The sequence below is a fragment of the Hyphomicrobium sp. genome (genome assembly GCF_035548195.1).
Lineage (GTDB): Bacteria > Pseudomonadota > Alphaproteobacteria > Rhizobiales > Hyphomicrobiaceae > Hyphomicrobium_B.
In genome coordinates, this window is the sequence record NZ_DASZTY010000022.1 from 1 (window position 1) to 112,588 (window position 112,588).

General features: G+C 58.1%; 118 protein-coding genes and 2 tRNA genes (1 of these 120 cut by a window edge). 60 read left to right on the forward strand and 60 right to left on the reverse strand.

Going from position 1 to position 112,588, the window contains the following annotated elements; genetic code table 11:
- Positions 1–186 precede the first annotated feature (186 nt).
- Together VHB22_RS07085 and VHB22_RS07090 are read left to right on the forward strand one after the other, a co-directional pair.
- On the forward strand, positions 187–483 hold the full coding sequence (locus VHB22_RS07085) for a hypothetical protein (protein WP_325456260.1): 297 nt from the start codon (positions 187–189) through the stop codon (positions 481–483).
- A gap of 790 nt (positions 484–1,273) precedes the next feature.
- Positions 1,274–1,753 (forward strand): VOC family protein, encoded by a 480-nt coding sequence (locus VHB22_RS07090; RefSeq protein WP_325456261.1) that lies wholly within the window; start codon positions 1,274–1,276, stop codon positions 1,751–1,753.
- Between the two features lie 177 nt (positions 1,754–1,930).
- Here VHB22_RS07090 and VHB22_RS07095 read toward each other — a convergent pair whose 3' ends face one another.
- Entirely contained in the window at positions 1,931–2,236 is a 306-nt protein-coding gene (locus tag VHB22_RS07095) for a hypothetical protein (RefSeq protein ID WP_325456262.1), read from the reverse strand.
- Positions 2,237–2,530: 294 nt separating this feature from the next.
- Positions 2,531–2,818, reverse strand: coding sequence for a hypothetical protein (locus VHB22_RS07100; protein ID WP_325456263.1), 288 nt, complete (start codon positions 2,816–2,818; stop codon positions 2,531–2,533).
- A gap of 253 nt (positions 2,819–3,071) precedes the next feature.
- Between VHB22_RS07100 and VHB22_RS07105 the strand changes: the two genes are divergently transcribed.
- On the forward strand, positions 3,072–3,296 hold the full coding sequence (locus VHB22_RS07105) for a hypothetical protein (RefSeq protein WP_325456264.1): 225 nt from the start codon (positions 3,072–3,074) through the stop codon (positions 3,294–3,296).
- A gap of 51 nt (positions 3,297–3,347) precedes the next feature.
- On the opposite strand, the gene VHB22_RS07110 is transcribed toward VHB22_RS07105, so the two are convergent.
- Positions 3,348–3,635 (reverse strand): hypothetical protein, encoded by a 288-nt coding sequence (locus VHB22_RS07110; RefSeq protein ID WP_325456265.1) that lies wholly within the window; start codon positions 3,633–3,635, stop codon positions 3,348–3,350.
- A gap of 134 nt (positions 3,636–3,769) precedes the next feature.
- Here VHB22_RS07110 and VHB22_RS07115 point away from each other — a divergent pair, with 134 nt between their 5' ends.
- Together VHB22_RS07115 and VHB22_RS07120 are read left to right on the forward strand one after the other, a co-directional pair.
- A complete protein-coding gene (locus VHB22_RS07115) occupies positions 3,770–4,615 on the forward strand; it encodes an SDR family NAD(P)-dependent oxidoreductase (RefSeq protein WP_325456266.1) in 846 nt (281 codons plus the stop codon).
- 10 nt (positions 4,616–4,625) lie between these two features.
- Positions 4,626–4,913 carry a hypothetical protein gene (locus tag VHB22_RS07120; RefSeq protein ID WP_325456267.1) on the forward strand — a complete coding sequence of 96 codons (288 nt, stop codon included), beginning with the start codon at positions 4,626–4,628 and terminating at the stop codon, positions 4,911–4,913.
- 138 nt (positions 4,914–5,051) lie between these two features.
- On the opposite strand, the gene VHB22_RS07125 is transcribed toward VHB22_RS07120, so the two are convergent.
- From VHB22_RS07125 to VHB22_RS07140, 4 genes are all read right to left on the reverse strand, one after another.
- Positions 5,052–5,528, reverse strand: a complete 477-nt coding sequence (locus tag VHB22_RS07125; RefSeq protein ID WP_414652718.1) for a DUF3597 domain-containing protein — start codon at positions 5,526–5,528, stop codon at positions 5,052–5,054.
- 61 nt (positions 5,529–5,589) lie between these two features.
- Positions 5,590–6,888, reverse strand: a complete 1,299-nt coding sequence (locus tag VHB22_RS07130; RefSeq protein WP_325456268.1) for an MFS transporter — start codon at positions 6,886–6,888, stop codon at positions 5,590–5,592.
- A gap of 34 nt (positions 6,889–6,922) precedes the next feature.
- On the reverse strand, positions 6,923–7,213 hold the full coding sequence (locus tag VHB22_RS07135) for a hypothetical protein (protein WP_325456269.1): 291 nt from the start codon (positions 7,211–7,213) through the stop codon (positions 6,923–6,925).
- 103 nt (positions 7,214–7,316) lie between these two features.
- Complete coding sequence (locus VHB22_RS07140; protein ID WP_325456270.1) at positions 7,317–7,880, reverse strand: hypothetical protein; 564 nt, start codon at positions 7,878–7,880, stop codon at positions 7,317–7,319.
- 252 nt (positions 7,881–8,132) lie between these two features.
- On the opposite strand from VHB22_RS07140, the gene VHB22_RS07145 reads away from it, so the two are divergent.
- Positions 8,133–8,264, forward strand: coding sequence for a hypothetical protein (locus VHB22_RS07145; protein WP_325456271.1), 132 nt, complete (start codon positions 8,133–8,135; stop codon positions 8,262–8,264).
- 114 nt (positions 8,265–8,378) lie between these two features.
- Here VHB22_RS07145 and VHB22_RS07150 read toward each other — a convergent pair whose 3' ends face one another.
- On the reverse strand, positions 8,379–9,359 hold the full coding sequence (locus VHB22_RS07150) for a TonB family protein (RefSeq protein ID WP_325456272.1): 981 nt from the start codon (positions 9,357–9,359) through the stop codon (positions 8,379–8,381).
- 293 nt (positions 9,360–9,652) lie between these two features.
- Here VHB22_RS07150 and VHB22_RS07155 point away from each other — a divergent pair, with 293 nt between their 5' ends.
- A complete protein-coding gene (locus VHB22_RS07155) occupies positions 9,653–10,450 on the forward strand; it encodes a DUF72 domain-containing protein (RefSeq protein ID WP_414652721.1) in 798 nt (265 codons plus the stop codon).
- 97 nt (positions 10,451–10,547) lie between these two features.
- Positions 10,548–10,910 (forward strand): hypothetical protein, encoded by a 363-nt coding sequence (locus VHB22_RS07160; RefSeq protein WP_325456274.1) that lies wholly within the window; start codon positions 10,548–10,550, stop codon positions 10,908–10,910.
- A gap of 51 nt (positions 10,911–10,961) precedes the next feature.
- On the opposite strand, the gene VHB22_RS07165 is transcribed toward VHB22_RS07160, so the two are convergent.
- The gene (locus VHB22_RS07165) at positions 10,962–11,222 is read right to left on the reverse strand and encodes a peptidase M48 (protein ID WP_325456275.1); all 261 of its coding nucleotides are present in this window, start codon (positions 11,220–11,222) and stop codon (positions 10,962–10,964) included.
- 1 nt (position 11,223) lies between these two features.
- Complete coding sequence (locus tag VHB22_RS07170; protein WP_325456276.1) at positions 11,224–11,568, reverse strand: hypothetical protein; 345 nt, start codon at positions 11,566–11,568, stop codon at positions 11,224–11,226.
- A 336-nt stretch (positions 11,569–11,904) separates the two neighbouring features.
- Here VHB22_RS07170 and VHB22_RS07175 point away from each other — a divergent pair, with 336 nt between their 5' ends.
- Positions 11,905–12,189 (forward strand): hypothetical protein, encoded by a 285-nt coding sequence (locus tag VHB22_RS07175; protein ID WP_325456277.1) that lies wholly within the window; start codon positions 11,905–11,907, stop codon positions 12,187–12,189.
- Between the two features lie 81 nt (positions 12,190–12,270).
- Here the strand turns inward: VHB22_RS07175 and VHB22_RS07180 are convergent, their stop codons facing one another.
- Entirely contained in the window at positions 12,271–12,693 is a 423-nt protein-coding gene (locus VHB22_RS07180; protein WP_325456278.1) for a hypothetical protein, read from the reverse strand.
- Between the two features lie 274 nt (positions 12,694–12,967).
- On the opposite strand from VHB22_RS07180, the gene VHB22_RS07185 reads away from it, so the two are divergent.
- The 3 genes from VHB22_RS07185 to VHB22_RS07195 all read left to right on the forward strand — a co-directional run bounded on the left by VHB22_RS07185 (position 12,968) and on the right by VHB22_RS07195 (position 15,183).
- A complete protein-coding gene (locus VHB22_RS07185; protein WP_325456279.1) occupies positions 12,968–13,402 on the forward strand; it encodes a hypothetical protein in 435 nt (144 codons plus the stop codon).
- A gap of 128 nt (positions 13,403–13,530) precedes the next feature.
- Complete coding sequence (locus tag VHB22_RS07190) at positions 13,531–13,941, forward strand: thioesterase family protein (RefSeq protein WP_325456280.1); 411 nt, start codon at positions 13,531–13,533, stop codon at positions 13,939–13,941.
- A gap of 87 nt (positions 13,942–14,028) precedes the next feature.
- Positions 14,029–15,183, forward strand: coding sequence for a DUF1134 domain-containing protein (locus tag VHB22_RS07195; RefSeq protein ID WP_325456281.1), 1,155 nt, complete (start codon positions 14,029–14,031; stop codon positions 15,181–15,183).
- A gap of 68 nt (positions 15,184–15,251) precedes the next feature.
- On the opposite strand, the gene VHB22_RS07200 is transcribed toward VHB22_RS07195, so the two are convergent.
- Positions 15,252–16,067 (reverse strand): L,D-transpeptidase, encoded by an 816-nt coding sequence (locus VHB22_RS07200; RefSeq protein WP_325456282.1) that lies wholly within the window; start codon positions 16,065–16,067, stop codon positions 15,252–15,254.
- Between the two features lie 249 nt (positions 16,068–16,316).
- A complete protein-coding gene (locus tag VHB22_RS07205) occupies positions 16,317–17,993 on the reverse strand; it encodes a tetratricopeptide repeat protein (protein ID WP_325456283.1) in 1,677 nt (558 codons plus the stop codon).
- Between the two features lie 167 nt (positions 17,994–18,160).
- Here VHB22_RS07205 and VHB22_RS07210 point away from each other — a divergent pair, with 167 nt between their 5' ends.
- A complete protein-coding gene (locus tag VHB22_RS07210) occupies positions 18,161–18,715 on the forward strand; it encodes a thioesterase family protein (protein ID WP_325456284.1) in 555 nt (184 codons plus the stop codon).
- On the opposite strand, the gene VHB22_RS07215 is transcribed toward VHB22_RS07210, so the two are convergent.
- Positions 18,712–20,274: an NAD(P)H-hydrate dehydratase gene (locus VHB22_RS07215; RefSeq protein WP_325456285.1), complete on the reverse strand. Its 1,563-nt coding sequence runs from the start codon at positions 20,272–20,274 to the stop codon at positions 18,712–18,714. The genes VHB22_RS07210 and VHB22_RS07215 overlap by 4 nt on opposite strands.
- Positions 20,275–20,534: 260 nt before the next feature.
- On the opposite strand from VHB22_RS07215, the gene VHB22_RS07220 reads away from it, so the two are divergent.
- Positions 20,535–20,873, forward strand: a complete 339-nt coding sequence (locus tag VHB22_RS07220; RefSeq protein ID WP_325456286.1) for a P-II family nitrogen regulator — start codon at positions 20,535–20,537, stop codon at positions 20,871–20,873.
- Between the two features lie 90 nt (positions 20,874–20,963).
- Entirely contained in the window at positions 20,964–22,373 is a 1,410-nt protein-coding gene (gene glnA / locus VHB22_RS07225; RefSeq protein WP_325456287.1) for a type I glutamate--ammonia ligase, read from the forward strand.
- 74 nt (positions 22,374–22,447) lie between these two features.
- Here the strand turns inward: glnA and VHB22_RS07230 are convergent, their stop codons facing one another.
- The 5 genes from VHB22_RS07230 to VHB22_RS07250 all read right to left on the reverse strand — a co-directional run bounded on the left by VHB22_RS07230 (position 22,448) and on the right by VHB22_RS07250 (position 26,172).
- On the reverse strand, positions 22,448–22,753 hold the full coding sequence (locus tag VHB22_RS07230; RefSeq protein ID WP_325456288.1) for a hypothetical protein: 306 nt from the start codon (positions 22,751–22,753) through the stop codon (positions 22,448–22,450).
- A 97-nt stretch (positions 22,754–22,850) separates the two neighbouring features.
- Positions 22,851–24,038 (reverse strand): MFS transporter, encoded by a 1,188-nt coding sequence (locus VHB22_RS07235; protein ID WP_325456289.1) that lies wholly within the window; start codon positions 24,036–24,038, stop codon positions 22,851–22,853.
- Between the two features lie 71 nt (positions 24,039–24,109).
- A complete protein-coding gene (locus VHB22_RS07240; RefSeq protein ID WP_325456290.1) occupies positions 24,110–25,222 on the reverse strand; it encodes a pyridoxal phosphate-dependent aminotransferase in 1,113 nt (370 codons plus the stop codon).
- 22 nt (positions 25,223–25,244) lie between these two features.
- On the reverse strand, positions 25,245–25,682 hold the full coding sequence (locus VHB22_RS07245; protein WP_325456291.1) for a DUF1489 domain-containing protein: 438 nt from the start codon (positions 25,680–25,682) through the stop codon (positions 25,245–25,247).
- Between the two features lie 58 nt (positions 25,683–25,740).
- Entirely contained in the window at positions 25,741–26,172 is a 432-nt protein-coding gene (locus tag VHB22_RS07250; RefSeq protein ID WP_325456292.1) for a hypothetical protein, read from the reverse strand.
- A gap of 198 nt (positions 26,173–26,370) precedes the next feature.
- On the opposite strand from VHB22_RS07250, the gene VHB22_RS07255 reads away from it, so the two are divergent.
- From VHB22_RS07255 to VHB22_RS07275, 5 genes are all read left to right on the forward strand, one after another.
- On the forward strand, positions 26,371–26,856 hold the full coding sequence (locus tag VHB22_RS07255) for a hypothetical protein (protein ID WP_325456293.1): 486 nt from the start codon (positions 26,371–26,373) through the stop codon (positions 26,854–26,856).
- An 87-nt stretch (positions 26,857–26,943) separates the two neighbouring features.
- A complete protein-coding gene (locus tag VHB22_RS07260) occupies positions 26,944–27,435 on the forward strand; it encodes an isoprenylcysteine carboxylmethyltransferase family protein (RefSeq protein ID WP_325456294.1) in 492 nt (163 codons plus the stop codon).
- A gap of 12 nt (positions 27,436–27,447) precedes the next feature.
- Positions 27,448–28,125: a hypothetical protein gene (locus VHB22_RS07265; RefSeq protein ID WP_325456295.1), complete on the forward strand. Its 678-nt coding sequence runs from the start codon at positions 27,448–27,450 to the stop codon at positions 28,123–28,125.
- Positions 28,126–28,233: 108 nt separating this feature from the next.
- A complete protein-coding gene (locus VHB22_RS07270; protein ID WP_325456296.1) occupies positions 28,234–29,565 on the forward strand; it encodes a hypothetical protein in 1,332 nt (443 codons plus the stop codon).
- 75 nt (positions 29,566–29,640) lie between these two features.
- Positions 29,641–30,627: a DUF6232 family protein gene (locus VHB22_RS07275; protein WP_325456297.1), complete on the forward strand. Its 987-nt coding sequence runs from the start codon at positions 29,641–29,643 to the stop codon at positions 30,625–30,627.
- Here VHB22_RS07275 and VHB22_RS07280 read toward each other — a convergent pair.
- Positions 30,624–31,064, reverse strand: a complete 441-nt coding sequence (locus VHB22_RS07280; RefSeq protein WP_325456298.1) for a GNAT family N-acetyltransferase — start codon at positions 31,062–31,064, stop codon at positions 30,624–30,626. The genes VHB22_RS07275 and VHB22_RS07280 overlap by 4 nt on opposite strands.
- Positions 31,065–31,080: 16 nt before the next feature.
- Positions 31,081–32,460: a magnesium transporter gene (gene mgtE / locus VHB22_RS07285; protein WP_325456299.1), complete on the reverse strand. Its 1,380-nt coding sequence runs from the start codon at positions 32,458–32,460 to the stop codon at positions 31,081–31,083.
- Positions 32,461–32,725: 265 nt separating this feature from the next.
- Between mgtE and VHB22_RS07290 the strand changes: the two genes are divergently transcribed.
- Both VHB22_RS07290 and VHB22_RS07295 read left to right on the forward strand, forming a co-directional pair.
- Positions 32,726–33,739 (forward strand): polysaccharide deacetylase family protein, encoded by a 1,014-nt coding sequence (locus tag VHB22_RS07290; protein ID WP_325456300.1) that lies wholly within the window; start codon positions 32,726–32,728, stop codon positions 33,737–33,739.
- Positions 33,740–33,793: 54 nt separating this feature from the next.
- Positions 33,794–34,153 carry a DUF488 domain-containing protein gene (locus VHB22_RS07295; protein WP_325456301.1) on the forward strand — a complete coding sequence of 120 codons (360 nt, stop codon included), beginning with the start codon at positions 33,794–33,796 and terminating at the stop codon, positions 34,151–34,153.
- 85 nt (positions 34,154–34,238) lie between these two features.
- Here the strand turns inward: VHB22_RS07295 and VHB22_RS07300 are convergent.
- Positions 34,239–34,325 (reverse strand) — tRNA-Leu (locus VHB22_RS07300).
- Positions 34,326–34,576: 251 nt separating this feature from the next.
- On the opposite strand from VHB22_RS07300, the gene lipB reads away from it, so the two are divergent.
- Positions 34,577–35,368: a lipoyl(octanoyl) transferase LipB gene (lipB, locus tag VHB22_RS07305; RefSeq protein WP_325456302.1), complete on the forward strand. Its 792-nt coding sequence runs from the start codon at positions 34,577–34,579 to the stop codon at positions 35,366–35,368.
- Between the two features lie 26 nt (positions 35,369–35,394).
- Here lipB and VHB22_RS07310 read toward each other — a convergent pair whose 3' ends face one another.
- A complete protein-coding gene (locus VHB22_RS07310; RefSeq protein WP_325456303.1) occupies positions 35,395–35,685 on the reverse strand; it encodes a hypothetical protein in 291 nt (96 codons plus the stop codon).
- A 320-nt stretch (positions 35,686–36,005) separates the two neighbouring features.
- Between VHB22_RS07310 and VHB22_RS07315 the strand changes: the two genes are divergently transcribed.
- Entirely contained in the window at positions 36,006–36,854 is an 849-nt protein-coding gene (locus tag VHB22_RS07315) for a LysR family transcriptional regulator (RefSeq protein WP_325456304.1), read from the forward strand.
- A 15-nt stretch (positions 36,855–36,869) separates the two neighbouring features.
- On the opposite strand, the gene VHB22_RS07320 is transcribed toward VHB22_RS07315, so the two are convergent.
- The 11 genes from VHB22_RS07320 to rpoZ all read right to left on the reverse strand — a co-directional run bounded on the left by VHB22_RS07320 (position 36,870) and on the right by rpoZ (position 48,593).
- Complete coding sequence (locus VHB22_RS07320; RefSeq protein ID WP_325456305.1) at positions 36,870–38,888, reverse strand: acetyl/propionyl/methylcrotonyl-CoA carboxylase subunit alpha; 2,019 nt, start codon at positions 38,886–38,888, stop codon at positions 36,870–36,872.
- A 161-nt stretch (positions 38,889–39,049) separates the two neighbouring features.
- The gene (locus VHB22_RS07325) at positions 39,050–40,060 is read right to left on the reverse strand and encodes a hypothetical protein (RefSeq protein ID WP_325456306.1); all 1,011 of its coding nucleotides are present in this window, start codon (positions 40,058–40,060) and stop codon (positions 39,050–39,052) included.
- Positions 40,061–40,607: 547 nt separating this feature from the next.
- Positions 40,608–41,327, reverse strand: a complete 720-nt coding sequence (gene recO / locus VHB22_RS07330; RefSeq protein WP_325456307.1) for a DNA repair protein RecO — start codon at positions 41,325–41,327, stop codon at positions 40,608–40,610.
- Positions 41,328–41,349: 22 nt separating this feature from the next.
- The gene (gene era / locus VHB22_RS07335) at positions 41,350–42,285 is read right to left on the reverse strand and encodes a GTPase Era (protein WP_325456308.1); all 936 of its coding nucleotides are present in this window, start codon (positions 42,283–42,285) and stop codon (positions 41,350–41,352) included.
- Entirely contained in the window at positions 42,275–42,982 is a 708-nt protein-coding gene (gene rnc / locus VHB22_RS07340) for a ribonuclease III (protein ID WP_325456309.1), read from the reverse strand. The genes era and rnc overlap by 11 nt, the downstream gene beginning before the upstream one ends.
- 17 nt (positions 42,983–42,999) lie before the next feature.
- Entirely contained in the window at positions 43,000–43,758 is a 759-nt protein-coding gene (lepB, locus tag VHB22_RS07345; protein ID WP_325456310.1) for a signal peptidase I, read from the reverse strand.
- A gap of 176 nt (positions 43,759–43,934) precedes the next feature.
- On the reverse strand, positions 43,935–44,336 hold the full coding sequence (acpS, locus tag VHB22_RS07350; RefSeq protein WP_325456311.1) for a holo-ACP synthase: 402 nt from the start codon (positions 44,334–44,336) through the stop codon (positions 43,935–43,937).
- The gene (locus tag VHB22_RS07355) at positions 44,333–45,148 is read right to left on the reverse strand and encodes a pyridoxine 5'-phosphate synthase (RefSeq protein ID WP_325456312.1); all 816 of its coding nucleotides are present in this window, start codon (positions 45,146–45,148) and stop codon (positions 44,333–44,335) included. The genes acpS and VHB22_RS07355 overlap by 4 nt, the downstream gene beginning before the upstream one ends.
- Before the next feature lie 42 nt (positions 45,149–45,190).
- Complete coding sequence (locus tag VHB22_RS07360) at positions 45,191–45,730, reverse strand: DUF2062 domain-containing protein (protein WP_325456313.1); 540 nt, start codon at positions 45,728–45,730, stop codon at positions 45,191–45,193.
- A 78-nt stretch (positions 45,731–45,808) separates the two neighbouring features.
- Positions 45,809–48,037, reverse strand: a complete 2,229-nt coding sequence (locus tag VHB22_RS07365; protein ID WP_325456314.1) for a bifunctional (p)ppGpp synthetase/guanosine-3',5'-bis(diphosphate) 3'-pyrophosphohydrolase — start codon at positions 48,035–48,037, stop codon at positions 45,809–45,811.
- A 103-nt stretch (positions 48,038–48,140) separates the two neighbouring features.
- Entirely contained in the window at positions 48,141–48,593 is a 453-nt protein-coding gene (gene rpoZ / locus VHB22_RS07370) for a DNA-directed RNA polymerase subunit omega (RefSeq protein WP_325456315.1), read from the reverse strand.
- 394 nt (positions 48,594–48,987) lie between these two features.
- Here rpoZ and VHB22_RS07375 point away from each other — a divergent pair, with 394 nt between their 5' ends.
- Complete coding sequence (locus VHB22_RS07375; RefSeq protein ID WP_325456316.1) at positions 48,988–49,635, forward strand: NYN domain-containing protein; 648 nt, start codon at positions 48,988–48,990, stop codon at positions 49,633–49,635.
- A gap of 29 nt (positions 49,636–49,664) precedes the next feature.
- A complete protein-coding gene (locus VHB22_RS07380; protein WP_325456317.1) occupies positions 49,665–50,330 on the forward strand; it encodes a uracil-DNA glycosylase in 666 nt (221 codons plus the stop codon).
- Here the strand turns inward: VHB22_RS07380 and VHB22_RS07385 are convergent.
- From VHB22_RS07385 to dapA, 3 genes are read right to left on the reverse strand one after another with little or no spacing between them, the layout of a single operon-like run.
- Positions 50,311–50,880: a peroxiredoxin gene (locus VHB22_RS07385; protein ID WP_325456318.1), complete on the reverse strand. Its 570-nt coding sequence runs from the start codon at positions 50,878–50,880 to the stop codon at positions 50,311–50,313. The genes VHB22_RS07380 and VHB22_RS07385 overlap by 20 nt on opposite strands.
- 4 nt (positions 50,881–50,884) lie before the next feature.
- Positions 50,885–51,358 (reverse strand): SsrA-binding protein SmpB, encoded by a 474-nt coding sequence (smpB, locus tag VHB22_RS07390; protein WP_325456319.1) that lies wholly within the window; start codon positions 51,356–51,358, stop codon positions 50,885–50,887.
- A gap of 23 nt (positions 51,359–51,381) precedes the next feature.
- A complete protein-coding gene (gene dapA / locus VHB22_RS07395) occupies positions 51,382–52,272 on the reverse strand; it encodes a 4-hydroxy-tetrahydrodipicolinate synthase (RefSeq protein ID WP_325456320.1) in 891 nt (296 codons plus the stop codon).
- A 281-nt stretch (positions 52,273–52,553) separates the two neighbouring features.
- On the opposite strand from dapA, the gene VHB22_RS07400 reads away from it, so the two are divergent.
- Both VHB22_RS07400 and VHB22_RS07405 read left to right on the forward strand, forming a co-directional pair.
- On the forward strand, positions 52,554–54,764 hold the full coding sequence (locus VHB22_RS07400) for a transglycosylase SLT domain-containing protein (protein WP_325456321.1): 2,211 nt from the start codon (positions 52,554–52,556) through the stop codon (positions 54,762–54,764).
- Between the two features lie 33 nt (positions 54,765–54,797).
- The gene (locus VHB22_RS07405) at positions 54,798–55,781 is read left to right on the forward strand and encodes an alpha/beta hydrolase (RefSeq protein ID WP_325456322.1); all 984 of its coding nucleotides are present in this window, start codon (positions 54,798–54,800) and stop codon (positions 55,779–55,781) included.
- On the opposite strand, the gene VHB22_RS07410 is transcribed toward VHB22_RS07405, so the two are convergent.
- From VHB22_RS07410 to VHB22_RS07430, 5 genes are all read right to left on the reverse strand, one after another.
- Positions 55,721–57,700, reverse strand: coding sequence for a hypothetical protein (locus tag VHB22_RS07410; protein WP_325456323.1), 1,980 nt, complete (start codon positions 57,698–57,700; stop codon positions 55,721–55,723). The two genes, VHB22_RS07405 and VHB22_RS07410, sit on opposite strands and share 61 nt — an antisense overlap.
- Before the next feature lie 188 nt (positions 57,701–57,888).
- A complete protein-coding gene (locus tag VHB22_RS07415) occupies positions 57,889–60,039 on the reverse strand; it encodes an OmpA family protein (protein WP_325456324.1) in 2,151 nt (716 codons plus the stop codon).
- 330 nt (positions 60,040–60,369) lie between these two features.
- A complete protein-coding gene (locus VHB22_RS07420; RefSeq protein WP_325456325.1) occupies positions 60,370–61,407 on the reverse strand; it encodes a precorrin-2 dehydrogenase/sirohydrochlorin ferrochelatase family protein in 1,038 nt (345 codons plus the stop codon).
- A 460-nt stretch (positions 61,408–61,867) separates the two neighbouring features.
- A complete protein-coding gene (locus tag VHB22_RS07425; RefSeq protein ID WP_325456326.1) occupies positions 61,868–64,969 on the reverse strand; it encodes an efflux RND transporter permease subunit in 3,102 nt (1,033 codons plus the stop codon).
- Positions 64,970–65,019: 50 nt separating this feature from the next.
- Positions 65,020–66,090: an efflux RND transporter periplasmic adaptor subunit gene (locus tag VHB22_RS07430; RefSeq protein ID WP_325456327.1), complete on the reverse strand. Its 1,071-nt coding sequence runs from the start codon at positions 66,088–66,090 to the stop codon at positions 65,020–65,022.
- Positions 66,091–66,413: 323 nt separating this feature from the next.
- Between VHB22_RS07430 and VHB22_RS07435 the strand changes: the two genes are divergently transcribed.
- The 3 genes from VHB22_RS07435 (at position 66,414) to VHB22_RS07445 (ending at position 69,605) form a co-directional block, all read left to right on the forward strand.
- A complete protein-coding gene (locus tag VHB22_RS07435) occupies positions 66,414–67,388 on the forward strand; it encodes a hypothetical protein (RefSeq protein WP_325456328.1) in 975 nt (324 codons plus the stop codon).
- A 51-nt stretch (positions 67,389–67,439) separates the two neighbouring features.
- Positions 67,440–69,206 carry a PQQ-dependent sugar dehydrogenase gene (locus VHB22_RS07440; RefSeq protein WP_325456329.1) on the forward strand — a complete coding sequence of 589 codons (1,767 nt, stop codon included), beginning with the start codon at positions 67,440–67,442 and terminating at the stop codon, positions 69,204–69,206.
- A gap of 120 nt (positions 69,207–69,326) precedes the next feature.
- Complete coding sequence (locus VHB22_RS07445) at positions 69,327–69,605, forward strand: hypothetical protein (protein ID WP_325456330.1); 279 nt, start codon at positions 69,327–69,329, stop codon at positions 69,603–69,605.
- A gap of 616 nt (positions 69,606–70,221) precedes the next feature.
- Here VHB22_RS07445 and VHB22_RS07450 read toward each other — a convergent pair.
- The gene (locus VHB22_RS07450) at positions 70,222–70,452 is read right to left on the reverse strand and encodes a hypothetical protein (protein ID WP_325456331.1); all 231 of its coding nucleotides are present in this window, start codon (positions 70,450–70,452) and stop codon (positions 70,222–70,224) included.
- A gap of 27 nt (positions 70,453–70,479) precedes the next feature.
- Positions 70,480–70,644: a DUF3309 family protein gene (locus VHB22_RS07455; protein ID WP_325456332.1), complete on the reverse strand. Its 165-nt coding sequence runs from the start codon at positions 70,642–70,644 to the stop codon at positions 70,480–70,482.
- 247 nt (positions 70,645–70,891) lie between these two features.
- Between VHB22_RS07455 and VHB22_RS07460 the strand changes: the two genes are divergently transcribed.
- The 3 genes from VHB22_RS07460 to VHB22_RS07470 all read left to right on the forward strand — a co-directional run bounded on the left by VHB22_RS07460 (position 70,892) and on the right by VHB22_RS07470 (position 72,980).
- Positions 70,892–71,089 carry a CsbD family protein gene (locus VHB22_RS07460; RefSeq protein ID WP_325456333.1) on the forward strand — a complete coding sequence of 66 codons (198 nt, stop codon included), beginning with the start codon at positions 70,892–70,894 and terminating at the stop codon, positions 71,087–71,089.
- Positions 71,090–71,216: 127 nt separating this feature from the next.
- Positions 71,217–71,573: a hypothetical protein gene (locus tag VHB22_RS07465; protein ID WP_325456334.1), complete on the forward strand. Its 357-nt coding sequence runs from the start codon at positions 71,217–71,219 to the stop codon at positions 71,571–71,573.
- 1,206 nt (positions 71,574–72,779) lie between these two features.
- Positions 72,780–72,980, forward strand: coding sequence for a hypothetical protein (locus tag VHB22_RS07470; protein ID WP_325456335.1), 201 nt, complete (start codon positions 72,780–72,782; stop codon positions 72,978–72,980).
- A 458-nt stretch (positions 72,981–73,438) separates the two neighbouring features.
- Here the strand turns inward: VHB22_RS07470 and VHB22_RS07475 are convergent, their stop codons facing one another.
- Positions 73,439–73,675, reverse strand: a complete 237-nt coding sequence (locus VHB22_RS07475) for a hypothetical protein (protein ID WP_325456336.1) — start codon at positions 73,673–73,675, stop codon at positions 73,439–73,441.
- A 679-nt stretch (positions 73,676–74,354) separates the two neighbouring features.
- On the opposite strand from VHB22_RS07475, the gene VHB22_RS07480 reads away from it, so the two are divergent.
- Both VHB22_RS07480 and VHB22_RS07485 read left to right on the forward strand, forming a co-directional pair.
- Positions 74,355–75,281 (forward strand): HlyD family secretion protein, encoded by a 927-nt coding sequence (locus VHB22_RS07480; protein ID WP_325456337.1) that lies wholly within the window; start codon positions 74,355–74,357, stop codon positions 75,279–75,281.
- The gene (locus VHB22_RS07485) at positions 75,268–76,800 is read left to right on the forward strand and encodes a DHA2 family efflux MFS transporter permease subunit (protein ID WP_325456338.1); all 1,533 of its coding nucleotides are present in this window, start codon (positions 75,268–75,270) and stop codon (positions 76,798–76,800) included. The genes VHB22_RS07480 and VHB22_RS07485 overlap by 14 nt, the downstream gene beginning before the upstream one ends.
- A gap of 21 nt (positions 76,801–76,821) precedes the next feature.
- Here VHB22_RS07485 and VHB22_RS07490 read toward each other — a convergent pair whose 3' ends face one another.
- The gene (locus VHB22_RS07490; RefSeq protein ID WP_325456339.1) at positions 76,822–77,241 is read right to left on the reverse strand and encodes a response regulator; all 420 of its coding nucleotides are present in this window, start codon (positions 77,239–77,241) and stop codon (positions 76,822–76,824) included.
- Positions 77,242–77,674: 433 nt separating this feature from the next.
- On the opposite strand from VHB22_RS07490, the gene VHB22_RS07495 reads away from it, so the two are divergent.
- Together VHB22_RS07495 and VHB22_RS07500 are read left to right on the forward strand one after the other, a co-directional pair.
- Entirely contained in the window at positions 77,675–78,262 is a 588-nt protein-coding gene (locus VHB22_RS07495) for an HdeD family acid-resistance protein (RefSeq protein ID WP_325456340.1), read from the forward strand.
- 397 nt (positions 78,263–78,659) lie between these two features.
- Complete coding sequence (locus VHB22_RS07500) at positions 78,660–78,938, forward strand: hypothetical protein (protein WP_325456341.1); 279 nt, start codon at positions 78,660–78,662, stop codon at positions 78,936–78,938.
- Between the two features lie 173 nt (positions 78,939–79,111).
- On the opposite strand, the gene VHB22_RS07505 is transcribed toward VHB22_RS07500, so the two are convergent.
- From VHB22_RS07505 to VHB22_RS07515, 3 genes are all read right to left on the reverse strand, one after another.
- Positions 79,112–80,812 (reverse strand): carboxylesterase/lipase family protein, encoded by a 1,701-nt coding sequence (locus VHB22_RS07505; protein ID WP_325456342.1) that lies wholly within the window; start codon positions 80,810–80,812, stop codon positions 79,112–79,114.
- A gap of 287 nt (positions 80,813–81,099) precedes the next feature.
- A complete protein-coding gene (locus VHB22_RS07510; RefSeq protein ID WP_325456343.1) occupies positions 81,100–82,074 on the reverse strand; it encodes a SphA family protein in 975 nt (324 codons plus the stop codon).
- Positions 82,075–82,649: 575 nt separating this feature from the next.
- Positions 82,650–82,742, reverse strand: a tRNA-Ser gene (locus VHB22_RS07515).
- A 244-nt stretch (positions 82,743–82,986) separates the two neighbouring features.
- Between VHB22_RS07515 and VHB22_RS07520 the strand changes: the two genes are divergently transcribed.
- Positions 82,987–83,484, forward strand: coding sequence for a hypothetical protein (locus VHB22_RS07520; RefSeq protein ID WP_325456344.1), 498 nt, complete (start codon positions 82,987–82,989; stop codon positions 83,482–83,484).
- Between the two features lie 31 nt (positions 83,485–83,515).
- Here the strand turns inward: VHB22_RS07520 and VHB22_RS07525 are convergent, their stop codons facing one another.
- From VHB22_RS07525 to VHB22_RS07535, 3 genes are all read right to left on the reverse strand, one after another.
- Positions 83,516–83,788 carry a sel1 repeat family protein gene (locus VHB22_RS07525; RefSeq protein ID WP_325456345.1) on the reverse strand — a complete coding sequence of 91 codons (273 nt, stop codon included), beginning with the start codon at positions 83,786–83,788 and terminating at the stop codon, positions 83,516–83,518.
- Positions 83,789–84,478: 690 nt separating this feature from the next.
- Positions 84,479–85,144 (reverse strand): glutathione S-transferase family protein, encoded by a 666-nt coding sequence (locus VHB22_RS07530; RefSeq protein ID WP_325456346.1) that lies wholly within the window; start codon positions 85,142–85,144, stop codon positions 84,479–84,481.
- 8 nt (positions 85,145–85,152) lie between these two features.
- Positions 85,153–86,121 carry a quinone oxidoreductase gene (locus tag VHB22_RS07535; RefSeq protein WP_325456347.1) on the reverse strand — a complete coding sequence of 323 codons (969 nt, stop codon included), beginning with the start codon at positions 86,119–86,121 and terminating at the stop codon, positions 85,153–85,155.
- A 182-nt stretch (positions 86,122–86,303) separates the two neighbouring features.
- Here VHB22_RS07535 and VHB22_RS07540 point away from each other — a divergent pair, with 182 nt between their 5' ends.
- From VHB22_RS07540 to VHB22_RS07560, 5 genes are all read left to right on the forward strand, one after another.
- Positions 86,304–86,741: a hypothetical protein gene (locus VHB22_RS07540; protein ID WP_325456348.1), complete on the forward strand. Its 438-nt coding sequence runs from the start codon at positions 86,304–86,306 to the stop codon at positions 86,739–86,741.
- 107 nt (positions 86,742–86,848) lie between these two features.
- On the forward strand, positions 86,849–87,379 hold the full coding sequence (locus tag VHB22_RS07545) for a DedA family protein (protein WP_325456349.1): 531 nt from the start codon (positions 86,849–86,851) through the stop codon (positions 87,377–87,379).
- 129 nt (positions 87,380–87,508) lie between these two features.
- Complete coding sequence (locus VHB22_RS07550; protein WP_325456350.1) at positions 87,509–87,670, forward strand: hypothetical protein; 162 nt, start codon at positions 87,509–87,511, stop codon at positions 87,668–87,670.
- Positions 87,671–87,783: 113 nt separating this feature from the next.
- The gene (locus tag VHB22_RS07555; protein WP_325456351.1) at positions 87,784–89,157 is read left to right on the forward strand and encodes a cytochrome P450; all 1,374 of its coding nucleotides are present in this window, start codon (positions 87,784–87,786) and stop codon (positions 89,155–89,157) included.
- Positions 89,158–89,314: 157 nt separating this feature from the next.
- Positions 89,315–89,458: a hypothetical protein gene (locus VHB22_RS07560; RefSeq protein ID WP_325456352.1), complete on the forward strand. Its 144-nt coding sequence runs from the start codon at positions 89,315–89,317 to the stop codon at positions 89,456–89,458.
- 8 nt (positions 89,459–89,466) lie between these two features.
- Here the strand turns inward: VHB22_RS07560 and gatB are convergent, their stop codons facing one another.
- The 5 genes from gatB to gatC are packed head-to-tail and all read right to left on the reverse strand — an operon-like array spanning position 89,467 to position 93,514.
- The gene (gatB, locus tag VHB22_RS07565) at positions 89,467–90,966 is read right to left on the reverse strand and encodes an Asp-tRNA(Asn)/Glu-tRNA(Gln) amidotransferase subunit GatB (RefSeq protein ID WP_325456353.1); all 1,500 of its coding nucleotides are present in this window, start codon (positions 90,964–90,966) and stop codon (positions 89,467–89,469) included.
- Positions 90,967–91,021: 55 nt separating this feature from the next.
- Complete coding sequence (locus VHB22_RS07570; protein WP_325456354.1) at positions 91,022–91,324, reverse strand: hypothetical protein; 303 nt, start codon at positions 91,322–91,324, stop codon at positions 91,022–91,024.
- Positions 91,314–91,673 carry a chorismate mutase gene (locus VHB22_RS07575; RefSeq protein WP_325456355.1) on the reverse strand — a complete coding sequence of 120 codons (360 nt, stop codon included), beginning with the start codon at positions 91,671–91,673 and terminating at the stop codon, positions 91,314–91,316. Before VHB22_RS07575 ends, VHB22_RS07570 begins: the two co-directional genes overlap by 11 nt.
- A 3-nt stretch (positions 91,674–91,676) precedes the next feature.
- Positions 91,677–93,176, reverse strand: a complete 1,500-nt coding sequence (gene gatA / locus VHB22_RS07580; RefSeq protein ID WP_325456356.1) for an Asp-tRNA(Asn)/Glu-tRNA(Gln) amidotransferase subunit GatA — start codon at positions 93,174–93,176, stop codon at positions 91,677–91,679.
- A gap of 50 nt (positions 93,177–93,226) precedes the next feature.
- Entirely contained in the window at positions 93,227–93,514 is a 288-nt protein-coding gene (gene gatC, locus VHB22_RS07585) for an Asp-tRNA(Asn)/Glu-tRNA(Gln) amidotransferase subunit GatC (protein WP_325456357.1), read from the reverse strand.
- Between the two features lie 204 nt (positions 93,515–93,718).
- Here gatC and ruvX point away from each other — a divergent pair, with 204 nt between their 5' ends.
- The 10 genes from ruvX (at position 93,719) to rpmG (ending at position 105,417) form a co-directional block, all read left to right on the forward strand.
- The gene (ruvX, locus tag VHB22_RS07590) at positions 93,719–94,216 is read left to right on the forward strand and encodes a Holliday junction resolvase RuvX (RefSeq protein WP_325456358.1); all 498 of its coding nucleotides are present in this window, start codon (positions 93,719–93,721) and stop codon (positions 94,214–94,216) included.
- A gap of 117 nt (positions 94,217–94,333) precedes the next feature.
- A complete protein-coding gene (locus VHB22_RS07595; RefSeq protein WP_325456359.1) occupies positions 94,334–95,308 on the forward strand; it encodes an aspartate carbamoyltransferase catalytic subunit in 975 nt (324 codons plus the stop codon).
- Positions 95,305–96,639 (forward strand): dihydroorotase, encoded by a 1,335-nt coding sequence (locus VHB22_RS07600; RefSeq protein ID WP_325456360.1) that lies wholly within the window; start codon positions 95,305–95,307, stop codon positions 96,637–96,639. Before VHB22_RS07595 ends, VHB22_RS07600 begins: the two co-directional genes overlap by 4 nt.
- A 32-nt stretch (positions 96,640–96,671) precedes the next feature.
- A complete protein-coding gene (plsY, locus tag VHB22_RS07605; RefSeq protein WP_325456361.1) occupies positions 96,672–97,277 on the forward strand; it encodes a glycerol-3-phosphate 1-O-acyltransferase PlsY in 606 nt (201 codons plus the stop codon).
- Positions 97,261–98,457, forward strand: a complete 1,197-nt coding sequence (gene dprA / locus VHB22_RS07610; RefSeq protein WP_325456362.1) for a DNA-processing protein DprA — start codon at positions 97,261–97,263, stop codon at positions 98,455–98,457. Before plsY ends, dprA begins: the two co-directional genes overlap by 17 nt.
- 422 nt (positions 98,458–98,879) lie before the next feature.
- Positions 98,880–101,636, forward strand: coding sequence for a type I DNA topoisomerase (gene topA, locus VHB22_RS07615; protein ID WP_325456363.1), 2,757 nt, complete (start codon positions 98,880–98,882; stop codon positions 101,634–101,636).
- Positions 101,633–103,927, forward strand: coding sequence for a ribonuclease R (gene rnr / locus VHB22_RS07620; protein ID WP_325456511.1), 2,295 nt, complete (start codon positions 101,633–101,635; stop codon positions 103,925–103,927). The genes topA and rnr overlap by 4 nt, the downstream gene beginning before the upstream one ends.
- Positions 103,928–103,986: 59 nt before the next feature.
- Positions 103,987–104,445 carry a DUF983 domain-containing protein gene (locus VHB22_RS07625; RefSeq protein ID WP_325456364.1) on the forward strand — a complete coding sequence of 153 codons (459 nt, stop codon included), beginning with the start codon at positions 103,987–103,989 and terminating at the stop codon, positions 104,443–104,445.
- A gap of 17 nt (positions 104,446–104,462) precedes the next feature.
- Entirely contained in the window at positions 104,463–105,173 is a 711-nt protein-coding gene (locus tag VHB22_RS07630; RefSeq protein WP_325456365.1) for an NUDIX hydrolase, read from the forward strand.
- A gap of 76 nt (positions 105,174–105,249) precedes the next feature.
- On the forward strand, positions 105,250–105,417 hold the full coding sequence (rpmG, locus tag VHB22_RS07635) for a 50S ribosomal protein L33 (protein WP_015598735.1): 168 nt from the start codon (positions 105,250–105,252) through the stop codon (positions 105,415–105,417).
- Positions 105,418–105,993: 576 nt separating this feature from the next.
- On the opposite strand, the gene VHB22_RS07640 is transcribed toward rpmG, so the two are convergent.
- Positions 105,994–107,364: a PleD family two-component system response regulator gene (locus VHB22_RS07640; protein ID WP_325456366.1), complete on the reverse strand. Its 1,371-nt coding sequence runs from the start codon at positions 107,362–107,364 to the stop codon at positions 105,994–105,996.
- Between the two features lie 29 nt (positions 107,365–107,393).
- Positions 107,394–107,828 (reverse strand): response regulator, encoded by a 435-nt coding sequence (locus VHB22_RS07645; protein WP_325456512.1) that lies wholly within the window; start codon positions 107,826–107,828, stop codon positions 107,394–107,396.
- Between the two features lie 121 nt (positions 107,829–107,949).
- On the opposite strand from VHB22_RS07645, the gene VHB22_RS07650 reads away from it, so the two are divergent.
- Positions 107,950–108,237: a DUF3572 domain-containing protein gene (locus VHB22_RS07650; RefSeq protein ID WP_325456367.1), complete on the forward strand. Its 288-nt coding sequence runs from the start codon at positions 107,950–107,952 to the stop codon at positions 108,235–108,237.
- 17 nt (positions 108,238–108,254) lie between these two features.
- Here the strand turns inward: VHB22_RS07650 and VHB22_RS07655 are convergent, their stop codons facing one another.
- Positions 108,255–109,127 (reverse strand): cell envelope integrity EipB family protein, encoded by an 873-nt coding sequence (locus VHB22_RS07655; RefSeq protein ID WP_325456368.1) that lies wholly within the window; start codon positions 109,125–109,127, stop codon positions 108,255–108,257.
- 128 nt (positions 109,128–109,255) lie between these two features.
- Here VHB22_RS07655 and VHB22_RS07660 point away from each other — a divergent pair, with 128 nt between their 5' ends.
- The 5 genes from VHB22_RS07660 to VHB22_RS07680 all read left to right on the forward strand — a co-directional run.
- On the forward strand, positions 109,256–109,717 hold the full coding sequence (locus tag VHB22_RS07660; RefSeq protein WP_325456369.1) for a RidA family protein: 462 nt from the start codon (positions 109,256–109,258) through the stop codon (positions 109,715–109,717).
- Positions 109,718–109,721: 4 nt separating this feature from the next.
- Positions 109,722–110,471: a glycerophosphodiester phosphodiesterase family protein gene (locus VHB22_RS07665; protein WP_325456370.1), complete on the forward strand. Its 750-nt coding sequence runs from the start codon at positions 109,722–109,724 to the stop codon at positions 110,469–110,471.
- 128 nt (positions 110,472–110,599) lie between these two features.
- Positions 110,600–111,772 carry a GNAT family N-acetyltransferase gene (locus VHB22_RS07670; protein ID WP_325456371.1) on the forward strand — a complete coding sequence of 391 codons (1,173 nt, stop codon included), beginning with the start codon at positions 110,600–110,602 and terminating at the stop codon, positions 111,770–111,772.
- A gap of 47 nt (positions 111,773–111,819) precedes the next feature.
- Positions 111,820–112,242 carry an HIT family protein gene (locus tag VHB22_RS07675; RefSeq protein ID WP_325456372.1) on the forward strand — a complete coding sequence of 141 codons (423 nt, stop codon included), beginning with the start codon at positions 111,820–111,822 and terminating at the stop codon, positions 112,240–112,242.
- Between the two features lie 75 nt (positions 112,243–112,317).
- Positions 112,318–112,588, forward strand: the beginning of a protein-coding gene (locus VHB22_RS07680; RefSeq protein ID WP_325456373.1) for an SDR family oxidoreductase. It continues 371 nt past the right edge of the window; only the first 271 of its 642 coding nucleotides appear in the window; its start codon is at positions 112,318–112,320; its stop codon lies beyond the right edge, outside the window.

Sequence of the window (112,588 nt, forward strand, 5' to 3'; positions counted from 1 at the left end):
TGGGGCAGCCTCGCTGAGAGCCTTACCTGTCTGCTTCCGACCCAACTCGGACACGCATCGATGGCCATGCCGTGCGGCTCATAAATCGCATCGCGGAAAAAACTGCATCAGCAACGGTCCTTTACTTGGCAACTGCCAAGCGCTGGACTAGCGTTCGAGCAGATTTGTTCGCACCGGGGGGTTGCAATGCAGGTTTTCAAGTCAGGCTTCGTGGCCGCGATGATGGTGTGCGCACTTTCGGCGACGGCTCAGGCGGCCCAATGTACGCGGGTCGCAGCCATCGGCGATAACTTCACCCACGATTTGGCGGTGCTGTTCTCCCACAACGCACTCAAGAACACGATCGCCGGGAAAGGGCTCATTCCGAAGGGACCAGTGAAAACTACCTGCAAATCAGGGGGCATGATCGAGTGTTACTCCTCGCAGATGGCCTGCAAGGGCGGGACGCCCGCGGCCTGCCTAGGCCCCTGGCTTTGCTTCTGAAGGTTTTTTGATTGCGCCCGGCGACTCTCCTCCGTCGAGCCGGCCGCCGGGCGCGTTTGCTGTTTCACGCCGGCCGCCGGGCGCGGCTAGCTGAGCCATCTCGCAAAAAACTTATCCCGCCTTCTCCTTTGATTGCGCATCGCGACTCCGCTCCGCGGAGCCGGCCGCGATGCGCGAAGCAGTTTTGATTTGGCGCGGGCGACTCTCCTCCGTCGAGCCGGCCGCCGGGCGCGTTTGCTGTTTCACGCCGGCCGCCCCGCGCATTAAAAAAACTTATCCTCGGTATTGCGGGCTGCGCGATAATCCCATCACCCATCCGACAAGGGCAGCGCGCGAGGCGTCGTGCGGGGCTCGGGTGGGGCAGCCTGACCCGCTCGCGGAACGCGCGCGATGCGGACAAGGTGGAAGGCAGGTCCGCATGGGGTGAGAAACCCATGTGCGGAGCATCCCGCTTCATTAAGTGACCTCGCCGGAACCCTGTTCTCTGGCTGTCACGGAGCGGACCGGTTCCGGGACTAAAATTGCGAAGACCCACGCCGCGGAACCCGTCCGCTTCGTGCTTTATTGATGGCGCCATCCGACTCCGCTTCGCGGAGCCGGCCGGATGGCGCGTCTGCTGTTTCACGCCGGCCGGATGGCGCGTATTGCCGTCCCCCCCCCCGCGCTTTGCGGCCGGTTCGCGGAACGCGAGTCGCAAAGCGCAAAATAAAGTGTCGGATCGGGCCCGGCGATATCGTCTTAACGGATGAAGTGCCTGCGCGATGAGAGACACCAGCATTCGGGAGAGAAAATGATGACGGCGAAAAACACAGTTTGCATCTGGTATGACAAGGACGCCGAGGCGGCGGCGCGCTTCTATGCCGACACGTTTCCGGACAGCGCGGTTGGCTCCATCCACCGCGCGCCGAGCGATTATCCCTCGGGCAAGGCGGGCGACGTGATCGTCGTCAACTTCACCGTCGCGGGGGTTCCGTGCATCGGACTCAACGGCGGCCCCGCTTTCAAGCACAGCGAGGCATTCTCGTTTCAGATTGCGACCGACAGTCAGGAAGAAACCGACCGCTACTGGAACGCGATCGTCGGCAACGGCGGTCAGGAGAGCGCCTGCGGGTGGTGCAAAGACAAGTGGGGCGTCAACTGGCAGATCACGCCGCGCGTGCTGATTGAGGCTCTGGCCATCGGCGGCGATGAAGGCCGCCGTGCGTTCGAAGCGATGATGACGATGAAGAAGATCGACGTCGCGGCGATCGAGAAGGCCAGGAAGGGATGAGGGGTACGGCCTAGAGGAAGAAAAAACTTATCCGCGGTATTGCAGCCTGGGCGATAATCTCCTCATCCTCCGGCAAGGGAGATCGTGCGCGGCGGGACTTCGCACAAAAAAGCCGGACGGAAGATTCCGCCCGGCTTTCATTCTCAAACTAATGTCTCGTTCGGCGTGCTTTTGCCGTCATGGGCAGAGCCAGACTGGCCCAACGAGCACGCACCCGAGCGTGCGCCAGCCCCGCGGACGATGATGATAACGGTGCCATCCGCGGTAGCGATTGTGCCGCCAATGACGGCGATGTCCGCGATAATGATGGCGCGCGCGATGTCCACGCTTGTAGTGACCGCGATGACGATCTCTCACGAGTTCGATACCGCTGTGGGATTTGCTCAAGCCGGCGAGCCCGGCCGTCGCGGGTGCGGCGGAGGCCGCGGTGCTCCCGAGGGCCGTTCCCAATGCCAGAAAGCTAATCAGTGCGAGACGTTTCATCCCGAATTTCTCCTAGCTGTTGTGATTGTTTTCACGCGGCGCAATATCGCCGCACGCTTCATTAACAATACAGCAGACGCATCATCGCCGAATGCCGCATTCTTTGTAGAACGATCGAATCCGGGATTTCCGTTGTTTTTTGTTGGCGCATGCTATTCTCCTTCGTCGAGCCGGCCGCATGCTCTCTTTGTGGCGCATGCGACTCTCCTTCGTCGAGCCGGCCGCATGCGTGTCCCGCAAAAAAGCGACGGACCTTGCGATCCGCCGCCCGTCCGCTTCATTCAGTCATGCGAATCAATAACCGTAGACGCCGACGCCGCCCGGACCGACATAAACACTAACTCCCGGGCCACCGTAATAATCGTCGTAATAGCCGTAATCGCGGTAGCCGTAGCGATATCCGTCGTCGTTGCCGCCATAGCGGCGAAGCTGTTCGCGGTCGTGACGATTCAAATAACGGCCCTGGCGCTCTTTAGCGCGCGCACTTTCGACGCCGCTGATCGAGTCCGCCTGCGCCACAACAGGCGCTGCAATCGCCAGGATCAATGCCGCAGTGGCCGCGGCGGCCAAATTCCTTTTCATAAGTTATCTCCGTTTCCTTGCTCATCCGCCGGCTACGCAACTTTTGCACCGCGGATGCAGCCCGCATATGCTTGCAACGCGAACATCGCGCCGATGTTCCCGCGGCAAAAGCGGAAGCGCCGGAATAACCCACGCGGAAAAATACGGCGAAAGCTGGCGGTTAACTTTCAATTCGCATGACATTGCGGCCGTCAAACGCGGCGAGCGAAAGCATGATATATTAAGTTTCGGCGTTCGCCGTGGGTTGCGAACGATGTCCACGGTGCCACTCGCGCAGGAACTCGCCATGTCCCTTTTGCTTCCATTCTGGCAGCGTTTACTGATTACCGTCGCCGCGATGCTGATCGCGAGCTGGATCATCGGCTTGATCTGGCAGTCGGTGTTCAGCTTTCCGCTCCCGAGCTATGTCGGCGGCGCGGTTGGGGGCCTCACCGCCCTCCCCGTTTGGGACTTCTTGAAGCGGATCCGGCCATCTTGAGTGCGCCATCCGACTCTCCTTCGTCGAGCCGGCCGGATGGCGCGATGCAGTTTATTCGCGCAGAACGGAGCGGATCTGGTCCTCGTATTGTTTCACCGCTTCGATGGCGCGGTTCTTCATCACCGGATCGGATTTCTGCTGCGCCGTAAAGCCTTCGATCGCCGCGCGTGCGTTGTTGACAATCTGTCCCGCTGCACCCTGCGGGTTCATCTCGCGACTTGCGATCTTCTGCAGCAGCTGCGTGAGGATGACGCCCGTGGCGAGCGAAAGTCCTTCGAGCTCGGCAATCTGGCGCTTTAGATCAGCGATTGCTTCGTTGGTATCTTTGGTATCCGCCATGGTTTCAAACTCCGTCGAGCGTCACTGTCCGGCGGTTGCTAATACGATGAGCGCCGCCGCGCAAGGGTACTCGCTCCGGCACGGCTTCTGAAATAAAGTGAAGCCCATCCAGATACGAGCGGAGCTATTGAAGTATGCCGACTGTCCTCATTACCGGAACGTCTTCCGGTTTTGGTCTCGCGACGACCGTCGAGGTCGCAAAGCGCGGGTGGGATGTCGTCGCGACTATGCGCGATCTGGGCAAGCGCGGTGAACTGGATCATGCCGTCGCGGAGGCAGGTGTCGGCGCTCGCGTGCGCGTCGCGCAACTCGATGTCACAAATTCGCAATCGATCGACGCTGCGGTTGCTCTGCTCGATTTAACGAATCGGCCGCTCGATGCTGTCGTGCATAATGCGGGCGTGGCGGTCGGCGGTGCGTTCGAAGATCTCACCGAAGCGCAGGTTCGCCATGTTATGGACGTCAACTATTTCGGCGTCCTTGCGCTGACACGAAAGCTCCTGCCGTTCTTTCGCGCGCAACGTCGTGGGCGGATCGTCATCATTTCGAGCGAGTCCGCATTCGCCGGACAACCGGCAAACTCACCCTACTGCGCGTCGAAATGGGCAGTCGAAGGTTGGGCCGAGTCCGTGGCCTACGAATTCGAGCCCTTCGGCATCGATATCGCGCTTGTCGAGCCGGGCGCCTATCGCACGAGCATCTGGGAGAACTCGCCCCGCGTCCTGCCGGAGGCGAGCGCCTATCGCCCGCTGCTCCGGCATCTCGAAGCGGCGGTCGATGCCTACGTGGCAAAGACGGCGCGCGACCCTGTCGAGGTCGGAAAGGCGGTTGCGAAGGTTCTCGATGCGCCGCATCCGCGGTTCCGCACGGCTGTCGGACCGACGGCAAAGTTTGAGCACTTTGCGCGGGGCAAGCTTCCGTCCACCCTCATGCGGAAAATTTTCGGCCGCTTCTTTCAGCTTAACAAGGTGCGTTGGTAGGAGTTTCGATATGGCGATCGACTACTGGATCGGTGCGGGCGTGCTGATCGCGACGGCGGCGACGGACGCGGCTTACGTCATGTTCACATCATCGGTCGTCGCAAAGCGTCCGATGGCGGCAGCGAACTGGAGCGGTATCTGGTATATGCTCTCGTCTTTTGCCGTTATCAGTTATACGAACAACTGGATCTACGTCGGCTTCGCCATTGTCGGATCATGGATCGGCGCCTATCTGACGCTGAAATATTTCCATCGCGAGCCGAGCCATCCGCCCGCGCCGCTCAGGCCTTCGGCTTAGATTTCTCATTTTTGGCTAGTATTTCGATTCGCGCCGCGCGAGCCGCTACGAAACGCGGAATCCGCTTTCCGGGTAAATAAAAAAGCAAGACGGCGGGAGGAACGCCGGCCTGCTTCTTCGGCGGGGCCGAACCGCATCTCAGCTGTGTAGGACGTCGTTCGGGAGCTTGCCGCCATTCTCGGCAAGCTTGGCCATCACCTGCTTGTGTAGCCACGTGTTCATGGCAACGGTGTCTTTGACGCTGCCGGTATAATGCAATTCCTCGGCGAGCTTCTTGCGCGCTGCCAGGCTCGAGTCGAGTTTCAGCATTTTCATCAGATCGACGATCGAACGGCGCCAGTCGATGTCCTTTTGCCCAGCTGCGAGCTTGTCGAGGCTTGCGGCGATGTCGATCGATGGAGCCGACTTAATTGTTGCCGTTTCCGGCTCGGACTTTGCAGTTGATTGCAAAACGCTTGGCGGTACTTTTGCCGCGTGTGCTTGTTCGCCGAAGATGCCGGACATGATGCTTCCAAGAATACTCATCACTTCCTCTCGGGTTGTTGCGTTCAACGCGGCAAGCTTATAGGCACGAGTCAAAATCCAACCTGGATAATGACGAAATTGCTGAAGCATTCCTGCCCACCGGTGACAGGATTTTGTGTCGGCTTAAGGAAAATTTGAAACAATCTCTCGTTTATCGCGTGGCCGAGCGCGCGGAGTTGAGTTCCGGCGTTTGCAGCGGACCGAAGGCTTGATGCTCGCACGGTCCGGCGCGTATCGGTTTGACCGCAAACAGGCAAAGTCCGGCGATGAAGATCAGCAGGCTGGCGACTTGAAACGTCGTCGCGAACGGAACGTTCTCCTCTTTCAGCATTCCGCCCACGTATGTCATTACGCCGCCCGCTGTCGTACCGACAAAATTCAGTAGTCCATACGCCGTGGCGCGATGACGAAAATCCGTCACGGTACATGCGGCAGGCATCAAGTTTGAGTCCAGGAATCCTTGCGACATCCCCGCGACGAGCACACAGGCGAGAATAAGCGGGAGGTATTCGATCGCGCCGACAGTGAAGAGGCATGGCGCCGCGATCATAAAGCCGATGGCCGGGACGAGTGCTCGCGCGCGTTCATTCGTCTTCGACCACCAATCAGAAACGTGACTTGCAAGCAGCATCCCCATGAACGCCGCGCCGTTGAAGGCCATCGGTCCATAGACGCCCGCCCACGCCTGGCTGACGCCAAGCTCGGACCTGAAGAACTCGGGCAGCCAATTTCGCACCGGCCAATAGGCCGCTCCATTGAGCAGGTTCATCGCCAACAGAAACAGGAAGCCTCGCGAGGTCAACAGCGAAGCAAAAGCTCCAGTGCTCGGCACATCGGACATGCGCTGCGATGAATGCGATTGCGCGATTTCCCTCGGCGGGTGGGGAAAGAAAATCATAAGCACGAGCGCATAGGCGACACCTACGGCCCCCATCATAACGAACCCGGTGCGCCAGCCGAACATCTCGGCGAAGGCTCCGCCGAGGCCGCCGAGAACGGAGCCGGCATAGACGCCGCTCAGATGCAATCCCGTAGCGCGACTGCGGGTCGATCCGCGATGATACTCGACGATCAACGCAACTGCGGCGGGCATATAGAATGCTTCGCTGACACCGAGCGCGGCACGCGCGGCTAGCATTCCCTCGAAAGACGTGACGATGCCTGTGACGAACGTCGCGGCCGACCAGATCAAAAGGCTCGCTATGATAACGGGACGCTTGCCGACGCGATCAGCGACGTAGCCGGCAACCGGCGAGCACAACCCATAGATCCAAAGGAACAAAGAGGACAGCAGACCGAAGCGCTCGTCGCCAATCCCAAGATCCGTTTTGATGGGGCCGGGCATCGTTACGACGAGCTGCCGGTCGAGATAGTTGAGGGTTGCGACGATCCACAAGAAGGCGACAATAGCCCACGCGGTTTTTCTCCAGCGCTCCGGCTGCCACGTCACTTTCAATTCCCCCCGTTTGCCCGCCCCGTTCCGTCTATCTTAGCCTATAGCAGTTTTGGAACACGCGCGGCGAGCGGGTCACGTCATAACCGGCAAGACATTGGACCAGGTAGGTCTGGCTCGGATTTTTGAACAGGATGAATGTCGAGCGGTTGTCGGAGTTGCTGGAATAGCCCGCGACTTGCCAACCGGACTTCAGTAACTGCTCGATAGATCCTGCCGATTCATCCGTAGCGATATCGGCTCGCGCTAACTTGTTCGGCAGAAATGCGGCAGCGCATAGGGTAACCAAGCATGCTGCCGCGATATGTGACCACGATCTCATCGCGCTCCTCCTTCGTCGTGGAGGCGAAGTTAAACGCCGTTAGTCTCGGGCGCGAGAAGAGTTATCGGTATGCTGCCGATTGATGTTGCCCAATAGCTTCAACTTAGATCGGCACATCGCGGCAGTGCGTGTGCGGCAGGTGGAACCCGATCATCGCGGCGACGGCGGCTTGCCAAGGCAAAAGCAAAATCGCGCTACTGTCGAAAACGTTTGTCGCCGGAATGAGTAGGAGCCCCAATACCGCGCCCGTCGCAGTGACTGCCGCTGCAGCGCAGCTGCGTCGAAGCACCGGTACAGGGATTGCAACTCCCAGCCATGTTATAGCGGCCCCGATTGCGCCAGCTACGAGACCCGTGACGTAAGATTTGTATGCACTTGCGAATTCGAGCGGCCACAGCTGATCGATTTGCACGCCGACGTTGACCGCAGTCTCCCAGCCTAGCCAGGTTATCACGACCGTCATTGCGGCCATCGGCAGAGAGATTTCGGCCCAACGCCAGACGGCGAAGCCGATCACTAAGCCGAACCACACGCCGGCCAGCACCAGATAGGCGCCGGGTCGCGGTGCTGTTCCGTAATTCCCGCCCAAAATGGATGTGCCGAGCGTCCCTGAAAGGCTGCCCAGAAGCGCGAGCATTACCGATGGATGTGAAAATTGAACTTTCATGAAAATTGTTCAGAGTGCGTTACACGATCAACACACACGGCATTCTGAAACGGTGGCTTTAGCGTGTTTATACCCCGAGAACGGCAGCTATTCTTCGGCAAAACCCGATATTTGCATTTAGAACATCGCATTTCACACACGAAATGCGTGCTCTCCGCGTTTCAATTCGGAACAACTCGAAGGTCTCGGCGTTGTCATGCGGGATATGTAATTCAGCGTATGGAAGCCGCAATTCAATCGGGAGGTGAACCCATGAAAATCGCAGTCCTTGGACTCTGTTTCGCAGCGCTTGCGCTTGGCGCGTGCCGCCGCGAAGCTCCGGAATATACGCCGATGAAACTCGGTGCTGCTTCGGTCGCGGTTCATGACGCGGCGCAGCGCTGATTGATCTTCGCAACGGCCCCGCCACTGTTTTGTTAGTCTCGTTGCGTAATGGCGAGGCGTCGTATCCGGCGTCTCGCTTTGTGACTCTCTGGACGTCGACCGCAAGTTGGAATTTCAGTCGTAGATGTATGTCACCATAAAGGTACGATCGGCGACGTTCGAGCCAGTCGGCGGAATGGGGTAGCTGGTCTGGCGCGCTGCAAAGATGACGCTTTGATTGAGTGAAGGGTTTTTAGAACCAGAAAGAAGCCGAACCTCTGCTACATTTCCGGTTTCGGTGAGGAAAATCCTAACCGTTACGCGCCCGAGCACGTCGCTCAGCTGCGGCATGGTCTGCTGGAGCGCTCGGATCACGGCGCGCGCGAAAGCGTCGTTGACTCCTGATCTTGTAATTCCTGGAGGCCGTTGCAGTCCGGCCGAACCGCCTCCGCCGAACGAGGGCGCCAATAAGCTTTTCGGCGTCGAAAGATCGAGCGATGCCATGCGCTTCTTTTTCTTCGGCGATGACTTATGCGGCGATGATTTTTTAGCTTCGGACTTCGGCTCGGGTTTGGGCTTTGGTTCGCTCTTCATGTTCGCCGGATTCTCATCCTGCAGTGAGAAGAGGTCCGGCGCGTTTTCCTCCGGCTTTGGATCTTCCGTTTTAGCAACTTTCTGTTCGGGCTTTTCCTCCTGCTTGACGTCGTCAGGCGCAGGCGGCTGCTCGACTTTCTGTTGCAGCTTCTCTGGCTTTTGCGGTGGCTGCTCGGGCTGAGGCGGCTGCGGGTCCTGCTTCGCTTCCTGCGGCTTTGGCGGCTGCTTGGCGGGTTGCGGCTTCTGTGCAGGGCTAGGTGGTGGACCCGGCGGAGGCTGCGGCTCGTCGGCAATTGTGCTCTTGCTTTCGAGATCGGCTTCCGTCACGAGCGAGACGCTGATCGCATTGTCGGCGCCGTTCTCGGCACCAAGCCGCTTCGGTTTACTCGCGATCGCGCCGACGAAAAGCGACGCGTGCAACACTGCCGCACACGCTAAGGCAATCCAGAAATTGCGTTCACGTTTCGTGGTTCCGCTCCAGCGCGCGAAACCATTCGTCGTGAGATCAGCGGTCTGATCCATTCCCCTCGGCACTCAGTCTAGCCGTTCGGCCCCAACGCGAAGATTACCCCGTTGCTCTCAAGCGAGCCAGAAGTGATAAAGGATCGGCGGAAAAGCGCCGGAATACTGCTTGGCTTGTGCGTAACCCCGCTGCGAGGCCGCAATCACGTGACGAATCGCAATGCCAATTGGCTTCGCCGCGACACTGAACGTTCTCCGCTCTCATGGAGTAGCGGGTTCATGGAGCCTAGTCGATGCCGCGTAAGCGCACCTCTGCTTCGCAAGCGCCAGAAAAAAATGGCAAAACCGCGGAAATGGGAAAAATTCGGGCCGGAATCGGCGGCTGGACCTTCGAACCTTGGCGTGGAACCTTCTTTCCCAAGGGATTGGCGCACGCCAAAGAACTCAGCTACGCCAGCCGTCATCTTCCGACGATCGAGGTCAACGGCACCTATTACAGCACGCAGAAGCCGCAGACGTTCGCTCGCTGGGCGTCCGATGTCCCGGAGGACTTCGTCTTCACGCTCAAAGGGCCGCGCTATGCCACAAATAGGCGCGAACTCCGAGGCGCGGGCGATTCGATCGCGCGTTTTCTCGAATCGGGCATCACCGAACTCGGTAAAAAGCTCGGGCCGCTGCTTTGGCAGTTTGCACCGACGAAGAAATTCGACGAAGCAGACTTCGGCGCCTTTCTCGACCTTCTTCCGGCGAAGTTCGATGGACGCAGTCTTCTTCATGCGGTCGAAGTCCGGCATGACTCATTTTGTACGCCCGCGTTCATCGCACTGGCGCGAAAGAAATCCGTAGCCATCGTGTTCGCGGACCATGCGAAGTACCCCGCAATTGCCGATGTGACGGGCGAATTCGTCTACGCGCGCTTACAAACCGGCAAGGACGACATCCCAACCGCTTATCCTCCGAAGGCTCTCGGCGAATGGGCGAAGCGCGCAAGGGAGTGGGCTTCCGGCGACGTACCCAAAGGTCTTCCCATCATCGATAGCGATCACAAACTCAAAGAGAAACCGCGCGATACATTCGTTTTCTTCATTCATGAAGGCAAAGTCCGCGCGCCGCACGCCGCCATGGCCTTCATGAAGCGGCTCGAAGGTTAACGGCAGCTATTCCCAACGGAACAGAGGAAAGGCAGCGGAGATGCGATCGCTCCGCTGAACACAGACACCTGCCCCTGACCTTCGGGATGTTGACCACATGCTGAGCCCGCTCGAAATCGCGCTTTATGCGCTGTCCTTAGCTATCGTGCTGCCAATCGCGATTTGGTCGCTTCTCAATAAATCGAAGATCCCGGAAATTTCCTGGGCCGCACAATATTATGAGGCCGAGGCGTATCTTGGCCTCGTCGGCAATATCTATCTGCTGTTCGTTTGTGCCAGCGGTCTTCTCCGCCTATCCGCGCATTTCGGGCTTATCGATGGCAGCCACCGAGACGCACTCTCCATTTTGCTTGGCGTGCCATTTATGACTTTGCTCGTTCTGGTGCTCGCGCTCTGGGCGCGAGCACTGTCGAGGATCCGTCATGATGCGGCGCATAACGTCGATCCAGACGTAGAATGATCCCTCGGGCGTCGTCGGGCCATCTTAGGATGTCGAGATGCAGTCCGGGCGTCACCAATGCCGCGCGCGATAGCGCTTTTTACGCGGAACGTGCCGGTATCTGGGAGGCTCGTAGAAGCGCGATGGTGGGTAATATCCGCTCGGAGCTCCCCAGCGCCGTAGAATGTCTGCATCATATTCACTGGCGAGCCCGGCGCGGTAATCTGCGCGCGCGTGCTCAACGTCGAACAATGTTTCGGATCGCGCACCACCCGTCAAAAGAATAGCGGCGCAGCCGACCGCGATCAGGACGCCAACCACGTGCCTCAACATATCACCAATCGGGGCAGACACGCGCACGGTAGCGGCGGCTGTAGTAACAGCGTTCATCGTAGCCATACTCGTAATCAACGAAACCAGGTGGGTAATATCCGCCGTAGTAGGCGAAGTACGGATATCCGATATGGCGATGCGGGTATCCGTATCCCCACGCGCGAGTCGGGCCAATAAATACGCGCCGGCCATAACCGCCGCGATACCGTCCGTGGACGAGTGTCACAGACTTCGCTACTTCGCCTTTTGCGACGGCGAATCCAATCGGCGCGGCGCTCGCGGGTGCCGACATACCAATCAGCGCTGCACAGAAGCCCCAACGCAGTGCATGTTGCATACGCGACATAGCTTCCCTCCTCGCAAGGAACTCGTGTGGACTGTGCCGGTCAAAGCCGTTGTTGCGCGACGGACGCTCAGCTTCACACGTCGCCCAGTGAACGATTCTTCTCCATTATAAGATACTTCTCGACGTTGCGGGGTGGTTCAAAAAATATAGTAATCAAAGAACTTAAATGCACGCGTTCAGAGGCGAAACAAATCCAATAACATCATTCAAAGTATAAGGAAGATACCGCTGGCCTCGTGGCTGCCATGTTCATGCGGCGAATCTGTTAGACAGGGAGAATAAATCGGGTTTGTTGGCGACCATGGCGCCCTGCCCTCATAACGACGGAGCGCACTCATGTCGGATCGGACGCAACTCGCAATCGGACGCAACTCAATTTCTGTCCCGAGGTTGACGAAAAGGGCGGTTGAAGCCGCCATCGCCACAGCCCTGACGTCTTGCGTTGCGCTCGTCATCCTCGTCTTGAACAATGTACTTACGGGAAGAGGCGGCTGGATGAACGGTTTTAATGTCTGGATGTCTTACATGCGTCAGCCGGCGATCCTTGGAACGATGATTCTGACAGCGCTTGTGACATCACTCTTTCTTGCCTGGCAGCGGGACGGCGGCCTAAAACGCTAACGTGGCAATCATTATTGCATGTAAAAAAGGCGGGCATATGCACCGCCTTTTCGCGTATCCTATTGTAGCCCCTGGAAGAGACTAGCTCTTCAGAGCGGCGTTGCATTTGCTATAGTAGCCGCCGCCCTTCTGAATCCATTTCATGCCGCCATTGCTGTTCGTGGCTTTATTGGCCTTGTATTGATCGAGACATGTATGCATGCGGGCCCTGCCCGCGGATTCCTTAGCGTACTTCGGATCGACGGCCTTGGGAAATACGGCCCCGCCAGACGATCTGGTCGCCGTCACGGGCTTACTTTTGGTTTTCGTCTCTGTTGCCGCGGCGGCGCCCGAGCATTCGGTCTTTCGGAATTCGTTCCACGATTTTCCGTTCAAGGTGCCGGCCGACTTTGCGGATTGATATTTCGCGCTACATTCTTTGGTCGTGAGTGCGGAGCTTGGACCGGCGGTTAGAATGGCGGCGGCTCCAAGCGCGGCTGCGGAAAGGAAAATGCGAGAGGTCATCTGTTTCTCCATGGACGGCGGTGGCGCTCAGATTATCGCGGCGTTCCGCGTTTCTGGCACCCGGGGCAAGTGCATGCCGTGTCGTTCTACTCCGACTGGACATTCCAGCAAAGATATAAGCTCCTGTTCATTTTGCTGAAACACGAAAGACTTGTACTTACGAAAAAGTATATGCGGAGACAGGATTTCTAAATGAAGCAGGCCCGCTGCTAACCTTTTGCTCGTCTTTTACTTCGAAGCCCGAATACAATCGAACGAAAATCAGAATGAAGTCATGATCTCGCCGATGCTCCCAATCCGCCTCGTTCTCTTTTGCGTTGCGATGCTCTCTGCCATCTGCAGCGCTGTCCAAGCCGATCCGTCGGCCAATGATCTCGAAGCGGCACAGAGTTCCATTGCTCAGTTAACTCCGCACGATGTCGGCTCCCGCTACGGGCAAGCTCTCGGAGCTGTCCAGATCTGCCGCAATACCCGTACGACCGTGAAGGTCCCGGCACTCAGTACCGTCTATACTGGAGCGGACCTCAAAAGCTTCGAGGCGCAGGCCAAGAAGATTTACGACGCGTGGATCAAGCTTAAGCAATGCACGCTCATAGACGATCCGAGCGAATGCAACGTGGTCGTCGATGAAAGCTGCGCTGCGGCGATTGGTGAGATCGGTCCGTCTGGCACCGTCTTCCCTGGGTTAATGGAAGGCACCGCGCGCTGACCTATGACGGCGATAAGCAGGAAAATTTCCGGATCACGTCTGCGAAAAGAAGAACGTGGCTTCCAGCGAATACATTTGATCGGCGATGCATTCATCTTTATTCGCCGAATGATGGATAGGGAGAGGTGATGGCGGATCTGTCGAAACTGCGGATTGGTTCGACCGGGTCGGCCAGCGCTCTCGTGACAGAGCAGCGTCTCGCGCCCGCTGTTGGCAGCGGTGAGGCGCCGGTATTTGCAAGCCCCATGCTGGTCGCCTTGATGGAAGCGGCAGCCGTCGATTGCGTTGAGGCACAGCTCCCTCAAGACCATCAAAGCCTGGGTGTGCATCTCGATGTCACGCACTCGGCTCCGACCCCACTTGGCCTAACGGTGACCGCAACGGCAACACTAGCGTCCGTCGATGGCCGCAAGCTGGTCTTCGACGTGGCAGCGACTGACGGGATCGATCAAATCGGGTCGGGGCGGCACACGCGCGTCGTCGTCGATACGGCACGGTTCTTGGCGAGGCTTGCCGCCAAATCGTTGCCTCGGTCGTAACCCGAGTCTAATGAACTTTGAGTCGCCGCCTGCATAACGTATGTCTCCTGAAACTTTTTTTCAGCGGTGTCCTGGAGCTTTGATCACATGCGACTGATTTCGGGATTTATCGCTGCCGCATTCGTGCTTTGTCTTTCGCAGCAATCGGGTTCGGCGGCGACATGCACCGCAGATGACTTCGCGGCTGTGGTCGATCAATCCGGGGCAAGCCTCCGTGCGCTGACGCTAGAGGCTCAGCCTAAATTGCAAGATCGGCTGCGCCGCTATAAGGCAGCAAAGAAACTTCCGGACGACACTTACGAGAACACGGCGCTCGACGCGATCCACGACAAGACGCTTGACGATCTCGACTCCAAAAGCAGCGATCTACTACTCACCGTCGATTCGCTCGGAAGAGTCCCCGAAGGCACGCAACCCGATTGCTCGAAGCTTGCTCAGGTGAAGAAGGCGGCGGAAGAACTCAACAAAGTCATCAAGCAGAAATCCGATTACATGCTGCGCCGCCTCGATGAGAAAATCGCGGAAGCGGAACGGCAATCACCGCCCCCCCGCCCGGCACAGGCATCGCCGCCCGCGACCGCGCAAAAACTGCCGAAGTCATCGGCGCCACTTACAAAACGTGCCGACAGTTCCGCGCCGCATGCCAAGCTCGCTCCTGCTACGCCTGCATGGACTGCGGATACGAAACGCGACGATGCCTACGCCGGTCCCAACCCTGCGATGCGCGATATCCCCGGGCTGCCGCCCCGACAGGAGGACGGGTATACGATCGACGAAATCCGGGATGCGACGCGCGGTTTCTTTGGAACGATCTCGACCAATCTCGCGAGTGTCATCGAGCATGCCTTCAAAGAGTTGGGGCGCCCGACGGCGTACGTCCTCGGCACTGAAGGCGGCGGCGCTTTTCTGGCCGGTCTTCGCTTCGGAAAAGGCACGCTCTACATGCGCTCGGAGCGCGATGTACGAAACGTTTATTGGCACGGTCCATCCGTTGGCACTGACTTTGGCGCCTCCGGATCGCGAACGTTATTCCTGATCTATCGCCTGCAAGGCCCGGACGATCTTTATCGTACTTTTACTGGTATCGATGGGTCGGCTTATTTCGTCGGCGGTGTCGGCCTCACATTGCTGAAGGGTGGTCCTGTCATCATGGCGCCGATACGGTCCGGTGTCGGTGTGCGGCTCGGCGCCAACCTCGGCTATGTGCGATTCACGCCGCGCCCGACGTGGAACCCGTTCTGAGTAGAGCAAACAAAAAAGCCCGGAGAATTCCGGGCTTTTTCAGATCTTATATATGCTTGCGACGTTCGTCAGTCGTCGGCGTAATCGTAATAGCGACTTGGGGCAACGCGACGATAGACGTAGTCGCCATTCCTTTTTCGATAGACCTTTACCGGCTGGCCGCCTCTGTAGACGTATCCCTGACGCGGCCTCCTCCGCTCGTAAGCAGAATCATCGTCACCCCAACTATCACCCCAAAACCAGCTGCCCTGGCTATCGGCGTATCGCGCCCGCCGGTCGTTATCGCGGCGCGCGATCTCGGACCCGCCTCGCCAGTGCGGCCTGCCGTAGACGGTCACTCGCGTCCGTGTGATCCCGTGTCGTTTGACGAGATTGTAAAACGTCGCGGCGTTTGCCTTTGAAAGGCGAATGCAGCCATGCGACGCGGGTCTGCCGATGGAAGAAACATACGACGTTCCATGGATGGCCACCCCGCCATGGATGAATACGGCGTGCGGCATTGGCGACATGTCATATTTGCGCGAGTACCACATCTTCTCGGTCCGCTGAGGCATGAAGCTTCCCGTTGGGGTCGGATACTGAGCCACACCCGAAGAAATCGGCCAGCTGTAGCGCGTTTCGCCACCAACCTTCACGATCATACGCTGGTTCGTGAGATCAACGGCGGCCGTCAAGGTCGGGCGAAGCGGCTTAGCTTTTGATTTTGCAGCCACCACGATCGGCGCTTGGGATTTCGCCTTTTCGCTGCCGAAATAGGTGGTGGTTCCCGAACTCGTCTCTGTCGCGGCCGCTACCTTGTCGTTTGATCCGACCGGCTTGGCTGCGGCCGGAAGAGCGGTGAAAACCGCAAACGACAGAGCGACCAACGACGCTGCACGCAACATAACTCTCTCCTCACGCAATACACTGGGCCCAATATCTGCATCATAATGGAGTAGAAGCCAAATTCTTAATGAAAATGCGAATAGTCTAAACCAGATCCTTACGCCGAAATGACGCTGAATTTTGGGTGTCGGGATTTTGCACATTCATGCGTTGAAGGTGCATTCATGTATTCGCCACATTTTTGGTCGGAGCCGGCGACTGCATAAGTATTGCTACCCGGCCGGGGCAATGTCCAAGTGCCTATCGGATCAATCGCCAAACAAAAGATCGAAGATCGTTTTAGGTTTGTAGCGTCGTTGACGAGAGTCCCGCGAGGATGATCCTCCGTATGATTGATCCCACGGCCGGCGTTGAACGGCGGCGACGGCAACAGGATGCAACTGGTATTCATCGGTCACTCCGTCGACGCTCGCGACCTGAAGTTGATCGCCGTCCCATGTCCAAGTCGCAACCTTAGATCCCTGCTTGTCCGGTTGAATACCAATGACTTTGCCTTGGGCGACATCAATGATGGCCGCAAGTTCAGTATCTTCCATTCCATTTTTGCCGGCGACGCGCCCGCCAAAAAAATGCAAGATTCCGTAGCTCGCATATGGCGGCGCCTTGATCTCCCATTGCAGAAGCTTCGGCTCTCCCTCACCGATCATTTCGAGCGGCACACGGATTTGGCTATAGTCCTCGCTAATTGCGAAATAGTCTTTTCCATTCAGAACTACATGCCATTTTGGGATGTCGAGAGCGGCTTGTGGTATGTCATTGCCGTTATCGACCGGCGCCCCCAATCGCTTCAGCGCGTCCGCCGCGAACTGCCAGCCCGGCTTCAATTGCAGCACATGCCGCAAGTCGGAGATCGCCGCATCGGTCCGGCCGCTTGCTTCGGCTATTTCGCCGCGGGCCCACAACGCCTCAGGAGATTTCGGGTCCAGCTTTATGGCGGTTTCAACATCTCTCGCTCCGATATCCGGCTGGCCATTCTGCTTATAGACCACGGCCCGGAAGGCGTAAGCGACCGGCGAGCGCGGATCGAGTTCAATCGCGCGATTCAAATCGGCAAAGGCATTGTCGGGCGTGCCAGCGATTCCATTCGCTAAGCCGCGGCCCTCGTAGGCGGCGCCCGAATTTCCATCGAGTTCGATGGCGTTGGAAAAGTCCTTGAGCGCGGAGGCGGTGTTGGCGTCGAGCAAGTATGCATACCCGCGCACGATATAGAGCTCGGTATTATTGACGTCGAAAGCAATGGCGCGAGAGAGATCTTCGATGGCTTGATCGCGCTGACCGATGGTCATGCGTGCTTCCGCACGATTGCGATAAGCTGACGCAAAACGCGCATCGGCACTGACGGCGCGAGAAAAATCACGAATCGCAGCATGGGGCTTGCCTATCGTAAGATAAGCCAACCCGCGCCCCGATAACGGCGGTGCGCTCGCGGGCATCAGCTCGATCGCCTTGGTGAAATCGCGGATGGCATCGCCCGGTTTGCCGAGCTTCATCTCGGCATTGGCGCGATTCGAATAGGCTGCTGCGTAGCCCGGTGCCAACACGAGCGCGCGATCGAAATCCTTCATTGCTTCGTCGAGTTTCCCGACCGCGAGAAGGAGATTGCCTCTATTGTTGTAGGCAACGGGATATTCCGGAAACAGCTCGACGGCGCGATTGTAATCTTCGAGCGCTTGCTTCGTTTGCCCGAGGCGGGCGTTCGCCACGGCACGATCGTTCAAGATCGTTGCTCGTCGATCGTTTGCCAGTCCTGTATCGCGCAGCGCTTCGGTGTAATCAGCGACGGCTTTGCGGACGTCACCGCGAACCAATTCAGCGGCGCCCTGCTCGGCAGGAGAGGGTTGCGGCACCGTGTCCCCGGCAACGGCTATGCCGGCACCGGCGCACGATAAGATTAAGAGCTGCGCGATGTGTACCGGCCGTATCATTTCTGTCGCGAACCTTTTCAGCGGGGTCTCTCGATTCGCCACCGCGCCCATATAAAATGCCATTGTGGGCCGACTGCGGGCAATGGCGAAATCGATACATCTGAAGCGGTTGTTCGATTACCTGTAAGGCAAGCGTGTGGCCATCGCGTTCGTTGCGGAGACCGTGAATGAATCTCTGGATCCGGCTTCTTTGGGTGCTTTTGACGGCGCGGGGACGAGGCCATCTCGATCTTCCTCGCGAATCATCGCTGCTCACCTTCCGCGTGTGGCCCCATGACCTAGATATTTCCTTGCATCTCAATAACGGGCGTTATCTGACGCTCATGGATCTCGGGCGGCTGGATGTCATGGTCCGCTCAGGGCTATGGCGCGAGGTGTTGCGCCACCGCTGGACGCCCATCGCGAGCGCCGTCACGGTTCGGTTTCAGCGCGAGCTCCGCCCATTTCAGAAATTCAGGCTTGAAACGAAGCTTTTGTGTTGGGACGCCAATCTCGTGGTCATGGAACAAACCTTCCTCATCGACGGCGGCCCGCGCGACGGTCAGGCGGCGGCGCGAGCGTTGTTCAAAGGCGGGCTCTACGATCGCAATGAGCGCAAGTTTATCGAGATTGCGCGATTGATGGCGCTTCTGGGCGTTTCGGAAATAAGCCCGCCTGCGACGCCGGAGGTCGAAGCGTTTCTCCATGCCGACGATCAATTGAAGCAAGCGGGCCGCGTTTAATATGCTGTACGGGCGTGGAGATCGCGTAGCACCTGCGGCAGCATCTCCGGAAGGTCCTCCGCGATAAGGCCGATGCCGAAGCGCTGAGCGCATTCGCCGTGGAGCCAAACAGCAGCGCAGGCCGCATCGAAAGCGCCCATACGTTGTGCCAATAACCCGAGTACAAATCCGGCCAGCACGTCTCCGGATCCGGCGGTCGCAAGCCAGGGCGGAGCATTCGCGTTGATCACTGAACGTCCGTCCGGCGCAGCAATAACCGTGTCCGTACCTTTGAGGATCACAATGGCACCTGACTTCGCAGATGCGGCGCGGGCGCGATCGATTTTCGACCCTGGAAGCTCGCCGAAGAGCCGTTTGAACTCTCCTTCATGCGGAGTCAGGACGACCGGCGCCGTCCGTTCGCGAATGGCTGCGAAAAGCGTGTCGGGGCTTATTTCTTCATCGCCGTTCCTGGCCAGAAAGCCCATTCCACCTTCGGCGCGCACGGCGTCGTTGCTTTTACCAACAAATGAAGTCAAAGCGTCGGCATCGAGGACCGCTGCAGCTGACGATTTCAAGACCGCAAGCACTTCTGCTGCGGTATCGATGCCAACGGAAGCCCCAGGACCGATCAACACAGCATTTCGGCGGGCGTCCTTTAGGAATTCGGCTAGGGCGGTCTTGCCCTCGACAATGCGCACCATGATGGCCGTCAGATGTGCGGCGTTCACGGCCGTCGCGGGCGCGTTCCCCACCGCCGTTACGAGACCGGCCCCGATGCGGAGCGCGCCGCGTGCGCCCAGGCGTGCTGCACCCGTCTGCTGAGCAGGTCCGGAAGCCACGACGGCGTGGCCGCGGTCGTATTTATTGCCGCCATCTTTCGCCCAAGGATAGGCATTCAGCCAAAGCAGCGGGTGGTTCTCGTGGATGGTGGGCTTCACCGTTTCCAGCACCCGATCCGGAATCCCGATCTGAGCAACGATGACGTCGCCACACAGATCGCGGCCCGGCATCAGCAAATGGCCAGGCTTTTTGCGGAAGAAGGTCACGGTCTTGCGCGCACGGATCACAGGACCGGAATGTTCTCCCGTCGTGCCATCGAGCCCACTGGGAACGTCGATCGCAATTACGGGAATCCCGCTAGCATTGACGGACTGGACCAAGTCGACGGCTTCGCCTTCGAGAGGACGCGACAATCCGGCACCAAATAGTCCGTCTACAACGATATTCATGCTCTGGAGCACATCGACGGATGCAGGCCGCAACGGCAACGGCCAACGTCTTGCCATTTCGGCGGCATCTCCCTTCAGGGCGGTCCGTTCGCCAAGCAGGAAAACGCGGACATCGAAGCCTCGCTCGCGCAGATATCTTGCGGCAACGAAGCCGTCGCCGCCGTTATTGCCGGGGCCGCACAGGACGACGATGCGCGCGTTCGGCCGGGCGAGTTCAACCGCCATCTTGACTGTAACATCCGCAACCGAGCGCCCGGCACGTTCCATAAGATCGAGTGTCGGTATGCCGCTCTCCGCGGCCAGCCGGTCCGCCTCGCCCATTTCAGACGTGGTCAGAAGTTCGTTCATGCTGATGCCCTGAGCGGCCGAGGTTGAGACGTCTGGTAACAAGTGATGATCTGCCGCCTTAGATTTGGGCAGACAGCTCTCTTTTTAGGCGTATAAGACGAGCGCGACCGAGCTTTCGGCTCGACGATCCGCGCTAAGCCACTGAAATAGTTTATGTTCATGAAGAATTCCAAGAGTGGCACGGCCCCTGCTAGCCTTCGGGCCACTGGGCCCAGCGTGGAGCCTATCAACATGCTGAGTCCATGATTCAAGGGGCGAAAATGCGAAAGATTGAAGCGATCATAAAGCCCTTCAAGCTCGATGAGGTGAAGGAAGCGCTACAGGAAATCGGCCTGCAGGGCATCACTGTTATAGAAGCCAAAGGGTTCGGACGTCAGAAGGGCCACACAGAGCTCTATCGCGGGGCCGAATACGTTGTCGATTTCCTACCGAAAGTTAAAATTGAAGTCGTTTTGAGCGACGACATGCTCGACAAAGCAATCGAGGCCATTCAAAAGGCCGCGAAAACCGGCCGCATCGGCGACGGAAAGATCTTTATCTCGACAATCGAGGACGCAATTCGCATCCGCACCGGCGAGTCCGGACGAGACGCCATCTGATCACCGGAACTGCGAGTTCCGAAAACATCAAACCAACCGGCGGCGCGGCCCGCACAACTGTAAAACGTCTTACGCGACAGGGGAGTGTCTATGAAGAACGCAAGTGATGTCCTGCAATTCATCAAGGACAAAGAAGCCAAGTTCGTGGATTTCAGATTCACGGACACAAAAGGCAAAATGCAACACGTGACGGCGGACGTCAGCTGCATCGATGATAGCATATTCAGCGACGGCTATGCGTTCGATGGATCGTCGATTGCCGGCTGGAAGTCGATCGAAGCTTCCGACATGACGCTGATGCCGGATCCGACGACGGCTCATATCGACCCCTTCTTTGCCCAGACGACGGTTGCAATTTTCTGCGACGTCCTGGAGCCTTCGACGGGTCAGCCCTATGAGCGCGATCCCCGTTCAATCGCCAAAAAAGCCGAGGCCTACATGATGTCGCTCGGTCTCGGTGACAAAGTCTTCTTCGGGCCGGAAGCCGAATTCTTTATTTTCGACGACGTCAAGTTTTCGACCGACATGTACTCGGTCGGCTACAAGGTCGATTCGAGTGAACTGCCCACGAATTCCAGCGCGGACGTCGAGATGGGAAACCTCGGTCATCGCCCACGCGTCAAGGGCGGCTATTTCCCGGTTCCGCCAATCGACAGCGCTCAGGACATCCGTTCCGAGATGCTTTCGGTGATGAAAGAGATGGGCGTCAACGTCGAGAAGCACCACCACGAGGTTGCGGCCGCACAGCATGAGCTCGGTATCAAGTTCGGACCGATGATCACGATGGCGGACCATCTCCAAGTCTACAAATATGTCGTCCACAACGTCGCGCAGGCCTACGGCAAGACGGCCACTTTCATGCCAAAGCCGGTCTTTGGCGACAACGGCTCGGGCATGCACGTCCACCAGTCCATCTGGAAGGGCGGGCAGCCCATGTTCGCCGGCGACAAGTACGCCGACCTATCGCAGATGTGCCTCTACTACATCGGCGGTATCCTGAAGCACGCTAAGGCGATCAATGCCTTCACGAACCCGCTGACGAACTCATATAAGCGGCTCGTCCCTGGCTACGAAGCGCCGGTGCTGCTTGCCTATTCGGCGCGCAACCGCTCGGCGTCGTGCCGCATTCCGCACGTTACGAACCCGAAGGCAAAGCGTATCGAGGTCCGCTTCCCGGATCCCGGCGCGAACCCCTACTTCGCGTTCACCGCGATGTTGATGGCCGGCCTCGATGGTATTCAGAACAAGATCGATCCGGGCCCGGCGATGGACAAGAACCTTTATGATCTTCCACCTGCGGAACTCGCGAAGATTCCGACCGTTTCCGGTTCGCTGCGTGAAGCGCTCGATAGCCTCGACAAAGACCGCGAGTTCCTGAAAGCGGGCGGCGTCATGACTGACGATATGATCGACGCCTATATCGCTCTACGCATGGAAGAGAACATGCGCTACGAGATGACACCACATCCCGTCGAGTTTGACATGTACTACTCGGTCTGATCCGAGGCAGACGGTTTGGAAGTACAAGGGCGGTCCTCGCGGCCGCCCTTTTGTCATCCGGCTCCGTTTGCGGATCAGTAGTAAAGCAGCACACCCGCGCAAATTGCGATCAGCGCGTAATAGAAAAACTGCCGCTCGCGGACCAAAAACCAAGTCACGACGAGGCGGGGTGCATCGGCCCAGTTGTATCGACCGATAGAGCCCAGCATCAGGCCGAAGACCAGGCCGAACATCACTGAATTGAATTGCAAGCCTTCAGTCACCGCCCTGAGCCCGGCTGGCGCGTGGCCCGAGAGCCAGGGCGACACCGCCATGATGACTGCTGCCGTCATCGCGCCAAAGGCAAGAACAGAAAAGAACGAGAGGACCGATCGCATCATGGCATGGACCTTGCGCGAAGCTGAACAGATCTCCGAAGCCAGCGCCGTTTCGAAGGTTGCAAGCTAGCGCACCCGGACAAACAATTTGTTAACCACGTCAAATTTCGGCGTGGGCCCGTCGTCGCTCGCTTCGCTCGAGAACGATCACGGCGATGGCACAGACGCTCATTAGAGCGACCATTGACACGACGAACCCGGCCAAAGGCGCCATCGTCATCGCAATCCCCGCCGCCAGTGGCCCAAGGATAGAGCCCGCCTGGTACATGAGTAAAAACGCGGCGTTTGCCGCCGCGAGGCGGCTGGCGTCGACCCGTTCTCCGATGACGGCGAGCCCAAGCGTATAAAAGCCCAAAATGACTCCTCCGAGGAGGAACGCGACGACGCCTGTCGGTTCCGACGTTCCCAGCACCATCGGCAATGCCAACACGAGCACAATGAACGTAATGGACAGAGCAATCGTGACGGCAAACCGCGAAGTCTTGTCCGAAAGCCAGCCAATAGGAAATTGCAATACGATTCCACCGATTGTGGTAATGCTCAGCAGCCTGAGCGCATCCGATTCCGAAAGTCCGGCCGACAATGCGACATTCGGAATAAGCGAAAGAATCCCGATTTCGGCAAAGCCCCCGATAAAGGCGGCGATCATGGCTGCCGGGGTCATTTTTATGGCCGTCATCAAATCGCGCGACGCGTCGCCACAGAATTCCGGAGCAAGCCGACGCGCTAACAAGATCGGCACGCTTGCCACCGCGGTTCCGATGGCGCCTGCGAGAAACGGCATGAAGCTATCAAGGACCATATCCTGCAAGATGACTGGTCCGATGACAAAACCAAGGAAGAATGCCATGGCGTAGACGGCGATTACGCGCCCGCGCATACGCTCTTCCGAAACCGAGTTGATCCACGTCTCACCGGCAAGCCACGGGAATGCGAAGCCCAGGCTCATCAAGAGGCGGGTGACAATCCATGCCCATGGGTACGGAAAAGCATAAAGCCCGATAAATCCTATTGCTCCCGTCAAACAGCCGATCGCAATAGCGGTTACCGCACCGAGCCGCGCGAGAATCGGCGGCAAGGCGGGAAGCGCGATCAGCACCGCAACGGCGGGCGCGGCTCCGACCAGTCCGATCATCCAACTCGGCTGATGCCATTCTTCGAACGTCAAGGCCGTTAGCGGGAAGCCAATGCCGAACGAGAGACCGACGCCGAATGCCGTCGCGGTGACAGCGGCGAGGCTCAAAAGCCGTTGGCGGGGCGTAAAATCGAGTTCAGTAGCGAATGTCATCCCGCTCACTTAACGGGCTGCGATTACGTTGTCTCCGTTCTGGAGGTTGTCAGGTACGGCCTATCGACAGATTATGGCAACCGTGACGCGACATCTCGTGCGCCAGGCAGGGCATCGGCGAATATTTGCAGGTCCCGATCGCGGCCGCACGACACGCGAATGCAATGGTCGAGGCCTTTGGCGGTCGGTTTACGGACGAAGACGTCGCGTTCGAGAAGTGCATGGAGTATCCGCGCCGCAAAAGCGCCGTCGCCGCCGCAATCTATGGCGACAAAATTTGCGCCGGACGGTAACGGTTTGAAGCCGTTTTCCACTGCGATCTCGGATATACGGTCGCGAGCGCCGGCAATCCGGCCAACAACGTCATGCAGATACGCTTGATCTTGCAAGGCGGCCAAGGCTCCGATCTGACCGACGCGATTGATGCCATAGTGATTTCTCACCTTGTCAAATGCTTCGATGATGGACTTCTCAGCGATTGCGTAACCGATGCGCGCTCCAGCGAGTCCGTAAGCTTTCGAAAACGTGCGATAGCGGATCACCTGCGGATTCGAAACATCGATAGACGGCGCCGTTCCGACCGTTGCCGTATCACAGTACGCCTCGTCGAGGATCAACATCGTGCCCGATGGCAGTGCGTCGATAAATGCTTGCATCTCCGATGCAGACCACCAGCTTCCGAGCGGGCTGTTCGGGTTAGAAACATAAATCAGCGGCGCCGACGTCGTTGTCGCCGTTTCAATAAGGCGTGGCACGTCTTCCCTTAGGCTATTCATCGGTAGAGCGTGCAGGATGCCGCCATGCGCCAAGACGTGAAAATTGAACGTCGGATAGGCGCCGTCCGTCGTCACGACTGCGGTGCCAGGAGTTAAAAAAAGCGCGCATGTCAGACCAAGCAGGCCATCTATGCCCTCGCCGACGACAACGCATTCGACAGGAACGTCATGGTGGGCGGCTATAGCCGCGCGAAGCTCGAAGTTTTCCGGATCGGAGTATTTCCAGTTTTCCGCCACGGCATCGTGCATCGCGGCGATTGCTTTCGGCGACGGCCCGAAGATATTTTCGTTCGCGCCAAGCCGCGCGCGGAACGGCCGGCCACGCGACCGCTCCATGGCCTCGGGGCCAATAAAGGGCACGAGCTTCGGCAAAGCCGCGATGGTCGGTGTGAACGGCGGGCGAGACATCGGATTTCGGACCGGTGTAACTTTAGATGAGGCCAAGGTCGGCGAGCTTTTTGCGCATCTCCATCGGCATCACCGCAATCTGATCTTTTTTCCCGGACTTGAGGTCCGAAGGAGCATCATTGTCATTGAGATAACGCCAGCCCTGAAAAGCTCGCCTCGGTGTCGGCCGTACAGAGATCAAGCCCGGATCGAGCAGCAGATGGCAACACGGCGATCCGTCATCTTTTGTCCCATCCTCGATGCCGACGAGGCGCTGACGAACGAGGATCGTTCCCTTCATCACCCAATAGAGTGACCCGCCGTCAAGAAGTTCAGCTTGCCTTTTCGGAGACTGATAGGTCGGATGATAGACGCAGGGTTTCCCGTCGCGCGTCTTTCGGCGCCGGTGCTGCCGTTGCCACAACGCCAAGTCTTCGATCGAAGTAGCTCCGACGCACAATTTGACGAGGTGCAACGTCATGCGAATGTTGTGCCCCAGCGGCACGTGAATGGCAATTTGGCTTTCATAATTTTTGTGCTCACGGCTTCGCCGCGCAATTCCCGGCATATTGGGCAAAGATTGGCTGGCCGAACAGTCCGAAATGGCGCGAATGCACTGCCGGATATTTCCCAGTCGCGGGATCCCGATCATATATCGTCGTCATGTTCAGAAAGCCCTCGTTGACGACCTCTAGAAAAGTGTTGGCGTTGAGCGCGCGCACGATTTTTAGAGTGTTTGCCGATTTTCCATCAATGATGAGTGTTGCCGACTGCTTTTCGAGATCGATGTTGCCGATTTCGAAAGATAAATCTTTCGCAGGTTCGGATTTGAATTTTCCGCTATCATAGCTCCAGGCGTAACCCATGTCGAAATCACAAAGGAAATGCGTCGGCACCGAATCATCTGCCTGCGCGGACCCACAAAGGGCGATCATGACAAGACCGCACAACGTCAGCCGCAAATTCGCCATTGAGCTTATCCTCCGACGTGAGGCGGGACGGATCACTTCCAAGTCTTCGTCATGCCACGCTCCTAGTGAAACCAAGGCCCGCAAACAAGACAAACTTGGCCGGTGTGCCGGATAGCGCCTTCCCGGGACACCAGGTCTGCCATTACCCTGCCGCGGAATCGTGCTGGGTATGTCGCTAACATTTCCAACGGAGGCAGAATGCGCCTGACCACCACACTCAGCCTTATAGCCGTTGCCCTTCCGTTGTCGCTGGCTGCAGGCATTGGCGATACCTCACTGGTATCCGTCGCCTACGCCAAAAGCGCCAGGAGTGCGAAGACCTCGACACATGGTTCGGGCTGGCAACCGCGCCTCGACGATAAAAAGATGAATTGCAAGCAGCTTTCGGGCCGCGTCCAAGTTCTGATTCTGCAGCTTCGCGGCAGTAGCGGCCAGAAAAAGGCTTCAGGCTTTTCGCTCGGGTTGCATTCCGCCTTCGCTTCGACTGTTGGAACGACGGCGACGGGGTCCGATCCAGACAGCGACAATGCCGCAGATATGAGGAAGCTCAAGGACTACAATCAACGGCTCATTGCGATGAACTGCAGAAGCTACGACCTCAATTACGAGTTGAAGCAGACCGACCCCAATGAAATGCCGGCGGCGCGCGTGCTTCCTCCGAAAAAATCGCGAAAATCGAACTGACCACCCCTCGGTTTTGAATTTTGAACGAGGGGCTTAGCTATGTCCGCCGTGGCTGACGTGTCGGGTATTTGCCTATAGACTGGCAGAATGACCGAACAAAATGTCGACCTGGGCAAGAACCCGCGTGCCAACCGCATTCCCTGGCCGCCGCTGCTTTTGATCGCTTCAATTGCTGCTGGCGCGCTGGCAACGTGGGTGTGGCCGTTGCCTTGGCCCGGCATCAACGACGGCCCGGCGCATGGGGTCGGCCTTGGGTTCGGTGTGGCAGGCATCGCGCTGATCGTCTGGGCAATCATTACGCTCCGCAAGCGCGGCACCACCTTTTTGCCTGATGGGACGGCGACGTCCCTCGTCACGTCGGGCCCTTTCGCACGATTCAGGAACCCAATTTATCTTGGGGATGCCCTCATCGTGCTGAGCATCGCCGAAATCACGCATTCGATTTGGTTCGTCGCTGCGGCGCTGCTCTTCGGCATATTGGTAACCGCGCTTCAAATTGTGCCTGAGGAGCGACACCTCGAAAGCCAATTCGGCGACGCATATCTCGATTACAAATCGCGAACGCGTCGCTGGATTTGATGTTGAACGCCGATGAGTACCGATTACGCTGAAAAGGAGCGCGACTTCGTCGCCAGTCTTGCCGAGGACACAGGCCGCGACCTTGCCGCCTGGATGGCCGCCATTTCCTCAAGCGGGCTCCTCGAACGTAATGCCATTATCGACTGGCTGCGCCATCAAGGCTTCCAATTTTCACAAGCTTCCTGGATCGAACGTATCCACCATAACGGCGGCCGTCTCATCTATGCCGATGATGTCGCTCCTCAGCCGATTGCGAAGGCGGCTCCCCAGAGATTGCGAAACGATGAAGTTCCGCCGCTTCGGTCACGCCCGGTGTTGCGCGTTGTTCCCTCCAGCACAGACTGGGCCGGTGACTCTGCCATTCAACGTCTTCTGAACGAAGCCAAGGGTCTTCGACCTCTTGCGAACCTGATCCTGCGTGAAATCGGACGCGCGGTTCCGGACGCATCGTTTACTGCCAGCAACCCGCTGATCGTCGTTTCGGCGCGGCATCCCTTTGCGGCGTTGTTTCCGTCGCCGCGAAAACTTCGGTTTTATGCGCGTTTCGGTCCCGAGGGTGTGCATCGCGCGCGCCCCGCCGAAGCCGTTAACAAATCGGCGCCTCCCTTTCCGGAGATGCTCGTGCTCGACGATGCCCGTCATGTGGACGAGGACTTTCAGAGATTGATCCGCGCCGCGGTGCGGCTTTAGCTTTAAATCGGCAATTTCAAAGCTTTCGATAAAGTTGCATGAGCGGCGCTGGCGCGCATCATTGATTCGCCAGATTTTTCAGCGCCAGTGATGCCGACGGAGGCGTCTATGTCGGTTGAGCGGCGGCCCGCGTTGGCCCTGTGTTATCTACTTCTTGTATTTTCCTGTGCGCCCCATTCGGCGGCGGCGCAAACTGCCAAGCGCGACGCCATCGGCGAATTCTTGAAGGCGCGCGAGAAGTCGGCGGCCTCGTCTATCGATCCGGCGGGAAAAGGCGCGGCTTCCAGTCCGGACCTGACTGCCTCCAAAAGAGCCGCAGCCGACCCGCGCGACGGCGATCCGAAATACGAGCAAGCTAAAGCGCTGATGGTTGCCGTCGATGCGATCCTCAAGGACGCCGCAGAAACCCGTGCCGGAGCAAGCAAGCTACCCAGCCGCGACGACTATATCATTCCGCCCTTCTGGAAAGAGATGCGTGAGGACCGTGACGCCAAGGTCAGGGACCTTCTCAACGCGGCGCTCGGCGTCGTGACAAATACGCAGATCGTCGAAGTCCAAAAGAGGCTGGATGTGCTTCGCCACAACATTCGCGATCTGCAAGATCAGAACGCGAAGCTCCGTGAGAAACAACTCGTTGCGCCAAAGGATGCGAGCCTCGCCGGCATTTTGACCGACACCGTCGGCTCGATCGGTAAGGAGATTGAGGAAAACAACAAGCGCATCGCCGAGAACCAATCTCAGATCAAAAGTGAAAAAGCCGAGATTGCGGCGTCGTTGAAAGCTTCGGGCGTTCAACTGCAATCCGATCAAATCGACCTTCTGCTCGACAGCGTGCTCTCCGGCGATCTGATCCGCCTCGTTGCAGTCTTCAACGCCGCCAAGATGATCGACGGGCAACTGGCAAACCTCATTGGCTCAAGCGGAGATAATATGAACGCCGCGCGCCGGTATTTCGCGATGCATGCGGCGCTCTTTGCGATGCTCGTCCAAGCGCAGGATGAGACGATTACAAAAATCGATACGCAGTATTTACCGAAGCTCGACGCCATCATAGCCGATATTGCGGCGGCGCGCGGCAGGACCGATCAGCTGCTCAAAGCGACGAATCGACCGGATCAGCAACGGGCGCTCGAATCGAATCGTGATAGCCAGAAGGTTGCCGACGATGCCGCGAAAAACTACCGGCGTTACCTCCAGCAGCAGCGAGAGCAGATCGCCAAGGCGCGCCTCAAAGCCGTGCACGACCTGAAAATCGCCGACAATACCTACGAAACCGTAGAAGCGAGCGTCCAGTTGCGCGACCTGATGCGGGAAAGCTCGACATCGTTCGAAGCCATTCAGAAGCTCGAATCGCCAAGCTTCGAGCAGATCTTCAAGAGCGATGAGTTGCGCAAGGAATTCGAAGATCTGACACGTAAGCTCGATGCGCCAGCCAGTTGACATCCCTGACGCACGGCGCGGCTTGGGCTTCTGTTCGCCACTCGCATCGACTATGGTCCGGGCGAGGACTTCGGCGTGAGTCCCTGGGCGGGCCATTACAGAATGATATTTTCCGGACGCATAACCGAGAGCGCCGCGGCGACGAAGACGTTCACGGCGCTTAAAATCGAGCGGCGCGTCGTTACGACGCCCTCGCGCACCATCCCGATCGCCAACATATCGACCATCAGCGTCGGCACCCATGTCGCAGCCAAGCCGCTCCTTCTTTACTGGTTCCTGGCTTCGCTATTTCTTGTGATGACGTTCGGATCCATGCGGCCGGATCTTTCGTTCGGACCGCTCGCGCCTACAGGTGCGACCGTGGTCCTCGGATTCCTCGCGCTGCTCTTTGCCGGGCTGGCGGTGAAGCCGGAAGATAAAACGCTCTACCTACTGATCTCAACCAACGACGGGGTTCTCTCGCGCTTCGCTTCTCCCGATCGCGCCATACTCGAAGAGGTGCGCAGCATCCTGACGGACAAGATCAACCGCGGAGACGAGGCGATGACCTTCTCGGTGAATTTCGAGAAGGAGCACATCGACAATCTCGCAATGGGAATGGGAAGCCTGCCGCAGCAGAACAATCTGAACGGCGCGGGACATTCGCCCGCTCTTGGCAGCCCCTCTCCCTCAGATCGTATTCCGACCCAAACAGGCGTTCCTAGAACGCGACCGCCGGCGGCGGATCAGCAATACGTTATGCCGCGCCAATCACGGCCGCAGCCAGGATCGACTTCGGCAGCGAACGGTTCGGCAAAAACCGACGCGTTCGTCGATTACAGCCCGGTCCTTCCGGCAATTGTCGAGATGCATCGGTTCTACGCGCGCCAGCAAAACACGCAGCACCTGGAACAGCGCCTCTCCGAGCTTGAGCTCTTGATGCGGGCCGGCACGCCTACGGTGACTCAGAAAGCAAGGCTGCTAGAGCTTTCGAATGATATGTCACAGATTTTACAGGCTTATCCGCAAGCCGTGGAACTGTTTGATCATATCGGCAGCTTAGTTCCGCCAGCAAACCGTTAGCGCCGATATTGGACGAATTCCGTCAAGCCGCCAACGCGATCGTAAAGAGCGCGCGCTTTGGCATTCTTTTCCTGCGTCGCCCAATATGTTCGAGAAGCACCTCGCCTATCGGCCTCGGCGTAGGTCGCTTCGATCAGCGCGCGACCTACGCCTTTTCCGCGCGCTTCTTGGGCGACGAAAAGGTCTTCGAGATAGCAATACCACGTCGCCGACCATGTCGAGCGGTGAAACACGAGGTTTGCGATTCCGGCTGCCCGCCCCTCTTCGTCGGTCGCAATCAGCGCCAGCATGCCATCGTCCTGTGCGAGCAGCCGTCGCCACGTCCGCTCAACGACGTCATCTGGAACGTTTTCCTGGTAGAACGCGATATATGCGCGAAAAAGCTGAAGCCACTCAGGTTTGTCGGCCGCAACGATGGGGCGAACGCGGATCGGCATCGAACGTGACCTCCGGCTATTTGAGCCACAACGTGGCCAACCCAAGAAATGAGAAGAACCCGACGACGTCCGTTACTGTGGTGACGAATACGGTCGAAGATACCGCAGGATCGAACTTCATCCGATTGAGCGCCAGCGGGATGAATATCCCAGCGAGGGCGGCAGCGAGCAAATTGACGATCATGGCGGCGCCGATCACCAGCCCCAAACGGGTCGACTGAAACCAAAAATAAGCGATCATACCCATCAGGATAGCGAAGGCTGCGCCATTCAAGAGCCCAACCGCCGTTTCGCGAAAGACGACACGCGCGACGTTGGCGGCGGTCAGCTCACGGGTCGCAAGGGCGCGCACCGCGACCGTCATCGTTTGGGTGCCGGCATTGCCGCCCATCGACGCAACGATGGGCATCAGCACCGCCAGAGCAACCATTTTCTCGATGGTCGCGCCGAAAATGCCTATGACAGCGGACGCGAGAAGCGCGGTAAAGAGATTAACGAAGAGCCACAAAAATCGGGGCTTTGCGACTTCGGTTACGGTATCGGAAAGGCTTTCATCGCCAACGCCCGCCAAGGCTTTGATCTCGAAATCGGCCTCGTCCTGGATTACCTCCACGACGTCATCGACCGTTACGACGCCGACCAGGCGGTTGCTCTCGTCTACGACGGGCGCCGACATCAGATCGTAGCGCTGGAACTGGCGCGCGACCTCCTCCTGTCCTTCGGTCGCAAGCACGACATGACGGTCGGGGTCCATAATCGTGGAGACAGGTACATCCCGCTTTGTCCTGAGCAACCGCGACAGGTCCACTGCGCCCAGGACGTGAAAAGTCGGATCGACGACAAATATCTCCGAAAAATAGTCGGGCAGATTGTCGCTTTCGCGCATGTGGTCGACGACGGTGCCAACTGTCCAGAACGGAGGAACCGCCACGAAATCGGCCTGCATGATGCGGCCTGCGGTTTCCTCGGGATATTCGAGGTTGCGCTCTAACGCCTGGCGTTCGCCGGACGGCAGCTGTGCCAGAATCTCCTGTTTGTCGCTCTCTTCGAGGTTTTCGATAACGTAGGCGGCATCATCGGTGTCGAGCTGCGTCACCGCCTTGGCCAGGAGATCGTTGGGCAATCCTTCTGAAACCTGATCGCGGACGTTCTCATCGAGTTCTGAAAGGACTTCGAAATCGAAAGTGGGGCCGATCGCCTGGATGAGCGGGATGCGGTCGTCCGCCTCCAATAATTCGATGACGTCGGCCAGATCCGGCGCCTTGAGGTCTTTGACAAACGTGGCTGCCGCGGCGGGATCCTGACGATGCAGCGCTTCCGAAATTGACCAAATCAGGTCGGACGACGGCATTTCGGAGGACTCGGGTGAGATCTCGATGCTGCGGTCTTCGGCCAAGTCGTTTGCCCTCAATCGGTAGCTTTCGCCCGCGGCGCTTTGGCTCGCCGCGGCGGCGTGAAACGCGTTCCAGTATCTAGCGAAATCGGAAACGGCCGTCGCGCGCGAGCATGGCTTTAAGTGCCATAGGGCCCCGTTGTCGCGACTATTGGGTAACAGGGCGGGACACGAGTGGATTTTCCGTACTCGTCGTTTGTTGAACGTTCATATTCACGCCCGTACAAGACCTCGTTCGAATCTCGAAAACGCAGAAAAGCAGGACGGTATGCGGTACGTCTCCATCACTTCTCTCGCGCTTGCGGCGCTTTTGACCGCTGCCACAATTCCATCCCTCCACGCCGAAATTGAGCCTGGTGGCGCCGTCAAAGCAGATGCGTGCGCCAGCGATCCCAAGCTCCTCGGGGTTACGCGCACTGTCGAGATCGACACGGCCGGGGGCGCGACTATCGGCGGCGATCAGAAGGGCGCGAAACATTTCCTGAACGATGGCGAGATCGTGCTGACATTCGACGATGGTCCATCGCGCGCGGATACCAAAGCGATTTTGAAGGCACTTGCCGATCAGTGCACAAAAGCAACGTTCTTCATGGTTGGCCAGATGGCGCTTGCAGATCCGCAGATGGTCCGTGAGGTGGCGGCCGGCGGCAACACAATCGGCACGCACACCTGGTCGCATAAGAATTTGCGTTACGTTCGCCCCGATGTGCTGCGCCAGCAGCTCGAAAGTGCGATCTCGACCGTTTCCAAAGCCAACGGCACGCCAATCGCGCCGCTTTTTCGGTTTCCGTATTTAAGTTCAAGCCGAGCGGCCGATGCTTACCTCAAAAGCCGCAACATCGGGGCCGTCTGGGTCGATATCGACTCGAAGGACTATCTGACCCGCAGTCCCGACGTCGTTAAAAACCGCATCCTCTCGGAACTGGCCAAGCAGAAAAAAGGTATCATTTTGATGCACGATATCCATGCTTGGACCGCAAAGATGCTGCCGGAACTTCTGGCAGCGCTGCACGAGAAGGGCTTCAAAGTGGTGCATATGGTTCCCAAAGCGCATGTAGAGACGATTGCCTCGTATGATGCAGCGGCGGACAAAGCCATTGCGGCCAAAACCGCGGCGCGGGACGCAAATCCGATGGCCTCTCACTCGCTGGTATGGTCGATGACGCCACCGCCGAGGAAACACCGAACTTGGAAACATGTCCGGAAGACCCAGGCGAAGCTCTCGAAACCCGGCAAGCCAAAGGACCAGACTGAGCCTTGGCAATTCAGCTTCTTTAATTAAGCCGAGACCTTTCGAAGTCTGACACGTGGTCTTATCGGGTATACGATGAGCGCCATGGCGATCAAAATCGATATCAAGAGGGTCTACGAAAATCCTTCGCCCCAGGACGGGACACGGATACTCGTCGACCGGCTATGGCCTCGGGGGCTGAAGAAAGACGACGCCGCGCTTGACGGCTGGGCAAAGGATTTGGCGCCGAGTCCAGAGCTTCGAAAATGGTTCGATCACCGACCGGAGCGTTTTGCAGAGTTCGGACGCCGGTACCGGGCGGAATTAAGCGACAATCCGGCTGTTGAGAATACCCGGCCCAGCTCAAGTCGAGCCCACGTAACACTGCTCTATGCAGCTCACGATCCCAACTGCAATCACGCAATGGTGCTGGCCGACTATCTGCGCAAGGCTTGGTCCAAATAGCTCTGCCGGATCCGCGCACCGGGAGGCTTGCGCCCCTGATTTATAGGTGAGCATGCCTCAGCGGGATGCCTTCCAGGTCCAAAAGTGGTGCGGTTGAGAGGACTCGAACCTCCACGCCGTTTCCAGCGCTACCACCTCAAGGTAGTGCGTCTACCAATTCCGCCACAACCGCATGCCGAAGATTTGGACCCGGCAATCGCGACCCAGGGGACCGCCGAAGCGGGCCTATCCGCGAAGACGCCCGACGTAACAGAGCGATCCCGCGAAGGCAAGCGGCAGATTTGACCAGCGTCATTGTCGAGGTGAAGGTGCGGATTTGCAGGGTAGCAGCCGCTACCAGCCGACAGCGGATCGGTTCAGGCCCATTGGATATCCGGCCTTCCGGCACTGGCGATCATCCATCGCCTGACATAGATAAATACCATGTTTTCTGGCGATTCTATCGCTGACACGGGGGCGCCTGCAGTCGATTGGGCCATCAGCGATTGCCCGGTCGAATACCCGTCTGCGCTCGAACTCATGCGTCAACGCGTAACGGCCATCCGCGACAACCAGTCCCGAGAGCTTGTCTGGCTGCTGGAGCATCCACCTCTCTATACGGCGGGCACGAGCGCGAAGGATGCCGACCTGCTCGATCCCGGGACGTTTCCGATTTTCCGCTCCGGCAGAGGGGGCCAGTTCACATATCACGGCCCCGGACAGCGCGTCATTTACGTGATGCTCGATCTCAAGATGCGTGGTCTGGACGTTCGCTCCTTCCTCGTGGCGCTCGAGCGTTGGATGATCGCGACGCTTGTAGAGTTCAACGTCGTTGGGGAAACGCGGCGCGATCGTGTCGGCGTGTGGGTTCGGCGGACGATGCGTGGTGGAACTATCGAGGACAAAATTGCGGCGATCGGACTGCGAGTGAGCCGTGGCGTGTCGAGCCACGGCCTCAGTCTTAATGTCGATCCCGATCTCTCGCACTACCGAGGGATCGTGCCGTGCGGCATCCACGAGCACGGCGTAACAAGCCTCGCGAACCTCGGGCTTCCAGTGACACTTTATGATGTCGACGTGGCCTTGAGGGCGAACTTCGAGCGGATATTCGGTGCGACGCGAAGAGTCGAATTGACGGCTGCGAATAACCTGAGCGCTACAGCAAACGGCGAGTGCAAGCCCTTGGCGGACAACAAAAAGGCGCCTGTATCCGGGTTGGACACAAGCGCCCGATAAACTATGCCGCGATCTTTACTCTAACTCTATTGATCTTCCTTGTCCGAGGCGCTGCCAGCTGGCGGCGCTACCTTCTGCAGAGGAGAATCATAGTAGAGAAAGCCCCCTTCGACCGAGACGCTTTCCGAACCATCGAGTTCGTACTCGTCCTTGGCATTGTCGTTGAGGCGGATGATGCAGCCCTTCTGACAGACCCCAGCGATAACCTTGCCAGATGGCAAAACCTCGTTTTGGCGAGACGAACCCTCAGTGATGGTGATTTTAACGGCTTTATCACTTCGGTTGGTAATCGTGGCTGCTGAGGCAGCGGAGGTCATGAGAAGAGCTGCGATCGCGCAAACCGTATGAATGTTAGTACGGCCGCTCCTGCGATCGCGGCAGCATGACATTACTTCTTCTTCTTCTTCGCTGCCTTTTTGGCAGGAGCCTTTTTGGCGGCTTTCTTTGCAGCTTTAGCCATTTTAGAACGTCCTTCCGTTTTGAAAATTGACAGACGAACACGTCCGTCGACTCGACCCAGGCCGAGTCATTTTTGACATTGATAACTTTCAAGACAATGCACAAACGAAATTTGACGTTTGGTGATATCGAAAATTCCGATAGATGAGTTTCCATCGCAGCGTTGAGGTTCCTAAAGATGGACGTCAATCTCGCTCGCACATTTCTAATTGTTGCAGAGACGGGCAGCTTCGTTGATGCCGCTCGTAAGCTCAACATCACCCAATCGACCGTCTCTGCACGAATCAAAGGCCTCGAAGAATTGCTTGGGCGACCGCTGTTCACTCGCTCGAAGGCCGGCGCAGATCTCACAGGTGCGGGAGAACTCTTTCAGAAGCACGCCCTCGCCCTTGTCCGTGTCTGGCAACAGGCGCAGCTCCAGGTTTCGCTCGCGGATCAGCATCCGGAGCATATTTCTGTCGGTGCACCGCTCAGTCTATGGAGCGGGTTCTTATTGAAGTGGGTTTCGGGACTGAGGGTCGAGATCCCCGGCATCGCCGTCTCCGCAACGGCAGGCGCCTCGGCTGCGTTGAGCCAGCGTTTGATCGAGGGGACCCTCGATCTGGCCATCATGTACCGGCCTTCTCCGCCTCCGGGCCTCACGATCGAACACCTATTCGACGAAGAGTTCGTGCTCGTCTCCTCGGCCAAGGCGGCGGGCCGGCGCAGCGTCAATGATTATCTCCTGGTCGATTGGGGTATTGATTTCGTCCAGGATCATGCGGCGGCTTTTCCGGAGCATGCCAATCCCGCGATCAGCCTAGATCTCGGGCCGATGGGGCTGGATTATCTGCTGGCTAACGAATGCTCGGGCTATTTCCCGGCCCGAATGGTGCGCAAATTGATCGCGCGGGGGCGGGTCAGGGAGCCGAAACGCGCCCGGAAGTTCATCTATCCGGTTTACATGGTTTATCCGGAGACGCGAAACGAGGAGGCTTATGAGCCCATTCTTCGCGGCCTCCGCCGGGCGGCCGCGAAGCTCAAATAGATCTTTGCTCCGGGCTTAAGCGAATTCCAGAATGACGGCATCGACAGCAAGGCTGTCGCCGGGCTTGGCAGCGACCTTTTTGACTTTGCCATCGCGCTCGGCCTTAAGGATGTTCTCCATCTTCATGGCTTCAACGACGGCCAGGGCATCGCCGGCCTTCACATCCTGCCCTTCGGCGACGTTGATGGCCTTCACGAGGCCAGGCATCGGGCAGAGAAGATATTTAGACATATCGGCGGCTGCCTTTACCGGCATCAATGCCGCCAGCTCAGCTTCGCGCTGCGTATAGACATATGTCGGAGCCTGCATGCCACGATACGACAGGAGCATTCCATTTGCGATCGGCCTCACTTGGACCGCGACATTCGCACCGTCCACGGTGCCCTGCCAAACCGACTCACCCGGCCACCACTCCGAGGTAATCTCCATCGTTTTGGTGGGCTGCCCGTCGTCGCCCAGAATTGAGACGTAATACGGTCCGGGGATAACGCCCATTGCTTCGAGAAGCACGGTCGCCGCTCCGACCTTTACGACGCGACGCTTTGCAAAGCTGATGGCACGACCAGCCATCTGATGAGTGATGTCGCGCCGGCGCGCGTTGCCCAGGTGATCGATAGCGCCAGCCACCGCTGCCAGTGTCGTCAGATCGGCGCCTTCCGGAGTTCGCGGCTCAAAGCCCTCCGGAAATTCCTCTTTAATGAAAGCGGTCGAAAGTTTACCGGAGCGCCAGCGGGGATGCTGCATGACCGTAGCAAGGAACGGAACATTGTGTTGAATGCCGTCGATGTAGAAGGCGTCTAGCGCCGCCGATTGCGCCTCAATGGCCGCTTCGCGGCTCGGCGCGTGCGTGACGAGCTTGGCGATCATCGGATCGTAAAACATCGAAATTTCGCCGCCTTCGAAAACGCCGGTGTCGTTGCGGACGGTGACGCCATCCTTCGTGCCTTCAGCCGGAGGACGGTATTTTACGAGGCGTCCGATCGACGGCAGGAAGTTGCGGAATGGGTCTTCGGCGTAGACGCGGCTTTCGACGGCCCAGCCCTTGAGCTTGATGTCCGACTGCTTGAACGGCAGTTTTTCACCGGCGGCGACACGGATCATCTGCTCAACGAGGTCGATTCCCGTGACAAGCTCGGTCACCGGATGCTCGACCTGGAGGCGCGTATTCATTTCAAGGAAATAAAAAGAACGATCCTGCCCGGCGACGAACTCGACCGTGCCGGCGCTGTCGTAGCCGACAGCCTTCGAGAGGGCGACGGCCTGCTCGCCCATCGCCTTGCGCGTTTTTTCGTCCAGGAGCGGCGACGGCGCTTCTTCCAAAACCTTTTGGTTGCGGCGCTGGATCGAACATTCCCGCTCGCCCAGGTAGACGACGTTGCCGTGCTTGTCGCCGAGGACCTGAATTTCGATGTGCCGGGGGTTCTCGATGAATTTTTCGATGAAGCAGCGATCGTCACCGAATGAGGACTTAGCTTCGGAGCGGGCGAGTTGAAATCCCTCCTCGGCTTCCTTGGCGTCATAGGCGATGCGCATGCCCTTGCCTCCGCCACCGGCCGAGGCTTTGATCATGACGGGATAGCCAATCTCGTTGGCGATCTTGACGGCCTGCTTGGCGTCGGCGATTTCACCCAGGTAGCCTGGGACGGTCGAAACCTTGGCAGCGGCGGCGGCCTTCTTGCTCTCGATCTTGTCGCCCATGGCGGCGATGGCCTTAGCGTTGGGACCGATGAAAACAATGCCGTTCTTTTGAAGAGCCAACGGGAACGCTTCCCGCTCCGACAAGAACCCGTATCCTGGATGGACCGCCTCGGCGCCTGTCGTCTTACAAGCCTCGATGATCTTGTCCATCAGCAGATAGGACTGCGCTGCTGGAGCCGGGCCGATGTGGATTGCCTCGTCGGCCATCTCGACGTGCAAAGCGTCGCGATCGGCGTCCGAGTAGACCGCCACCGTCTTGATACCCATCTTGCGCGCCGTCTTGATGACGCGACAGGCGATTTCACCGCGGTTTGCGATCAGGATTTTTTTGAACATCGGCCGTCCCCGGTCCTTCCCGTGATTTGGTTTGCGCTCTTTATGGGAATGCAACACGCCGTTCTAGTGCGTGCCGGAGACGGCGTAAACACGCCGCGTCAGCAGCAGCGTACCGGGGCCTGCGATCCGCTGCCGCACGACGCAATGGACTGGGCCAGGCTTCAGGCGGCGGGAGCGAATTTCGCCACTGCCTGGGTCAGAACGGGATGAATTTTGGGGCTCTCGTGACCGAGGTATGAGACCAGTGCCGTCTCGCTGGCGCTCAAGCGCCCCTCGCGCCCGAGCCTGCTCACGAGCCAGGATGCTTCGGGTGCCGTGATCTGCTCGTTGGTGATAATCTCGATCCGCTGGTGCTCAAGCCGTGCCAGGGCGCGCTCTTCCGCAGTCTGGTCGTGGTAGGCTTCCTGGATAGATGCCAGGTTCGATTGCACCATCGATAACAGCGTGTTCAAGACCGAACCCTGTGCATCTGTCCCGATTGGACTCGTATCCTGCCGCAGAGCTTCTTCGCGGGATGGCACAGCGTAGCCAGAGGCCGCCATGACAACATTGGCGATAGCTTTTACAAACAGGTCGGTCCAGGCAGGATTTGGCGTGCCGCTCGCGACGGCTTCGTCGATATCGAACAGAATATCGGCCTCGTCACAGGTAATCGCCACGTGACCATCGCCGCCGAATGCGTAAAGGATGCGGCGGATCAGTTCGACCTCTGTCTCCGTTATTTCGCCCGCCATTTTCGCCTTGCCGACGCGAAGCGGTCCGTCTCCCGTGACGACCGCCGCCTTAACTTGGCCGAGTGCGAACTTCGCGAGGCTGACAGGAGCCCATCGCGCCTTGGCGAGAACGTTGACGAGCAGTTCAAGCTCGGTTTTTGAGCCGACAAGATCGTCGTCGGAGATATGATCGATCAGCCAACGCGCGTTGGCTGCCGTCAAATAGCCCTGGGGCCGCTCCTGGAAGACGAGATAGTCCGTTATTGCTTCGATGAAGAAGTCGGACCAATCGGCTGGTTTCAACCGGCATGCCGCGTTCAACTGGAAAAGGATCTCGGCTTCGTCCGCCTTAACGATTCCGTCCTCGTAGAATATCCGTCTCAAGGCGCGTATATCGCCGCCTTCAAGACTTCCGCGACTGACAATTTTTTCAATCGGAAGCGACCGCAACCCACTCATCGGTAACCCCACGCCAAGCCGATAACTTCGGCCGAGAGTAGAGGGGTATGCTTAATCGGTTGTTAAAGGCCGCGCGAAATCCGGACGAACGGCTGCGAGGCGCCGTGTCCTTCACAAATATCGAGGATCGCGACAGCGCCGCGACCCTCGTTCCTGCCCGCCCCGCTCCCGCAAGCGTGGCAGGGAAGACGCTGACGTTGGTTATTGTCCTTTTGCGTCATTCTCGATGAACGGTTGCTGAAGACACATTCCCAATGATGATGTTTTCAAGTCCGCGACTTCGCTCGTTCCTTCATCAGAAACAGTATGGCCCGTCCGGCGGGGGGCTACCGGACGGGCCGTTCCGACCTTTACGTTGGCGGTGTGGAGAGCGAACGCGAAAGGTCAGTTCGTGCTTCGTGGGCGATGTAAACCGATCCCCCGCGAATAATGCCTGGCTGCGCTCGAGTGATCCCGCAATCATTTGCGCACAGTCGCTCCATAAACGGACGTTTGCTGACTTTCCGTCGCGGATGAATCGCGAGCGTGCTCGCCCCGCCGGCGCGCGTCACGCTGCTAGATGCGCCAGCAAGCGCGCTCGCGCTTGCGGCAAGCTTTCTCCTCGCGGGAGTAAAACGCGTGTTTCGAGAAAATGGCCCGTCAAGGCGAAGCCAAGTTGCACATCAGCTTCTGTCACGTGGCCGGACCGTTGCTTGGTCAGGAATTGCGGAAGCGCCAGCAGCCTATCTCGGTAAGGCTCGCCAGCGGATGCGGATACCGCGCGGCCCGATTTGGGAGATACATAAATCAGTTGATCGTTGCTGCCGGTCGCGGCGCATTGACTGAGATCGAGCCCGAAGCCGAGTTCATCGAGCAACGCCAGCTCCCACCTGACGAGCAGCGCCGGCCAGACCGTTGCATCGTTGAGAAAGCCCAAAACAAACAATGTGATTTCGTAGAGGTTCGGATGCGGATCGCGTTCGGGAAGCAGGCGGGTCAGCGTCGTGATTGTCGAGAGCGCAGCAAGCGCCGCTGCATCATCGAGCGACTCGGCCGCGAACGCGCGACGCATTTCGATAGTCATATGGCCAAGTTGGTCGGCAAGACGGGCTTTCCAAGTCGCATCGACATGATTGCCTGCCTGAAGGATCGGACGAAGCCGCCGCGACCGCCCGCCATGCACGAGTCCCAGATGGCGTCCATGGGCACGCGTCCAGAGATCGATGATCGCCGCTGTTTCTCCGTGCGGCCTCACCGAAAGAACGATGCCTTCATCCGTCCATTGCATCTTTCACAATCATCGGAGCGGGTCACGATTTGGGGAAAGGCAGGCCCATCTCGCGGTAGCGCTCGGGGTCGCTTTCCCAATTTTCACGCACTTTGACGAACAGAAACAGGTGCACGCGATGGCCCGCCATCTCTTCGATCGCGCGGCGTGCTGCGCTGGAAATCTTCTTGATCGTCGCGCCGTCCTTGCCAAGGACGATTTTCTTCTGCCCGTCGCGTTCGACGTAGATCGTCTGCTCGACGCGGGCCGAACCGTCTTTCAGCGTCTTCCAGCTCATTGTTTCGACGGTGGTCGTGTAGGGCAGCTCCTGATGCAAATATCGGTAGATCGACTCGCGCGTCATCTCGGCAGCTTGTGTCCGCATCGGAACGTCCGTCACGTCGTCTTCGGCGTAGTGCCAAGGCCCTACGGGAACGATGCCCGCAAGATACGTTCGGAGATCGGCGACGCCTTTGCCTTCCAAAGCCGAGACCATGAATATTCTGTCGAAAGCAAGCTCCTGATCGAGCCTTTTCGCCAAGGCGAGCAGTTTCGGTTTATCGTCGACGCGGTCGATTTTGTTGAGGACCGCGATGCGTTTCATGCGGGCCGATTTCAGACGTTCGACGATACCCATCATATCGTCGTCCGGTCCCGCGGCAGCATCTATGACGAGGAGAACCGCGTCGGCATCCTCCAATCCGCTCCATGCCGCGTCGATCATGGCGCGGTCGAGCCGGCGCTTCGGATTGAAGATGCCGGCGGTATCGAGAAATACGATCTGGCTTTGCCCCTCCATCGCGATTCCGCGGATCGGGGCGCGTGTCGTTTGCACCTTGTGCGAGACGATCGCGACCTTGGTTCCAACAAGCGCGTTGACGAGGGTCGATTTACCCGCGTTCGTGGGGCCGAGAATCGTAACGAAACCGCAGCGCCGCTCGGCGCCTTCCACAGGACCATGCGTCTGGTCAGACGTCACCAAGACGGCCTCCTTCGCCCTCGCGTGTTAGCAGGGCTGTTGCGGCTGCCTGCTCCGCGATGCGCTTCGACGCGCCTTCACCTTGCGCCGGCGCCCGTCCCGCGATGATCACTTCAGCCGTAAACCGGGGAGCATGATCGGGCCCCTTGCGCGACACAACGGTATATTTCGGTAGCGCCAAGCCCTGCCCCTGTGCCCACTCCTGCAGGGCTGATTTGGCATCTACCGCGACTTCCGGAACGGGCTCCGACTGGTCCTGCCACAGTTTACGCACGACGGCCCTGGCTTTTTCAAACCCCGCATCGATGAAGACGGCGCCGAGGAGAGCTTCGGCAGCGTCGGCAAGAATGGTGGTCTTATCGCGACCTCCGCTGTCGGCCTCGCTTTCTGAAAGAATCAAGTGTGCGCCCAGCCCCATCGAACGCGCGACCTTGGCGCACGCCTCGCCACGGACGAGGCGATTGTAGCGGCGCGCCAACTCGCCTTCGCTCGCCTCCGGATATTGCTGGTTCAGGATTTCCGCGATCGCGAGACCGAGCACGCGATCGCCGATGAACTCCAGACGCTCGTTATCGAAGCGCGCGATTTTGCCGCCGCGGACGCTTGCGTGCGTCAACGCACGCTCAAGGAGGCCAGGATCTTTAAAACGGTGTCCGAGCTTGGTCTCGAGCTCTTTGAATTTGCGAGGTCTCAACATGGTGTGACGGTAGTCGTTTACCGCACGAGATGGAAGAACCTGTCCCAGCGAATGTCAAACGGCCACGTCCAGGGCGACCACCAGCGCAGGGCGCCGGGCTCATCGACCTTGGCGGAGAAGAAAATAATCTCCGCCCGGCCAACGAAGTTTTCGTACGGAACAAAGCCGACGGCACTCCGAACCCGGCTGTCCGTCGAGTTATCACGGTTATCACCCATCATGAAATAATGCCCGGGCGGGACTTTGTAGACGCCGGTGTTGTCGTAAGGGCCATCCGGGTCGCTATCGAGGACTTTGTATTTTACGCCGTTGGGCAGTGTTTCCTCGTAGACCGGAATGGTGCGTTCGCGCCCGTCCTCGCGAGTCGTAAAACTCCCGTCGCGAACTTTCGGCACGGCCTTCCCGTTGATGAAGAGCTGGCCGTTCTTCATCTGAATCTCGTCGCCCGGCAGACCAATCACGCGCTTGATATAATCGGTCGAATTATCGCGTGGCAGCTTGAACACGGCGACGTCACCGCGCTTTGGCTCGGCGCCAAAGATGCGGCCGGAAAAAAGGTTCGGGCTGAAGGGGAAAGAATACTTGCTGTAACCGTAAGATAGCTTCGAAACGAACAGATAGTCGCCGACTAACAACGTCTCCTTCATCGAACCCGACGGAATGTTAAAGGGCTGATAGAAGAAAATGCGCACGAACATCGCGATCGCAAGCGCTTCGACGACGATGATCAGGGTTTCCGACCAGCTCGATCTCGACGTCCTAACACCAGTGCTCATCCAGGGCTCCTCTGCGCCGCCGAACGACATTGGCCGGGGCTCGCTTTATGTCAGCGGTTCGCTATAGCGAGTTTGCCACCCCCCCGCAACGACGGGCGGCAACATGACAAAAACGTAAGTAAAAACAGACTATCGATAGTTTCAGCTATAGGCGGCTGCGACCAATCTTGCCGCTCTCACCGGCTCGGTATAGCCGAAATAATCACGAAGGCTTCGGCCATCGGATACTCATCGGTCAGCGTGACGTCGATGCGCGGCGTAAAACCGTCTGGCGTCAGCATCGCCAGGTATCTTGCTGCCCCGCCGGTCAGAGCCAAGGTCGGTCGCCCCGTGGCCGTGTTGACGACACCGATATCGCGAAAGTGCACACCGTCGCGAAAGCCCGTGCCGAGCGCCTTGGTTGCGGCTTCCTTGGCCGCAAAGCGCTTGGCAAATGTGCGGGCTGGATGCGCACGCGAAAAGGCTTTGCGCCTCTCCTCCTCAGTGAAAACCCGAAGCAGAAAGCGCTCGCCGAACCGCTCGACGGTCTTTTCTATGCGGCGGATATCGCAGAGGTCGTTGCCGATTCCGAGAATCATCCCGTCTGTCCGGTGCGAGGGACCTCGTCTCGTGCTTCATCCATCAGCGTCCGCATGCGCCTGACCGCCCCGGACAAACCGCCGAAAATCGCCTCCCCGATAAGGAAATGCCCGATGTTGAGTTCGACGATTTCGGACATGCGGCTGATCGGTTTGACGGTGTTGTAGGTCAGCCCGTGACCTGCGTGAACTTCAAGCCCCGCTGAAGCTGCCGCGTGGGCGGCTTTCGCGTGGCGATCGAGCTCGCGTGCAACTCCTGCGGCGTCGTGCTCAAGCGCCAAGTTGCAATAGCGGCCGGTGTGCAATTCGACGATATCCGCGCCGACGGCCGCCGCGGCTTCGATTGTCTTCAAATCGGGCTCTATAAATAAGGACACGCGAATGCCGGCGTCCTTCAGCTTGGCGATGAATGGCTTCAAGGTTTTTCGGCTTCCTTGAACATCCAGCCCGCCTTCCGTCGTCCGTTCTTCGCGCCGTTCGGGAACGAGACAACAGGCGTTCGGAACATGCCGGATGGCGATTTTCAGCATCTCGTCCGTCGCCGCCATTTCGAGATTGAGCGGTCGCGTCAGCTCGTTTTTCAGGCGGCTGATGTCGGTATCGGAGATATGGCGGCGGTCTTCACGCAGGTGCGCCGTTATTCCATCGGCCCCGCCTTCGATCGCCAAATGCGCGGCACGAAGCGGATCGGGATGTATCCCCCCCCGCGCGTTTCGCAGCGTCGCGACGTGGTCGATATTAACACCCAGTCGCAGGGGAGTGCGGGATGTCTGTTGGTTGTCGAGGTTCAAAGGGTTACGGCGAGCGGCCACGATCTTCTGCCATCATGTCACGGAAAAACCGGCACCGCCGGCTCAGCAGACCTTACGGCGTTTCTGGAAAACCCGCACGGCCTGCCGCGTAGGATAGTAACTAAAGAGAGCGGCGATCAAGCCGACGAGCAGACCACCGACGACCATCGGCTCAAGAAGCGGCGAAAGGCTCACGACGGCTGTGTTGAGGGACGGCGAGGGCGCCATCAACGTGGCGCTGAGTGCGTTGGCAGACTGAACGAAATGTTCAGCAGCGTGGGCAGGATCATGGCCAAGTACCCAGACGCCAGCCACGTAGGAGGCACTCCAGATTGCGGGCCAACTTAAGGGATTGCCGACGAAGGTACCCAGCAGCGCAGCTGGAATGCTGACGCGAAGCAGGAACGCAAGCGCGCCAGCGAGAGCCATTTGGAAACCCAGAAACGGCGTGCACGCCGCGAAGACGCCTGCAGCACAGCCGAGCGCAACCTCGTGGGGCGTTGCGCGAAGGCGCAGCATGCGGCGCCAATAATAATAAAGATGCCTGCGCAGCGGCACCAACCTCAGCGCCCATCTGGCAGCGACATCGGAAGCAACTGACAACTTTTCTCGCAAACCGCGACGACCCATTTCACGCCTTATGCCAGCTTACCAGCCTGCCGAATTTTTACGCAATTTAAACTACTCGAAAAGCCGCTCCACCTTCGCTACCGCGGGTTTAGCCCGTAACCCGGCGATAATGTGGTTCAAATGCACCAAGTCGAAAACCTCCAACTCGATGTGCATAACCGTGAAGTCAGCGGCTCGTTTCGCCATCTTGATGTTGTCGATATTGCCGCCGGTTTCGCCAATGATCTTGGCAATTTCGGCGAGCGATCCAGGAGCGTTAACGGCAGTTACGCTGATTCGTGCCGGAAATCGCTGAGGATGCTCGGGATCGATATCCCATGTCGCATCGATCCAGTGCGCTTCCTCGTACGCTTTTAGTCGTGGCGAGTGAATCTGGAATACACGGATGCCCTCGCCAGGCGCCATGACCCCGACGATTCGGTCACCCGGAACTGCGCCGCCAGGCTCGAAGCGAACCGGAAGCTCCTGGCTCGGTCCCCCGATGGAAATCGCGGTCGTGTTGTCGATCTCGGATGAGCGGAACTTGAGGCTCTGGACCTTTTCGATATTGAACCAACCGTCTTGCGCCTGTGCCCGGCCGAAGCGGCGGGACGGTTTATAGCTTTCTTCTGCGGGTGCGCCTCCTGACTGAGGAACGAGCGCGCCGAGGATATCATTGAGTGCAACATCGTTACGGCCGACAGCCGCGAGCAGCTCCTCGGCGGTCTTGTATCCGAGTTTCGGCGCAGCCGTTTTGACCTTCTCCTCGGAGTAGTCGATTTCCATGCCGGCGAGCGTCGAACTGACGAGCTGCCGCCCTAACTCCGTGAAACGTTTGCGGTCCGCTTCCCGCGCGGCACGCCGGATCGCGGCACGTGCACGTCCTGTAACTGCGAAGGCTTCCCACGCGGCGGGGCGGACGTGGTTCTTCGATGTTTCGATAACGACCTCGTCACCGTTGCGGAGATGTGTATCGATAGGCACGTGCCGACCATTGATGTAAGCCGCAATCGCTTCATTGCCGATGTCGGTATGGACGGCATAGGCGAAGTCGAGGGGCGTTGCACCGCGCGGCAAGGCGATCAGGCGCCCCTTTGGCGTGAAGCAGAAGACTTGATCGTGAAATAACTCCAGCTTGGTGTGCTCAAGAAACTCTTCGGGGTTCGCAGCCTCCAGCAACGATGAGATCATCGCTCGAAGGCGGCCGTACGGGCTGTCGTCGCCTCCTTCGTCCGCTTCAAGATCGTGACCGTTTGCAGCCTGATATTGGTGATCTTTGTAGAGCGCGTGCGCGGCGATACCGAACTCGGCGGTGTGCTGCATCTCATGCGTCCGAATTTGCAATTCGACGCGTTGATGACGCGGCCCGTACACCGTGGTGTGTATCGACTGATAATTGTTGCGCTTCGGCGCAGAGATATAATCCTTGAAGCGGCCCGGTACGGTGCTCCACGTCGTGTGGACGATGCCGAGAGCGCGATAGCAGTCCTCGATCGTATCGACGATGACGCGAAAGCCGTAAATGTCCGAAAGCTGTTCGAGACTGATTTGCTTATTATCCATCTTGCGCCAAATGGCGTACGGCTTTTTTTCGCGGCCTGTCGTTTCGGCGTGAATACCCGCGTCGGCGCATTTGCGGGCGATAGCTTGCCGAATTTCTTCGACGAGACCGCGATTTCGCTGGCGCATGTCCGTCAGACGCTCGGTGACTGCTTCGTAGGCTTCCGGATGCAGCCAGCGGAAGGCATGATCCTCTAGTTCCTCGCGCAGCGCCTGCATTCCCATCATGCCAGCAAGCGGCGCATAGATGTCGAGGGTTTCTTCGGAATTGCGCTGACGGCTCTCGGGCTTCATGTGCTCAAGCGTGCGCATATTGTGAAGCCGGTCCGCGAGCTTCACCAGCAGCACTCTGATGTCACTTGAAATCGCAATCAGGAGTTTGCGGAAATTCTCTGCCTGCTCGGCGCGTTTCGAAACCAGATCCAGCCGTTTGATCTTTGTCAGACCATCAACCAGGCTTCCGATCTCCGGACCAAACATCTGGTCGATCTCGGTGCGCGTGGCGTCCGTATCCTCGATGACGTCATGGAGTAGTGCCGTCGCGATGGTGGCATCGTCGAGCTTCAGCTCGGTCAGGATCGCTGCGACTTCGAGCGGATGAGAAAAATAAGGCGCGCCAGACGCCCGCTTCTGATTGCCGTGCGCCTTCATCGCATAGACGTAGGCGCGATTGAGCAGCGCCTCGTTCGCTTTTGGATCGTATTTAAGAACCCGCTCGACGAGTTCGTATTGCCGCATCATGAGCCGCCGCCCTCCTTTCCGGCACAAGCGTAGCCGAAGACGCGGCGCAGATTAAAGTGACTCGGCGTGCGGCGTTGCGGCGAGAAGAACCGCGCCTTCGTGCTCAGCGCGACCGATCGCGTGGATCGCGTTCGCGTTCCCGGGGGCCCGCACCAGAACCGATATTGGCCGACGGTTCGAGCGGCGTCATGCTCTCGAGACCGCGGAGGAGCTGCTCTTCCGTCATCACGTCAACCTGTGTGTCGGTCGAGAGATCGTCGCGGCCAAGCATCGGAGCACGGCGGTCCGGCGGCAGCAGAGGTGCAGCGACCGCTTCCGGCTCGTCGACCTCGGTGTTCTTTTGGATCGATGAAATCAGCGTTTCGCGCATGTCGTCAGGAGAGAGGGTCTTCTCCGCAATCTCGCGTAGCGCGATCACTGGGTTCTTATCGTCGTCGGGCGCAATCGTGATAGCGCTGCCGTTCGTAATGGCGCGCGCACGGTGGGCAGCCAAAAGCACCAGCTCAAAACGATTAGGAATTTTGTCGACGCAATCTTCGACGGTGACGCGAGCCATTAGGGCTGACCTTCCCTTGGTTTAACCATCCACTGCTCAATTTGATTTGGGCGCAAAAAATCGTTCGGGACCGCTTTCCCAGCGCCGCGCCAAACTCTTTCGCATGGCGTCCCAATAAAAGCAAGCTCTTCGGAGCGCGTCGCATACCCGAAACGGCGTAGCGTCAGTCCGCAGTGCTTAAGCCACATGACTGCTAGACTATTTGTCACAATTGTTGATCATGGGGAGCGTGTTATCGATAATCGGCTGGCATTCTACGCCGTAGAAGCTTTTTTGGCCGTCAACTCACTTAGAGGCGCTTGTTAATTCTTGAGAAATTGTTTTTCTCAATCTACTCGCCCTAAATTAGTTGTTGGACGTCGTTTAGTATTGAAGTGGCATTAGGACCTCACCGATGCATTTTTATCCTACCGAACGTGTTGCGTTGTTCATTGATGGTGCAAATCTTTACGCCACCGCGAAGTCGCTGGGATTCGATATCGATTACAAGAAGTTGCTCGGGCTTTTCCGGCAAAAGGGGCAACTGGTACGAGCGCTCTATTACACCGCTCTCGCTGAAGAGCAGGAGTATTCCTCCATTCGGCCGCTGATCGACTGGTTGGATTACAACGGCTTTTCAATGGTGACGAAGCCGACGAAGGAATTCACCGACGCTACCGGCCGCCGCAAAGTCAAAGGCAACATGGACATCGAGCTGACGGTCGATGCCATGCGTCTAGCCGACAGTCTGGATCATATCGTTATCTTTTCGGGCGACGGAGATTTCCGGAGCCTGGTTGCTGCCCTTCAACAAAAGGGTAAGCGGGTGAGTGTTGTCTCTACGTTACAGACTCAGCCGCCCATGGTGGCCGACGAGTTGCGCCGCCAGGCCGACCAGTTCGTGGATCTTGCCGATTTGGAAGATCAGGTCGGGCGAAGTCAGAACGGCCGGGGAGTCCGTGAGGGCGCGCGTGGCTATCAAGGACGCGGCGGCTCTTCTGTTCAGGGGGGGCGCGATTCCTCATACTTCGGTGACGACGATCTCGCAGAAGAAGAGGTCTGAGCGACTTCTGTCCGGAAGGCCCTTTGCCCATGACAGCTGAGCTGGCGGCGGCTGGCGCTGTTGAACCCGAAGCTCCGCTCAAATGCGAACGCTGTCCGAGGCTCGTCGCGTATCGTCACGAGAACGAAGCCAAGGAGCCGTCCTGGTTCAACGGTGCTGTCCCCTCTTTCGGGAGTGCAAGTGACGCTCGCCTGCTCATCGTTGGGCTGGCGCCGGGACGCAACGGAGCCAACCGGACAGGCCGGCCATTCACGGGGGATTACGCTGGCGATCTCCTTTATCAGACACTACTCGATTATGGATTTGCACGCGGCACCTACGGTGCCCGTCCCGACGATGGCATTGAACTCATCGATTGCATGATCACGAATGCCGTGCGCTGCGTGCCGCCGGAAAACAAACCGCTGCCGCAGGAGATTGCGACCTGCAGGCCCTTCTTCCAATCGCGGTTGGCCCACCTGCCCCGGCTGAAAATCATTCTCGCTCTCGGCCGCATTGCCCACGACCAGACGCTGACAACGATGGCGAAGAGAAAAGCGCTGTTCCCGTTTTCGCATGGAGCGCGGCACGAAATTGGAGGCGAAGGCTTGCTGTTCGATAGCTTTCACTGCTCGCGCTACAATACGAACACTGGCAAGTTGACGACTGCGATGTTCCGAACCGTGTTCGAGAATATCAGGCGCGAGCTTGGCTGAGCGACTGCAGCAGCTCGCGGGCGTGCGTCGCCGGCGGATGTACAGGATAGATAACGCGATAGATGACGCCGTCCCGGACGATCATCGTAAGCCGCTTCAGGTAAGTCTCGCCGCCGATTTCGAAGCGCGGCAACCGCAAAGCATCGGCAAACTCAAGCTTTTCATCGCTCAGCAGAAGATATGGGATTCCTGCGCGCGCCGCGAAGGTTTCCTGCGCGGCGGGAGATTGCGCACTTACGCCGAAGACTTCATAACGAAGAAGCTCGAACTCGGCATAGCAATCGCGAAATCCTTCGGCCTCGGGTGTCGAGCCGTGAGCTCCAGGGAGGTTGTCCCATCCGGCAGGATTTTGAACTCCCGGCGTCCCCGTCATCGGGTAGATGAAGACGATGGCCCGTTCCTGATAGCGGGCGAGGTTGACGCTCGCGCCTCTCGTTGCGGGTAGCGCGACATCGGGCAAACGCGTGCCAGCGATGAGATGCTTCGCGCACCCATCATCGACGGGCGCGGGCCATGGCCAATCTGCCGCCTGTGTTTGATCGCTCGACACCCGTTTAGCCTTTTTCGCGCATCAGCCGGGCTTTTTGGCGATTCCAATCGCGCTTAGCCGCGTCTTGACGCTTATCGGATTGGTTCTTGCCACGTGCGAGGCCGACTTTGACTTTCGCACGTCCTTTCGCGTTGAAATACATTTCAAGCGGGACCAGCGTCATGCCTTTACGCTCAACGGCGGTCGCGATTTTGTGGATCTCACGCGCGTGCATTAGCAGGCGGCGCTTGCGACGCGGCTCGTGCGGGAAAAGCGCTGCTCCCGGATATTCCGCAATGTAGCTGTTTATCAGCCAAATGCCTTGCTCTTCGACCGAAGCGTAGCTTTCGGCGATATTCGACTGCCCACGCCGAAGCGACTTCACTTCCGACCCGAGAAGCTCAATGCCGGCTTCCCAACTGTCGGTGATGAAATACTCATGCCGCGCCTTGCGGTTCTCGGCGACGAGCGTGCTGCCGTCGTCGCGTTTTGCTGACATCGATCAAGAGGCTCCGAGAGAGATCACTCAGCGGCCTTCGCGCCGATGAGATCAAGCTGAAGCAGCACTTGATCCACCGCCCTGCGCGATGCTTCAGAGATCGGCGTCAGCGGCAGGCGCATTTCAGCCGTTCCGAAGCCAAGCCTCGACACGGCGTACTTCACCGGGCCGGGATTGCTTTCAATGAACATGACCTCATGCAATGGCATCAAGCGATCCTGGAGCAGGAGCGCCTTCTTGAAGTCGCCAGCAAGGCAGGCGTTCTGGAATTCGGCGCAAAGGCGCGGCGCAACGTTTGATGCGACCGAAATGCAGCCCGAGCCGCCGTGCGCCATAAAACCGAGCGCTGTCGCGTCCTCGCCGGAAAGCTGACAGAAATCCGGCCCCAGCGCCGCGCGCGTTTGCGAAGGTCGGGCAAGGTTGGCGGTCGCATCCTTCACACCGACAACGTTCTTCAATTCATAACAACGCGCCATCGTCTGCACGGTCATGTCGACGACCGAACGTCCAGGAATGTTGTAGATCACGATCGGAATCCCGATCGCATCGTTGACAGCCTTGAAATGCTGATAAAGCCCTTCCTGTGTCGGCTTATTGTAATATGGCGTCACAATAAGAACGGCGTCGGCACCAATCTTTTCGGCGTATTGGGACAACTCGACGGCTTCGTCCGTCGAGTTGGAGCCGGTTCCGGCGATGACCGGCACGCGCTTTTTCGCAGCTTCCACACATAGCTCGATAACGCGTTTGTGCTCTTCGAAATCGAGAGTCGGGCTTTCGCCGGTTGTTCCCACAGGAACGAGCCCGTTCGTGCCTTCCGAAATCTGCCAATCGATGAATCGCGTATAAGCGTTTTCGTCGATCTTGCCGTTTCTGAACGGCGTAATAAGCGCCGTTATCGAACCTTTAAACATGCCTTCGCCTTGATTTGGATCCGGGAGATCTCTTGCGTGAGACCGTTTAGCCCCGGTTGTAGACATCAACTGATGAAGCTTGTCCTAAGGCTTGACCTACGTGAGCCACGGTCCCGCCGCACCGTCATGCCACTTCGTCCGGCCTAAGCGCTTGCATCGATGACCGCACGGCCGCTTAATGCGGTAGAACGATCACTTTTGATACAAAGCGAGGCGACATTAGGCGCTCGTTAAGGCCGCCGCAAGATCGTGCAACCTTGCGTCCTACCGATTGAGAAACGATGCCCCTAAATCCGCTCACGGAAACGCCAAATCTCTTTCGCGCCAGCGGCTTAATGCGCGCTGCGGCGGGTCTGCTTATTGCTTATTTCGCAGCATGCACACCGGCATTTGCCGAATCGCCTCTGTCGGAAGTTGCGGCGCCGCGTCCGCTTCCCGCCGAACAGGCGCAGCTTGACAAGCTACGCGTGGCGCTTGCTCCGCTGCTATCTGCAGAACCATCCCCAGACGATGTGAAACATCTCAAGGAAGCCGTCGCGGCCGTCCGCGCTCGAGATGTCGACCGGTTTAAGGATGCCAGAAGCGGCATTTCAAATCCGATCGGAAGGAAGCTCGCGGATTGGATACGGCTCCGCGCCGGACTCGGCGATCCGGAGGAGTACGAGGCATTTTTACGAGACAGTCCTCTCTGGCCATCGCGTGCAATGCTTACACGGCGACTCGAAGAAGCGCTGTTTACGCAGGGCGGAAGCTCGATTGCGATTAAAAATCATTTTGCGACCGAGCCGCCACAAACGGGCGCCGGCTACGCCGCTCTCGCATCGGCCTATCTCGCCGAAGGCAATACGGCCAAGGCGCGATCTCTTGCGGCCAAGACGTGGCGAGACTTGACGATACCGCCGACACTCGAAACAGGTTTCCTGGCCCGCTTCGGCAAGTTGCTCACCCCAGCGGATCACAAGTGGCGTTTCGACCGGCTGGTGACGGACGATGTCCGCTATGCAGGAAATCGTGCTGATCGTGTTGCCGCTGCGCGGCGGGTTATCCCGCTATTGCCGCAATCCGAACAGAAATCGGCAAAGGCCCGGCTCGCCGTTTTCAACAAAGCGTCGAATGCTCGCGCCTTAATGGGCTCGCTATCGCACCGAGGCGCAAACGATCCCGGGCTGATCTTTCATCGTGCGCAGCTGCTGCGCAAAGCAGGCAAAATCGAAGAGGCCGCCGATCTTATTCTCTCCGTGCCGCCTGATCCGAAAAAAATTGCCGAACTTGATGAGTGGTGGGCCGAACGTCGCGAACTCGCTTACGGCGCGCTGAAGCTTGGCAAGATGCGGCTCGCCTACAATCTGGTGAAGAATGCCGGTCCGCTGACGGTCAATCCGCTCAAAGAGCAAGCCTTCATGGCGGGGTGGATCGCCTTTCGGTATCTGAACAATATCAACGCAGCCGAAAGACATTTCCGCGCCATGGCAGCGGCCGCCGATGGGCCGCTCAGTCGTGCAAAGGCACAGTATTGGCTGGGCCGGGTCGCGGATGCGCGTGGAGATAAGGCCGCCGCTGTCAGGCATTACAGGCTAGCAGCGCGGAATACCGACACGTTCCACGGCCTGCTTGCAATGCAAATGCTTCAGCCGGGACGTACGTCGCTCACGATAACGCCACCGGCTTATCCAACACCGCGCGAAATCCAGAAACTGATCTCGCTCGATGCCTCGAAGGCTTTGATCCTGGCCGCGAAAGCCAAGCTTTCTCGCCTTTACACGCGAAGTTTTCTGGTTGCCCTGCACAATGCAATGTCGAGCGAAGCCGAAGCCGGCATGGTCGCGTATATCGCCCGGGCGATCGGCGATCCTCAGATGTCGTTGCGGATCGGGAAAGTCGCCGTCGCGAAGGGTCAGAACCTGCTGACGTATGCTTATCCAGTGACTGCCTTTCCCGGATACAAACCTCTGCGCAAGCCGCCGGAGCTTGCGCTGCTGTTGGGTCTTGCGCGCCAGGAAACGGAATTCGACTCTCAAATCGTCTCGGGCGCCGGAGCCAAGGGTCTGCTGCAAATCATGCCCGGCACGGCGCGCCACGTTTGCCGCGGCTACAAAATAAAATGTCAGATTCCGCGATTGCTTTCCGACACGCGCTATAACGTGACCTTGGCGTCGGCTTATATTGCCGATCGTATGGACGACTTCGATGGCTCATATGTGCTGGGCCTTGCTGGTTACAACGCGGGGCCGGGCCGGGCACGACAATGGATTGCTGAAAACGGCGACCCGCGCGATCCTCGGGTCGACATGGTGGATTGGATAGAACGTATTCCTATCCGAGAAACACGCGATTACGTGACGAAAGTTCTGGCGAACATTCAGATCTATCGCGCAAGGCTCGGCGATACAAAGAACGCGCTTCGCTTACAGCAGGATCTCCTTCGGGCGCGTGCCGGTTCGCCCAGCAGGAGCGATACACGCGCGACTGCGGCTGGAGACAGCGAGGGGTAGTGATATTGCTGCGCCACTGAACGTTGAGGAACCATGACGGCAGAGCTGGGATATGACGCAATCTATTTCACCAACCGCGACGGCCTGCGTCTTTATGGACGGCATTATCGCGCGGCGGCGCCAAGCGGCGCGCGGCCTATTCTCTGTCTCGCTGGCTTGACGAGAAACAGCCGAGACTTCCACACGATCGCTCTGGCATTAAGCCAGAACCATACGCCCTCGCGCGACGTATTTACGCTCGATACGCGCGGGCGCGGTCTTTCCGAAAATGATAAGAACTGGAAGAATTACGCCGTTCCGATCGAAATGCAGGACGTCATCGATTTCATGACGATGCTTGAACTGCGCAAAGCAGGCATCATCGGCACATCGCGCGGCGGGTTGATCACGATGGTTCTGGCGGCCGCGCAGCCGACGCTCGTCGGGCCGGTCGTTTTGAACGACATCGGGCCTGTCATCGAGATGGACGGGCTTGCAAGAATTGCTGGCTACGTCGGGCGCGTTCCGCTGCCAAAAAACTGGTCTGATGCGGCGCGCATCGTTCGCGATCTGTCGCAGCGCGATTTTCCAAACCTGACAGACGCGGATGCCGAAGCGATTGCGCGTCAGCTTTTCAACGAGAAGAACGGCAAACCTGTTAGCGGCTACGATCCGAAGCTTTCCAAATGCCTTTCGGTTTTGGACGGTCCGATTCCAAAGCTTTGGCCACAGTTTGAAGCTCTCAAACGTCTGCCGCTCCTGGTCTTGCGCGGCGGCAATTCGGACCTTTTGTCAGACAGCACCGTCGAGGAAATGAAACGACGGCATCCGCGGATGACGTCCGTCACCATTCCGGATCAAGGGCATGCGCCGTTGCTGCTTGACGCGCCGACGATTTCTGCTGTCGCGTCGTTCTTCGCAGAAACGGACGACGTCGCGGAAGCCCGGCAACACGCCATGACGCATAGCGATTTCCGTCACGTTTCGCGGCTGGTATCGACTTCGCCCCGGTCGACCCGCCGCGAAAATTCCGTGTAACCGCCGCTCAACAGGATACGGGCCTGTTCGACCCAGCCTTCGCGTTCGATCCGACCTTTGAATTCGAGCATCTGGCTGACGCGATCAATGTCGCCGCTGGTCCAATTCGCGATCTGCTCGTAACGCGATATTCCCATGGCGTTGAGGCGCTTTTCGATGAGAACCCCGACTCCACGAATGCGCTTCAAGTCGTCGGACGGGCCATGACTCGCCGCCGACATCGGTCGTGGCGGTTCCATTTCAACCGGAGAAACCGCAGGCGTTGACGCTGCTTCCTTCTCTTTTATGGCGTCCGAAAGCTTCGCCGGAATTGAGATTTTCGGATCGACTTTCGAAAGAGGCGAGATCGGCTCGATCGGCTTCAATCCCCGTGTCACGCTTGCGGACGCGGCGGCGATCGCGGCGGCCGCGGCAGCCGCCATTTCCGCCACAGAGCGGCCCTGGCTTGCTGCGGCGACGCCGGAAAGTTTCGCAGTTGTCTCGGGGGCTGGCGGAACTTGCTCTGAAGCGGGCGCCGAATACGCGGCCTCGCTTACAGCTTCAGCAGGCGGCGATGGTTCCTCAGACTCTTCGAGAGTTTCGGCTGGAGACGCGTCGACCGGTTCGGCAATTTGAGGAATCGATGCGGCGGTCGCGGCCTTTAGAGCAGCCAACCGATTGCGCGAATAGTAGGTTTCTCCGCCCTTAGCGAGGATTTGCGCCTGCTCGACCCACTGCTCTCTGTCGATGCGGCCAGGGATCCCAAGTGTCTGGCTCAACCGCTGAACGTCAGCGGCGCGCCAGGCCGCGATGTGCTCGAAACTGGTGATGCCTTCGGCTTTCAGACGCTGTTCCAGCTCAGCGTCGATGGCGCGGATGCGTTGAAAATCGTCGCCGCCTTCGATGGGTGTAAGAACGACAGCCTGTGGTGTCACGTTCGACTGCGGTTCTTCGTCTTCTTCGTCAAGCAACTCCGGCTCGATCGCGAGGTTGTCCGCATCGATTGTATCTTCGTCTTGACAATCTTCCGGCGGCTCCTCGTCTTCGGCGCGCTGCCGATCCTGCAGCGCTTCGAAGCTCGCCGTATCTTGATCGATTTCGGCCTCGTCTTCTCCAGCCGTCTCGTTCTCTACGGCCTTATCTTCAACCGCCTCTTCTACTGCTAGCGGCTGTTCCGGCGATCGCCCTATCTCAACCTGCTCAACGTCCGGACTCAGCGATAGCTTCTCCATCAAGGTCTGTCTCGAAGAACGCGGCGTTAGCGTTCGAAGCATCGGGACTATTGAGGCTGCGGCTGCGGCTTTTGCTGCAGCGACAGCCGATGCAGCCGCGGAGGTCGTGGCATCGCTTAGGCTGGCACGCCTTTCGGGTTCGACTTCGGCGGCGACGCCGGAGGAGTCATTTTGCTGCGGCGCTTCTTGAAGTGGGAGCGGCGATACACGTTCCACCGCCACGGGTTCGACAACCTCGACGATAGGCGGCGGAGGAGGTTCTGGCTCCGGTGGCGGGCCATACGTCCCGGGTTGATATGCCCCAGTGACCGGCTTCAACACAGCCGGACGAATTTCGAGGATAGCCGTGCGGGGCATTCCTTCGTTAGGGTCCGGCCCCATCAAAGCTCGTTCGAAGCGCGATGGATCGACGAGCTTCGGCACCGGACGCGGTTCGGGGCGCCGGATTACGTCGATCTTCGGCTGTACCGGATCAATCGAACGCGGGACCACCGGCGGCGGGACGTTTCTTGTTCTTATCGGCTGGGGGATAGGCACTGCACTCGTTGACGTCCGTAGCGGGGCGTCGGCCATCACGGGCACCGCGACACGGCCTGGAGCGTCGTGGCGTTCGCCGAAGATCATACGTTTGACGGTGCATGCCAAAAAAGCGCCGAGAAAGTATGACGCCAGCAGCAGCAGGAATGTCTGCAAAAGCAGATACGTCATATTCGGACTCGCTTTTGCGGGCGATGGTGCACGCGCTTACACATCTCTGTGGCGCCCAGGTTCACGACTTCTTCTCGCGACACGAGATCCAGCCGACGACGAGTCCAAGCGCGAAAGCGAGCGCAACCCACCAGATGAATTTCAAGAACAAGTAATCCATCAATCGATCCTACGCGGTGCGCCCTCCTTTAATTCGGGCTGACATTGAATTCGATTCGGCGATTTTTTGCGCGGCCTTCGGCCGTCGCGTTGTCGGCAATCGGTCGCTTCGCACCATAACCGATCGTCGTCAGTCGGTTCGGGTCGACTCCGTGGCGCGCCAGAAAATCGGCAACAGCGCGCGCGCGCCGATCCGATAGCCGCTGATTACGCTCGTCGGTCCCTTCGGCGTCGGTGTGACCTTCAATCTCGATCTTGAAGGAGGGGCACTCATTGGCAATGTCGACAAGATCCTTCAAAGTCTGAGTGCTGTCTGGCGTCAAATCGGCCTTTGCGCGGTCGAAATTGATAATACCCTTGGCCGATGCTTCGCGCATGAGCGCTTGGCAGCTGTCAGCCGCCTTCTCGGTCGCCGACATGACGCTAATGGAATCCTTGACTGTGAAGCCCGGTGGCAGGTCCGTCGATAGAACGCTGCGAATGTCGTCGGCAACTTTATCGCTCTCCGCCGCGCCTTCGATCATCAATTTTTTTCCGGAAATCTCAACGTCACCACGGCGTAGTCTTGAAAGCTGCGCAAGCGCCACGTGTGTTGCTGAAAGCCATGGTTCCGGAGATGCGCCAACGATCTTCATGTGATCTGAAATGCTCTCGCCAGCGTAAAGCCGTTGCGCCGTTTCGATCACGCGTACACGTGAGGGATCATCCGGCGCGTCGCCTTCGAGCGTGATCATTCCGTTTCGACCCCGCGTCGCCTTCCAACTCAGATCGGTTTTCATCTTCCCGGTAAATGCGATGTTGGTCGTCGTATCGCATGTTTGTCCGGCAGCCGCCTTGATATCGCCTGGAACAGATTGCGACGCGGCGTAGTCGTCCGTTTCTCCCGACACTTCCAGCTTGTGGTTGGAAAGGAGCGACCGGCCCTTCTTCAAACGCGGTAGAGACGCAAGCCCCGCCACAACGCATTGCTGCCATCCTTCCGGGGCGCCCGGCGCAACCTGCGTTTTGTCATTTACAGCGACGCCGGGGAAGCGCGCTTTTACGGCATCGATCAATGCGGCGCGTGCCGCTTCGCTTGGAATCATGCCGATGATGTCAACCGAGGGGCCTTCATGGACAATCCCCATGACGTAGCCAGCGCCGTCGGGGAAGAAATTCGGCTTTGGATAGCGTATCCGGTCGACGAGTTTAAAATTTTGCGGCACATCGAGTTTCAGCGTCCTTCGAACAGCGGACGCAAGTTGCTCGTCGGTCGCTTCGCCAGAAAATATCAGGTCCCGATCGCGGAATGCCGCTTCGCCCGATTTGAGCTGCGCCAACTGCTCAAGCGCAATGCTGGTCGCCTTCTCCCAACCATCCGGCGCCCCATCGGCAATGTCGGTGCGATCCGACAGCGAAAATTTCGAAAACAACGATTTTGCGCGGGCGACGAGCTTGGTTCGCGCTGCGTCGGTTGGCTCGTAGCCCGACAGGGAAACGCCGTCGGAACCTTTTTTGACAACCAACACATACGGCCGGGCGACCGGTAAGGAGATGTCTTCGCGCACGAGCTTGATGCCGTCGGGACGACGTTTGGCGAGGGCCGACTTCACATCCCGATAAACCTGCGAATTCGCCGCCACGCCGCGCATCGACAGATTTAGAGATGCCAACTGCGCTTCGCCGCTCCTCAGCGCGGCTAGCGTTTTCAAACTGAACTCGGCGCCTGCAAGCCAAGCTTCGCGATCAATGTTCCCCCTTGCGAGCTTCATGTCGTCCGTCACCGGAGCTCCACGATAGGCAGATTTTGCTGCAGCGATGAGCGCCCTTCGGGCGCGCTCCGAAGGAACGTCGCCCGCCAGCCTTAATCGCTTCGAGTCGTCGAATGTTGCTGTCCACCGATAATCGGTAACACGCGCAATCAAACCCGTTCTGTTGTAGGCAACACGCACGCCCCAAGTGTTGCGCGCGTAGGCAGCGGCGAGCATAGATCCTCGTTTTTCCGGAGCCTTGCCTGTGACGATGACGTCGCGGCCGCTGACATACGGGACTGCCCAGCCGAAGCCGCCGCGTTTCAGCGCTTCGGCCGTTCGACGCGCGAGATCGTTTTCGATGTCCCCGTGCTGGAGCTGAACCGCAACCCAACTCAACATTGCGATCGGGACGAGGCCCAATAGCCAATAGGATGGATTGCAGCGCATTTTCGCACGCGACTCCGGAACTACACTACGACGCGGAGGCACAGCGAAACGATACGCCGCCCAGCAAGATTCAGAGCGATGCGCAACCGCCCGCCCCGTGGCTAGACTTCGATCCGAGCGGACCCCCGGGCTGAGTATAGCCAAGAGCCAAACCCATTCCAAGCCGAGGAAAGAGCATCCGACACTTAGTTAACATCATGAAAATAATGGATATTTCTGGCCTTTTTTGGTGCAGTTGCAGAGGTGCAACCACGCTCGAACAATGGCCTTATAATGATAACCGTTCACGGCGCCCGCGTGGCAAGACTTCATGTTGTGCCCAATTGCATTCTATTTCCGTGCGTGCTTGGCGCATTCCAGGATGATCGCCCTCGTTCCTGCCGTTCCCAAAGCCGTTGCCATTTGCTCAATCGCGCGATCTGCGGCCGAAGCTGTTCGGTAAAGGCATACGACAGATCGATTGCAGGTTGCTGCAGCGATCATTTCATCGATTGCCGCCGTCGACTTTTCGACGCTTAAGGGAATGCGGTGTGCCTCACGGCGCGCAAAGTCGAGAACGGCTGAAGGGACACCGGCGTCGAAAACAATGAAATCTGCCTGGCGGAGCGCTTTCAACGCGCCAAGCGTCAATGTCTCGGTGCTTTCGCCGACCCCGATAAATGTCACCGGCGGTGCGGTTTCGTTTGACGAGGTGGCACCTCCAATCAAATGCTCGAGGTCGGCGTCGGTCGGCGCGCGCTCTGCATTGCGCATTGCCATGTCGGCAAAGCGCTCCCAGAATCTGCGCCTCGCTGTGGGCGTGGCGCCAAGGCGATCTCCTTGGCCCCGCCAGACTTTGGCGGCCTCCGCCCAGCGCTTGAAGCCGCTCGGAAGCAATCCCTCGATGAGCGATCGGATCGACTGGCCAAAGACTGGGGCGCCTCCATCGGTCGAAATCGCGACAACCAACGGAGAGCGATTGACAACGGCTCCGAACTGGAAGTCGCAAAATGCCGGACGGTCAATGATATTGACCGGCACGCCCGCGCTTCGTGCCGCGGCGGCAAAGGTTCTCGCATCGGCTTCGTCCGGGGAGGCGGCAATCGCGATGGCTGCGCCGTCTAGATCGGCCGCGCGCCATGAGCGGCGATGCAGCATAACGGAACCTGCAGGCGGAGAAGATGCAAGCGCGACGAAGCCGTCGGCAAAGTCGTCGGCATAGACGGCGACATCGGCCCCTGCGGCTGCCAATAATTCGGCTTTCCACAACGCCGGATCGTTGCCGCCCGCGACGATGGCACGCTTACCCTTGAGCTTGAAGAAGACCGGAAGGGTCGCGAGCCCCTGCATACGGGCGGGGCGTGCATCGCCAATCCGTGTTTCGTCCAAATCTGATTTCCGCATCGAGCGACGTCGTTCCTGCGGCGTCTCTCCGGCATCCGACATGCCGAATGTGGACGCAGCAATTTGCGTTTTCTGCTGCCATCATACACACGCGCACGTCGATAGGTCACGCCACTGCAACGGCCGCCTTAACGGTGCCACACTCAAGATGTTATATTATTTAATTCATTATTCGGGGGACAGATCATGAGGACCATATCGTCTGCACTCGCGAGCGCAATAATTATAGGCTGGTGGGGCTCGTCAGCTGCGGCTGAGAGATGGAACCATTCTGCGTCCATCTCACATTCCGCCGTTCCAATTGACGAAGCGACCAACAGTTGCCCGCCCACGCTCCATGACGGAAGCTGCGGCTGCGCAGCGTGTCGCGCACTTGCGTCCTCGCCGTTATTCAAGTCCAGCCGGTTCTAGCATTCTTTTTTGCGCAAACCGTGCGTCACTGCCGCTATCGAGGCGCTACCTTCAGTTCCTCGATCAGCAGGCGTGTTTCCGCGGCGCGCGGCTTCGACCACGGCGCGAGAATGCGGTAGGCGACCGGAATTAAGAACAGTGTGAAGAGTGTCGCGAAACCGAGGCCACCGATAATCACCCAGCCCAGCGCCAGGCGCGATTCCGCACCTGCGCCGTGTGCATAGATGAGCGGCAACGCTCCGAGAACGGCAGCGCATATCGTCATCATGACGGGGCGCAAGCGCGTCCTTGCCGCCTCACGAATTGCGGCGTCGACGGTTGCCCCTTCATCGCGGCGGATATTTGCGAACTCGACAATGAGAATACCGTTTTTCGCCATGACCCCGACCACAAGCACAAGTCCGATCTGGCTATAGACGTTCAATGTACCGCCGGTCAGTTTTATTGCGAGCGCTGCAGCCGCCAAACCGAAGGGCACGGTGATGAGAATAACCAGCGCGCTGGTGATACTTTCAAACTGCGCCGCAAGAACCAGAAACACCACGAAGAGCGCAATGCCGAAGACAAAAGCGGTATTCTGCGTCGTCTCGGCGAGTGTTTTCGCTTCGCCGAGAAGCGTGATGGACATGTTCGGTTCGAGTATCGATGGCGCGACCGCCTGCATCTCCTTCACGGCGTCGCCCAAGACAACGCCATCGTTGAGATTTGCCGTTATACCTACGGAGCGCTGGCGATTCTCACGGCCCAGCGTCGGCGCGATCGCGACTTCCTTAATCGATACCAAAGATGACAGAGTGACGAATGAGCCGTCGGCTGTTTTGACGAACAGGTTGCCGAGATCACCCGTATCGTTGATGGGCCGCCCGCCTGCTCGGACTTGGATCTCAACGATATCATCACCGATGAAAAGATCGGCGGCCTTTTGATAATCGATCATTGCGTTGATCAGGCTGGTAATCGTGGCTATCGGAACGCCAAGCTTAATTGCCGCCTCGCGATTGATCCGCACAGAAAGCTGCGGCTGCGTGGTGTCGTAATCCGTCCGCACACTTCGGAAATCCGGAAGGGCCTGCAGCTTATTTATGAGCTTAGCGGCGGTAGTGGAAAGCTTATCGTAGTCTGGCCCGACGATTGCGAAGCGAAGCCCCTGGCCGCCCCCCCGAATGTTCAAGCTGTTGGCGGTCTGAACGAAAATTTGGAGGCCCGCGACATTGGTCAACTTTTTTTGTATCTCGACTTGAATCTGCTGCTGCGTGCGCGTCCTGTCGGACCAGTCGGCCAATGTTGCGACGACCATAGCGCGATTGACACCACCGTTGCCGATCGAGCTGAGGACATTCTCGACCTCGCCGCTCTTCTTATAGGTCGCGAGTACGTCCTCAACCTTCTGCGTCAGTTTCGCCATGTAATCGAGGTTGACGCCCTGCTGGGCTTTCAGGCGGATCTTGATGACCCCGCGATCCTCCGACGGCGTGATTTCCTGCCTCAGGGACTGGAACGCAAACCAGCCGAGCGCTCCAAACCCAAGGCAAAGCAAGACGACCAGCCAACGAAGCTTCAGACATATTTCGACGATGCCCATGTAAAGCTTCGATAGAAATCCTTGCCCGTGCTCTTCGCCCTCGGCGCCGGTTCCGAACTTCGATGCCAGCATCGGACACACTGTCAGCGCTACGGCGGCAGATATCGAGACAGAGAACGCCAACACGAAACCGAATTCGGAAAAGAGACTGCCGACGATCCCGGGCATGAACGAGACCGGAATAAAGACCGCTGCCAACGTCGCGGTCGTTGCCAAGACGGCGAAAACAATTTCTTTCGTACCGAGCACGGCAGCCGCCCTCGGTCCCGCACCGAGCGCTCGGTGCCGTGCGATGTTCTCGATGACAACGATAGCGTCATCAACGACGAGGCCCGTTGCAACGACGAGGGCGAGGAGCGTCAGCAAATTGATCGAAAAGCCCGCTGCCCAAATCGCCGCGAGTGTTCCGATTAACGAAACCGGAATGGATATCGCTGGTGCAAGCGTTGCGCGGAACGAGCGCAGGAATGCGAGAATAATAAGAATGACGATTCCGTTCGCAAGCAGGAGAGTAATGATCACCTCTCGCACGGACTGCTGAATGAATATGGCGTCATCCGAAGTGATGGTGATATCGACGTCTTTGGGAATCGATTTGCGCAGTTCGTCGACAGCTGCCCGCACGCCATTCGAAATATCGATGGTGTTGGCCTGGGCCTGACGGATGATGTCGACGCCAATCGCATTCTTTCCATTGATGCGCGTTATGGCCGTCGCATCCTCGAAGCCCCAGCGTACGAAGGCAACGTCCTTGACCCTTGTCTGGGGATTCAATTCGAGCGCCCCCACGTCGTCGGGCGTCGATAGCGGCGCCTCCGCGCGGACGAGCAGTTGCTGGTTGGTATTTTCCAACGCTCCCGACGGCGTGGTGACAGCGGCTTTACCGATCGCATTAATAAGATCGTCTAGACCCAAGCCGCGGGCAGCAAGCGCGACCTGATTGACGCGAACTTCAATCGTGCGGGCACGAACACCGTAGGTATTGGCTGCTGCAACGCCATCAACAGCCGCGAGTTTGTCCTCGATCACATCGTTGGCGAGATCCGTCAAATCGCCTTCCGACATTTTGGTCGAAGACACGGACAGCTGCATGACCGGCGTGGCATCGTCGTCGGCTTTGACGACGCGCGGTTCGTCCTCCATATCCTTCGGTAGCTGATTGGCAATACCCGCTACGGCATCGCGCACGTCCATTGCTGCCGTATCGAGGTTGGTATTGCTCGAAAATTCTATCGTGACGCGGGCGGAGCCGAATGACGACGTCGAGGAAATGCTCGTTACGCCCTGCACGCGTGCAACCGCGCCTTCAATGACAGCGGTGACTTGAGAGTCGATGCTTTCCGGCGTCGCGCCGGTGTAATCGGCGCGGACGGTGATGACCGGGCGATCGACGTCCGGCAGCTCGCGCACCTCGATGCCTTGGAACGCGGCAAACCCGGCGATGATCACAAGAAGATTGAGCACCATCGCCAGGATCGGACGGCGCACGAAAATGCCCACCCATCCGCCATCGTCGGCTCGCTCGGGGATGTGTCCCTTTCCCGGCACTGTCATCGCAAACTTCCCTCAGTATTGGCCAGCGAGGCTTGTCGTTGGAGCGATCTTCAGGAGCTTTGCGGTCTGACCGTCTGTCCATCGCGAAGGGAGCTACCGCCTTCTTTCACGACTTTGTCGCCGGCCTTCAGCTGCGCGTCGATGTAAACTCTGTCCCCGTTGCGATCGAGTATCGCAGCATCAACACGTTCGACGGTGTTCTTGTCGGATACACGCCAAACGAAGGCGCCCTTCTTATCCCACTGAATCGCGAGCGCCGGAACAACCGGGCTATCTTGCCCCGGCAGTTGCACTGAAATTGAGAACGTCGACCCGGGAATGAGCTTTAGATCGGGATTTGGAATTTCGGCCCGCACCGCGAGAGTTCTTGAAACCGGATCAATCCGCGTACCGACGGCCTGTATCTTGCCTTCAATGATCTCGCCCGAACGCGTGATGAGATTTGCGCGCACCGGCAGTCCGACCTTCATCGAACTCGCGACCGCTTCTGGCACAGTGAATTCGATCAAAATCGTCGTGCGGTCATCGATGGTTGCAATCGGATTCCCGACCGCGAGATAGTCGCCCGCCTGCAAGTTCGAAAGCCCCATGATACCCTTGAAAGGAGCTTTGATCGTCATGCGATCGAGCTCGTCCTTGGCCTTGCGAAGCGTTGCGTCCGCGACCTTGAGCGCGGTATCCGCCTCGGCTACGGCGACCTTGGTGACCGTTCCCTCGTTGAGCTGTTTGTAGCGCGCGACCGTATCGGCGGCTTGCGCTCGTTGTGCTTGCGCCGTTTCGACGGCGATCGCTTCCGTGTCGGCGTTGAGCTGAACGAGACCCTGATTGGCTTCGACAAGCTGGCCGCCCTCAAACATAACCTTGTCTATGACGCCGGCAACTCGCGTTGTGAGCGTCACCTGTTGGCGAGCACGGCCTGAGCCAACGGCGGCGACACGCTGATTCATGCGCTGGATTTTTACGTCCGCCAATGTAACGGCCGGCAGAATGTCTCCGCGTTTTCCCGCGCGCTGTGCATGAACCGCAGCGGTTGCAAGCCAAGTCGTACTCAGTAGGAGTGCGAAAAAGGCTACTCCGCTTCGGACCAAGCCACTGACGCTCGAACGCACCGTCGCGGTCATATATATTCCCCCCAAAATGAGCTACTTGTATCAAATCGTTCCTTTCCCCGAGGCGACACGATAGCCCGTAGCTGCTCCTCTTTCCGAAATTGGATGTGAACTGTAGGTAGGTCGGTTGACTTCTGTCTACCCAAACGGGATTTGCCCCGATTCCCGTCGCACGCAATGTGCTGCAAGCATCATGCAACTTAAAGCTTGCGGATGCAGTTTAAGATTTTGATCGCAATATCGATATAGCTGGTAGGCATTACCGTGCATTGCCTTTCGAACAACCTGCAGCAATGCTCGTAGGCGTTGGCAACTTCGGAAAGCGCACAATAAATATGACAATCAAGAGACAGTTACGGCGCGTCGCAGTGCTCGCGATGGTGGCGGGTACCGTTGCAACGCCCTGCCCCACGTTCGCTGGTGATGCGACCAGTATCAAGCTTCCGGGCAACAGCGTTTATCCGGAGAGCGTGGCAGCTGGGCCCGATGGGACGCTCTATTCGAGCAGCCTTGCATCCGGCGGCGTATTCCGCGCCAAACCCGGCGCTGCAACCGCCGAACAATGGATCAAGCCTGGCGCCTTTGACAGCCGGTCGACATTTGGCGTTCTGGTCAACGAGAAGACAGGAATGCTTCTCGTTTGCTCAAATGACGTCTCCTCGCTCGGCGTACCGGGACCAAGCTCCGTCAAGGGCAGCTTCATCAAAGGTTTCGATCTCGCGACGGGAGAAGGCAAGCTGAGTGTTGCGCTTCCGAAGGAAGGCAGCATTTGCAATGACTTCGCCATTGCCCCTGACGGTTCGATTTTCGTCACCAATTCGTCAGCACCGCAGATCCTGCGTTTGAAGCCCGGTCGTTCGAAGTTTGAGATCTGGCTTGAGAGTTCCGATTTCAACCAGCCGAAGGAAGGAGCTGGTCTCGACGGCATAGCGTTCGGCGGCGACGGCAATCTCTATGTCGATACATATGCCAACGGAGAGTTCTTCCGCGTCGACGTCAAGGATGGTGTGGCGGGTAAGGTAACGAAACTGAAGACGTCGCGGCCGCTGAAATTCGCAGACGGGCTGAGATCAACCGGCGACAACACCTTCATCATGGCTGAAGGCGGCGGCAGCATCGATCGCGTGGTGGTCAAAGGCGATGAAGCGACTATCGAGACAATCAAAGATGGGCTCGCTGGGCCGACCTCTGTAGCCCTCGTCGGCAAAGCCTATTGGGCGCCCGAAGGACAGCTATCGCACCTCTTCGATCCGAAGAGCGGGCCGCCGCAGCTACCGTTCCAAATCGTCAAAGTGCCCGCTCCGAATTGAGGACGATTGGCCGTTCCAACGGAAACGCGGACCAGGCAAGGAGTCTGAAAGATGACATTTCGACTGTTCGACAACAGCCAGCGTCTCTTTGCCGGGAGCTTGGCCATAATCGCTCTTCAACTGCTCGGCACTCTCCCGGCCGCCAGCGCAGAAAAGGGCTGCTCGGAAGCAGACGCTGCGGGTATTGCGCTACCGAAGGGGTTCTGCGCGACGATCTTCGCGGACAAGATCGGTCATGCCCGCCAACTGGTCGTCGCACCCGACGGCACGGTGTACGTCAATACGTGGAGCGGGGTCTATTACAACAACGATACGCCCCATGAAGGCGGCTTTCTCGTCGCGCTTAAGGATACGAAGGGTAATGGTCATGCCGACAGCAATGTTCGTTTCGGTCCGACGTTTGCCGAAGGCGCGCACGGTGGCACCGGCATCGCGCTTTATAAAAATTGGCTCTATGCGGAGATCAACGATAAGGTCGTCCGCTACGATCTAAAAGATGGCGCGCCATCATCGTCGAGCAAGCCGGAAACGATCCTGAGCGGAATGCCGACCACCGGCGATCATCCGATGCATGCGATTGCGATCGATACGGATGGCAACATGTTCGTATCCATGGGCTCTGCGACGAATACGTGCGAGGTTAAAAATCGCATGCCGCATTCGCCGGGCAACGATCCCTGCACGGAAGCAGAAACGCGGGCAGGCATTTGGCGCTATGACGCGAACAAGCTGGATCAGGCTTTTTCGGCGAAAGAGCGCTACGCGTATGGTATCCGGAATCCGGAAGGGATGGATTTCGATACGGCAGGACGTTTCTATGCGACCCAGCATGGCCGCGATCAACTGCATGAAGACTGGCCCGAGCTTTACACGGCCAAGCAGGGCCGCGAACTGCCCTCTGAAGAAGTCGTGATCGTCAAGAAGGGTGCGTGGTACGGCTGGCCCAAGTGCTACTATGATCCGACGCAGAAAAAATTGGTGCTCGGCCCCGAGTACGGCGGCGACGGCGGTGAGAAGATCGGCGATTGCGATAAAGCCATCCCGCCGATCGCTGCGTTTCCCGCGCACTGGGCGCCGAACGATCTCAAGATCTATAAAGGCTCTCAATTCCCGAAAGCATACGTCGGCGGCGCATTCATTGCTTTCCATGGATCTTGGAATCGCGCGCCTGGACCGCAAGCGGGATATAATGTCGTGTTTCAACCTCTCGCGGATGGAAAGCCCTCAGGAGACTACGTCGTCTTCGCCAACGGTTTCGCCGGCGCTCACAAGGACCCGGGGCGCGCGTCGCACCGGCCGTCGGGTCTTGCCGTCGGTCCTGATGGTGCGCTTTACATTAGCGATGATGTCGCCGGTCGCGTTTGGCGCGTCACGTACAACGGTGATGCCACCGCGGCCGTCAAAGCAGCCGACGCTCCGAAGCAAGAAGCGGAAGCGTCTCCGAATGCGCTGCCGCCTGAGGGCATTCACCCCCAAGCTGGGAAAACCGCAGCCCTTCCCGTACCGCAGGGCGCGACAGCCGAACAGGTTGCGCTTGGGCAAAAGATCTTTCACGGCGAGGTGGCCGATGCGACGTGCTCGGGCTGTCACGGTGCCAACGGTATCGGGACTCCGGTCGGCCCTGATCTCACATCGGGGAAGTGGCTGTGGAGCGACGGCAGTCTCTATGCACTCACCGAGACGATAAAAAACGGGGTGCCAGAGCCGAAACAGCATCCCGGCGCGATGCCTCCGATGGGCGGCGTCAAGCTATCCGATAAGGAGCTGGCGGCAGTTGCAAGCTATGTCTGGGCGATCGGTCATCAGAAAAAGTCTTAAGATCAGATCAAGCTAGGGCGAAATGCTGTCGTGAAACGATTTTGGACGCTCGGCGTTTACACGGTCAGAAAGCGGGCGCACCTGTTTCCACACCAGTCAGGACAAAAGGAAAATAACACAATGAGAAAATTCGTATCCACGGTCGCGGCGCTGAGTACCGCCCTTTCGATGGCGGCGTTCGTTCCGACTGCCGACGCGCGGCCGGGTCATCATTACAGAGGTGGTCACCACTATCATGGCCACCATTACGGTCATTACGGCCGTTATCATCATGGCCGAGGCCATTGGCACAACGGCCGATGGATTGCGCTTGGCGTTGGCGCTGCTATTGCCGCAGGTGCCGCTGCTGCCGCGTACGACCATTGCTATTGGCGGCATGGCTACCGGTACTGCGACTAGATCCGATGCGGGACGGATAGCCCCGGCTCTCGGAAGAGGCCGGGGCTTTTCTGTGTTTTTCTCAGGTCAGTTTGGTTCTCAGGGCGACAAGTAAGCGCGTTCAATCGCTGCGCGTTGGCCAGGTTGGGCAGAAGATTTTGCTTTTTCGAGCGCTCTTTTCCGGCTGTCGAAGTCGAGCCTTATAAGTGCGTTCAATGCACTATCGGGAATCTCGTAATTTCCGCAGTGCTTGCACTCCACAACCAGCCCGTCGAAGTTACCAGGCGTGGCATTCGTCGCCTCGGCGCCGCAAATGGGACAATTCATAAAATTCCGATCTCCCAAATTGGATGCAATTTATGTGGCGGTATCCATTTCCGGTTTCAAGCTGCGCTCGTATCTCCGTAGCCGGCGTGTAAAAGGAAATGGAATCAGCAGCTTGAAGACTTATCAACAGCGGCGGGCGTGCCGGTGTGCAACTTCCTTCTCGGCTCTACGTTCGAGATGTAGCACAACCTCGTAGAGGTTCAGCGTCGGCCTGGTTGATGCACCCCCGTTCAGCGTCCCGGCATGCGAGACCGCCGGGACGCTGTCGCTCCTAAAACGCGCAAACAAAATCGAAACAAATAGAAATGGCTCAAATCGCCAATTGAGACTCGCGTTCGGTCCAATACAGATCGGCGAGACGATCGAGAAGATGATCAGGAAGCGGTCCTGCGGCGATACTCGACTGCAGATAATCGCTTACTCGAACGAGGGGCGTCGATCGATTCGTCAGCGACTCCGCTGCAGCCGGTCCGAGTTCGACACCAATTGCGGCATCCCGGGCCACGCACGACATTGCCATCGACCATATCCAGAATGCCATCCAAGGATGCATCACGTACCTTCTTTCTTACGCCGGCGCATGGTTGAGAAGTGCGAAAACGATAAGCAGCAGGACTGCGGCACCAAGTAAACCCGACGGGCCATAGCCCCATTCCATGCTGTACGGCCAGCGTGGCAGGGCGCCGAGCAAGGCGATAACAAGAATGATCAGTAAAACGGTCGACAATGTCATAGCACGTCCTTTCAGATTTCCATTTCTGAATGTCGGCGCAGGCGGCTTAGTTCCGCCGCAATTCGTCGCTTGCCAGGAGCATGACGTCAATTTGAACGGAAATCAGCAGGAAATCGACGCATATATAGCGGATATATAGCGAGCGAGATTGGCCTCTAAAAAGATCCGCTTGCGACCTCCAAACTGGAACTCGACTGCGCTTCAAGACGTTGTAGCCATACAGAAATGCACAACATAGGAGGTTGCAATGGATTGGGATCGCATCGAAGGCAATTGGAAACAATTTACCGGAAAGGTCAAAGAGAAGTGGGGCGAGCTGACCGACGACGACCTGACGCGCGTCAACGGGAACCGTGAACAGCTCGAAGGACTCCTCCAACAACGCTATGGCTACGCGAAGGACAAGGCGAGAGATGAGATCGATCGCTGGTCGGGCGGGCTGTAGAGATACCCGTTTAGTTTGCCGATCCTTTAAAAGGCCCCTCGCGGGGCCTTTCTTCTTGTGGTCACGTTCCCTAATCACACGTTTCGCGGTGCGAATCCTGCTAGCGTGAAGTGGGGGGACAGGAACCATGGCCGACACGTTCTATGCAGAAATGATCACCAGATCGAAGGTCGAGAACACGTCGTCGAGATTGGAGATCACGCTCGCGGACAACGCAGGTGCCCTTCGAACGATAAGCCTGGGGCCGGAGGTGATCGCGGCATTAGGCGCCCTTGCAAATGCCCGTGCCACGCCGAGCACCGCACTAACGAAGCTCCCGAAACGCTATGCTGTCGGGCACGGCCGTCACGAACCCGTCGTGATGCTCCGTTTCGAGGATGAGCCGGCTTACGGCTTGAGTGCAACGCTTGCGGCCGATCTCGCTGAGGCATTGCTGGAGGAAGTCGAAACGGTCTCGGATACGAAATACTGTCTCCGCCAATAGCTGCGTTCGATCCGTCCAAAAATCAGAATTTCTTCTCGGCTTTTCGGTTGGAGGGTCGACGGGTATAGGCGCAGGTCGCGGCGGCTCGCTTGGTTCGGGAGGAAGCGGCGGAAGCTGGCCCGGTTCTTGTGTCGGAAAGGGCGTGCGCGGCGGATCGTTGGTTCCGTTTTCCATACTCGATAAATGGACCTTCGTTCGAAGTTGTTCCGCGCATCACCACCAACGATCTGCTTTGCGGAAGATATTCTAGCGGCTTGGCGATCTAGGTCTCTCGTGACCGCGATCAGTGCACCGGTCTCGGCTATCGCTGCTTGCTGCCTGCTTTTGTCCGAGGCTGTTTGGAGAGGAGCGAGGCGTAAAGCAACGCGACTGTGCACACTAACGTCCCTCCTAGAACAAGGATTATCGTGGTGACGTTGCTGAGCATGTTTCAAACGCCCTAAACTAAGTCCGTAGTCGATTGACTAATGCAACCAGCGAACACGAAGTTCCCGCAGCGCGGGCAAGCGCAATTTTTTATGTATGCCAAATGGCATAGGCCTGATGGACGTCTCGTAACCGCTAGTTAACTGGCGCACTATTCGGGGGTCGGGCTGTTTATCAACCCGGCAATCTCCTAGCTGGTGTAGCCCCGGCGGTGCCCCCGCCGGGGTTTTTTTATCTGCGCTCCGATTGCGCAGCGCGCTGCACTAGATTCAACGTTAGGGACCGTCGACGTTTCTTTGCTTCCTCAGTTCAACATCGCTGAGGCAGGCTGCCGCAATACACGACGGCCGCAGCTTGCTGCTTTCTCGCGTCTCGATGAGGCCGCCAATCAAAGCGTATCGGCACCGAAGCAGGCTTCTGCGCCGTCTTTGGGGGCCAAGCTTTGGACGCGCAGACGAAATCCGCCCGTATTCGCTCTCGGCCTAGCAAAACGCAGGTGAGTTACCGACGCCATCCGCGTTCAACACACCTCCCCGCCGCCCCCGGGAAACGGGGAGGTGCACGGATAGGGTGCAAAGCACCGCCTCCGTTGATCGGTCGCTATCGCGAGCTTCGATTGAACCCGCGCAAATCAGATTCCGAATGCGGCCGAGTTGCGGCCCACCTAAAATCGTGATCGAGATTTCAATCGATTACGGGCCTGTTCGCATACGGAGGACTTGGACGGAACTCCAATAGCGGTTGCGTGTTACCGTCGCATAGCGATCTTCGGAGTTCGTCATGCGTAAAAAAGCGGTCAATCAAGTCTACGACGTGCTTAAGGCCGTCTATGAACTTGAGAAAGAACTCAAGAAAGGTGACACCTTCGCCGAAATTAACCGCGAAGATTGCTCCGAGCGCCTGAAACAAGCGCGGCACGCGTTGCACCTGGTTTTAGATGAGGTCTATTCCTCGGATGTTCGCACGCATAGGGCGGCATGACTTTTCATTCAGGGAGAGGAGTCTCCGCGGTGCAGAATGTTGAACGAGCTATTGCGGGCTGCATTTCCCGGCTGGATAGTTTGATCGATTCCGTTGGCCGCTTGCAAAGAGCGCATGCGCTCCGCAGTGGCAATCCGGCAAGCGAACGATCGTTCCATGAGATCCGTCTTGCAAAGGCGGCGATCGAAACCGACTATCAAAACTTGAAGATCAAACTTACTCAAGTTCGAGATGACCTTGCTGACGATGATCAACGCGCAAAGGCCGCTCGACGTCGGACGCTCACCAACAAAGTCTTCTCGCGATAATCCGCTGTTGCGTCCCGCAACTCGCATTTACACTCCCAACGGGAGTGTCGTGCTTGCAGCGCGAAACCTTTTGCGTGCTGGAGCGTTTCCGGAGCGAAGCTATCTTCCTCCAAGGACGTTCCACGACTTCGGGCACCGGCAACGGGGCCCTTATTTTTTGCAGAGAAATTGCGGTTGCCAAACGAACTGCTCGTTTCGCGCGACGATACCGGTCAAGCGGTGGAGAATCGCGCCGTGACGACTCTGCAGCTCAGCTAAATCCGCCGCTGTCTGTGCTTTCACCGCATTCGGCCACGGTTTTGCACTAATGGAGTAGATTTCGACGGAAAGTTCATTAATGATTTCGCTGTGCCAGAAAATTGCATCTTCAATCGTATGTGCGTCCAAGGCCCTCTCGCAACAGACTTGAAGATGATTTAGCCCATTGGGGGGTGATAGAGCCGGTTCGACTCCCTCGTCAGAAGAAACGTGGACGCCCCGCCCTATAAGCTTTTTGTCAGCAAGGATTTTCAATAGCGCCCTGAGCCTTTGCGCACGACTCGTCCATGCGCGGACCACTCTTTCGCCAGCGCTAACGCATTTGGAGGTGTGCGACCTCTCAGACGCCGACATTCAATGACCTCCCATCGCCTGCTCGACGTATGACGCTCATGGGGTCGTGTTGGTTCCACGCGCCGGCTAACAACTTACGTGTTGCATGGGTGAGAGGTGCTTGGATTAGCCAGCGCGCCAGCGCGCCGACAGTTCGGTCGCCCCTTGAGGCCGACGGTTCGGAGGCGAGCGCCGCTCTTCGACGGCTCGAATTCTGTGCCCGCGAAGCCGCGAAACGCTTCAATTTATTCATCCTTTTACATCGCTTTCGCATAAGCTCAGGCATTTTTTGCTCTAATGTGCTTAATGCTCTCGTGCGACGAAACGATCCCAGCTATTCCCGCGCTTGCACGGTAAATAGCCGCGACGTCATATTGGATGACGACATGAGGCGCGCTTCCCCCCGCGACCATAGAACAACAAGCAACTTTAACTGGCGGGGAGAGTTGCGAAGCACGAGCCGATAGAGGGCCGCATGCAGGATGCATCTTCAAAGAGGCCGCAAGGACAGAAGATTCCCAAGGTGCAACAGGAACAACGAAAGTCCGTCAGTGCCGACGGTGCAAATATTTCCCCTCCTGTGCAGCCGAAAGCCGGCCTCCTTGGGAATTGGCCTACGATAGCTGGCCTCGTGGCGCTACTTGCGCTCGTCATTGCTGGCTACGTGTACTGGAACTATGCCACGCTCTATCCCTCCACGGACAATGCCTACGTCCAAGCCAACATCGTGCAAATTGCGCCTCTGAGTTCGGGCCTCGTTACTGAAGTCGATGTCCAGGAGTTCGCACACGTCAAGTCTGGCGACGTTCTTGCGAAGCTCGATCCGGCTCCATTCGAAGCCGCACTAAAGGCAGCGGAGGCGCGACTGACGCTTGCAAAGCAACAGGCAACAGGTGCGGCCGCCCAATCTCCTGCTGCGAAAGCGAACGTGGATCAAGCTCAAGCAGGTGTTGATCAGGCGCGTATGGAGCTCGATCACGCGACGATAAAAGCCCCTGTTGATGGCATCATCGGCAAAGTGCGCGTACGTCCAGGGTCCATCGCCAAGGCCGGGATGCCTCTCTTTCCGTTGGTCGATACCTCAAAGTGGTGGGTCGATGCCAATTTCAAGGAAACGGATCTCTCGCGTATCGAACCTGGACAGAAAGCAACGATCACGGTCGATATCTTTCCGTCGCATGAATTCACCGGAAAAGTCGAATCTGTCAGCCCGGCGAGCGGCGCCGCCTTTTCGCTGCTGCCTTCCGAGAATTCGACCGGCAGCTGGGTAAAGACGACGCAACGCTTTCCGGTTCGTGTTTCGCTCACTTTGAAGCCGGACGATCCCGAGATGCGCATCGGAGCATCAGCTACCGTTACCGTGGATACGACGAGCAGGGATTCTAACAGTGGCGCTCAGTGACGCTGAGCCGATAACCACCGCCAGCAAAGTGCTGACCGCGATTGCTGTGCTGCTCGCGGTCATGATGGTCATTCTCGATATGACCGTCGTTAACGTCGCCTTGCCTCACATGATGGGCGCACTTGGCGCCACGCCCGATCAGATCACCTGGGTTTTGACGTCCTACATCGTTGCTGAGGCGGTAATCATTCCGACGAGTGGATTCTTTGCCGAGCGGTTCGGACGAAAACGCGTCATTCTGTTCAGCGTGGCGGGATTCGTGGTTGCATCGATGCTTTGCGGACAGGCGACGTCTCTCGCCGAGATGGTCCTGTTTCGGCTTTTGCAAGGCGCATTCGGCGCGAGCGTCGTTCCGCTTTCGCAGGCCATCATGGTGGACACCTTCGAAGCGAAAAATCGCGGTAAGGCGATGGCCATCTGGGGCATCGGCATCCTGCTCGGTCCGATCATGGGGCCGACCGTCGGGGGCTTCATCACGGACCACCTCGGCTGGCAATGGGTTTTCTACATCAACGTGCCGATTGGAATCATCAATCTGGCGCTGATCATTGCGTACCTGAAGCAGACGCCGACATCGGCGGCCTCTGCCGATTGGGTCGGCGCATTATTGCTTGCAACCGGCGTTGGCTGCCTGCAAATGCTGCTTGATCGAGGTAACGGCGACGGCTGGCTCGAATCTAATTTCATCGTCGCCCTGATCATCATTTCAGCGGCCTGTCTGACCGCTTTTGCCATTCGCAGCTTCAAGCGTCCCGATGCCATTCTCCGGCTCGATCTGCTGAAAGATCATAACCTTGCCACCGCAACGTTCATGATCATGGCTTTCGGAGTTGGGATGCTCAGCACGATCGCGCTGCAACCCTTGTTCCTCGAACACCTGCTCGGATATCCCGCAAGCACCGCCGGACTTGTGATGGCGCCGCGAGGGATCGCTGTCGCGTTCGGCATGGTCTTCGTCGCCACGACCATCGAACGCTTTGAGCCGCGGTGGCTTGTGCTCATTGGCCTGTCGCTTGCGGCCGCAGGGACCTACGCCACGACGTGGTATAATCTCGACGTTGACAAGTTCTGGATCATCGCTCCGGGTGTGGTGCAGGGTCTTGGCATGGGCATGATCTTCGTCCCGTTGTCGACGCTTGCGTACCAAACGCTGCCGAAAGAAGCGTCGGACCAAGCGGCGGGTATTTTCAACCTCGCGCGCACGATCGGAGGATCGATCGGCATCGCGATTGCCGCTACCGTTTTGACACGCGCGAGCCATGCGAACTGGCAAAGCTTAGGCGCCGGGATCAATCCCTATAATCCGGCGATGGCATCGTGGCTCGATCATACTGGGCTTGATATTTCGGACCCACACGCCATGCAAATGCTGGGTTTCGAACTGTCGCGCCAGGCGACCATGATCGGGTTCATCGAAGCATTCGGCTTTGTAACCCTCAGCTTTCTCGTACTCATCCCGCTGGTGCTGCTTTTAAGGCCCCAGCCTGGCGGCGGCAGCGGGACGGCGGCACCCTTCTAATCGGCGCCCAAGATATCACAGTCATGCTCCCTCTGGACCCGTCTGTTTCGCAGCAGGAAGCAACTGCCGTAGCCTGGCAACGACGTCCGGTATCCACACAGGCTTGGAAAATACTGCGTCGAACTCTCCGTCAGCCGCGGCATCGACATTGGCCGAAGCCAGCGCAACCTTCGTGTCGGGCACATTCCGACGAACCCATCTCGCCAATGCGAGACCGTCAATTTTACCTGGCATCCGTACATCGGTCAGAAGAAGATCAAAATCGTAGGTAGCTTTCAGAACGGAAAGAGCCTCATCGGCATTAGAAGCTTCGACCACGAAAAATCCCGCCCGTCGGAGTTCATCCGCCAGCGACAGCCGTATTAGTATCTCATCTTCAACCACCAGTACGCGATACTTGCCGGGGGATTCCCCCTTCTCTGCGGGCATAACCGTGGCCATTCACTCCCTCGACCCACTTTGCGCTTCTTTTATTCCCTGCGGCTGTACCGTTAAATGCTCAGTCTCCGCGGTTGTTCCCTTTGCTGCGTGCGGATTCTGAAATGTTCGAAATCTGGTGAAATTTTTCGTACCACCCAATTTCACTTCGTCATCGGGGCGGCAACCTTGATGCAGTTGGCAAAAACCTTGAAAATTCAGCGACAAACCGTTTCTTTCTTAGTTGTAGCAGCCTTCACTTCTTTTACTAAGTCACACTCGCCGGCACATGATGAACTCCGTTTCGGTTTGCTCGCCCGCGCGTCGGTGCAGAAATTTGATGCACGGAAAAGGCCCGTGCCATAGCGTTACGGTCTGCCTTGGCGTGCCGATGCCGTGTTTGGACGAAGCGTGCCGGTGCATTCAACATCCCGTCTCCAGCTCCCGAGAGGCCGACATGCCAGCACAAAGCTATCCCCCCGGCACAGTTCTCATGCGTCCCATGCTCGACGGTTTAGCGCGCAATTGGTGGCTCATTGTATTGCGCGGTATTTGCGCCATCATCTTCGGCCTGCTTACCGTTATCTGGCCCGGCCTGTCGCTGTTCACACTGGTCATTCTCTATGGTGTCTTCGCGCTCTTCGATGGCGGACTGTCCATCGGCGCAGCGATCATGGGCGATACGCCGGCCCCACGATGGTGGCTAGCTCTTGTGGGTGTGCTCGGAATACTCGCCGGTGCCGTGACATTGGCGTGGCCGGGCATTACCGGCCTCGTACTCCTGTTCTTCATCGCCGGATGGGCAATCGCGGCAGGCGTGTTTGAAATTGTCGGCGCTATCCGATTGCGCAAGGAGATCGATGACGAGTGGCTCCTGATCGCAAGCGGCGTGGTTTCCGTGCTTTTCGGAATTTTGATTTTGATGTTTCCGGGCGCGGGGGCACTTGGTCTCGCCTTCACCATCGGGATTTTTGCGCTGATTTACGGCGGCTTGCTCGTGGCATTCGGACTGCGCTTGAAAAAGCACGCAGAAATCAAGATCTGACGAACGAGAAATACATATAGTGCAGCGCGGCGACTGGCTGCGCTGCACTATGTGCCGGCTGTTATTTTTCCCCAGCTGCGTTCTGCCCCTGTCCCTCCCGGCGGATCGGACGCAGGAAATCAGCCGTTCCCCTTCCGGCGCTTTGCAAGCTTCAGAAACTGCGCAGCAATGCCGAGGCTGCCTGCGGGCAGGATCTCCCGGCGTGCACACTCCGCGGTTTCACTTGATCAGCACATAAATGTCGCTGCCGCGTCGGGCATCCGTTCACGAATGCGCGCAGGAGTTTTGCCCGAAGTGATGTCGCGATTGCCTACGTTCTTGACACCGCAAAGAGGGGGATACCAGTTGCAACATGCTGGTAAAAAGACGTTCCGGCTTTTCCCAAAGGAGGTTCACAATGAACTATCGCACGCTTGCACTCGCGATTTCGGCAACCGCTCTTTTCACCGTCCCTGCAGCCGCAGTGACGGTTACCAACACAGGCAAAACGGACATGAAGCTCGGCATATCGCACGTCGGCTCGCCGCTGCAGACGAAAGACCTCGCAGCAGGCAAGTCGGTGACATTCGATTGCAACGACGGATGCGGTCTAAGCGGACCTTGGCAGGGCGTCGAATGGGCGAAGGGCGACGCTAAGTTCGAAACGGACGGCAAAACAATTTCGAGCGGCACCTGATGTCGTTGCCCCGTCGCTACGCGTCGGGGCCAGCTCGCCACCGGTATTCATTCGAAACTTTCGCGGAGCGGCGGACAAAGATCCGCCACTCCGTCCTCTAGCAGTTAACAGATCGCCGCGGCTCTTTATCGATGCGGCTGCGGACGGACGCCCGCAGCCGGTGAAAGCACGTTTCAATCCGTGGGATACGTCAGGCTCGCATCCCAGAAGTCGCATTTGTAATTGCTTCTGTATTGCGCCACGGTTTCGACCGAGATCGGAATATCCTGCTGGAGGAATGTTCCCGTATTTGCCTTGAACCGCTTCCATTTAGGAACATTAGGCCCGTTCGGATCTCCGGTCGCGGCAAAGTTCGTCCACGCTGCTACGAGCTTGTCCGAAAGTTTGACTTCCTTGCCCTGGAGTTCGCGCGGTTGACCCGTGTCCTGATCGAGATTCACACCGAGAATTCCGCCCGAAAAATTGGGGAACAGGAACTGAATATCCGCTGTGTGATACGCGAGCGCCTCGAAATGGCCTGTCGATGAGTACGCGTTCGGCATCTGCGGGAAGTTGAACGGCGCCTTGGTATAGGTGAAGTCATAAGCGTAGGTTGGAATTTTCGACGCCCAAAGATTTAAGGCGTGCAGCGTCTGACACTTTGTCGGATCGGTGCCAACCCTATCCTGTGCGACTTGCGGATTATTGTCATAAGCCGAAAGCGGATACTGCGCCTGCACGGCCGCGCTGTTTTTGGCTGCGTATTGCTCCGGAGTCGTCGCCACTTGAGGCGGACCGGAGAAATACTCCGCTATCGCTGCGCCGAAGTTTGCTTCGTCCGCAACTGTGCCTGCCATGGTCGGCATCCGATTATATTGTCCGGTCGTGAATGCCGTCTCAGGCTGGTGCGGGATAATGGTTCCGTCCACAAACGGACCGGTTGTGTATGTTGTATTGATGGTAGGATCGACCGCGTTACCTTTGGCCGTTCCCTGGATTTGTAAGATGCGTGCGGCGGATAAACCACGCAGGCACTTTGCATTCGAACATCCGACCGCGGCAGCAAACGCATTGCCCTTGGCCAACGCACTCGCAGCAGTTGTCAGGCTGGTGAATGCCGGAAGCGAGCTTTGGTAAATCGCGCGGTTGAACAGCCCCGTGGCCAGCGGCGAAAGCACGTTTGCGCCAGTGTCCACTGCGCCAGCCGATTGACCGCCGAGGGTAACTCTGGTCGGATCGCCGCCGAACTGTGCGATATTGCGTTGAACCCAGCGCAGCGCTGCCTGCTGATCGAGGATGCCGTAGTTTCCCCAGAGGTGACCTTCCGCGTTCAAGTGCTGTTCCGACAAAAAGCCGAACAGACCCAAGCGATAGTTGAAGGTGACGACCACGGTCGGTTTGCCGAGGGGACCACCTGTCGCGAGCTTACTCCCGTCGTAGTCGTTCGACTCACCCTCGACGTTACCGCCGCCGTAGATCCAGACGATGACAGGCAAGCCCTTGCCGTGGCGGCCGGTCTTCGTGGTGAAGACGTTGATATAGAGGCAGTCCTCGCTCATGCTCGCGGGTCCACCAAACGACTGGAGTTCGGTCACCTCGCACGAATCGCCATAGTGCGTGGCGTCGAGCTTGCCTTTCCATTTCTTGACCGGCTGCGGCGGCTGCCAGCGGAGCTTTCCGACCGGCGGTGCTGCATAAGGAATGCCGAGAAATTGATTCACACCGTTGCTGGTGAAGCCGCGAACGCGGCCCTCAATGGTATTAACGACGGGACCATCGTTACCCGCGGCAGCCAGTGCCGGGATGGAGGCCAACCCGGCCAACATACTCGAAAAGACAAGAAGATTTCGGCGCAACGACCTTCGCCGCGCGCGCGAACCGCCAACACTTTCCATGACGCCACTCCCAATATGGTAGTTTTTTTTTGCCTCCTAGGCTTTGCTAACTTTGGCTTCAGCCGCTACGGCAGGAGCGAACGATGTCAGCTTTCCGCGCACACGGACCTATCTCCGCAATTTCCCGGCGACACGAAAGAGTCGGCGACGGCCGGCGTTCCCTTGGGACGGCCGAAACTTTTCCCGCCCTGCGCGGCGCGCGGCGGCAGTTCGCTTCCACTGAATAGGTCTGCAGTTTCAGTGATGTCATTTGCGCGCCGAACCGATCAGTGCGTCAGCTGGTTCAGCTAAAATTTCTTGATCCACCCCAACACCACATGCCACGGGGTTGGCAAGTTTCTCGCGAAAGGCGAGGCGATGGCCTTTAGTTTAACTGACGAGGCGTTCTCCGGCATATCATATGCGACGACGCCGCCGAGTTCGAATATCTTTGCTTTCGCTCCGTCTGGGAGAATGACAACGCCGCGCATTTCGTCATCTTCGATTTGCCAAGCATAGAACCCCGTCACGCCGGCCTGAAAGCGCCCGATATGTTCGGTGATCGCGAAGTCGACGTCCAGCATGTCGCCCGTCGAATAGTTCGTACTGGGATTATCGAGATAATTGTTCCAATAGAGCTTCGCGCTGAATTCTGTTCCTTCAAAAAGGATTGGTTTCGTCGTGTAGGTAATGGCCGCCGTGGGAGCGAAGTCCCAGATATTTGTACCAGGGCTCAGCATGCGGCTCAGTGCAGTGGATGAGCTATATTGGCCAGCGGGCACAACGATACCGAAGCCAAGCAAAACGGAAAGCCCTTCGAGAATAGGGCTGGCGCCGGCATAGTGCGAAGGGTGAGGTGTTCCGAAGTAGCGCGCCCAAGAAATTTCGACATAGGGATCGCCAACCCCAACGTCGCGGTCGTTCGAAGTACCCGTGTAAAGATGCCCCCATGCATCCAACACCGGAACGACACCTGAAAACGAAAGACTTCCGCCGAAGATCTTTGTTTGTGGAACAAAATCAAAAAATGGGCCGCCGATGACTTTGGCAAGTTGGGCGTCCTTAAGTTCCAGGTTCACCTTGCCGCTTCCATTGAGGAAATCCATCGTGCGCGCATAGAGCTGCACCGTTCCGATATAGATCCCCGGTTGGGCAGGCAGGCCAGATCCAATGTCAGTGCCGCCAATCGGACCCGCCAGCGATGCCCCTTCCACCGCAAGAGACGCCGTCGGATAGACGCAAAGGAAGGTCGCAGCAATGAGAACTGCCTTCAGACCGCCCATCTATGAAGTCTCGCAACCGGTTGAATTCGGATTCGTCAGCCTAATGAAATTCCGCCTCCCCCTCTGTTACAAGAAGGGCTCATTCGTTCCGAAACAATATTCAACTGCAGCGGTATAAGGGGATAGGTTCTTACAAGCAGACGTCAGCAACGCCGGATTTTATTTCTATCGTCCAAGATGTTCGTTTCGAGAAGCGAGAGGGCCGGCTTCCGCGTCGGCCCTCCTCGATACATTTTGCATTGTCCGAGATGCATGAAGCTTCGCGGCTGGTACCCGGCGTGCCGGTTGCGCTCTCGGACGCAAATTCAGAGGTCAAAGACACACTTCGACTCTTCACTCTCTCCACCGCGTTTTTTTGAGAAAAGAAAGAGAGACGATTTTTGAAGCCCAATGCTCCGACGTCGGCTTCGCCGCGCGTGCGATTGGCATTCTCGCGCTTTCCGCGGCTGGCGTCCGGACTGTTCCGAAGCGCGTTGCTCGTCGGCCGCGGTACCTATGCCGGCGGACCCATCGCGCTTGATCGATTGCGGGTTAACGCCGATGGCGCCGAAAATTGTTGGATAATCAACAAGCCTTGGCGGAGACGGAGGGATTCGAACCCTCGATACGCCTTTAAAGCGTATGACGATTTAGCAAACCGTTGCCTTCAGCCACTCGGCCACGTCTCCCCCATACCCGATGGGTCGAACCCCTATAGAGGGGGGCTCGCTGCAATGCAAGCAAGCGCGGCTCATTGTTCCAGATGCTTTTTGGATTGGCTACTCGGGCCTATTCGTGGCCGCAAAGTCGTCCTAGTCTCCTGACATCAAGCGGGCATCAGCGGAATGGGGAGCCGCCGTGACCTTTGGGGTGAGATCCAGCGCCAGTGCCGTGTTACTAATCCTGTCCTCCACATCAGCGGGGGCGGCGGACTTGTGCGTCAAATGCACCGGACCGGATGCAAGCTATGATTGCGTTGTGAACCGGTCCGGGCCACCGGATACCGTAACCAAGCTCTATTGCATTACGGCGCTCGCAAAAGCCGGTCCCCATGCCAGTTGCGCCATAGACCGCAATACGACCGCGCCCTGTCAGGGCGAACGCAGAGAGTTTACAATTCCGGCAACGGTCGATGGCGCTCTCGGCGGCTCGCAGGAGCAAGAGGCGACACAGCAGCCCGCTCTTCCTCCACCGGGTACCGAAGTCGAGGAGCCGCCGCAAGACACAGCAAGTGACGTGCCTCCGAAGACGGTTCAGGAGATGGTTGAGAAGAGCGCGAAATCGACTGGCGACAGTCTCGCTCAGACGCAGAAAACGGCTGCTACAGCGGCGAAGTCAGCGGGCACGGCACTCGAGAAGGCAGGATCCGCAGTCGGCAGTGCAGCGAAGACGTCCTGGAAATGTCTGTCGTCATTCTTTTCGAAATGTTGACGGCAGCTCGCGTCCAGTCCGCTGAACCGGCTCAATGGACCGAAGATAGCCATTCCCGTGCGAGCCGTTGCGCCTGAGTGATTTCCGCTCGCGTCATATCTCGTGCCAACTCGAGCCGATAACGCTTGGCTTCGTCATTGCCGCGCATCGCCGCAATATTGAACCACTTATGCGCTTCTACTAAGTCGATCGTTCCGTCCCGTCCTGTGCAATAGCTGAGTCCAAGCTCAAACAACGCGTCGTGCTGACCGCCTTGAGCCGCATACTCGACAATCTCACGCGAGGACATGTCCATACGCGACATTCTAATATCCTCCAAACAAACCGCCGCATCACATTAACGACTTAGGATGCCGAACCCTTCGCCCGGCGCTCCTCTTGCGGCACGCTGGAAGAATTACAGCGCGGAAATGAAATCTCGTAAAAAGCCGCGCAAAATTGTTGTAAGACTTACGGAAACTTCGTTTCCGAATGCCGCGGATCTGTCGGAAAACGGCACATTTATCCCCAAAACGCGCCGCGCGGTTACGGGGTCTTAAGCGCGGTTGCCATCTTTGGCTAACCATGTTTTGAATTGACGTCAGAGGTTGCCTCGTCGCGAATGGCCGCCGGGGCGTTCAGCCAGCGTTCAGTCTATGATTGGTAACCATGTTGGCGGTGGTGGATGAGGATCGCCGCGGGGGCGCGGTGGGTCCAGGATTTCAATTCATCCTGGATGAGGGAATTGATGCCACAGAGACTGCTTCGACGCTCGCTCGTGCTCGCGAGTTTTCTGGCGCTTGCCGGCTGCGCTCAAGATAGCACCCGGCCTTCTTACATCGGACTCACGGACTTGACGTCGGATGGCAATGATGCCGCGGACGCGGAGTCAGCGCACACGCCGTCAGAAGCAACACGTTACGTTCGATCTAACAAAGTGCTGGGCGCGATGGCTTTCCAGCGCGTTACCGGACGTACCGTCGATCCTGACAGCTTGGAGCGACCCTAAGCGGCGTTAGGATTGCAGAGGCGAGACCTTTGGCTTCTTCAACTCCAGTCCGCGAATTACGGCGGGGCGTTTACCGATGACCTCCAACCAACGGTTGAGATTCGGAAATTTCTCCAAATCCTGGCCGAGGGATTGCCAATTTCGTACCCAGGGGAAGCTGGCGATGTCTGCAATCGAATAGTCGCCCGCAAGGTAGTCGCGATTTGTCAGTCGCTTCTCCATAGCGCCGAAAAGACGCTCGACTTCTTTCGTATAGCGGTCAATGGCGTATGGAATTCTTTCCTTGGCATAGTTGCGGAAATGGTTGCATTGACCAGCCATCGGACCAAGCCCACCGACCTGCCAGAACAGCCATTGATCGACCTCAGCCTTGGTGCGTTCGTTCGTCGGATAGAGGGCCCCGTATTTTCGTCCAAGGTATCGAAGAATAGCGCCGGACTCGAAGATCGACAAAGGCTGACCGTCGGGGCCATCAGGATCGAGAATGGCCGGGATACGATTGTTCGGAGAAATCGCTGAGAAGGCAAGCGCGAACTGCTCGCCCTTGCCGATGTCGACAAACTCGACCCGGTAGCGAGCGCCGATCTCCTCCAGCATGATTGGGATCTTGTATCCGTTCGGGGTCGACCAAAAGTAGAGCGTGATCGTCTCTTCCTGTTCGTCGTCCTGCATGTCCATCCTTATGGAACGAGTATGATCGAACCCGTTGTCCGCCGCGCCGCGAGATCGCGATGAGCGTCGGCAGCAGCACGCAAAGGATAGCGGTGATTGATCGAAATCTTTATTTTACCCGACGACACCATGCCAAAGAGATCCGCTGCGTTCGCTTCGAGGTCCTCGCGCTTCGCGGTATATGCGAAAAGCGACGGGCGCGTGGCAAAAAGTGAGCCTTTCAGGGCCGTTAGCTCGAAAGGAGGAACCGGCCCCGAGGCGTTGCCGAAAGACACCCACAGGCCCTTCGGCTTCAGGCAGTCGAGGGATTTCGGAAACGTATCCTTGCCGATGGAATCATATGCAACGTCGCAGCCCTGACCATTCGTCAGCTCCTTCACCCGAGCCACAAAGTCTTCGCGCATCGTGTTGATTGGGTGCGTACAGCCATGCGCCTTTGCAATCTCGGCTTTCTCGTCGGAACTAACCGTACCGATGATCGTCGCACCTAGCGCACGCGCCCATTGGCAAGCGATCAAACCAACGCCGCCCGCTGCAGCGTGGAACAGCAGTTTCGTTCCTGGCCCGACCTTGTATGTCTCACACAAGAGATATCGCGCTGTCATACCTTGCAGCATCATCGCCGCGGCGGTCTCATAGGAGATGCCCTCGGGCAACTTGACGAGTTGCGCCGCCGGAACGCGCCGGACCTCTGCGTATGCGCCAATTGCTGTTGCATAGGCTGCGCGGTCCCCGACTTTGAAGGTATCGACGCCGGAGCCGACCGCAATCACTTCACCGGCGCCCTCGGATCCGAGGACGGCCGGCAGGCTGTCCAGCTTGTAGAGGCCCGAGCGCTGATAAATATCGATGAAATTGATGCCGATGGCGTGCTGGCGCAGAAGCACCTCGCCGGCTGCGGGTTGGCCGATCTCGACGTCCTCATACGTGAGAGCCTCCGGTCCGCCATAAGCATGAATTCGCACTGCATACGCCATATCTCAGGGCTCCGCTTTGACGTGAAACTTTGAATTCGGTGCAGCTTTGGGACGAATCCTACTAGTCACCAACAGGCAATTCGCCGCCCAGCCGGGCTTCCGCCACGAGGCTGCCACGCTCTCTTCCTACCCGCATCCGATACAGAAGATCGAGATTCGCTTTGATAATATTCGGATATGCGTTGGCCGAGCGTAACGCACTTATCATCCTCGCCGCACTCGTTTCCTGTATCGCGATGACGGGGTGCGGCGGAACGGCCGATCCGGCGTTCGGCCAGCAGCGGGGACTTAAATGCGTGGATGACAGTAACGTCTGCATCAGCCAGCGCAAAATGGTCTACGATTCCTATATGGCCGACAAATCGCGGGCCTGGATGCGACAGCCGCCTGGTCCACACGAATATGCATCCGGCGTGCGCCTAATGGCCTACAGCAAAATGCGCAAAAATCTCTCTTGCGATGAACTCGCCCACGGCAAGGAGGAAGCCGACCGCGGTCCGGCAACGCTGAGTGCCGGTGCCCATGCCGGACTTACGACTGCGCAAGTCGCGCGTGGCGCGATGCTGGCGCGCGAGGTGTCGCGGGAGCTTGCGGGTGAACTTGCAAGGCGATGCCGATAGTGCAGCCGGAGTGCTTGAACGAATTATTTCTATTTCCTATCTGGCTCGGGCGCACCATAAACGATTGAACTGCGCTTTTGCGCCCGCCCCAACTCGAAAGCCTGATCATGAGCGTGCATGACTTTGTCGAAGCCATCGTCGGGTTCGTGCGCGCCAACGAGGGTTGGACAGGCCCGGTCGCATTCGTTGTCGCGTTCCTTGAAAGCTTTTGTTTTCTTTCGATCCTGTGGCCCGGGACGGCCATCCTCGTCGGCATATCTGCACTGCTTGCGAAAAGCGGTGTCGAGATGAGTATTCTCGGACCCGCCATCATCTGGGCCGGTATCGGCGGCTCGCTTGGTTATGCGGTTTCCTATTGGATCGGGCTCTACTACAAAGACGGCATCCGCGAAATCTGGCCGTTCAACCGCAATCCCGAGATGCTTGATCGCGGCCAAGCCTTCTTTAAAAAATGGGGAGCCATCGGCGTATTTCTCGGACACTTCTTTGGACCGGTTCGCGCCGTGATTCCGGTCATCGCCGGAATGTACGCGGTCCCTCATTGGCAATTCCAAATCGCCAACGTCTTGTCGGCCTTCATCTGGGCCGCAGGCATCATCGCACCGACCTATTTCGGCCTGAACTATCTGCTCGGCTGAAGCCGATCCGATCAACCCAATCGGCCATCCGAAGGCGACGCTTGCGCACGCAATGGCGATCCCTTAGAGGAACGGTTCGATTTCGCGCCGAAGTGGCGCTTTCGCAAAACGGATTTCCGAGGCACATCCATGTCCAAGACTTCGCTGAAAAACATTCAGAAACAGAAGAAGAAGGCAGGGCGCAAGATCGCGCGTCCGCCGCAATCGCGTAATCAGGGCAACACTGCCGGCATCCGGAAGCAGCTGAAAAAGGCTGCCGGAAAAACTCGGGCTGCAAAAGCCACGGCCTAAGGTTCTACCTTTCGGCTCTGCGGAACGCCGGAGCGTCCCGACAAAGGATCAGGCCCGCCGTCTGAAAATGGTGCCGGGCCCGATCGCGATTGGATGACGCCACACAATTTGCCGTGAACGACACACTGACTTCCGACGCTTTTTATCCTCCGACGGTAAAGCCTCCTGACCAGGCCCAATCGCCGTGGCGTTTTTTTTCGCGGTTTGTACGCAATCCGCTGCGCGCCATACCTTTATCCGTCTATACCGAGCCGGTCGTCAGCTACGGAAAGAAGCGCCCTCTTGTGACGTGGGTGACCGACCCCGAGCTGATCGAGCGCATTCTTCTCAAAGACGCTGCGCAATTCCCCAAGACTGCGCTCGACCGGCGTGTCCTTACACCCATCCTCGGCGACGGAATTCTGACGGCCGAGGGCGAGAGCTGGCGCTGGCAGCGCAAGCTTGCCAGCCCGATGTTTCGATACGCTGAGCTTCTGAGCCATGTGCCGACGATGGTGAATGCGACGGAGGAGTTGGTCGCAGATTGGACGTCACGCGGAGCGGCATTCAGCACCGACATCGAGGAGGCAATGACGGACGTTACTTTCTCCGTCATTGCACGCACGATCCTGGCTGGCATCGACGAGAGCGAAGCAAAAGCCGTAAAGCGCTCAACGCGAACCTATCTCGATCGCATTTCGTGGGAAGTCGCGGCCGCGATGCTGCGTTGGCCTGAAGCACGGTGGCATCCCGGCAAGGGCAGCATGCGCTCAGCCGCTATGGAGGTACGCGGAATCGTCCAGCGCTTGCTCGATCAACGCCGGACCGCGCCCGGCGGTAGCGATCTCGTCGCTCGCATGATCGCCTCCCGCCATCCCGACACTGGTCAGCCGATGACGGACGGCGAGACCATCGACAATCTCGCAACCTTTCTTTTCGCTGGCCACGAAACGACGGCCAAGGCGCTGACGTGGTCGCTCTATCTTTTGGCGCGCGCTCCCGATTGGCAGGACCGCCTGCGCGATGAAGTACGGAGTGCGGTCAAAGTTCAGCACGTCGCGGCGGGAACGCTCGAACGCCTGCCTTTAACAACGCGTGTTTTAAAAGAATCGATGCGGCTTTACCCACCAGCTCCGGTCATGACCCGGCATTCAGTGGACGAGTTCGACCTCGCTGGCACGCGGTTGCCGAAGTCGTCTCTGATCGTCATCCCAATCTTCGTGCTGCATCGCCATCGGCGTCTTTGGCCTGACCCCGACCGCTTCGAACCGGATCGATTTCTACCGGAAAACGAAGCCAAAATTCCGCGTACGCAGTTCATGCCGTTCGGTTACGGGCCGCGCGTATGTATCGGCTCGTCCTTTGCGATGATTGAGGCAACGGCAATTCTTGCCACTTTATTGCAGAGTGTCCGATTTGGGTGGGACGGGCGCCACGAGCCTGAGCCTGTCAGCCGCGTCACGCTCAGGCCGAAGGGCGGAATGCCGTTGATCGTCAAGCCGTTGTAGACGGACGGCGACGAGACCCAACGTTAGCGTTTCATTAAACGCGCCTTACCAATCGACGAAAATTCATTTCGCATTTGAAAGATCGGCGTCAGCGGGATCGCAATATCCCGGTGGTATGTTTTGTCGCATCATAACTTCTGCCTCCAAGGAGAGGCCAATGACAACGACAAAAATATTCTATGGAATTGCTGCCGTCGCGCCGGGCGGATTCATCGCTCTCGCCTGCATCGGCATTCTGCATGTGGTTGCGGTCGGTTTGCGCGAGCGCCGGAAACGCCGTGCGGCTCGCGTTGCCGCCTGACACGCGTACTAGATACCGAGCTTGGTTTTCAGGATCTCGTTGACGGCTGCAGGGTTGGCCTTACCGCCCGTTGCCTTCATCACTTGACCGACGAACCAACCGAGCATCGATGGCTTGGCTTTTGCCTGCTCGACCTTTTCCGGATTGGCCGCGATAATTTCGTCGACGGCTTTCTCGATAGCGCCGGTGTCCGTCACCTGCTTCATGCCGCGCTTCTCGACGATGTCCGCCGGATCGCCGCCTTCCGTCCAGACGATCTCGAATAGGTCCTTGGCGATTTTCCCCGAGATTTCGCCAGTGCCAATCAGCCCAGCAATATCGCCGAGTTGTTTTGGTGAAATAGGCGACTGATCTATAGTTATTCCGTCTTTATTCAGCCGACCTAAGACTGCATTGATTACCCAACTTGCAATCAACGATGTAGCGCTGACACCGTGGTCTCGGGACGATAAGCATGCTCTTTCAAAAAAATCAGCAAGGGCTTTTTCAGCGACAAGCACGTCGGCGTCATAAGCGGACAGACCGAACGTCTTCATGAAACGCGACCGCTTTTCGTCGGGAAGCTCGGGCAAATTCGATTTTAGGCTGTCGACGTAGTCTTGCGTCAGTTCGAGCGGCAGCAAGTCGGGATCGGGGAAATAGCGATAGTCATGCGCTTCTTCCTTGGAGCGCATCGAGCGCGTTTCGCCCTTAGCAGAATCGAACAGGCGCGTTTCCTGGTCGATGGTTCCGCCATCTTCGATGATATCGATCTGACGCCGCGCTTCGTACTCGATCGCCTGTCCGATGAAGCGAATGGAGTTGACGTTCTTGATCTCGCAACGCGTGCCGAGCTTATCGCCGGGCTTCCGGACCGAAACGTTGACGTCGGCGCGCAGGTTGCCCTTCTCCATGTCACCGTCGCAGGTGCCGAGATAACGGAGAATGCTGCGGAGCTTCGTAACGTAGGCCTGTGCCTGCTTCGACGATCTGAGGTCGGGCTTCGAGACGATCTCCATTAGCGCAACGCCCGAGCGATTCAGATCGACATAGGAATAATCGGGATGCTGATCGTGTAGTGACTTGCCCGCATCCTGTTCCAGATGAAGACGCTCAATGCCGATCTTCATCGTCTCCCCATCGACGTCGATCTCAACCTCGCCTTCACCGACAACCGGTTGCTTGTACTGCGAGATCTGGTAGCCCTGCGGCAGGTCCGGGTAAAAGTAGTTCTTGCGGTCGAAGACGCTTTTCAGATTGATCTGCGCCTTGAGACCTAGGCCCGTTCGGATAGCCTGAGCAACGCACTCTTTATTGATGACCGGCAGCATCCCCGGCATCGCCGCATCGACAAGTGAAACATGGCTGTTGGGCTCGGCGCCGAACGCCGTTGATGCGCCGGAAAATAGCTTTGCGTTGGACGCGACCTGAGCGTGCACCTCCATGCCGACGATGACTTCCCAGTCTCCCGTTGCTCCTGCGAGGAGATTTGTGGGTTTGGATTTTTCTTTGACTTTCTGCGAGCTCATGCGTCGTCTCCAGTCGCGCGGTCCGGCGTCGGCAGGGTGCCGCAGGACATAATATCTAGTCGGTCTTGCGCTTCATCAGGTAGCCAACGCCGGCGTAGATGAAGCCGGCAACCAGCGAAACGATGAAGACACCCGCAATGGAACGTCCGAGTTCCGGTGCATCCCAAAGCCTTAAAAAAGTCGCCACGTAGAGCAAAGCACAACCCGCGATCGCGCCGGCGAATGCCGCGATCATCAGCTTGCTCTTGTCGTCGGCACGCTGGCCGACCATGAATGCCACGACGATCGTCGCCGGATTGAGAATCCCATAAAGAAGAACCTCGATTAGCGGAACCGTCTGCTCAAGATCAGGACCCACTTTCGCCTCCGGCTTGAGCTTTGACTTTCGCGGCATCCTGAGCCTGGCGAATTTTCTCTTCCTCGAACTGAATGAACCAGCCGATCATGTTGCGCCATTGCGCCCCGACCAACTCGACCATTTCAGGCGGCATGCCCTTATCTGCCGCGCGCGCTTTGACGCGATCGATGACCTGCTGGATGCGCCACTGAACGACGGCGCCTTCTTCGGTCGACATCTTCAGCTGCCACGCGCGATCCACGTATCCGAAGCGCTCGGCGATCAGATCGACCAGCGTTGCGTCGATGCGGTCGATTTCGGACCGCACTTGGGTCATGTCGGCACATTCCCAGGGCCGTTTCGGATCCATTTTCTAGCCCTTCATCCACCACTTCGCGGGTACGGAGAACCGGCCCGCCGCATCTTCGATCACTTGCGCCGCGCGGAAAAGCGTCTCCTCATCGAACGGCTTGCCGATAAGCTGCAGACCAAGCGGCGTTCCTTGCGACGAAAGCCCGGCGGGCACGGACATTCCGGGAAGCCCAGCCATATTCACCGTTACCGTGAAGATATCTTCAAGATACATCGCGAGCGGGTCGCCCGTTTTTTCTCCAAAAGCGAAAGCGGGTGACGGCGTTGTCGGCGTCAGGACGACATCAACTTTATTCCACGCTTCGTCGAAGTCGCGCTTGATCAGGGTGCGCACCTTCTGAGCCTTAAGGTAATAGGCGTCATAATAGCCTGCCGACAAAACGTAGGTGCCGATCAGGATACGGCGGCGGACCTCCTTTCCGAACCCTGCGGCGCGTGTCTTTTCATATGTATCGATCAGGTTGTCGCCGTTGACGCGAAGGCCATAGCGCATGCCGTCATAGCGCGCGAGGTTCGACGAGCATTCCGCTGGCGCGACGATGTAATAAGCGGGCAATGCGTACTTCGTATGCGGCAGCGAGATTTCGTGAATCGTCGCGCCCGCAGATTTCAACCACGCGATACCGTCATCCCAGAGTTTCTGGATTTCGGCCGACATGCCGTCAACGCGATATTCCTTCGGTACGCCGACCCGGAGCCCGTTTATGCTTTTGCCGATCGCAGCCTCATAGTCCGGCACAGGGGCATCGACGGACGTTGTGTCCTTCAGATCGTAGCTCGCCATCGTCTTCAGCATCATTGCCGCATCGCGGACCGTCTTGGCGATCGGCCCGGCCTGATCGAGAGACGAAGCGAAGGCCACGATGCCCCAGCGTGAGCAACGTCCGTAGGTTGGCTTCACTCCTACGGTTCCCGTCAGCGCCGCGGGCTGCCGGATCGAGCCGCCTGTGTCGGTTGCCGTCGCCGCGAGGCACAAGTCCGCCGCAACCGCCGCGGACGATCCGCCGGAAGAGCCGCCTGGAACGAGCTTGTCGTTTGTATATTGTCCGTCCGCCGATTTGCGGCGCCATGGGTTCACGACGTTACCGAAGGCGCTGGTCTCATTGGATGAGCCCATCGCAAATTCGTCGTTGTTGAGCTTGCCGAGCATGACCGCTCCGGCATCCCAGAGATTCTGCCCAACCGTCGATTCATAGGGTGGCTTGAAATCGTCGAGGATTTTCGAGCACGCGGTCGTGCGAATTCCGTTCGTGCAGAAAAGATCCTTGTTGCCAATCGGAAGACCTTCGAGCGGGCGCGCGTTTCCCGCTGCGAGACGCTTGTCGCTTTCCTTTGCCTGAGCCCGCGCGTGCTCTGGCGTTTGCAACACGTAGGCATTGAGCGCCGGATTTGCGGTTTCGATTGCCCCGAGAAAAGCGTCCGTCAGCTCCAGCGCCGAAAAAGATTTCTTTTTCAGCCCATCGCGCGCTTCGGCCATCGTCAACTTGGTTAGGTCCGTCACGGGTGAACAGTCCCCTTCAATTCTTTGCGGCGCTCAAAAGCATATCGGGCCTACTCCACGACCTTCGGCACGACGAAATAATGGTCTTCGGCCAACGGCGCATTGGCCGTTACCTTGTCCGCGATTTCTCCATCGGTCACGACATCGTCGCGCATCTTCAACTTCTGGGCGACGACGCGCGTCATCGGTTCAACCGATGAGGTGTCGACCTCGTCGAGTTGCTTGACCCAGTCGAGAATACCCGACAGTTCCTTTTCGAGTCCCTTCGCCTCGTCATCGCTGATCCTAATCCTAGCAAGACGCGCGATACGGCGAACGGTCGCTTCGTCGACCTCCATTGGTAATCCCTTCGAAAGTTCGGAGAGGTTCTGCTGCTCTCTTACCCGGGCAGGCGGTCCGGATGCAACCGGCGGGGAAACGGTAAACGGAGATGCCGCGGGTCCGGCTAAGCGGCTGCTTTCGAGCGCTTTTGCGGTGTCAAACCAGGCGCGATGCTGATACTCGATCGCGACCGACTGAAAACCACAAGAGATGCCGATTTTATGAGCCAGCCCGCCGCCCCAGAGCCGCCCGGCCGCACGATGGAAGATCCGCAGTCATTCCTGGCTGCGATCCAAACGGGCCGCCTTATTGGAATCGACGCTGGCACCAAGACGCTCGGGCTCGCCCTTTCCGATGTCACGCGGACGATCGCATCGCCACTGGAAACGATTAAACGGACAAAGTTCACAGCCGATGCCGCCCGCCTGTTATCGCTGGTCAACGAACACGGCGTTGTCGGCCTCGTGTTGGGTCTCCCACGCAACCTTGACGGAACCGAAGGCCCCCGGGCACAGGCGACCCGGGCTTTGGCTCGCAATCTCAATAAGCTCGCCCAGCTACCGGTCTTGCTCTGGGACGAGCGCCTAACGACTGCGGAGGCCGAACGGATGCTTATCGGCGCCGACCAGACGCGGAAGCGCCGCGGTGAGGTGATCGATAAGCTTGCAGCCACGATCATTTTGCAGAGCGCTCTTGACCGGTTCCGCAGTCCGCAGTGAAAAAGCCAGCCTGATCATGGACCAAGGGATCATCCCGCCACCCGTTAAGCGATTTCGGACGTGTCCCGCGAAGCATGCTTGCGGGTGCGCCGGACTCCGCCTATAGAAACCGCTTTAATGACCTCGAAATCGAACTCGACCGCGCTGAAAGTTTTTCCGCGCCGCCATTTGCTGACCTGCGAGGGCCTGTCGGCAAATGAAATCAATTTTCTTCTCGATCTCGCTGATAAAAACGCAGATCACAATCGCCGAAACGGCAAAAAGCGCGATGTGCTCGCCGGGCGCACGCTTATCAATCTCTTCTTCGAATCCTCCACCCGAACTCAAGCGTCGTTCGAGATGGCGGGTAAGCGGCTCGGCGCCGACGTGATGAACATGAACGTCGCGACTTCTTCGGTGACGAAGGGGGAAACGCTGATCGATACCGCGGTCACACTCAATGCCATGCGGCCGGACATCATCGTCGTCCGGCATCATGCGGCGGGCGCGGTTGAGCTATTATCCCAGAAGGTCGATTGCTCGGTTATCAACGCCGGCGACGGCGCGCATCAGCATCCGACGCAAGCCCTTCTCGACGCGCTCACGATCCGCCGCGCGAAAGGTCGCGTTGCCGGGCTGACCGTTGCGATCTGCGGCGATATTCTGCATTCGCGCGTCGCACGTTCCGATATCAATGTTTTGAACGCGCTTGGGGCAAACGTCCGGCTCATCGCGCCATCGACACTATTGCCGTCGTCGCCTGAGCGGCTCGGATGCCAAGTCTTTACCGATATGTGGAAGGGCATCGAGGACGTCGACATCGTTATGATGCTGCGCCTCCAGCGCGAACGCATGGATGCCTCCTATGTCCCCTCTATCCGTGAATTTTTCCACTTTTTCGGCCTCGATCAAGAGAAGCTCGCGCGCGCCAAGCCCGATGCCCTAATCATGCATCCGGGACCGATGAATCGCGGCGTCGAAATCGCGTCCACCGTTGCCGACCACTCGCGCAGCGTCATCCGAGAACAAGTTGAAATGGGGGTTGCCGTTCGCATGGCCGTTCTTGAGGCTCTCTCGGCGCACCTGCCGAGTTTCGAGGACGTCGCCCCATGAGCAAGTCTATCGAAAAGCCGAAGAGCGTTGGCAAAGCGACGGTTTTCATCAATGCCCGCCTGATCGATCCGGCTTCCAATCGCGACGAGCCCGGCGGCTTGCTTGTCAAGGACGGGCTGATTGCGGATCTCGGCGGCCATCTCCGCCGCAATGCGCCGGAAGGGACGAAAGTCATCGATTGCAAAGGGCACGTGCTCGCACCGGGCCTCATCGACGCGCAGGTGTTTACCGGCGAACCCGGATATGAACATCGCGAAACGCTGAAGACTGCAAGCCATGCCGCCGCCGCTGGAGGCGTAACGACGATCGTCGTTATGCCCGAGACCAATCCCGTGATCGATCAAGTGTCGCTCGTTGATTTCATTCAGCGCCGCGCCCGCGACAACGCCCTCGTGCACGTCCATACGATGGCAGCGATGACGAAGGGCCTCAAAGGCGAGGAAATGACCGAAATCGGCCTATTGAAGCGCACGGGTGCCATTGCCTTTTCGAATGGCAAATCGAGCATCGTCAACACGCGCGTGATGCGCAACGTCCTGAACTACGCAAAGGACTTCAACGCTCTCGTCGTCCATCATACCGAAGACCCTTACCTCTCCGGCAGCGGGGCAATGAATTCCGGTGAGGTCGCGACGCGCCTCGGTCTTCCCGCGACGTCGAAGATTGCGGAAACGATTATCCTTGAACGCGACGTGCGCCTCGTCGAGATGACAGGCGGGCGTTATCACGCGGCCACGATCAGCTGTCAGGAAAGCCTTGACGTTGTCCGAGGTGCGAAGGCGAAGAAGCTTCCCGTTACGTGCGGCGTTTCAATCAATCATCTGACGTTGAACGAAAACGACATTGGTCCCTACCGTACGTTCTTGAAGGTGCGTCCGCCGCTCCGCCGCGAGGAAGATCGCGTCGCGATGGTGCAGGGCCTTGCAAATGGCGATATCGATCTGATCGTGTCGAGCCACGATCCGCAGGACGCCGACACCAAACGGCGGCCTTTTGCGGAAGCCGCGGACGGCGCGGTGGGACTTGAGACCCTGCTTTCGGCGGCGCTGCGTCTCGTGCACTCTGGTGATGTGACGCTCAAAGCCATGCTGAAGGCGCTGACCATCAATCCGGCCCGCTTGCTTGGACTTCATAGTGGGCGGCTTGCGAAGGGCGCGATCGCCGATCTCGTCTTGTTCGATCCCGGCGAACCTTGGGTGGTCAATAAAGATCTGCTGCGCTCACGCTCGAAGAATACGCCCTTTGACGAAGCGAAAATGCAGGGGCGCGTACTCCGAACAATGGTTGCTGGCGAAACGGTCTACGAATACGCTGGCGTCGAACGCACGTAACTCGCCGCTGCCATCATCGGATTTCCTCCGTCATGGACCCATCGTCTTTCCCTGCGCTGCTGATTGCACTCGGCCTCGGCTATTTGTTGGGTTCGATCCCCTCTGGCCTCATTCTGACGCGCCTCGCGGGACTCGGCGATGTCCGGCAGATCGGCTCGGGAAATATCGGTGCGACGAACGTACTCCGAACCGGACGTAAGAGCCTGGCTGCGGCAACGCTGCTGTTCGATGCATTAAAGGGTGCCGCCTCGGCGCTGATTGCATGGCGTTGGTTCGGCGAGACGGCAGCGCTCGTTGCTGGTTTTGGAGCCTTCCTCGGTCATGTTTTTCCGATTTGGCTCGGGTTCAAGGGGGGAAAGGGCGTTGCTACGTTTTTCGGCGTGCTGCTTGCCATAGCGTGGAAAGTCGGCGCAATCTTCGTCGTGGTCTGGCTCGCGGTCGCCGGAGCGACGCGCATCTCATCCCTTGCAGCGATTGCTGCTACACTCGCCTCACCGGTAGCCGCGTGGGCGTTGGGCTATCGCGAATTCGCTCTCGTCACTGCCGTCATGAGCGCCGTCATTCTCATCAAGCATCGAGCAAACATACGTAGGCTTCTGGCCGGCGAGGAACCGAAGATCGGTGCAACGAAGGCCTGAACAATACGACTTCCTCAAACCGGCCCCGCTGCCGACAGCGGAGCTTTCCGACGCTGAACGGTTGGCTTGCCTTCGACTCATTCGCTCTGAAAACGTCGGTCCCGTCACATTTCGCGAGCTAATCAATCACTTCGGCGGCGCTCAGCATGCCCTCGACGCAATACCGGAGCTTTCGCGGCGCGGGGGTGCGGGGCGACCAATTCATCTCTGCCCGAAAGCCGATGCCGAGCGGGAGCTCGAAACGGCAACGCGTGCCGGTGCCGTGCCGTTATTCACGGTCGAGCCAGATTATCCGCTCCTGCTTGCACGCATCGATGCACCGCCTCCGGTAGTCTACGTAAAAGGTCGCCGCGATCTTTTGAGGCGGGCTGCCGTCGCAATCGTAGGATCGCGACAATGCTCGGCTGCAGGCATTCAGCTCACGCGGCGCTTTGCGAACGAGTTGGCGGAATCCGGGCTCGTCATCGTGTCTGGCTTGGCGCGTGGCATCGACCGCGCTGCACATGACGCATCGTTATCGCGGGGGACCATTGCAGTCCTCGCAGGCGGGATCGATTGGGTCTATCCGCCCGAGCACGCGGCGCTTCAAGAAGCGATTGGCCGCGAGGGGTGCCTGGTGACCGAACGTCCTCCGGGCCTTCAACCGCGCGACCGTGATTTTCCGCGGCGCAATCGTATTATCGCGGGGCTCGTTCATGGCGTCGTCATCGTCGAGGCGGCCATGCGGTCCGGTACGCTCGTGACCGCGAGGTATGCGAACGACCTCGGGCGGGAAGTCTTCGCGCTTCCCGGTCATCCGCTCGATCCGCGGGCCGAGGGCACAAACCGTCTGATCAAGCAGGGAGCAACCCTCGTTACCGAGCCGAGCGAAGTGGTTGCAGTCCTACGCCCAATGCTTGGCTTCGAGGATCTTAAACCTCAAAGGGAAAATCCGGCCGCAATGTTCGCAAAGCCACCCGCAACAGCAACGGTATCGGCAATTCCCGGCGGGCGAGACGGCGCGGAGGCCATCAAAGCTGTCTTATCGGCGCTCGGTCCAGCGCCGGTCGATGTCGACGCCGTCACGCGGGCGACCGGGCTCGACGTGCAAAGCGTGCAAATTGCGCTGCTGGAACTAGATTTGGCGGGGCGTATCGAGCGACAGGGGCAAGGCTTAGTGGCGTTGAAGGGCGAGCGCTAAAGAGTTTGTGTTTAGCGTTTAAGCGATTCCGCGATGGCTTCGGCTCGGGATTGGGCAATCAAATCGGGGAGCCTCGCACACCCCTCTCGCTCAGCGAGCGATTGAAGCTCGCTCAACAAATCCGCCAGATATTCCAAACGCTCGCGTCGTTCGGAATCGAGAGATTGTGTATACGTCTCAGCTTCGGGGAGCCCGTGTAATTTCCTCACGATGAGCCTCATTACAGCGACGGGCGGACGCTAACTTATTCTCTTATTAGTTGCAATATGTAAATTAATCAACTTTAGCTTGAAATATCCGCCATTTGACACCGCTGCGGCGATCAACCATGTTCCCGGCCCGCTACGCGGCCATAAATGCAAGCCCCACATATACTCGGCCTACCTCGGAGGCCAGAGAGTCCAGGAGCGAAGGGCCCCTACATGAACGTCGTTATCGTCGAATCTGCCGCTAAGGCCAAGACGATCAACAAATATCTCGGTTCGGGTTACAAAGTCATCGCGTCCTACGGACACGTGCGAGACCTGCCTGCCAAGAACGGCTCGGTCGAGCCCGACCACGACTTCAACATGCACTGGGAAGTCGATGGCAAGTCCCAGAAAATCATCCGCGAGATCGCCGAGGCGGTCAAAAAAGCCGACAAGCTCATTCTTGCGACCGACCCCGACAGGGAAGGCGAGGCCATCTCCTGGCATATCCTGGAGATCCTCAACAATAAGAAGGCCCTCAAGAAGGGGACCGAGGTTGAGCGCGTCGCCTTCAACGCCATTACCAAGCAATCGATCCTGGCGGCGCTGAAGGAGCCGCGGAAGATCGACGGACCCCTGGTTGACGCTTATCTGGCGCGCCGTGCGCTCGACTATCTCGTCGGCTTCACGCTTTCGCCGGTGCTTTGGCGAAAATTGCCAGGCGCCCGTTCCGCCGGGCGCGTGCAGTCAGTGGCCTTGCGGCTGGTCTGCGATCGCGAGGCCGAGATCGAAGCCTTCAAGACCGACGAATATTGGACGATCGAAGCTTTACTGACGACTGCGGAAGGCGACGACGTCAAATCACGGCTCGTTGCCATCGACGGTTCAGCTTTGAAGAAGCTGGATATTAAAGACGAGGCGACGGCGACTGCCATCAAATCCGCGCTCGAAGGGCGAGACTTCCGTGTCGTCTCGATCGAAAAGAAGGCGGCCAAGCGCAACCCATACCCGCCGTTCACCACTTCGACATTGCAGATGGATGCATCCCGTAAGCTTGGCTTCTCCGCTAAGCAGACGATGCAAATTGCACAGCGCCTTTATGAAGGCGTCGATATCGGCGGCGAGACGGTCGGTCTCATTACTTATATGCGAACCGACGGCGTGCAGATCGTGCCTGAAGCCGTGAGTCAAATCCGCGACGTGATCTCGGCTCAGTTCGGGAAGAACTACACGCCGTTTGCGCGCGAATACAAAACGAAAGCCAAAAACGCACAGGAAGCGCACGAGGCGATCCGCCCGACCGATCCGCGGCGGACGCCCGATCAGGTTCGCAAATACCTCGAAAAGGATCAGGCTGCACTTTACGATCTTATTTGGAAGCGCGCGGTCGCGAGCCAAATGGCGCCTGCCGATTTGGAGCAGACGGCGGTCGAGATCGAGGCCAAAGGCAGCGACGGTAAAACTTACGGACTGCGCGCCAACGGCTCCGTTCTGTTGTTCGACGGTTTTCTCAAGGTCTACGAGGAAGGCCGCGATGACCGCTTCCGCTATATCGATAAGGGCAAGGACGACACGTCCGACGATGATGAGGATAGCCGCCGACTGCCGCCGCTCGCAGAAGGCGATCGGTTGAAGGACAAAGAAATCAGCGCCGATCAGCACTTCACGCAGCCGCCGCCGCGTTTTTCCGAAGCGACGCTCGTCAAGCGCATGGAAGAGCTCGGCATCGGGCGGCCATCCACCTATGCGTCGACGATGGCCGTGCTGGTCGATCGCGATTACGTACGGATCGAGAAAAAGCGGCTCGTCCCGGAAGATAAGGGACGCCTTGTCATCGCGTTCCTAGAGAGCTTCTTCAAACGCTATGTGGAGTATGATTTCACGGCGGACTTGGAAGAAAAGCTCGATCTCATCTCGAACGACGAGCTTGCATATAAGGAAGTGCTACGGGATTTCTGGCGGCAATTCATTGCCTCGGTGGGCGAGATCAAAGATCTGCGCGTCGGCGACGTTCTCGAAGCCCTGAATGAAATGCTCGGGCCGCATGTCTTTCCCGATAAGGGCGACGGCAGCGATCCGCGTCTCTGCCCAAAATGCGGGCAAGGTCGGCTGAGCCTGAAAATTTCGGGCAAGTATGGCGCATTCATCGGCTGCGGAAACTATCCGGATTGCAACTACACGCGGCAGCTCACTCAAAGCGACAACGGCGAAGCGGCGCTCGACGGCAAGGTGCTCGGTTACACGGACGATGGTGTTGCCGTGACGCTCCGTACGGGCCGGTTCGGTCCTTATGTTCAGCTTGGCGAAGCCGAAGGCGACGAGAAGCCGAAACGGTCCAGCATTCCGAAGGGGATCGACGCCGCAACGCTCGATTTCGAAAAGGCCGTGCAGCTCTTGTCGCTGCCTCGCGACGTCGGAGAACATCCTGATGAAGGCGGGATGATCACGGCTGGCCTCGGGCGCTTTGGACCGTTCATCCTGCACGAAAAGGATGGCGCGAAAACATACGTCAACCTCGAAAGCATTGAGGATGTCTTCACCGTCGGTCTCAATCGGGCCGTGGCGCTGATCGCCGAAAAACGCGCAGGTGGCGGCAAGAGCCGCTTCCAGCGGAGCGCGCCGAAGGTGCTGAAAGAACTCGGGGAACACCCAAGCGAAGGCGGGCCTGTGCAGGTGCTGGAAGGGCGTTATGGGCCTTATGTCACCCACAACAAGGTCAACGCCACGGTCCCGCGCGGCAAAGACCCGGCCGCGATTACGCTCGATGAAGCGGTTGCACTGATCGCAGAGCGCATTGCCAACGGCGGCGGGAAGAAATCCAAGACGTCGCGCGCGGCCCGCCCGAAAGCGACGAAACCAGCTAAGGTTGTAAAGGACGAGACATCGGCTCCTCGGAAAGCCTCGAAGTCCGCTGCAAAAAAAGCTGCGCCCGCGAAGAAAGCTGCTGCGGCCAAACCGGCAACCAAAAAACTCGCAAAGGCCAAAGCCTGAAGCAGAAATCACGAGGCGCGCCGCCGACCGGCAAATCAGCAGCGGCGCGCGCTCCCGCCAATGGCGGACTGCCGAGCAAAGAGCAGATCCTCGAATTCCTGAATTCCGCCCAAGGGAAAACCGGAAAGCGCGAGATTGCGCGCGCGTTCGGGGTGTCGGGCGGGGCACGCATCGCGCTCAAGCGCCTTCTTGCGGAAATGGCCGATGACGGCACGCTTGCGGGCGATAAAAAGCGTCTCCGCGAGAAGGGCAAGCTGCCGCCCGTCACGACAATCGAAATCACAGGACGAGATGACGACGGCGACTTGATCGCAAAGCCGACACAATGGCGCGAGGAGGACGGGAAGCGACCACTGGTACGGGTTTCGCTTTCGGGGCGCGGATCCGAAAACGACATTGGTATCGGCGACCGCGTGCTGGCCAAGCTCACGAAATTACCGCGCGGCGGCGGTGCCGCCTACGAGGCGACGCCGATCAAGAAGTTGCCGCGAGAAAAGCGGCGGCTACTCGGTATTTTCCGGGCTTCGAAACGCGGCGGTGGCACGATCGAGCCGATCGATCGTAAGGAATTGAAGAGCTGGAACATCCTACCAGACGACCTTGGTAATGCGAGCGACGGCGATCTCGTGCGGTTTGAGCTTGCGCGCCATGGACGCTTTGCGACTCCCCGCGCGAAGATTGTCGAAAGCTTAGGCAATCCAGACGATCAGCGGCAAATCTCGCTCATTGCCGTTCACGCGCATGGCATTCCAGAGGAATTTCCGGAAAGCGTGCTCAAAGAGTGCGAACATCTTACGCCGCCGACGATGGACGGGCGCGAAGACCTGCGCTCGCTTCCGTTGCTGACAATCGACCCGATCGATGCTCGCGACCACGACGACGCGGTGCATGCAGAGCCGGACATTAATCCGAAGAATGAAGGCGGTTTTATCGTCACGGTCGCGATCGCGGACGTTGCGCATTACATCAGGCCCGGCTCGAAGTTAGACCGCGAAGCCCAGCTCAGGGGCAATTCTGTGTACTTTCCGGATCGCGTCGTGCCGATGCTGCCGGAAAAAATCTCGAACGATCTTTGCTCTCTGCGAGAAGGCGAAGAACGTGCTTGCCTGGCAGTGCGGATGGTCTTCGACCGGCATGGCGAAAAGCGCGGTCATACCTTCATCCGCGCGATGATGCGGTCTGCCGCCAAGCTCTCCTATCAGGAGGCGCAGGCGGCCATCGATGGGCAACCTTCAGATAAATGTTTGCCGCTGATGGAGACTGCGCTAACGCCGCTTTGGGCGGCGTACAAGGCCGTCGCGGAGGCGAGAGACAAACGAGGACCGCTCGATCTCGATCTCCCTGAGCGCAGGATCGTACTCGACGAAAAGGGGCAGGTTGCGCGGGTAGTCACGCCGGAGCGGCTTGCCGCTCATCGGCTGATCGAAGAATTCATGATTCAGGCGAACGTTGCCGCTGCCGAAACTCTCGAAGAGAAAAAACTGCCGCTCGTCTATCGCGTGCACGATGCGCCTAGCGCGGAGAAATTGAAGGGCCTCCGAGATTTTCTCGAAACACTCGATATGAAGGTGCCGCATGCGGGCGCATTGAAGCCCGAAGCTTTCAACAAGGTGCTTGACCAGGCCAAGGATCTGCCGGTGCCGGACCTCATCAGCGAGGTTATCCTGCGCTCCCAATCACAGGCCGAATATGCACCGAAGAACATCGGTCATTTCGGCTTGAATTTAGTGCGATACGCGCATTTCACGTCGCCGATCCGGCGCTACGCCGATCTGATCGTTCACCGTGCCCTCATCCGTGCCCTTAATCTTGGTCAGGATGGTCTTACGGACGACGAAATTTCGCGACTGGCGAGTGTAGCTAAATCCATTTCCGACACCGAACGCCGCGCCATGGCGGCCGAGCGCGAGACGGCCGACCGTCTCATTGCTGCTCACTTAGCAGATCGGATCGGGGCGACATTTGCGGCGCGTATCGCGGGTGTCACGCGGTCCGGCTTGTTCGTGCGGCTTAGAGATACCGGCGCAGACGGTTACATTCCTATTTCGAGCCTCGGGGACGACTATTACCATCACATCGAGGCCGCGCACGCGCTGGTCGGGGCGCGGACGGGTGCGGGTTATCGTCTCGGCGATGCGGTGGACGTGCGCCTGCTTGAGGCAATTCCTTCTGCAGGCGCGCTACGGTTTGAAATGCTGACTCCGGCGTCACGTGGCAATTTCGCTGCACTCAATATTGGCCGCAAAGGTCTCCGGAACAAAAAATTCGGCAAATCGCGCCAGAGGAGATAGGGTCGCACGGGCCGGTTTTACCTTGAACACCCGCCGTCAGACCGCACATGATGATGACCATGTCTCAGTTTGCCCAAGAATCCACCCCTGACGATCTCCCCCGACGGGACGTTTGGCAATCGCTCAAGCGTAGCTGGCAACAGAAATGCCCGAGCTGCGGTAGCGGTTCACTTTACGGCAAATACCTCAAGGTCAACGATTGCTGCCCGAAGTGCGGCACGGAATTATTCCATCAACGCGCCGATGACGCGCCGCCGTATTTCGTTATGACGATCACGGCGCACGTCATCGTGAGCGGCATTCTGGTGACCGAGAAGATGTTTTCGCCGCCCGCCTGGGTTGAACTCGCGATCTGGCTACCTGCGGCTACACTGCTCAGTCTTTGGTTGCTGCCGCGCGTGAAGGGTACCCTCATTGGCTATCAATGGGCGTTACGTATGCACGGCTTCGGCAATCCATCATTCGATGAGCGCAGCCTTTCCGACCTTCCACCTTCTCCCAACGAAGCCACGTCCTGAACGCGTCGCGGGATGGAATGAACGAGCATCCGTCCGAGCCCGAGGCACGCCGGGAACCTATTCGCGATGCGGCATGTGTCGTGGTCGTGGATGACAGCGAAGCAGAGCCGAAGCTGCTTATGGGGCGTCGGCATGCCAACCAGGTCTTTCTGCCGGAAAAATGGGTTTTTCCCGGAGGTCGCGTCGATACCTGCGACCTCAGATTGGCGACGGAGCTGCCGTGGGACTACCGTCCGGAAGATTTGGCTCCCGAGATTCGTCCCTTCACGCTCGCTGCTATACGCGAGCTTTGGGAAGAAGCAGGTCTTATCATAGGGCGCGAGAAATCAACTGACTTCGACGTTCCAGATGGTTGGCGCGGGTTTGCTGACGCCCGTTACGTTCCGGTTCCGGCGTGGTTGGTGCCATTGGCACGGGCAATAACACCGCCCGGGCGCGTACGCCGCTATGACACCTGGTTCTTCATGGCGAGGAGACGTGCGCTTGCGGCCGCACAATCTCTCCCCGACGGCGAGTTGCTCGATCTCGATTGGTTTACGCTCGACAACGCTCGCAGGCTCGATCTGCCAAATATTACGCGACTTGTCCTGAACGACGTTGCGCGCCGGCTCGCATGCGATCACGAAGCTGCGGATTTTGCTTCGGAAAATCTGCCTTTTTATTATCAGAATGCCTGCGGCTTTCAGCGCACCCTCATCTCGTGCACTCTAACACCCGCACCACCTTGACAGCTGCAAGTTCGCGCGTATGTTGCCCGCTCCGTCGCCGAAGCATTTCGGCGCATTTTTCTTCCAAGCGTGATCCATGGCAAAGCCTATTACTCAGAAGATTAAGCTGTTGTCGTCCGCGGGAACGGGCTTCTTCTACGTGACCAAGAAGAACCCTCGCACGTCGACTGAAAAGCTCGTTTTTAAGAAATATGATCCCGTCGCGCGCAAGCACGTCGAGTTTAAGGAAACGAAGATTAAGTAGGTCGCCGAATCGGCTCTACCGAGCAAGCTGCTTGTTCCGACCCGTCCCGGGAAATTCCGCCCTCGCCGCGCAGATAAAGTGGCCAGGGCTGAAAGCAAACTCGGCAGCGGGGTAAATCGTTCCGAGACAGCTTCGCGACCCTGGCCACAACCGGGTGAAGTTCAAAGAGGGCGTTGTTCCTCACCCAGCTTCACGATCGACCCTCTGCAACCGTTCGAGGAGGCCACTCGTGTGGTCACTCGGATCGATCCATCCCCACTCTACCGAGCTATGCGGCGGGCCCGGTAGCGCGGGAACTTACGACGTCGTCGAGCTATGCCGACGCAAGACGACGTAAAGATTTCGATTTCTTGCATTGTTCCCCTGTCAATCGGCTCTTTGGTGCCAGATAACGGTGCGGAAAGCAAGAACTGCTTTACCAGTGATCAATTGGCAACATTTGGCGATTCGCGCATCCTACGAATCTGACCAACCGTCTGACGAATAATGATTTTTTGGTGAGCCGTTCCCCCCTCCGGCGCATACTGGGCGGAGACGACGCGAAGGGAAAAGCAAGCAGGTCTTATCGATCGACGTTTAAGCTGCGTCGGCAACTACACGATTGCGGCCACGACGCTTTGCCGTGTAAAGCGCACTGTCCGCACGCTTGAACATGGTTTCTGGCGTGTCATCCGGCGCCTCAAGCGTTCCGATACCTACGCTCGCCGTCACGCGGACCGTCCTATCCCCGCCAATCGGAAACTCCTCCGCAGCGATGCCGGCGCGCAGACGCTCTCCGATCTGATAGGCGCGCTCGAGGTCGGTCTCGGGCATGATGATCACGAACTCTTCGCCTCCCAGACGGCACGCCAAGTCAACGCCTCTCGTGTTCCGCTTGAGACGGACGGCAAATTCTTTGAGGACCTCGTCACCAGCATCATGACCGTAGGTGTCGTTGACCGCTTTGAAATGATCGATGTCGGCGACCAGCATCGACAGGCTGCGGTTCGTGCGGATTGCCTCCGCGACGAGCGTCCTGAGATGGCCTTCCATATAGCGCCGATTATGCAAACCGGTCAGCGGATCGGTGACGGACAGTTCGACGCTTTCGGCAAGTCGATGGCGAAGGAAATCAGAATGACGTTTGCGCTTGATCTGCGTCTTGACACGCGCGAGCAGCTCGTGACGGTCGACCGGACGCATTAGGTAATCGTTGACGCCCATGTCGAGGCCGCGCAGCAAGCGCGCTTCGTCGCCTGGCTCTACAAGCATGATTACCGGCAGATGACGCGTGCGCTCCAGCGAACGGACCTGAGAGCAAAGCCGCAACCCGTCCGCGTTTTCCAGCGAAAGGCTCACGACCAGCAGATCGAAGTTGCTCTCGGCTAACTTATTCAATGCGGCCTGGATATCGCGTTCGGCGAACGAGTCATTGGCCTTGGACAACACTTCGAGCAAGCGAGACGCAGAGCGCGGATTGTCGTCGACGAGAAGGACTCGTCCCGAGCGCGCCGATAACGCACGCGCAAAGGAGCCATCGTCGGGAATCCCCATCTCCTTACCCGTCGACGCGCGCATCATCATCTCGTCGTTGAGCATTTTGAGGCGAGCGAGATTCTTAACGCGAGTCACCAGTGCGATGTCGTCGACGGGCTTGGTGAGAAAATCGTCGGCGCCGCTTTCCAGTCCCAGCACCTTGTCCGAGGGTTGGTCCAGAGCCGTTACCATGACAACGGGGATGTGGTGCGTCGCATGTCCGGCTTTGATGCGCCGACAGGTTTCAAACCCGTCCATCCCCGGCATCATGACGTCGAGGAGGACGACATCGACGCTTTCGCGCTCCAGCAGGTCCAGCGCCTGCTGGCCGCCGTTTGCCGTCAGTACCTCGAAATACTCAGCCTGAAGCCTTGCCTCGAGAAGCTTCACATTAGCCAGGATATCATCGACGACGAGGACGCGCGCGGTCATTGAGCTTCAGTCATGCGAGAGGGCAGCTTCTATGATTTCGAAGGCCCGATAAACTTCCGAACGGTATCGAGAAAAGACATCACGGAAATCGGTTTGGAGACGTAGGCTTCGCAACCACCGGATCTGATCCGTTCCTCGTCGCCTTTCATGGCGAACGCCGTTACGGCCACGATCGGAATGCGACAGAGATCGTCATCGTCCTTCAGCCATTTAGTCACTTCGAGACCGGAGACTTCGGGAAGTTGAATATCCATCAAAATCAAATCCGGGCGATGCTTGCGTGCGAGTTCAAGCGCCTCGAAGCCACTGCGTGTCTGAATCGTCTTGTATCCATGCGCCGAGAGAAGGTCGTTGAAGAGCTTCATATTCAGCTCGTTATCTTCGACGATCAGAACAGACTGAGCCGCGAGCCGCGGGTCTGCCCCGCGTCTCTCGACGCCGGATCTAGATTCCTGATAGGTCATGCCAACCGCCTCGATGCTCCCCTTGGGCAGTTTGTGCACCGATTCTCCGCTGATCCATCGAACCACTTTGGCGCGAAAAGCCGTAACCAACAGTTAACGACCTGCATCGGATGGAGCGAAAATGCAACGATCCCGGAGCCGCCTTGACAAGGATTGTGCAGAAACAATTGCGTTGCAGGCCTTTGCCTATCTCGCAGCCGATGCCCAGCGCTTGAGCCGCTTTCTTTCCCTGACCGGCATTGAGCCGGGGCAGATTCGAGCGGAGGCAAATACTGCTGAGTTTCAAGGTGCGGTGCTCGATTATCTGATGCGCGACGAGAGCCTACTGCTCGCGTTCTCACAGGAAGCGGCGATCGACCCGGCATCCATAGGGCACGCTCATACCCTTATAACCGGCATGGCCGACTGAAAGGTGCGTTGCGTTCTCTAGTGCGCGCTTGCGTTGGCCGGGCATTTGCCGGAATCGAGGAAGGTCAACTCTTTCAGCTCGCCTTTAATTGCGAATTCGCCATAATCGATCTTGAGATTGCTCGTGACGCCGTTCTCAAAATAGCGGAACGAAAGCTCGTAGGCCGGAAGCTGATCTTCCTTGTCTTTTCCAGCATCGAAATAGCTGATCGACATCGGCCAGGACGCGACGCCCGCAAGCTTATCGGACCCCTTGAATGCCGGCGACAACGGTTTCGTCCCCGGCGCGTATTCGTTTCCAATCGCTGTGCTCGTCAGATAATATTTCTCACCCTTTTCCGAACCATCATAGAGATTTGCCATAAAGAGATGGACGCCATTCTTGGCGGCCTGCACGAGCGTCGAGGCGTGCTGCATCGGAAAGTAGATATCGTTCGGAAGCGAAACACGTTTCTTCGACGGCTTCGTCAGATCGACGCCGACCACGGGTGTCGGTCCTTTCGAGCGTGCGGCATCGCCCTGACTGGAATCCGCCAATTCGTCGTTTTGATATTGTGTCGAGGAAAACCTCAGCTTCTTGCCGTTGGCGTCTTCCCAGCTCGAGTTGCGGAGATCGCTTAGTGTTTCCGTTCCTTCTTGGTTGGTCATCACCGTCACGAAGCGCATGTTTTGCGTATATCCGTCACAGGGTGAGCCGTTGAGTTCATAGACCATGCGGCCCGTAACGCCGGACACGCCCGAGCCCGCGGTCGAGTTTTCGAGCGACAGTTCGTAGACCGCGCGGTGTGGAGCGAAATGAACAGCGTCGGCGGCCGAAGCCGAAAAGCTCACGAGCAACCCCGCGAACCCAGCAAACAGGCTCCAGACATATTTTTCGAAGCGGCTGGTCATCGGCCTTTGCTCTCTTTCCCTAACGGGTTTCCTGAAGGGACAATCTAATGGTTCAATAAAGGCATTGCAAAGAGGCGCCGCCACCGCCAAAGCTCGCCCGCGAAACCGATAAAACGGGGTGAAATGCAATGACAACCGCCGAACAGCGGCTTACAGAGCTTGGGCTGAAACTACCAGAGGCGCCGCAACCCGTCGCGAATTATGTTCCTTACCTCGTCTGCGGCGATCAGCTTTTCATATCGGGACAAATCGCAAAGGACGACGCAGGCCGGGTGATCACTGGCTTGCTCGGGGCGGATCTTTCGGTCGAGGACGGAAAATCGGCGGCGCGCCATGCCGCTCTCAACATTCTCGCTCAGGCGAAGGCCGCTCTCGGCAATTTGGATCACATAGCCCAAGTTTTGCGTCTGACCGGGTTTGTGGCATCGGCGCCGGGTTTTTCGGATCATCCTGTAGTGATTAACGGTGCGTCCGATTTTCTCGTTGCCGTCCTTGGCGATGCCGGCCGCCATACGCGGTCTGCGGTAGGTGTCGCGAGCCTTCCTCTCGGCACTGCAGTCGAGATCGACGCCATTTTGAAAATCCGCTGACACAATGTTTGACCGCGCTGCATTCCTACGTCCGGTCGCACATCGCGGATTGCACGACGCGAGGCGTGCTCTTATCGAAAACACTGGCCCCGCGTTCGAGGCTGCGATCGCAAAGAGCTACGGCATCGAGTGCGATGTTCGTCCGGCGGCTGGCGGTCTGCCGATCGTCTTTCACGATGAAACACTGGAGCGTCTCGTTAAGGGCCGCGGTCCGGTCGCAACGATCGCCGAGCGCGACCTTAAAGTGCTTCGGCATCGCGTGGGCGGCGCTCCGATTCTGACGTTCGTTGAGTTGCTCGATCTCGTGCGCGGACGTACGCCCCTACTCATCGAGATCAAGAGCGAATGGGAGCCGCCACAGGAGTCATTTCTGAGCAAGATTGCAGCGGCCGCCTCCGCGTACAAAGGTCCGCTTGCTTTGATGTCCTTCGATCCCGCCGTCATGATCGCCATCAAAGTGCTCGCGCCGGATGTGCCGCGTGGGATCGTCTCCGGGAGCTACAGAGGCAGCGGTTGGTGGTCGCGATGCATTGGGCGTAAGCGCGCAGCATCACTGCGTGACTTGTTGGAGTCCGGGTCCGTCGCGCCCGATTTCTATGCTTACGACGTGAATGCCTTGCCGACGCCGGTGACGGAATACGCGCGTAAGGTTCAGGGATTGCCCCTCTTCACATGGACGGTGCGGACCGCAAAACAGCGCAAGATCGCTGCCAATTGGGCCGATGCGATGATTTTTGAAGGTTTCGAACCCTAAACCCGGTCTGTCAAATCGACGCGAGCTATTGGACTGTACTTAAGCAGATCTGATGTGTCCTCCGGCCGCTTGGATATTGCGGCGAGGAGTTGCATAAACTCGCTTTGCTCGGTTCATCATCAGGCCCCATGCCGACATCTTCGGACGCCGTCGTCAAGCTCGTCACTTCCATTGCCGCTATCGATAGTGCGCAATGGGACGGTTGCGCGAACCCGGATGCGGCGACGTTCAATCCCTTCGTGAGCCATGCATTTCTCAATGCGCTGGAGGATTCAGGCTGCGTCGGCCCCCGGATGGGCTGGCTGCCGCGCCATCTCGTTCTCGAAGACGATTCCGGAAACGTGACTGCCGCTGCGCCGGCCTATCTCAAATCTCACAGCCAGGGCGAATACGTGTTCGATCATGGCTGGGCGGACGCTTACGAGCAGGCCGGTGGCCGATATTATCCCAAATTGCAGATCGCGGTTCCGTTCACACCCGTTCCCGGTCCGCGACTTCTCGTAAAGCCAGGTCCGCGCGCCAATGCCGACGAGCAACTACTCGCGGCCGCTGCTGTCGAGGTTGTGCGGCAGGGCGGACTGTCGTCGGTTCATCTGACGTTTCTTTCGGCCGATACGGCCGAGCGCTTGCGCGCCCTCGGATTTCTGACGCGGGTCGGTCAACAGTTTCATTGGCAAAACCAGGGCTATGCGACGTTCGACGATTTTCTCGCGACACTCGCGTCGCGCAAGCGGAAGGCAATTCGTAAGGAACGCCAGACCGCAGTCGCGCCGGGCATAGAAATTGAGCACGTAACCGGCCGCGCGATTAGTGAAGCGCATTGGGATGCGATGTACAAATTCTACATGGATACCGGAAACCGGAAGTGGGGACGGCCATATCTCAATCGCGCATTTTTCTCGAAACTCGGCCAGGTAATGCCCGATCGCTGTCTGCTCGTTTTAGCGAAGCGTGGCGGCGCGTACATCGCGGGGGCATTGAACTTGATCGGCGGCAATTGTCTCTATGGGCGCTACTGGGGTGCCGTCGAACATCACCCGGCCTTGCACTTCGAGGTCTGCTATTATCAGGCCATCGATTTCGCGATCCAGAATAAGCTTGCCCGCGTCGAAGCTGGCGCACAGGGCGAGCACAAGCTGGCGCGCGGCTATCTTCCCGTCGAGACATATTCCGCGCACTGGCTCGCCGACCCGAGCCTGCGCCGCGCCGTTGAGCGCTTCCTGAAGCAGGAGCGCGAGATGGTGACCCAATATTCCGCCGACTTGACCGAGAGCGGGCCCTATCGCAAAGACGATAGTTAGGGCACGTGCGGATCGCCGGACGTGCGGGCAGATATCGGGCGAACATCATGTCCTATGATCAGAGCAATATCTTCGCGAAAATCCTGCGCGGTGAAATTCCGTGCCACAAAGTCTATGAGGACGCGGACGCGATCGTCTTCATGGATGTGATGCCGCAATCTCCGGGACATGCGCTCGTGTTACCGAAAGTTCCGTCCCGCAATCTGCTCGACGCTGATCCGGCTGTGCTCGCGAAGATTATTTCGCTTGTTCAGAAAGTGGCCATTGCCGCAAAGGCGGCGTTCAGTGCCGATGGCGTCAGCATCGCGCAATTCAACGAGACCGCCGGCGGGCAAACCGTTTTTCACCTGCATTTCCATGTCATTCCGCGTTATGATGGCCAGCCGCTCAAAACGCATGCGCGGAATATGGAAGAGGGGACGGTTCTTGCTGCTAATGCAGAGAAGCTAAAAGCGGCGCTCGATGCGTAATTGCATATGCGGCTCGGCTTCGGTCTAGGCGTCTGCTAGGCTTCGGGTGACATTGCGTAGCGGAGGATCACCTTTATGGCCTTGATCCTGGTTATCGGTGCTAGCCACGGTGTTGGGCTTGAGACGGTGAAGGCCGGACTTGCCGCAGGCCATCAAGTGCGCGCCTTTGCTCGTTCGGCTCCGACGATTGACCTTACCGATCCGAAGCTTACTAAAATCACGGGCGATGCGCGCGTTCGCGGCGAGGTTGCCGCCGCAGTGCAAGGCGTCGACGCGGCTATTTACGCCGTCGGCTCGACCAATCCGTCAGACTTGATCTTTGGCACGACGCTATTTTCCGACTCGA

Coding starts and splice junctions, on each gene's coding strand:
- VHB22_RS07085 (WP_325456260.1), top strand. CDS start 187: ATGCAGGTTTTCAAGTCAGGCTTCGTGGCCGCGATGATGGTGTGCGCA.
- VHB22_RS07090 (WP_325456261.1), top strand. CDS start 1,274: ATGATGACGGCGAAAAACACAGTTTGCATCTGGTATGACAAGGACGCC.
- VHB22_RS07095 (WP_325456262.1), bottom strand. CDS start 2,236: ATGAAACGTCTCGCACTGATTAGCTTTCTGGCATTGGGAACGGCCCTC.
- VHB22_RS07100 (WP_325456263.1), bottom strand. CDS start 2,818: ATGAAAAGGAATTTGGCCGCCGCGGCCACTGCGGCATTGATCCTGGCG.
- VHB22_RS07105 (WP_325456264.1), top strand. CDS start 3,072: ATGTCCACGGTGCCACTCGCGCAGGAACTCGCCATGTCCCTTTTGCTT.
- VHB22_RS07110 (WP_325456265.1), bottom strand. CDS start 3,635: ATGGCGGATACCAAAGATACCAACGAAGCAATCGCTGATCTAAAGCGC.
- VHB22_RS07115 (WP_325456266.1), top strand. CDS start 3,770: ATGCCGACTGTCCTCATTACCGGAACGTCTTCCGGTTTTGGTCTCGCG.
- VHB22_RS07120 (WP_325456267.1), top strand. CDS start 4,626: ATGGCGATCGACTACTGGATCGGTGCGGGCGTGCTGATCGCGACGGCG.
- VHB22_RS07125 (WP_414652718.1), bottom strand. CDS start 5,528: ATGCTTCAGCAATTTCGTCATTATCCAGGTTGGATTTTGACTCGTGCC.
- VHB22_RS07135 (WP_325456269.1), bottom strand. CDS start 7,213: ATGAGATCGTGGTCACATATCGCGGCAGCATGCTTGGTTACCCTATGC.
- VHB22_RS07140 (WP_325456270.1), bottom strand. CDS start 7,880: ATGAAAGTTCAATTTTCACATCCATCGGTAATGCTCGCGCTTCTGGGC.
- VHB22_RS07145 (WP_325456271.1), top strand. CDS start 8,133: ATGAAAATCGCAGTCCTTGGACTCTGTTTCGCAGCGCTTGCGCTTGGC.
- VHB22_RS07150 (WP_325456272.1), bottom strand. CDS start 9,359: ATGGATCAGACCGCTGATCTCACGACGAATGGTTTCGCGCGCTGGAGC.
- VHB22_RS07155 (WP_414652721.1), top strand. CDS start 9,653: ATGGGAAAAATTCGGGCCGGAATCGGCGGCTGGACCTTCGAACCTTGG.
- VHB22_RS07160 (WP_325456274.1), top strand. CDS start 10,548: ATGCTGAGCCCGCTCGAAATCGCGCTTTATGCGCTGTCCTTAGCTATC.
- VHB22_RS07165 (WP_325456275.1), bottom strand. CDS start 11,222: ATGTTGAGGCACGTGGTTGGCGTCCTGATCGCGGTCGGCTGCGCCGCT.
- VHB22_RS07170 (WP_325456276.1), bottom strand. CDS start 11,568: ATGTCGCGTATGCAACATGCACTGCGTTGGGGCTTCTGTGCAGCGCTG.
- VHB22_RS07175 (WP_325456277.1), top strand. CDS start 11,905: ATGTCGGATCGGACGCAACTCGCAATCGGACGCAACTCAATTTCTGTC.
- VHB22_RS07180 (WP_325456278.1), bottom strand. CDS start 12,693: ATGACCTCTCGCATTTTCCTTTCCGCAGCCGCGCTTGGAGCCGCCGCC.
- VHB22_RS07185 (WP_325456279.1), top strand. CDS start 12,968: ATGATCTCGCCGATGCTCCCAATCCGCCTCGTTCTCTTTTGCGTTGCG.
- VHB22_RS07190 (WP_325456280.1), top strand. CDS start 13,531: ATGGCGGATCTGTCGAAACTGCGGATTGGTTCGACCGGGTCGGCCAGC.
- VHB22_RS07195 (WP_325456281.1), top strand. CDS start 14,029: ATGCGACTGATTTCGGGATTTATCGCTGCCGCATTCGTGCTTTGTCTT.
- VHB22_RS07200 (WP_325456282.1), bottom strand. CDS start 16,067: ATGTTGCGTGCAGCGTCGTTGGTCGCTCTGTCGTTTGCGGTTTTCACC.
- VHB22_RS07205 (WP_325456283.1), bottom strand. CDS start 17,993: ATGATACGGCCGGTACACATCGCGCAGCTCTTAATCTTATCGTGCGCC.
- VHB22_RS07210 (WP_325456284.1), top strand. CDS start 18,161: ATGAATCTCTGGATCCGGCTTCTTTGGGTGCTTTTGACGGCGCGGGGA.
- VHB22_RS07215 (WP_325456285.1), bottom strand. CDS start 20,274: ATGAACGAACTTCTGACCACGTCTGAAATGGGCGAGGCGGACCGGCTG.
- VHB22_RS07220 (WP_325456286.1), top strand. CDS start 20,535: ATGCGAAAGATTGAAGCGATCATAAAGCCCTTCAAGCTCGATGAGGTG.
- glnA (WP_325456287.1), top strand. CDS start 20,964: ATGAAGAACGCAAGTGATGTCCTGCAATTCATCAAGGACAAAGAAGCC.
- VHB22_RS07230 (WP_325456288.1), bottom strand. CDS start 22,753: ATGATGCGATCGGTCCTCTCGTTCTTTTCTGTTCTTGCCTTTGGCGCG.
- VHB22_RS07235 (WP_325456289.1), bottom strand. CDS start 24,038: ATGACATTCGCTACTGAACTCGATTTTACGCCCCGCCAACGGCTTTTG.
- VHB22_RS07240 (WP_325456290.1), bottom strand. CDS start 25,222: ATGTCTCGCCCGCCGTTCACACCGACCATCGCGGCTTTGCCGAAGCTC.
- VHB22_RS07245 (WP_325456291.1), bottom strand. CDS start 25,682: ATGACGTTGCACCTCGTCAAATTGTGCGTCGGAGCTACTTCGATCGAA.
- VHB22_RS07250 (WP_325456292.1), bottom strand. CDS start 26,172: ATGGCGAATTTGCGGCTGACGTTGTGCGGTCTTGTCATGATCGCCCTT.
- VHB22_RS07255 (WP_325456293.1), top strand. CDS start 26,371: ATGCGCCTGACCACCACACTCAGCCTTATAGCCGTTGCCCTTCCGTTG.
- VHB22_RS07260 (WP_325456294.1), top strand. CDS start 26,944: ATGACCGAACAAAATGTCGACCTGGGCAAGAACCCGCGTGCCAACCGC.
- VHB22_RS07265 (WP_325456295.1), top strand. CDS start 27,448: ATGAGTACCGATTACGCTGAAAAGGAGCGCGACTTCGTCGCCAGTCTT.
- VHB22_RS07270 (WP_325456296.1), top strand. CDS start 28,234: ATGTCGGTTGAGCGGCGGCCCGCGTTGGCCCTGTGTTATCTACTTCTT.
- VHB22_RS07280 (WP_325456298.1), bottom strand. CDS start 31,064: ATGCCGATCCGCGTTCGCCCCATCGTTGCGGCCGACAAACCTGAGTGG.
- VHB22_RS07290 (WP_325456300.1), top strand. CDS start 32,726: ATGCGGTACGTCTCCATCACTTCTCTCGCGCTTGCGGCGCTTTTGACC.
- VHB22_RS07295 (WP_325456301.1), top strand. CDS start 33,794: ATGGCGATCAAAATCGATATCAAGAGGGTCTACGAAAATCCTTCGCCC.
- lipB (WP_325456302.1), top strand. CDS start 34,577: ATGTTTTCTGGCGATTCTATCGCTGACACGGGGGCGCCTGCAGTCGAT.
- VHB22_RS07310 (WP_325456303.1), bottom strand. CDS start 35,685: ATGACCTCCGCTGCCTCAGCAGCCACGATTACCAACCGAAGTGATAAA.
- VHB22_RS07315 (WP_325456304.1), top strand. CDS start 36,006: ATGGACGTCAATCTCGCTCGCACATTTCTAATTGTTGCAGAGACGGGC.
- VHB22_RS07320 (WP_325456305.1), bottom strand. CDS start 38,888: ATGTTCAAAAAAATCCTGATCGCAAACCGCGGTGAAATCGCCTGTCGC.
- VHB22_RS07325 (WP_325456306.1), bottom strand. CDS start 40,060: ATGAGTGGGTTGCGGTCGCTTCCGATTGAAAAAATTGTCAGTCGCGGA.
- recO (WP_325456307.1), bottom strand. CDS start 41,327: ATGCAATGGACGGATGAAGGCATCGTTCTTTCGGTGAGGCCGCACGGA.
- rnc (WP_325456309.1), bottom strand. CDS start 42,982: ATGTTGAGACCTCGCAAATTCAAAGAGCTCGAGACCAAGCTCGGACAC.
- lepB (WP_325456310.1), bottom strand. CDS start 43,758: ATGAGCACTGGTGTTAGGACGTCGAGATCGAGCTGGTCGGAAACCCTG.
- acpS (WP_325456311.1), bottom strand. CDS start 44,336: ATGATTCTCGGAATCGGCAACGACCTCTGCGATATCCGCCGCATAGAA.
- VHB22_RS07365 (WP_325456314.1), bottom strand. CDS start 48,037: ATGATGCGGCAATACGAACTCGTCGAGCGGGTTCTTAAATACGATCCA.
- rpoZ (WP_325456315.1), bottom strand. CDS start 48,593: ATGGCTCGCGTCACCGTCGAAGATTGCGTCGACAAAATTCCTAATCGT.
- VHB22_RS07375 (WP_325456316.1), top strand. CDS start 48,988: ATGCATTTTTATCCTACCGAACGTGTTGCGTTGTTCATTGATGGTGCA.
- VHB22_RS07380 (WP_325456317.1), top strand. CDS start 49,665: ATGACAGCTGAGCTGGCGGCGGCTGGCGCTGTTGAACCCGAAGCTCCG.
- smpB (WP_325456319.1), bottom strand. CDS start 51,358: ATGTCAGCAAAACGCGACGACGGCAGCACGCTCGTCGCCGAGAACCGC.
- dapA (WP_325456320.1), bottom strand. CDS start 52,272: ATGTTTAAAGGTTCGATAACGGCGCTTATTACGCCGTTCAGAAACGGC.
- VHB22_RS07400 (WP_325456321.1), top strand. CDS start 52,554: ATGCCCCTAAATCCGCTCACGGAAACGCCAAATCTCTTTCGCGCCAGC.
- VHB22_RS07405 (WP_325456322.1), top strand. CDS start 54,798: ATGACGGCAGAGCTGGGATATGACGCAATCTATTTCACCAACCGCGAC.
- VHB22_RS07410 (WP_325456323.1), bottom strand. CDS start 57,700: ATGACGTATCTGCTTTTGCAGACATTCCTGCTGCTGCTGGCGTCATAC.
- VHB22_RS07415 (WP_325456324.1), bottom strand. CDS start 60,039: ATGCGCTGCAATCCATCCTATTGGCTATTGGGCCTCGTCCCGATCGCA.
- VHB22_RS07425 (WP_325456326.1), bottom strand. CDS start 64,969: ATGACAGTGCCGGGAAAGGGACACATCCCCGAGCGAGCCGACGATGGC.
- VHB22_RS07430 (WP_325456327.1), bottom strand. CDS start 66,090: ATGACCGCGACGGTGCGTTCGAGCGTCAGTGGCTTGGTCCGAAGCGGA.
- VHB22_RS07435 (WP_325456328.1), top strand. CDS start 66,414: ATGACAATCAAGAGACAGTTACGGCGCGTCGCAGTGCTCGCGATGGTG.
- VHB22_RS07440 (WP_325456329.1), top strand. CDS start 67,440: ATGACATTTCGACTGTTCGACAACAGCCAGCGTCTCTTTGCCGGGAGC.
- VHB22_RS07445 (WP_325456330.1), top strand. CDS start 69,327: ATGAGAAAATTCGTATCCACGGTCGCGGCGCTGAGTACCGCCCTTTCG.
- VHB22_RS07450 (WP_325456331.1), bottom strand. CDS start 70,452: ATGGCATTCTGGATATGGTCGATGGCAATGTCGTGCGTGGCCCGGGAT.
- VHB22_RS07455 (WP_325456332.1), bottom strand. CDS start 70,644: ATGACATTGTCGACCGTTTTACTGATCATTCTTGTTATCGCCTTGCTC.
- VHB22_RS07460 (WP_325456333.1), top strand. CDS start 70,892: ATGGATTGGGATCGCATCGAAGGCAATTGGAAACAATTTACCGGAAAG.
- VHB22_RS07465 (WP_325456334.1), top strand. CDS start 71,217: ATGGCCGACACGTTCTATGCAGAAATGATCACCAGATCGAAGGTCGAG.
- VHB22_RS07470 (WP_325456335.1), top strand. CDS start 72,780: ATGCGTAAAAAAGCGGTCAATCAAGTCTACGACGTGCTTAAGGCCGTC.
- VHB22_RS07480 (WP_325456337.1), top strand. CDS start 74,355: ATGCAGGATGCATCTTCAAAGAGGCCGCAAGGACAGAAGATTCCCAAG.
- VHB22_RS07490 (WP_325456339.1), bottom strand. CDS start 77,241: ATGGCCACGGTTATGCCCGCAGAGAAGGGGGAATCCCCCGGCAAGTAT.
- VHB22_RS07495 (WP_325456340.1), top strand. CDS start 77,675: ATGCCAGCACAAAGCTATCCCCCCGGCACAGTTCTCATGCGTCCCATG.
- VHB22_RS07500 (WP_325456341.1), top strand. CDS start 78,660: ATGAACTATCGCACGCTTGCACTCGCGATTTCGGCAACCGCTCTTTTC.
- VHB22_RS07505 (WP_325456342.1), bottom strand. CDS start 80,812: ATGGAAAGTGTTGGCGGTTCGCGCGCGCGGCGAAGGTCGTTGCGCCGA.
- VHB22_RS07510 (WP_325456343.1), bottom strand. CDS start 82,074: ATGGGCGGTCTGAAGGCAGTTCTCATTGCTGCGACCTTCCTTTGCGTC.
- VHB22_RS07525 (WP_325456345.1), bottom strand. CDS start 83,788: ATGTCGCGTATGGACATGTCCTCGCGTGAGATTGTCGAGTATGCGGCT.
- VHB22_RS07530 (WP_325456346.1), bottom strand. CDS start 85,144: ATGCAGGACGACGAACAGGAAGAGACGATCACGCTCTACTTTTGGTCG.
- VHB22_RS07535 (WP_325456347.1), bottom strand. CDS start 86,121: ATGGCGTATGCAGTGCGAATTCATGCTTATGGCGGACCGGAGGCTCTC.
- VHB22_RS07545 (WP_325456349.1), top strand. CDS start 86,849: ATGAGCGTGCATGACTTTGTCGAAGCCATCGTCGGGTTCGTGCGCGCC.
- VHB22_RS07550 (WP_325456350.1), top strand. CDS start 87,509: ATGTCCAAGACTTCGCTGAAAAACATTCAGAAACAGAAGAAGAAGGCA.
- VHB22_RS07560 (WP_325456352.1), top strand. CDS start 89,315: ATGACAACGACAAAAATATTCTATGGAATTGCTGCCGTCGCGCCGGGC.
- gatB (WP_325456353.1), bottom strand. CDS start 90,966: ATGAGCTCGCAGAAAGTCAAAGAAAAATCCAAACCCACAAATCTCCTC.
- VHB22_RS07575 (WP_325456355.1), bottom strand. CDS start 91,673: ATGGATCCGAAACGGCCCTGGGAATGTGCCGACATGACCCAAGTGCGG.
- gatC (WP_325456357.1), bottom strand. CDS start 93,514: ATGGAGGTCGACGAAGCGACCGTTCGCCGTATCGCGCGTCTTGCTAGG.
- ruvX (WP_325456358.1), top strand. CDS start 93,719: ATGAGCCAGCCCGCCGCCCCAGAGCCGCCCGGCCGCACGATGGAAGAT.
- VHB22_RS07595 (WP_325456359.1), top strand. CDS start 94,334: ATGACCTCGAAATCGAACTCGACCGCGCTGAAAGTTTTTCCGCGCCGC.
- VHB22_RS07600 (WP_325456360.1), top strand. CDS start 95,305: ATGAGCAAGTCTATCGAAAAGCCGAAGAGCGTTGGCAAAGCGACGGTT.
- plsY (WP_325456361.1), top strand. CDS start 96,672: ATGGACCCATCGTCTTTCCCTGCGCTGCTGATTGCACTCGGCCTCGGC.
- topA (WP_325456363.1), top strand. CDS start 98,880: ATGAACGTCGTTATCGTCGAATCTGCCGCTAAGGCCAAGACGATCAAC.
- VHB22_RS07625 (WP_325456364.1), top strand. CDS start 103,987: ATGTCTCAGTTTGCCCAAGAATCCACCCCTGACGATCTCCCCCGACGG.
- VHB22_RS07630 (WP_325456365.1), top strand. CDS start 104,463: ATGAACGAGCATCCGTCCGAGCCCGAGGCACGCCGGGAACCTATTCGC.
- rpmG (WP_015598735.1), top strand. CDS start 105,250: ATGGCAAAGCCTATTACTCAGAAGATTAAGCTGTTGTCGTCCGCGGGA.
- VHB22_RS07640 (WP_325456366.1), bottom strand. CDS start 107,364: ATGACCGCGCGCGTCCTCGTCGTCGATGATATCCTGGCTAATGTGAAG.
- VHB22_RS07645 (WP_325456512.1), bottom strand. CDS start 107,828: ATGACCTATCAGGAATCTAGATCCGGCGTCGAGAGACGCGGGGCAGAC.
- VHB22_RS07650 (WP_325456367.1), top strand. CDS start 107,950: ATGCAACGATCCCGGAGCCGCCTTGACAAGGATTGTGCAGAAACAATT.
- VHB22_RS07655 (WP_325456368.1), bottom strand. CDS start 109,127: ATGACCAGCCGCTTCGAAAAATATGTCTGGAGCCTGTTTGCTGGGTTC.
- VHB22_RS07660 (WP_325456369.1), top strand. CDS start 109,256: ATGACAACCGCCGAACAGCGGCTTACAGAGCTTGGGCTGAAACTACCA.
- VHB22_RS07665 (WP_325456370.1), top strand. CDS start 109,722: ATGTTTGACCGCGCTGCATTCCTACGTCCGGTCGCACATCGCGGATTG.
- VHB22_RS07670 (WP_325456371.1), top strand. CDS start 110,600: ATGCCGACATCTTCGGACGCCGTCGTCAAGCTCGTCACTTCCATTGCC.
- VHB22_RS07675 (WP_325456372.1), top strand. CDS start 111,820: ATGTCCTATGATCAGAGCAATATCTTCGCGAAAATCCTGCGCGGTGAA.